At 39.5% G+C, this 115,343-nt stretch carries 98 protein-coding genes and 1 tRNA gene (1 of these 99 running past the window's edge); 45 read left to right on the forward strand and 54 right to left on the reverse strand.

Annotated elements, in window-relative coordinates; translation table 11 throughout:
• Positions 1-129 precede the first annotated feature (129 nt).
• Positions 130-203: transfer RNA gene (locus R2R71_RS00005), tRNA-Arg, on the reverse strand.
• A gap of 341 nt (positions 204-544) precedes the next feature.
• Between R2R71_RS00005 and R2R71_RS00010 the strand changes: the two genes are divergently transcribed.
• From R2R71_RS00010 to R2R71_RS00030, 5 genes are all read left to right on the forward strand, one after another.
• Positions 545-3,016 carry a TonB-dependent receptor gene (locus R2R71_RS00010; RefSeq protein WP_316829183.1) on the forward strand — a complete coding sequence of 824 codons (2,472 nt, stop codon included), beginning with the start codon at positions 545-547 and terminating at the stop codon, positions 3,014-3,016.
• 204 nt (positions 3,017-3,220) lie between these two features.
• Positions 3,221-3,658 (forward strand): PaaI family thioesterase, encoded by a 438-nt coding sequence (locus R2R71_RS00015; protein ID WP_316829184.1) that lies wholly within the window; start codon positions 3,221-3,223, stop codon positions 3,656-3,658.
• A gap of 163 nt (positions 3,659-3,821) precedes the next feature.
• Complete coding sequence (locus R2R71_RS00020; RefSeq protein ID WP_316829185.1) at positions 3,822-3,998, forward strand: hypothetical protein; 177 nt, start codon at positions 3,822-3,824, stop codon at positions 3,996-3,998.
• Between the two features lie 186 nt (positions 3,999-4,184).
• Positions 4,185-7,370, forward strand: a complete 3,186-nt coding sequence (locus R2R71_RS00025; protein WP_316829186.1) for a SusC/RagA family TonB-linked outer membrane protein — start codon at positions 4,185-4,187, stop codon at positions 7,368-7,370.
• Positions 7,371-7,374: 4 nt separating this feature from the next.
• A complete protein-coding gene (locus tag R2R71_RS00030; protein ID WP_316829187.1) occupies positions 7,375-8,802 on the forward strand; it encodes a SusD/RagB family nutrient-binding outer membrane lipoprotein in 1,428 nt (475 codons plus the stop codon).
• Between the two features lie 69 nt (positions 8,803-8,871).
• Here the strand turns inward: R2R71_RS00030 and R2R71_RS00035 are convergent, their stop codons facing one another.
• From R2R71_RS00035 to R2R71_RS00060, 6 genes are all read right to left on the reverse strand, one after another.
• Complete coding sequence (locus tag R2R71_RS00035; RefSeq protein ID WP_316829188.1) at positions 8,872-10,143, reverse strand: nucleoside recognition domain-containing protein; 1,272 nt, start codon at positions 10,141-10,143, stop codon at positions 8,872-8,874.
• A 135-nt stretch (positions 10,144-10,278) separates the two neighbouring features.
• Positions 10,279-13,137 carry a prolyl oligopeptidase family serine peptidase gene (locus tag R2R71_RS00040; RefSeq protein ID WP_316829189.1) on the reverse strand — a complete coding sequence of 953 codons (2,859 nt, stop codon included), beginning with the start codon at positions 13,135-13,137 and terminating at the stop codon, positions 10,279-10,281.
• A gap of 180 nt (positions 13,138-13,317) precedes the next feature.
• On the reverse strand, positions 13,318-15,117 hold the full coding sequence (gene yidC / locus R2R71_RS00045) for a membrane protein insertase YidC (protein WP_316829190.1): 1,800 nt from the start codon (positions 15,115-15,117) through the stop codon (positions 13,318-13,320).
• A 20-nt stretch (positions 15,118-15,137) separates the two neighbouring features.
• Positions 15,138-16,754: a CTP synthase gene (locus R2R71_RS00050; protein WP_316829191.1), complete on the reverse strand. Its 1,617-nt coding sequence runs from the start codon at positions 16,752-16,754 to the stop codon at positions 15,138-15,140.
• Between the two features lie 1,028 nt (positions 16,755-17,782).
• A complete protein-coding gene (locus R2R71_RS00055; RefSeq protein ID WP_316829192.1) occupies positions 17,783-18,148 on the reverse strand; it encodes a hypothetical protein in 366 nt (121 codons plus the stop codon).
• An 18-nt stretch (positions 18,149-18,166) separates the two neighbouring features.
• On the reverse strand, positions 18,167-18,709 hold the full coding sequence (locus tag R2R71_RS00060; protein ID WP_316829193.1) for a hypothetical protein: 543 nt from the start codon (positions 18,707-18,709) through the stop codon (positions 18,167-18,169).
• Between the two features lie 92 nt (positions 18,710-18,801).
• On the opposite strand from R2R71_RS00060, the gene R2R71_RS00065 reads away from it, so the two are divergent.
• Positions 18,802-19,755 carry a bifunctional helix-turn-helix transcriptional regulator/GNAT family N-acetyltransferase gene (locus R2R71_RS00065; protein ID WP_316829194.1) on the forward strand — a complete coding sequence of 318 codons (954 nt, stop codon included), beginning with the start codon at positions 18,802-18,804 and terminating at the stop codon, positions 19,753-19,755.
• Between the two features lie 81 nt (positions 19,756-19,836).
• Here R2R71_RS00065 and kdsB read toward each other — a convergent pair whose 3' ends face one another.
• From kdsB to trpS, 4 genes are all read right to left on the reverse strand, one after another.
• On the reverse strand, positions 19,837-20,625 hold the full coding sequence (kdsB, locus tag R2R71_RS00070) for a 3-deoxy-manno-octulosonate cytidylyltransferase (RefSeq protein ID WP_316829195.1): 789 nt from the start codon (positions 20,623-20,625) through the stop codon (positions 19,837-19,839).
• Position 20,626: 1 nt separating this feature from the next.
• Complete coding sequence (locus R2R71_RS00075) at positions 20,627-20,821, reverse strand: DUF5808 domain-containing protein (protein WP_316829196.1); 195 nt, start codon at positions 20,819-20,821, stop codon at positions 20,627-20,629.
• Positions 20,822-20,828: 7 nt separating this feature from the next.
• Positions 20,829-21,443 carry a deoxynucleoside kinase gene (locus tag R2R71_RS00080; RefSeq protein ID WP_316829197.1) on the reverse strand — a complete coding sequence of 205 codons (615 nt, stop codon included), beginning with the start codon at positions 21,441-21,443 and terminating at the stop codon, positions 20,829-20,831.
• An 87-nt stretch (positions 21,444-21,530) separates the two neighbouring features.
• On the reverse strand, positions 21,531-22,529 hold the full coding sequence (gene trpS, locus R2R71_RS00085; protein WP_316829198.1) for a tryptophan--tRNA ligase: 999 nt from the start codon (positions 22,527-22,529) through the stop codon (positions 21,531-21,533).
• Between the two features lie 228 nt (positions 22,530-22,757).
• On the opposite strand from trpS, the gene R2R71_RS00090 reads away from it, so the two are divergent.
• The 6 genes from R2R71_RS00090 to R2R71_RS00115 all read left to right on the forward strand — a co-directional run bounded on the left by R2R71_RS00090 (position 22,758) and on the right by R2R71_RS00115 (position 25,840).
• A complete protein-coding gene (locus R2R71_RS00090; RefSeq protein WP_316829199.1) occupies positions 22,758-23,483 on the forward strand; it encodes a lysophospholipid acyltransferase family protein in 726 nt (241 codons plus the stop codon).
• Between the two features lies 1 nt (position 23,484).
• A complete protein-coding gene (gene gatC / locus R2R71_RS00095) occupies positions 23,485-23,775 on the forward strand; it encodes an Asp-tRNA(Asn)/Glu-tRNA(Gln) amidotransferase subunit GatC (RefSeq protein ID WP_316829200.1) in 291 nt (96 codons plus the stop codon).
• Between the two features lie 87 nt (positions 23,776-23,862).
• Positions 23,863-24,621: an ABC transporter ATP-binding protein gene (locus R2R71_RS00100; RefSeq protein WP_316829201.1), complete on the forward strand. Its 759-nt coding sequence runs from the start codon at positions 23,863-23,865 to the stop codon at positions 24,619-24,621.
• Between the two features lie 37 nt (positions 24,622-24,658).
• Positions 24,659-25,207 carry a cob(I)yrinic acid a,c-diamide adenosyltransferase gene (locus R2R71_RS00105; protein WP_316829202.1) on the forward strand — a complete coding sequence of 183 codons (549 nt, stop codon included), beginning with the start codon at positions 24,659-24,661 and terminating at the stop codon, positions 25,205-25,207.
• Positions 25,208-25,293: 86 nt separating this feature from the next.
• The gene (locus tag R2R71_RS00110) at positions 25,294-25,515 is read left to right on the forward strand and encodes a DUF2795 domain-containing protein (RefSeq protein ID WP_010603503.1); all 222 of its coding nucleotides are present in this window, start codon (positions 25,294-25,296) and stop codon (positions 25,513-25,515) included.
• A gap of 166 nt (positions 25,516-25,681) precedes the next feature.
• The gene (locus tag R2R71_RS00115) at positions 25,682-25,840 is read left to right on the forward strand and encodes a lmo0937 family membrane protein (protein ID WP_143009563.1); all 159 of its coding nucleotides are present in this window, start codon (positions 25,682-25,684) and stop codon (positions 25,838-25,840) included.
• A 65-nt stretch (positions 25,841-25,905) separates the two neighbouring features.
• Here R2R71_RS00115 and R2R71_RS00120 read toward each other — a convergent pair whose 3' ends face one another.
• Both R2R71_RS00120 and queA read right to left on the reverse strand, forming a co-directional pair.
• Positions 25,906-26,571: a 2-C-methyl-D-erythritol 4-phosphate cytidylyltransferase gene (locus R2R71_RS00120; protein ID WP_316829203.1), complete on the reverse strand. Its 666-nt coding sequence runs from the start codon at positions 26,569-26,571 to the stop codon at positions 25,906-25,908.
• An 84-nt stretch (positions 26,572-26,655) separates the two neighbouring features.
• A complete protein-coding gene (gene queA, locus R2R71_RS00125; protein ID WP_316829204.1) occupies positions 26,656-27,705 on the reverse strand; it encodes a tRNA preQ1(34) S-adenosylmethionine ribosyltransferase-isomerase QueA in 1,050 nt (349 codons plus the stop codon).
• 189 nt (positions 27,706-27,894) lie between these two features.
• On the opposite strand from queA, the gene R2R71_RS00130 reads away from it, so the two are divergent.
• Positions 27,895-29,139: an ABC transporter permease gene (locus R2R71_RS00130; protein ID WP_316829205.1), complete on the forward strand. Its 1,245-nt coding sequence runs from the start codon at positions 27,895-27,897 to the stop codon at positions 29,137-29,139.
• Between the two features lie 266 nt (positions 29,140-29,405).
• Here R2R71_RS00130 and R2R71_RS00135 read toward each other — a convergent pair whose 3' ends face one another.
• Positions 29,406-30,602 (reverse strand): pyridoxal phosphate-dependent aminotransferase, encoded by a 1,197-nt coding sequence (locus tag R2R71_RS00135; RefSeq protein WP_316829206.1) that lies wholly within the window; start codon positions 30,600-30,602, stop codon positions 29,406-29,408.
• A gap of 111 nt (positions 30,603-30,713) precedes the next feature.
• Here R2R71_RS00135 and R2R71_RS00140 point away from each other — a divergent pair, with 111 nt between their 5' ends.
• From R2R71_RS00140 to R2R71_RS00150, 3 genes are read left to right on the forward strand one after another with little or no spacing between them, the layout of a single operon-like run.
• The gene (locus tag R2R71_RS00140; RefSeq protein ID WP_316830226.1) at positions 30,714-31,700 is read left to right on the forward strand and encodes a cation diffusion facilitator family transporter; all 987 of its coding nucleotides are present in this window, start codon (positions 30,714-30,716) and stop codon (positions 31,698-31,700) included.
• Positions 31,687-32,139, forward strand: a complete 453-nt coding sequence (locus R2R71_RS00145; RefSeq protein WP_316829207.1) for an NUDIX domain-containing protein — start codon at positions 31,687-31,689, stop codon at positions 32,137-32,139. Before R2R71_RS00140 ends, R2R71_RS00145 begins: the two co-directional genes overlap by 14 nt.
• Positions 32,132-33,001 (forward strand): type II CAAX endopeptidase family protein, encoded by an 870-nt coding sequence (locus R2R71_RS00150; protein ID WP_316829208.1) that lies wholly within the window; start codon positions 32,132-32,134, stop codon positions 32,999-33,001. Before R2R71_RS00145 ends, R2R71_RS00150 begins: the two co-directional genes overlap by 8 nt.
• 42 nt (positions 33,002-33,043) lie before the next feature.
• Here R2R71_RS00150 and R2R71_RS00155 read toward each other — a convergent pair whose 3' ends face one another.
• From R2R71_RS00155 to R2R71_RS00185, 7 genes are all read right to left on the reverse strand, one after another.
• On the reverse strand, positions 33,044-33,472 hold the full coding sequence (locus tag R2R71_RS00155) for an SRPBCC domain-containing protein (RefSeq protein WP_316829209.1): 429 nt from the start codon (positions 33,470-33,472) through the stop codon (positions 33,044-33,046).
• A 30-nt stretch (positions 33,473-33,502) separates the two neighbouring features.
• Entirely contained in the window at positions 33,503-33,919 is a 417-nt protein-coding gene (locus tag R2R71_RS00160; protein WP_316829210.1) for a VOC family protein, read from the reverse strand.
• Between the two features lie 92 nt (positions 33,920-34,011).
• Complete coding sequence (locus R2R71_RS00165; protein ID WP_316829211.1) at positions 34,012-34,332, reverse strand: MmcQ/YjbR family DNA-binding protein; 321 nt, start codon at positions 34,330-34,332, stop codon at positions 34,012-34,014.
• A gap of 1 nt (position 34,333) precedes the next feature.
• Positions 34,334-35,707: an exonuclease domain-containing protein gene (locus R2R71_RS00170; protein ID WP_316829212.1), complete on the reverse strand. Its 1,374-nt coding sequence runs from the start codon at positions 35,705-35,707 to the stop codon at positions 34,334-34,336.
• A 136-nt stretch (positions 35,708-35,843) separates the two neighbouring features.
• Positions 35,844-36,473 (reverse strand): hypothetical protein, encoded by a 630-nt coding sequence (locus tag R2R71_RS00175; protein ID WP_316829213.1) that lies wholly within the window; start codon positions 36,471-36,473, stop codon positions 35,844-35,846.
• Positions 36,474-36,484: 11 nt separating this feature from the next.
• On the reverse strand, positions 36,485-36,844 hold the full coding sequence (locus R2R71_RS00180; RefSeq protein ID WP_316829214.1) for a two-component system response regulator: 360 nt from the start codon (positions 36,842-36,844) through the stop codon (positions 36,485-36,487).
• 112 nt (positions 36,845-36,956) lie between these two features.
• Entirely contained in the window at positions 36,957-37,310 is a 354-nt protein-coding gene (locus R2R71_RS00185) for a nuclear transport factor 2 family protein (RefSeq protein ID WP_316829215.1), read from the reverse strand.
• 144 nt (positions 37,311-37,454) lie between these two features.
• Between R2R71_RS00185 and R2R71_RS00190 the strand changes: the two genes are divergently transcribed.
• Together R2R71_RS00190 and R2R71_RS00195 are read left to right on the forward strand one after the other, a co-directional pair.
• Positions 37,455-38,672 carry a sterol desaturase family protein gene (locus R2R71_RS00190; protein ID WP_316829216.1) on the forward strand — a complete coding sequence of 406 codons (1,218 nt, stop codon included), beginning with the start codon at positions 37,455-37,457 and terminating at the stop codon, positions 38,670-38,672.
• The gene (locus tag R2R71_RS00195; RefSeq protein WP_316829217.1) at positions 38,662-39,354 is read left to right on the forward strand and encodes a lysoplasmalogenase; all 693 of its coding nucleotides are present in this window, start codon (positions 38,662-38,664) and stop codon (positions 39,352-39,354) included. The genes R2R71_RS00190 and R2R71_RS00195 overlap by 11 nt, the downstream gene beginning before the upstream one ends.
• A gap of 35 nt (positions 39,355-39,389) precedes the next feature.
• Here the strand turns inward: R2R71_RS00195 and pbpC are convergent, their stop codons facing one another.
• Together pbpC and R2R71_RS00205 are read right to left on the reverse strand one after the other, a co-directional pair.
• Positions 39,390-41,771 carry a penicillin-binding protein 1C gene (gene pbpC, locus R2R71_RS00200; protein WP_316829218.1) on the reverse strand — a complete coding sequence of 794 codons (2,382 nt, stop codon included), beginning with the start codon at positions 41,769-41,771 and terminating at the stop codon, positions 39,390-39,392.
• 173 nt (positions 41,772-41,944) lie between these two features.
• The gene (locus R2R71_RS00205) at positions 41,945-47,536 is read right to left on the reverse strand and encodes an alpha-2-macroglobulin family protein (protein WP_316829219.1); all 5,592 of its coding nucleotides are present in this window, start codon (positions 47,534-47,536) and stop codon (positions 41,945-41,947) included.
• 139 nt (positions 47,537-47,675) lie between these two features.
• Here R2R71_RS00205 and R2R71_RS00210 point away from each other — a divergent pair, with 139 nt between their 5' ends.
• The gene (locus R2R71_RS00210) at positions 47,676-48,098 is read left to right on the forward strand and encodes a nuclear transport factor 2 family protein (protein WP_316829220.1); all 423 of its coding nucleotides are present in this window, start codon (positions 47,676-47,678) and stop codon (positions 48,096-48,098) included.
• A gap of 56 nt (positions 48,099-48,154) precedes the next feature.
• Here R2R71_RS00210 and R2R71_RS00215 read toward each other — a convergent pair whose 3' ends face one another.
• Together R2R71_RS00215 and topA are read right to left on the reverse strand one after the other, a co-directional pair.
• Complete coding sequence (locus tag R2R71_RS00215) at positions 48,155-48,559, reverse strand: hypothetical protein (protein WP_316829221.1); 405 nt, start codon at positions 48,557-48,559, stop codon at positions 48,155-48,157.
• Between the two features lie 139 nt (positions 48,560-48,698).
• Positions 48,699-51,260 (reverse strand): type I DNA topoisomerase, encoded by a 2,562-nt coding sequence (topA, locus tag R2R71_RS00220; RefSeq protein ID WP_316829222.1) that lies wholly within the window; start codon positions 51,258-51,260, stop codon positions 48,699-48,701.
• Between the two features lie 260 nt (positions 51,261-51,520).
• On the opposite strand from topA, the gene R2R71_RS00225 reads away from it, so the two are divergent.
• A complete protein-coding gene (locus tag R2R71_RS00225) occupies positions 51,521-52,036 on the forward strand; it encodes a glutathione peroxidase (protein WP_316829223.1) in 516 nt (171 codons plus the stop codon).
• A 149-nt stretch (positions 52,037-52,185) separates the two neighbouring features.
• On the opposite strand, the gene aqpZ is transcribed toward R2R71_RS00225, so the two are convergent.
• Both aqpZ and mnmA read right to left on the reverse strand, forming a co-directional pair.
• Positions 52,186-52,893, reverse strand: a complete 708-nt coding sequence (gene aqpZ / locus R2R71_RS00230) for an aquaporin Z (protein WP_316829224.1) — start codon at positions 52,891-52,893, stop codon at positions 52,186-52,188.
• Between the two features lie 188 nt (positions 52,894-53,081).
• Positions 53,082-54,173: a tRNA 2-thiouridine(34) synthase MnmA gene (gene mnmA / locus R2R71_RS00235; protein ID WP_316829225.1), complete on the reverse strand. Its 1,092-nt coding sequence runs from the start codon at positions 54,171-54,173 to the stop codon at positions 53,082-53,084.
• Between the two features lie 188 nt (positions 54,174-54,361).
• Between mnmA and R2R71_RS00240 the strand changes: the two genes are divergently transcribed.
• Complete coding sequence (locus R2R71_RS00240; RefSeq protein WP_316829226.1) at positions 54,362-56,647, forward strand: GH92 family glycosyl hydrolase; 2,286 nt, start codon at positions 54,362-54,364, stop codon at positions 56,645-56,647.
• A gap of 224 nt (positions 56,648-56,871) precedes the next feature.
• Here R2R71_RS00240 and R2R71_RS00245 read toward each other — a convergent pair whose 3' ends face one another.
• Complete coding sequence (locus R2R71_RS00245) at positions 56,872-58,059, reverse strand: DUF1624 domain-containing protein (protein WP_316829227.1); 1,188 nt, start codon at positions 58,057-58,059, stop codon at positions 56,872-56,874.
• Positions 58,060-58,409: 350 nt separating this feature from the next.
• Here R2R71_RS00245 and R2R71_RS00250 point away from each other — a divergent pair, with 350 nt between their 5' ends.
• From R2R71_RS00250 to R2R71_RS00260, 3 genes are all read left to right on the forward strand, one after another.
• Positions 58,410-58,952 carry a Pvc16 family protein gene (locus R2R71_RS00250; RefSeq protein WP_316829228.1) on the forward strand — a complete coding sequence of 181 codons (543 nt, stop codon included), beginning with the start codon at positions 58,410-58,412 and terminating at the stop codon, positions 58,950-58,952.
• A 45-nt stretch (positions 58,953-58,997) separates the two neighbouring features.
• On the forward strand, positions 58,998-60,497 hold the full coding sequence (locus R2R71_RS00255) for a phage tail sheath family protein (protein ID WP_316829229.1): 1,500 nt from the start codon (positions 58,998-59,000) through the stop codon (positions 60,495-60,497).
• A 203-nt stretch (positions 60,498-60,700) separates the two neighbouring features.
• Positions 60,701-61,213 carry a contractile injection system tape measure protein gene (locus tag R2R71_RS00260; protein WP_316829230.1) on the forward strand — a complete coding sequence of 171 codons (513 nt, stop codon included), beginning with the start codon at positions 60,701-60,703 and terminating at the stop codon, positions 61,211-61,213.
• A gap of 81 nt (positions 61,214-61,294) precedes the next feature.
• Here the strand turns inward: R2R71_RS00260 and R2R71_RS00265 are convergent, their stop codons facing one another.
• Positions 61,295-62,281, reverse strand: coding sequence for an SH3 domain-containing protein (locus tag R2R71_RS00265; protein WP_316829231.1), 987 nt, complete (start codon positions 62,279-62,281; stop codon positions 61,295-61,297).
• A 476-nt stretch (positions 62,282-62,757) separates the two neighbouring features.
• Between R2R71_RS00265 and R2R71_RS00270 the strand changes: the two genes are divergently transcribed.
• Positions 62,758-64,182 (forward strand): glycoside hydrolase family 125 protein, encoded by a 1,425-nt coding sequence (locus R2R71_RS00270; RefSeq protein ID WP_316829232.1) that lies wholly within the window; start codon positions 62,758-62,760, stop codon positions 64,180-64,182.
• 186 nt (positions 64,183-64,368) lie between these two features.
• Positions 64,369-66,522 carry a GH92 family glycosyl hydrolase gene (locus R2R71_RS00275; protein WP_316829233.1) on the forward strand — a complete coding sequence of 718 codons (2,154 nt, stop codon included), beginning with the start codon at positions 64,369-64,371 and terminating at the stop codon, positions 66,520-66,522.
• Between the two features lie 78 nt (positions 66,523-66,600).
• Here the strand turns inward: R2R71_RS00275 and R2R71_RS00280 are convergent, their stop codons facing one another.
• The gene (locus R2R71_RS00280; RefSeq protein WP_316829234.1) at positions 66,601-67,731 is read right to left on the reverse strand and encodes a BamA/TamA family outer membrane protein; all 1,131 of its coding nucleotides are present in this window, start codon (positions 67,729-67,731) and stop codon (positions 66,601-66,603) included.
• A 214-nt stretch (positions 67,732-67,945) separates the two neighbouring features.
• On the opposite strand from R2R71_RS00280, the gene R2R71_RS00285 reads away from it, so the two are divergent.
• Positions 67,946-70,534, forward strand: a complete 2,589-nt coding sequence (locus R2R71_RS00285; RefSeq protein WP_316829235.1) for a phosphatidylglycerol lysyltransferase domain-containing protein — start codon at positions 67,946-67,948, stop codon at positions 70,532-70,534.
• A 1-nt stretch (position 70,535) separates the two neighbouring features.
• Here the strand turns inward: R2R71_RS00285 and R2R71_RS00290 are convergent, their stop codons facing one another.
• From R2R71_RS00290 to R2R71_RS00345, 12 genes are all read right to left on the reverse strand, one after another.
• The gene (locus tag R2R71_RS00290) at positions 70,536-71,213 is read right to left on the reverse strand and encodes an AcvB/VirJ family lysyl-phosphatidylglycerol hydrolase (protein WP_316829236.1); all 678 of its coding nucleotides are present in this window, start codon (positions 71,211-71,213) and stop codon (positions 70,536-70,538) included.
• A 6-nt stretch (positions 71,214-71,219) separates the two neighbouring features.
• Positions 71,220-71,933: an AcvB/VirJ family lysyl-phosphatidylglycerol hydrolase gene (locus R2R71_RS00295; RefSeq protein WP_316829237.1), complete on the reverse strand. Its 714-nt coding sequence runs from the start codon at positions 71,931-71,933 to the stop codon at positions 71,220-71,222.
• A gap of 3 nt (positions 71,934-71,936) precedes the next feature.
• Complete coding sequence (locus tag R2R71_RS00300) at positions 71,937-72,509, reverse strand: outer membrane beta-barrel protein (RefSeq protein WP_316829238.1); 573 nt, start codon at positions 72,507-72,509, stop codon at positions 71,937-71,939.
• Between the two features lie 142 nt (positions 72,510-72,651).
• The gene (locus R2R71_RS00305) at positions 72,652-73,446 is read right to left on the reverse strand and encodes an AraC family transcriptional regulator (protein ID WP_316829239.1); all 795 of its coding nucleotides are present in this window, start codon (positions 73,444-73,446) and stop codon (positions 72,652-72,654) included.
• Positions 73,443-74,099, reverse strand: coding sequence for an NAD-dependent epimerase/dehydratase family protein (locus tag R2R71_RS00310; RefSeq protein WP_316829240.1), 657 nt, complete (start codon positions 74,097-74,099; stop codon positions 73,443-73,445). The genes R2R71_RS00305 and R2R71_RS00310 overlap by 4 nt, the downstream gene beginning before the upstream one ends.
• Before the next feature lie 28 nt (positions 74,100-74,127).
• The gene (locus tag R2R71_RS00315; RefSeq protein ID WP_316829241.1) at positions 74,128-75,156 is read right to left on the reverse strand and encodes an aldehyde reductase; all 1,029 of its coding nucleotides are present in this window, start codon (positions 75,154-75,156) and stop codon (positions 74,128-74,130) included.
• 157 nt (positions 75,157-75,313) lie between these two features.
• Positions 75,314-76,762 (reverse strand): TolC family protein, encoded by a 1,449-nt coding sequence (locus tag R2R71_RS00320; protein WP_316829242.1) that lies wholly within the window; start codon positions 76,760-76,762, stop codon positions 75,314-75,316.
• A 19-nt stretch (positions 76,763-76,781) separates the two neighbouring features.
• Positions 76,782-78,143, reverse strand: coding sequence for an HlyD family secretion protein (locus R2R71_RS00325; protein WP_316829243.1), 1,362 nt, complete (start codon positions 78,141-78,143; stop codon positions 76,782-76,784).
• The gene (locus R2R71_RS00330; protein WP_316829244.1) at positions 78,136-79,140 is read right to left on the reverse strand and encodes an ABC transporter transmembrane domain-containing protein; all 1,005 of its coding nucleotides are present in this window, start codon (positions 79,138-79,140) and stop codon (positions 78,136-78,138) included. The genes R2R71_RS00325 and R2R71_RS00330 overlap by 8 nt, the downstream gene beginning before the upstream one ends.
• A 131-nt stretch (positions 79,141-79,271) precedes the next feature.
• Positions 79,272-79,610, reverse strand: coding sequence for a hypothetical protein (locus R2R71_RS00335; RefSeq protein ID WP_316829245.1), 339 nt, complete (start codon positions 79,608-79,610; stop codon positions 79,272-79,274).
• Positions 79,611-79,778: 168 nt separating this feature from the next.
• On the reverse strand, positions 79,779-80,408 hold the full coding sequence (locus tag R2R71_RS00340; RefSeq protein ID WP_316829246.1) for a response regulator transcription factor: 630 nt from the start codon (positions 80,406-80,408) through the stop codon (positions 79,779-79,781).
• Positions 80,405-82,375, reverse strand: coding sequence for a sensor histidine kinase (locus R2R71_RS00345; protein WP_316829247.1), 1,971 nt, complete (start codon positions 82,373-82,375; stop codon positions 80,405-80,407). Before R2R71_RS00345 ends, R2R71_RS00340 begins: the two co-directional genes overlap by 4 nt.
• Before the next feature lie 180 nt (positions 82,376-82,555).
• On the opposite strand from R2R71_RS00345, the gene R2R71_RS00350 reads away from it, so the two are divergent.
• Genes R2R71_RS00350 through R2R71_RS00360 form a run of 3 tightly spaced genes read left to right on the forward strand, consistent with a single transcriptional unit; the run spans position 82,556 to position 87,602 of the window.
• Entirely contained in the window at positions 82,556-84,709 is a 2,154-nt protein-coding gene (locus tag R2R71_RS00350; RefSeq protein WP_316829248.1) for a hypothetical protein, read from the forward strand.
• Positions 84,710-84,738: 29 nt separating this feature from the next.
• A complete protein-coding gene (locus R2R71_RS00355) occupies positions 84,739-86,628 on the forward strand; it encodes a hypothetical protein (protein WP_316829249.1) in 1,890 nt (629 codons plus the stop codon).
• A gap of 29 nt (positions 86,629-86,657) precedes the next feature.
• The gene (locus R2R71_RS00360; RefSeq protein WP_316829250.1) at positions 86,658-87,602 is read left to right on the forward strand and encodes a hypothetical protein; all 945 of its coding nucleotides are present in this window, start codon (positions 86,658-86,660) and stop codon (positions 87,600-87,602) included.
• Positions 87,603-87,686: 84 nt separating this feature from the next.
• On the opposite strand, the gene R2R71_RS00365 is transcribed toward R2R71_RS00360, so the two are convergent.
• The gene (locus tag R2R71_RS00365; RefSeq protein ID WP_316829251.1) at positions 87,687-88,316 is read right to left on the reverse strand and encodes a TetR/AcrR family transcriptional regulator; all 630 of its coding nucleotides are present in this window, start codon (positions 88,314-88,316) and stop codon (positions 87,687-87,689) included.
• A gap of 100 nt (positions 88,317-88,416) precedes the next feature.
• Here R2R71_RS00365 and R2R71_RS00370 point away from each other — a divergent pair, with 100 nt between their 5' ends.
• A complete protein-coding gene (locus tag R2R71_RS00370; RefSeq protein WP_316829252.1) occupies positions 88,417-88,770 on the forward strand; it encodes a hypothetical protein in 354 nt (117 codons plus the stop codon).
• A gap of 347 nt (positions 88,771-89,117) precedes the next feature.
• On the opposite strand, the gene R2R71_RS00375 is transcribed toward R2R71_RS00370, so the two are convergent.
• Positions 89,118-89,630 carry a hypothetical protein gene (locus tag R2R71_RS00375; RefSeq protein WP_316829253.1) on the reverse strand — a complete coding sequence of 171 codons (513 nt, stop codon included), beginning with the start codon at positions 89,628-89,630 and terminating at the stop codon, positions 89,118-89,120.
• Between the two features lie 203 nt (positions 89,631-89,833).
• Between R2R71_RS00375 and R2R71_RS00380 the strand changes: the two genes are divergently transcribed.
• The gene (locus tag R2R71_RS00380; RefSeq protein WP_316829254.1) at positions 89,834-90,211 is read left to right on the forward strand and encodes a DoxX family protein; all 378 of its coding nucleotides are present in this window, start codon (positions 89,834-89,836) and stop codon (positions 90,209-90,211) included.
• 128 nt (positions 90,212-90,339) lie between these two features.
• On the opposite strand, the gene R2R71_RS00385 is transcribed toward R2R71_RS00380, so the two are convergent.
• The 4 genes from R2R71_RS00385 to R2R71_RS00400 all read right to left on the reverse strand — a co-directional run bounded on the left by R2R71_RS00385 (position 90,340) and on the right by R2R71_RS00400 (position 95,026).
• Positions 90,340-91,560, reverse strand: coding sequence for a HupE/UreJ family protein (locus R2R71_RS00385; RefSeq protein ID WP_316829255.1), 1,221 nt, complete (start codon positions 91,558-91,560; stop codon positions 90,340-90,342).
• Positions 91,561-91,703: 143 nt separating this feature from the next.
• Positions 91,704-93,122, reverse strand: coding sequence for a DUF3500 domain-containing protein (locus R2R71_RS00390; protein WP_316829256.1), 1,419 nt, complete (start codon positions 93,120-93,122; stop codon positions 91,704-91,706).
• 215 nt (positions 93,123-93,337) lie between these two features.
• Positions 93,338-94,084, reverse strand: a complete 747-nt coding sequence (locus R2R71_RS00395; protein WP_316829257.1) for a metallophosphoesterase — start codon at positions 94,082-94,084, stop codon at positions 93,338-93,340.
• Positions 94,085-94,351: 267 nt separating this feature from the next.
• Positions 94,352-95,026 (reverse strand): DUF6515 family protein, encoded by a 675-nt coding sequence (locus R2R71_RS00400; protein WP_316829258.1) that lies wholly within the window; start codon positions 95,024-95,026, stop codon positions 94,352-94,354.
• Positions 95,027-95,331: 305 nt separating this feature from the next.
• On the opposite strand from R2R71_RS00400, the gene R2R71_RS00405 reads away from it, so the two are divergent.
• The 4 genes from R2R71_RS00405 to R2R71_RS00420 all read left to right on the forward strand — a co-directional run bounded on the left by R2R71_RS00405 (position 95,332) and on the right by R2R71_RS00420 (position 101,274).
• Positions 95,332-95,661 (forward strand): hypothetical protein, encoded by a 330-nt coding sequence (locus R2R71_RS00405; protein WP_316829259.1) that lies wholly within the window; start codon positions 95,332-95,334, stop codon positions 95,659-95,661.
• Between the two features lie 186 nt (positions 95,662-95,847).
• Positions 95,848-99,087 carry a carboxypeptidase regulatory-like domain-containing protein gene (locus R2R71_RS00410; RefSeq protein ID WP_316829260.1) on the forward strand — a complete coding sequence of 1,080 codons (3,240 nt, stop codon included), beginning with the start codon at positions 95,848-95,850 and terminating at the stop codon, positions 99,085-99,087.
• A 184-nt stretch (positions 99,088-99,271) separates the two neighbouring features.
• Complete coding sequence (locus R2R71_RS00415) at positions 99,272-100,153, forward strand: hypothetical protein (RefSeq protein ID WP_316829261.1); 882 nt, start codon at positions 99,272-99,274, stop codon at positions 100,151-100,153.
• Positions 100,154-100,263: 110 nt separating this feature from the next.
• Positions 100,264-101,274 carry an amidohydrolase family protein gene (locus tag R2R71_RS00420; protein WP_316829262.1) on the forward strand — a complete coding sequence of 337 codons (1,011 nt, stop codon included), beginning with the start codon at positions 100,264-100,266 and terminating at the stop codon, positions 101,272-101,274.
• Between the two features lie 26 nt (positions 101,275-101,300).
• Here R2R71_RS00420 and R2R71_RS00425 read toward each other — a convergent pair whose 3' ends face one another.
• On the reverse strand, positions 101,301-101,570 hold the full coding sequence (locus R2R71_RS00425; protein WP_316829263.1) for a hypothetical protein: 270 nt from the start codon (positions 101,568-101,570) through the stop codon (positions 101,301-101,303).
• Here R2R71_RS00425 and R2R71_RS00430 point away from each other — a divergent pair.
• A complete protein-coding gene (locus R2R71_RS00430; protein WP_316829264.1) occupies positions 101,556-101,882 on the forward strand; it encodes a family 16 glycoside hydrolase in 327 nt (108 codons plus the stop codon). The genes R2R71_RS00425 and R2R71_RS00430 overlap by 15 nt on opposite strands.
• 123 nt (positions 101,883-102,005) lie before the next feature.
• On the opposite strand, the gene R2R71_RS00435 is transcribed toward R2R71_RS00430, so the two are convergent.
• The 3 genes from R2R71_RS00435 to R2R71_RS00445 form a co-directional block, all read right to left on the reverse strand.
• Complete coding sequence (locus tag R2R71_RS00435) at positions 102,006-102,524, reverse strand: hypothetical protein (protein WP_316829265.1); 519 nt, start codon at positions 102,522-102,524, stop codon at positions 102,006-102,008.
• Between the two features lie 7 nt (positions 102,525-102,531).
• The gene (locus tag R2R71_RS00440) at positions 102,532-102,702 is read right to left on the reverse strand and encodes a hypothetical protein (protein ID WP_316829266.1); all 171 of its coding nucleotides are present in this window, start codon (positions 102,700-102,702) and stop codon (positions 102,532-102,534) included.
• A gap of 596 nt (positions 102,703-103,298) precedes the next feature.
• Positions 103,299-103,574 (reverse strand): hypothetical protein, encoded by a 276-nt coding sequence (locus R2R71_RS00445; protein ID WP_316829267.1) that lies wholly within the window; start codon positions 103,572-103,574, stop codon positions 103,299-103,301.
• Positions 103,575-104,122: 548 nt separating this feature from the next.
• On the opposite strand from R2R71_RS00445, the gene R2R71_RS00450 reads away from it, so the two are divergent.
• The 4 genes from R2R71_RS00450 (at position 104,123) to R2R71_RS00465 (ending at position 108,158) form a co-directional block, all read left to right on the forward strand.
• Positions 104,123-104,356 carry a hypothetical protein gene (locus R2R71_RS00450; protein WP_316829268.1) on the forward strand — a complete coding sequence of 78 codons (234 nt, stop codon included), beginning with the start codon at positions 104,123-104,125 and terminating at the stop codon, positions 104,354-104,356.
• A gap of 76 nt (positions 104,357-104,432) precedes the next feature.
• Positions 104,433-104,654 carry a hypothetical protein gene (locus tag R2R71_RS00455; protein ID WP_316829269.1) on the forward strand — a complete coding sequence of 74 codons (222 nt, stop codon included), beginning with the start codon at positions 104,433-104,435 and terminating at the stop codon, positions 104,652-104,654.
• Positions 104,655-104,736: 82 nt separating this feature from the next.
• Positions 104,737-105,942: an HlyD family secretion protein gene (locus tag R2R71_RS00460; RefSeq protein WP_316829270.1), complete on the forward strand. Its 1,206-nt coding sequence runs from the start codon at positions 104,737-104,739 to the stop codon at positions 105,940-105,942.
• Positions 105,939-108,158, forward strand: coding sequence for a peptidase domain-containing ABC transporter (locus tag R2R71_RS00465; protein ID WP_316829271.1), 2,220 nt, complete (start codon positions 105,939-105,941; stop codon positions 108,156-108,158). The genes R2R71_RS00460 and R2R71_RS00465 overlap by 4 nt, the downstream gene beginning before the upstream one ends.
• A 392-nt stretch (positions 108,159-108,550) precedes the next feature.
• On the opposite strand, the gene R2R71_RS00470 is transcribed toward R2R71_RS00465, so the two are convergent.
• Positions 108,551-108,814, reverse strand: coding sequence for a hypothetical protein (locus tag R2R71_RS00470; protein WP_316829272.1), 264 nt, complete (start codon positions 108,812-108,814; stop codon positions 108,551-108,553).
• Between the two features lie 333 nt (positions 108,815-109,147).
• Between R2R71_RS00470 and R2R71_RS00475 the strand changes: the two genes are divergently transcribed.
• Together R2R71_RS00475 and R2R71_RS00480 are read left to right on the forward strand one after the other, a co-directional pair.
• Complete coding sequence (locus R2R71_RS00475; protein WP_316829273.1) at positions 109,148-110,512, forward strand: PAS domain-containing protein; 1,365 nt, start codon at positions 109,148-109,150, stop codon at positions 110,510-110,512.
• Positions 110,513-110,712: 200 nt separating this feature from the next.
• Entirely contained in the window at positions 110,713-111,282 is a 570-nt protein-coding gene (locus R2R71_RS00480) for a dihydrofolate reductase family protein (protein WP_316829274.1), read from the forward strand.
• 526 nt (positions 111,283-111,808) lie between these two features.
• On the opposite strand, the gene R2R71_RS00485 is transcribed toward R2R71_RS00480, so the two are convergent.
• Positions 111,809-113,041 (reverse strand): ATP-binding protein, encoded by a 1,233-nt coding sequence (locus tag R2R71_RS00485; protein WP_316829275.1) that lies wholly within the window; start codon positions 113,039-113,041, stop codon positions 111,809-111,811.
• Between the two features lie 887 nt (positions 113,042-113,928).
• Between R2R71_RS00485 and R2R71_RS00490 the strand changes: the two genes are divergently transcribed.
• Together R2R71_RS00490 and R2R71_RS00495 are read left to right on the forward strand one after the other, a co-directional pair.
• Positions 113,929-115,134 carry a nucleotidyltransferase gene (locus tag R2R71_RS00490; RefSeq protein ID WP_316829276.1) on the forward strand — a complete coding sequence of 402 codons (1,206 nt, stop codon included), beginning with the start codon at positions 113,929-113,931 and terminating at the stop codon, positions 115,132-115,134.
• Positions 115,118-115,343, forward strand: the 5' portion of a protein-coding gene (locus R2R71_RS00495; protein ID WP_316829277.1) for a hypothetical protein. The gene runs 182 nt beyond the window's last position; only the first 226 of its 408 coding nucleotides appear in the window; it begins with the start codon at positions 115,118-115,120; the stop codon falls past the right edge of the window. Before R2R71_RS00490 ends, R2R71_RS00495 begins: the two co-directional genes overlap by 17 nt.

The following is a 115,343-nucleotide window of genomic DNA, read 5'->3' on the forward strand; positions in this document are numbered from 1 at the left end:
GTATGCAACAACGTCATACCTTTGAAAGTAATTTAATAATTTAAAAACTAGCGCGCCAGTTGCGCGCCAAATGCGAAACAGTCAGGTATAAAAAAAGCTTCTAACATACCGCTAGAAGCTCTTTAAAAGTACCCCGGAAGGGATTCGAACCCCTGACCCACGGTTTAGAAAACCGTTGCTCTATCCAACTGAGCTACCGAGGCCCATTTTTTTAATGTCTGCAAATATAGAAGTTCTAATCAATAAGGCGAAATAAATTTTAAAATAATAGCCCTCTCATGCCTTTTAAATGCATTTTTCGTCTTAAGTGTTTATTTATTAGTTAATTAGATACATCCTTTTTGCCCTGTTTTAGCGGCTGTTATGATTGCTATCAAGCAATTACAGGGCTTTAACCCCTCTCAAACTTTAACCCCCAACCCCTAAACCCTAACCCTTAACCCCTAAACATTAACTTTCTAACCATTTTAGATTAATCATTATATTATAATTTGATATATATAAAATTAAATTTAGATTTGTCTAAAAATATATTTAGAGAAATATGAAACGACTGCTTCCCATAGCCCTTATTGTATTGTCATTAAGCATTGTTAATTTATGTTCCGCACAACAAACTGTGCTGAAAGGGCAGGTAAGCGTTGATGGTATGCCAAAAGAAAATGTGAGTGTAAAGCTTAGTGGTTCAGCCAAAGCAGTTAAAACAGACCCCTCAGGTACCTATGTTTTTGAAAAATTGGCTGCGGGTAATTACGAAATTGTATTCTCGGCAGTAGGCTATGCCTTACGGAAGGAAAAAATAACACTCGGCGATTCCGTGCAGGTATTGAATGTGGCTTTTGAGCAAATGGCCTCAAACCTGAATGATGTGGTCATAACCGGGGTAAATAGGGCTACCGAATTAAGGAAAAGCCCGGTGCCCATTGCAGTACTTTCGCGTAAAACAATGGATCAGAATGTTAATACCAACCTGATCGACGCCATAGTAAAGGGAATTCCTGGTGTTTCAGCCGTAACCACCGGGCCAAATGTGTCGAAACCTTTTATTCGTGGCCTGGGTTACAACAGGGTTTTAACCTTATATGATGGCCTGCGGCAGGAAGGGCAACAGTGGGGTGATGAGCATGGCATTGAGGTGGATGAATATGGTATTGGCAGGGCTGAGGTGGTAAAAGGCCCGGCCAGTTTAACTTACGGATCGGATGCATTGGCAGGGGTAATTAACATGATCCCCATTAATCCGGCCTTTGAAAACAATACCTTAAAAGGAGATTTTACAATGAACTACCAGGCTAATAACGGCATGCTCGGTTCATCATTGGGCTTGGCTTATATCAGGGATGACTGGAAATATACCTTCAGGGCCTCGGCTAAAACTGCTCATAATTACCATAACGCTATAGATGGCTATGTATATGGTACGGCTTTCCGCGAGTATAACCTGTCGGCCAGTGCCCGGGTCGACAAAAAATGGGGCTATGCTAAAACAGCCCTGACCTATTATGACAACCTGATGGAAATACCTGATGGTAGTAGGGATTCCCTGAGCAGAAAGTTTACCCGGCAGGTACTTGATGCGGATGATGACATTAAAAAAAGGCCAGTCGTGCCCGAATCAGCGCTTACTACTTACCGCATCAATCCCCTGCACCAGCATATACAACATGTCCGTCTTTACCAGTCGGGGCAGCTTAAATTTGCAAACAGCGACCTGAATTTCCTTTTTGGTGCACAGCAAAGTATCCGCAGGGAATTTAACCACCCCACACTGCCGGAACAGGCCGGACTTTATGTGGTGCTGAATACCCTTAACTACGATGTTAAATACAACCTGCCTGATTTTGCAGGTTTTGAAAGCACTTTGGGCATCAACGGAATGTTCCAGGGCAACAGGAGTAAGGCCGCCACGGATTTCCCGATTCCGGATTACGATTTATTTGATATTGGGGCTTTTTATTTTGCTAAGAAGTCAATCGGAAAGGTGGATGTTTCAGGCGGTATTCGTATCGACCGGCGGAACATCAGCTGGAATGATTTTTACGTGGGCACAGATACGCAGACCGGATTCGGTAAACAGGTAAGCGCTGGCTTTCCGGCTGCTGAGCGCCAGTTTCCGGCCTTCAATAAAAACTATTATGGCCTTTCCGGTAGTTTAGGCTTAACCTATAATATCACTGAAAAACTGCTGCTGAAAGCCAATGTGGCAAGGGGATACCGCGCACCCAACATTACCGAAATCGGCTCAAACGGTTTAGATCCGGGAGCACACATCGTATACCTCGGCAACAGAACTTTTAAGCCCGAATTTAACCTACAGGAAGATGTAGGGATTGTTGCTTACCTGAAAGATCTGGATATTAGCCTCGAGCTTTTCAATAACAACATCAGTAATTACATTTACCAGTCGCGGTTAACCGATGAAGAAGGGGATCCGGTAGTTATTGTACCCGGTAACCTTACCTACCAGTACCAGCAAGCAAAGGCCAGGCTTTACGGTGCTGAATTCAGTATTAACCTCCATCCGGCAGGCTTAAAATGGCTTGCTTTCAATAACAGCCTTGCCTATACTGTTGGTTTAAATCAAAATGAGGCGCTGTTGCAGCAATACGGCGAGGAGGCGAAATACCTGCCACTCATCCCGCCGCTTCAGGTCCGTTCCGAGCTAAAGCTGACGGCACAGTCGGCCAAAGGCTGGCTGGCGCAGCCATACTTTAAAATTGACGCCCTTTTTGCAGCCGATCAGAACCGTTTTTATGCACTGGATGCCACGGAAAGCTTTACGGCCGGCTACACGCTGTTCAATGCAGGCGTAGGAACAGGCATCAATAACAAATCAGGCAAAACCATTATAGATATCTTCATCCAATGCGATAACATTTTCGATAAAGCTTACCTGTCTAACCTCAACCGACTGAAGTATTTTGAATATTATTCCGCAAGTCCGAAAGGAAAGCAAGGTATCTACAACATGGGCAGGAACTTAAGTTTTAAAATCAGGATACCGATAGGGAGGTAGGAGGTAAGATGTAAGATGTTTGATGTAGGATGGATGAGGGATGAATGAGGTAGGATGGATGAGGTGAGATGTTTGATGGATAATGTAAGGTCAGGCTCCATACTTTCCATCTTCCATAATACATCTTCCATCATCCATTTTCCATCTTCCCTTTTCCATCATCCATCTTACATTATCCCTCTTACATTTTTCCTATCTTTAACCATGGATTCAGTAAGCGAACAACGTTTAAATATTTTAAGGCAATCAATCGGGAAGGTGATCAGTGATTCTCCTTCCAACTACATGAACTGGCTGGCGCCGGTGTTGCTAAAGGCCGAAAACGGCATCCTGGTGTGCAGTTATGTGGTACGTAAAGAAATGACAAACCCTTATCAGATTTTACATGGCGGCGTTACGGCAGGCATTATCGACGATTTAATTGGCGCTACCGTTTACACCATGGGGCTTGAAAGCAGGTTTACCACGGTAAGCAATTACATCGATTATTTCGCACCGGCGAAGGAGGGTGATGAAATTGTTGCCGAAACGGCGGTAGTGAAAAAAGGCAGAACGATAATTAACCTGCAATGTGAAGTGTTTTTACCTTCAAAAAACCGTTTAATTGCAAAAGGCTATTCAAATATGTTAAGCATAGGTTAACTTATTTTAAAGGCTTTTATAAAAATTTATTAATTCCTTTAAATTAACGAAACATTCTCATTTTTTGGATGTTGTAACTTAACCTAAAATATAATGAGCCATGTTAACAGATTATTCAACTTTGCAATTCATTGTAAGAGGCAAGATTTTTAACGGATTTTGCATGCGCATTCACGACGATTTCCATGAAACTTATGCGGTGATACTGGATGGTTACCATTCTTTCTGTATCTGGATGGATAATAAATCATCAAAATGGTACGCATCAAAAAATGCAGTTATCGATGCTGATGCAATTGATGAAATCATTAACCGGATTTCCCTTCCGCAAACCTCTTAATTTACTGTAATAAAATTGTTGCCCGTAGCTGCTTTTAAGAAGATGCGGGTTTATGCAATGTTGTGCGGTATTCTTCAGTATTTTCTGCCCTTTACGGGTATCTGTAAGGTTTTTAATGGATTAGCATTAGGTTAAATTTTGTATTTTAAGGCAACTTAACAAAATCACTAACCTAAATCTTTCATTATGAACAACAAAACCCTACTCATTTTGTTAGGGATTTTGACGTGTCATTTCGTTTCTTTTGCCCAGGTAACCATCAAGGGTAAAGTTACGGATGAACAGAACGTCGGAATTCCTGGTGTAAGTGTAATGCTAAAGGGAAGCACCACCGGTGCATCGACCATTGGCGATGGAACTTACTCCATTACCACAACAGCCAACGCCACTACCCTTGTTTTTACTTCCCTGGGTTTCGCTACCCGCGAAGTAGCCATTGGCGGAAGGACACAAATTAATATTCAGCTTTCTGCAAAAGACAATGACCTCGATGAGGTTGTAGTGACAGCACTTGGCATTAAACGCTCTGAGAAGTCGATTGGCTATGCCACGCAATCGGTCAAGGGTGAGAACTTAACGCTTACCAAAGAGCAGAACGTAATCGGATCGCTGGCCGGTAAAATTGCCGGGGTTCAGGTTACAGGTTCTTCCGGTGCCAGCATGGGTGGGACGCAAAAAATTAAAATCAGAAGCGTAAATTCATTAACCGGAGGCGGTTCGCCTTTAATGGTGGTAGATGGAACACCTATTGCTCAAAGTAACTTTAGCGGGACGGAGAACGGTGTGGATTACGGGAATACCTCACAAGACATTAACCCTGACGACATTGAAAGCGTAAATGTGCTGAAAGGGCCTGCGGCCTCTGCACTTTACGGTATCCGCGGTCAATATGGGGTAATCCTCATTACCACAAAGAAGGGTGCCAAAGGCCCCAAAAAGGTCGATATTAGCGTGAATTCAGCCTTTACCATAGATAAAATTGGCAACTTTATGCCTTTGCAGAATATTTATGGCGTAGGAAACAACCAGACCTTTTTAACGCTGGCCAATGGTCAGAAATACATTAATGGTAATGATGAAAGCTGGGGCCCACGAATGGACGGGACACTGGTAAGGAAAATAAACAGTTTTTACCCGCAAGACCCTGAATTTGGCCAGCTAAGCCCCTTCGTTCCGCAACCAGATAACATTAAGGATTTCTTCGAGACCGGCCATAATATCAATAATGGTATTTCGGTAACCGGAGGTGGCGAGAATTCGAATTACCGCCTGAGTTATACCAATGCCTATACCAACGGGACTATTCCGAATACCTGGCTAAAACGTAATAATTTCAGCTTAAGCTCTTCGCTGGATATTACGCCGAAGCTTACAGTAGGTGTGAATGCCAATTACGCCAACAATGCCGGACAAAGACCTACACAAGGCTACCAGGGTTCTTTTACAGGAGCAGTGCAATGGTTTCAACGAAATCTCGACATTAACACCTTAAGGAATTACCGCTATGCCGACGGAACGATTTTAAACTGGAACGTTACGCCAAGCACCACCACAGGTTTAATTCCGACGAACCGTCCAAGCGACTGGAATAACCCCTTTTTTGATGCTTATGAAGTGTTGAATAATGATACCCGCGATCGTCTTTTTGGTGACGTTAACCTAAGCTACCAGGTTTTACCGGAACTGAAGCTGAGCGGTTTTTTACGTTCTGATATGTATTTCCAGACCATCACCCATAAAGAACCGTTAGGTGGTAGACTGGTCGATAGTTATTCCATCGGGAAGTATCAGAATAAAGATAATAACTACGAGTTTCTGGCGCAGTTCAGTAAAAACATTAATGATTTTTCGGTTAATGTAAATGCCGGAGCCAACTTATATTCAACAAGATATAGCCAGACTTTACAGGCTACGGCAGGTGGTCTGTCGAGCCCGAATACCTATACCATTGCGGCCTCCGTTGACCGGCCAACGAGTACGTCTTACCAGCGTGAAAAGCAGGTGCGCAGTATGTATGCGATGGGTTCATTCGGTTATAAAGACACTTACTTTATCGATGCCTCTATTCGTAACGATATTTCATCGGCCTTGCCGAAAGACAATAATTCTTACTGGTATCCTTCGGTTTCTGGAAGTTTCCTTTTTAGTAACCTCATAAAATCCAAAGTGCTGTCATACGGTAAATTAAGGGCTAGTTATGCAATGGCTGGTTCTGATTTTGCGGCTTATCAAACGGCCTTTACCTATGGCTTGGGTAGTAATTACCCGGCTACTTCAGGTTCAATTAATACTTTACTTGTTCCTGACAACTTGAAGAATCCCAATCTTAAACCATCTTTTGCCAATTCGTACGAAGCCGGTATCGACCTTAAATTCCTGAATAACCGTATTGGCGCAGAATTTACGGTTTATCAGCAACGAAATAAAAATCAGGTAATTAATTTATCTGTTTCCGGAGCCAGTGGTTTCGATAATACGGTAGTGAATGCCGGTTTAATTGAAAATAAGGGTATTGAGTTGTCGCTGTCGGGAAGACCGGTGCAGTCGAAAATCTTCACCTGGGATACCCAGCTTAATTTCGCCCATAACAAGAACACGATTAAAGAATTATATCCGGGCATAAATGTTTACCAGCTGGATTTGAGTACCTATTCCAGCCAGACCATTTACCTGAACTCCTCGGTTAACCAGTCGTTTGGTAATTTAATTGGTCCGGGCTACAGGAGAGATCCGGCAACGGGAAAAGTACTTTTAGGTACGGATAACATGCCACTGTTTGATACAGCTAAGGATTTTGGAAGTGTATTGCCACAGTTTACCGGTGGTATGCTGAATACTTTCCACATCTGGAAATTCGATTTGGCGGCAATGATCGACTTCCAGAAAGGCGGGCAGTTCTTCAGCTGGAGTAAAATGTTATCAACCAAGTCTGGCCAGGCAGATATCACGGCTGCGATAAATGATAAAGGTTTCAATGTACGTGATCCTTTAGCCAGTGGTGGTGGGGTAAAGGTAAACGGGATTTCTGCAGCTACAGGGCAGGAAGTAACGGCATATGTAGACGCAAGGACTTATTACCGTACCAATTTAGGAACCCGTATTTATGATGAATGGATTTATTCTGCTTCGTATGTTAAACTGCGTGAGGTTAGTTTAGGCTATAATTTTGATGCCGGTTTCTTGAAGAAAACACCATTCAAAGGAATTAAAGTGGCACTGGTTGCCCGTAACCCGGTAATGATCTGGCAGGCTGCACCAAAAGGTGTCGATCCGTCTGAGTTATCATCCGGCAGTTCAGATATCAGCTGGATAGAAAAAGGTGAATTGCAAACAGTGCGTTCATTTGGTGTTAATCTGAACCTTAAATTTTAAAAAGATGAAAAACAGCTATAAATTTCTTTACCTCGCTTTGGTTGCGATAGTCGCACTAAGCGGATGTAGTAAGTTTGACGATTCGATAAATACCGACCCCAACAACCCTACAAAAGCTTCGGGTACGCAGCTTATTGCAAATGCCGAGCTTTCCTTGCCGGGACTAAGCTCGTCGCCTTATGGCGTGCATTATCCGCAATATTTATCCAATACTTCTTTTACTGATAATTCGAGGTATGTAACCACCAACTTTAACTTTTATGGTTTCTATACCGGCCCCTTAATGAACCTGGAAACGGTGATAACCAACACCTCACTCGATGCAAGTGAAGGACCTATTGCTAACCAGGTAGCCGTTGCCAAAGTATTAAAGGCTTACTTCTTCTGGCACATGACCGATCGGTGGGGGCCGCTGCCTTATACCGATGCCCTGAAAGGCAGCAGTAACTTTACGCCGAAATACGACAGTCAGCAGGTTATTTATGATAACCTCTTTAAGCTGCTTGATGAAGCCAATGCAGGCTTTGTAAGTGGTAACATCAAAAATGATATTGTTTATGGCGGTGATGTGGCGAAATGGAAAAGGCTCGGGAATACCATTCACCAGCTGATGGCATTGCGTTTATCAAAAGTGGATGACATGAAGGGAAGTGCTGAGTTTAACAAAGCCGTAACGAATGGTTTAATGACTGCCAATACGGATAACCTTTCTTACCCACACCTTGCAGAGCAGAACAATGAAAACTACTGGTACAATTCCTTTACCCGTTTGGGTAGGAACTGGTTTGCAGTAAGTAAATCTGTGGTTGATTATATGTTGCCGCTTAACGACCCGAGGTTAGCAGTTTATGCAAATAAAAATACAGCAGGCAATTATGTTGGCCTTGATTACGGTTTACCGGGTTCAGTTACGGTAGTGATTAATAACTATTCCTTACTGGGCAGTAACCTGCGATTACAAAACTCGCCTGTTGCCCTTGTTACTTATGCACAATCGCTGTTTGCCATGGCCGAAGCAGCAAAGCTGGGCTGGATAACAGGCGGCGATGTAACAGCTAAGGCAAATTACGATAAGGCAATTGAGTTTTCTATACGTCAGTGGAACAATAACGATGTGACTGGGTTGACGGCATATATGGCAAACGCAGCTGTTGCCTATGATGCTAACAATGCCTATCAGAAAATTGGTAACCAGCGCTGGGTTCACTTATTTCTGCATGGTTATGAAGGCTGGGCAGAGTGGAGAAGAACTGGTTTCCCTAACTTTTTAGCGCCTGCACCAAACAATAACGGGATTTTAATTCCAAGACGTGAAGGTTACCCGACACAGGAGCGGGCAAATAACGCGGCAAACTATAATGCCGCAGTAGCTTCTTTCCCTTATGGAGGAACAGACGACCTCAATGCACGGGTTTGGTGGGATAAACCTTAAGCTTAAAGCACTGGAAATAAAAAGGCTCTTTCCCAAATAGGAAAGAGCCTTTTTTATGTGTTAATATTTTTATCCGAAGAAAAGGTAGCAAATTCCTATGGCGGTGCACACGCCCACTAAATCGGCAAGCAGCATGGAGCCGATAGCATAGCGGGTGTTTTTAATCTGAACAGATCCAAAATAAACCGCTACAACGTAAAAAGTAGTGTCAGAAGCACCCTGAAATATACCCGATAACTTACTTGCAAAAGAATCGGCACCATAGGTTTCCATGGTGCTCACCATCATACCTCTGGCAGCACCACCACTTAAGGGCCTGATTAATGCTGTAGGCAAACCTTCAACAAAGCGGGTATCTGTTCCAAAATAAACGAAAATGCTTTTAATACCATTGATAACCACATCGAATGTGCCGCTGGTGCGAAGAAGGCTGATGGCAACCAGCATACCCACCAGGTAAGGGATGATATTAATGGCTGTGCTAAAGCCATCTTTTGCACCTCCGATAAAGGCATCGAAAACATCGATTTTCTTATAAAGCGCTCCGATGATAATCACAAGGAAAATAAACAGGATTAAACCGTTGCTTAATAAACCAGAAAAAGCCTGAATACCCTTTGCATCTAAAGTCCTGATGTATAAAACCAAACTTGCAATGATAATTGAAAGTCCGAGAATCCAGCCGATGACTACAGGCTGCAGCAGGTTTATTCTTTGTTTAAAGGAAACGATTAACATTGCAGCCATTGTGCCCACAAAGGTTACAATAAGGCAGGGGATAAAAACATCGGTAGGATTTGATGCATTCTGTGAAGCACGGATGGCAATAACGCTTACCGGAATTAAGCTTAAACCCGCTGCATGCAGGCATAAGAACATAATCTGTGCATTTGATGCGGTGTCTTTACTTGGATTAAGCTCCTGCAGGCTTTCCATAGCCTTTAAACCAAAAGGAGTAGCAGCATTATCTAAACCCAGTAAATTTGCAGAGAAGTTCATGATCATATGCCCCATAGATGGATGTCCTTTCGGGATGTCAGGAAACAATTTAGAGAAAAAAGGGCCAACGATTCTGGATAATAACCTGATGCCGCCTGCTTTTTCTGCAATGCTCATTAAGCCCATAAACAAGGCTAAAATACCGATGAGCTTAAGACAAAGCTCTACTGCAACCCAGCAGGTTTGAATGATACCGTCGAGTTTTAATGGATTTGCAGCATCATCTGCTTTACCAATCACCATCCAGTTAAAAATATCTGTTTGCCCGAAAAAGAAACATTTAATACCGGCAACTACAATTGCTACAATAATAAATGCCGACCATATTCTACTTAATGCCATTTAGCTTGTTTAGTTTTGTTTGACAGGTGAAAAATAGCTTTTTTAAACGAAAGTCCATAGCCAATAGTGTTTAATACTATCAACTATGGACTTTAAGCTTTTAGCTTTGAGCTTTCCGCTTTTAGCTTTCCGCTCCTAAGGCTTATCGTCTGTTAGTTCGAAGCCCCATGTTTTTCCTTTTTCAGTTGCAGGTACACCGTTGGTCATCCACGCAGGTGCCTTAGCGCCTTTTAAGTAATAATCAAAGAACTGTTGCTCGCGGATTTGAATGTCTTTACGGTTCTGGCGTTGAACAAGGTTATGCGCTTCGCCATTATAGTTTAGCATCCATACCGGTTTACCCAAGCGGCGTAAGCCAGTAAACATTTCGATACCCTGATACCATGGCACAGCACCATCAGCATCGTTAGCCATTACCACAACAGGTGTATTTACCTTAGGGAACATGAAAAGAGGAGAGTTTTCGATATATAGTTCAGGCTTTTCCCATAATGTAGCACCAATACGGCTTTGTGTTTTTTCGTACTGGAACTGGCGGTTCATGCCGCTTTCCCAACGGATACCACCATAAGCTGATGTCATGTTAGCTACCGGTGCGCCGGCCCATGCAGCTGCGTACATGTTGTTTTGCGTAATTAAATATGCGACCTGGTAACCACCCCAGCTTTGTCCTTGGATACCGATCTTGCTGCCATCAACCCAGCTGTTTTTCTTTAAGCTTTCTACACCTGAGTTAATGAATTCTACTGCCGATTGACCCGGGTGACCGGTTGTATAGGTAATATCAGGTGCAAAAACTAGGTAACCATTACTCACGAAGAAAGAAATATTCAATCTTGATGGTGTAGGGGCAGGTGCCTGATAGGTATATAGACCATCTGATAATTTTTCATAGAAATAAACAATCATCGGGTATTTTTTCGATGGATCGAAGTTTTCCGGTTTGTAAAGAATACCTTCCGATTGGTAACCTTTTGGTGTAGTCCATTTTACCAGTTCTGCTGTTCCCCAGTTGTAACTGGCTTGCTGAGGATTTGTGCTGGTTAGTTTGGTTTCCGCTTTGAAATCAGTGGTTACATATACATCCGGCGAAGCCACATAATTTCCTTTATCGAAAATATATACATCAGCATCTTTTGCTTTCAAAAGGTTCGAATATTTGGTTTTGGCCATTACTACCAGATCAGGATTTTTTACTGCACCAACATTTTTACGGTAGAAACCATTCTCTTTGGTAAGGTTATTGAAACCATCTAACCATACCAGCTCATTTGCTTTAACAAATTTGCTGTCGGCACCACGTTCAAAACGATTGTCCTGTTGTGTTCTTTCGTAACGAAGGGTGATTTTGTTATCACGACCGAAATTATTGGTAATGTTTTTTGCAGCTGTTTTACCATCCGGAGAAAAAGACCAGATATCGTAGCGATCGTAAATTAATACGGCTTTATCGCCTTCGGTCCATGTGGCAATACCATAAGATTTAGGGGTGTCAGGCACATCGTTTTCTTCATCGGCAAACTTCACGTTCATGCCGTTGTTCAATTGAGTAACTTTTCCGCTTGCTACATTATAGGTAAACCAGTTCGAGGTGTTTTCATCAAAATAAATTACATAGTTTCCACCAGGTGATGCAGATGCATTGCCGTTTAGTTTATCAATAATCTTTTTACGCTGACCGGTTTTTGTATCAACAAGATAGTAATCCCTTAAGGTTGAACCACTCCATTGAGATTCGATTCTGCGACCGAAGTCGGTAGATGCGAGTACAAAACTTGCGTCGCCATCACTTACCATATTGGCATCAGGAAGGCTTAAATCTGTTAAAGGCACAACTTTCGGATCATTGCTGTAAACATCAATTACCGATAAATAACTTTTTTTACTGTCGCGGTCAGCATTTTTAAGCTGCATTGGCTGTAAATAATCGTCTTTATAGTTCCAGATATCAACCTTAGCTACTTCGAAATCTACAATTGTGGTATCCTTAGGTTTTTTAATCGGGGCAATGCCGAAGAATAATTTCTTGCCGTCTTTACTGAAAGAAACCCTGCCGTCGCCACTAACCGACCATTTTGCTGGTAAGCCGGGCATATCATAATCAACAATTATCTGTGCTGTGTCTAAGGTTAGGGAGTTGTAATAAACGTTGTAGTTTTTAACTTCTTTTTTCTCTGGATCTTGCTCGCCAACGAAAGCCAGGTGCTCACTTTCATCATCAAATGTGAATCCTTTAAAGCTTCCTTTTCCTGCGATTAAGGTTTTTAAAGTTCCTTTTTCTGTATTTAAAAGGTAAACACCCTGAGGTGCTGTTTTATCTTTTTTAGAACCACTGCAAGCAAAAACAAGTTGTTTTCCATCTTTGCTGAAAGCATAATCGGTAACATATTTATAGGTTTTATCAACACCGGTTAAAAGATTTTTGACAATAAGGTCGGTTCCTTCATCTTTTTTCGGTCCACCAGCAGGTTCATCGTCGGCAAAATCGGTTTCACCATCTTTTTTAGGTGCATTAGCCGGTGCTTTTTTAGCGGTATCTAATTTGTCAAGCTGGTAAGCCAGGTAACCAAATCCGGTTTCAGGCAATTTGAATGATTTAACCCTTGCAACTTTTGTAATGGTATTACTGGTTAAGTTAGCTATGCCTAAAGTGTCTTTTGGCATCGCATCAGGCTTGGTCTTTTTAATTTTCGCCTGACGTAAATCTTTATAAAATGGTTTGATTAAAAAGACGGCAAATTTAGAGTCATTGCTAAACTGCCCTGTTGAAGCACGGGGAATAGTAAGCTTGCTATTGGTTTTTAAGTTGCTGATATACAATGTAGCATCACCTTCCTGCTGAAGCACGCTATATAAGGCTAACTGGCCATTGTTTGATAATTGCTTGGTACCTACGGCTTCCCAGGTATCATAAACTTTATGATCCAAAGGCTTTTTTTGTGCGTAAGCAAAGCTGACTGCGAAAAACAGGATAAATGTTAATCTTTTCTGCATTTTACGAATAAATTAATTTGTTGGTTGAGATTCAATTTATAAAAATTGTAAATTTTTGCCTTAATCGAAAGGATGTATGTCAAATATTACAATAAAAGGGCTGTTTTTATATCATGTAAAAAGAAAAGGTCCGGATGTTTTAACATCCGGACCTTTCATTTATAACTATAAAGCAAAAAACTATTTTTTACCTTTCGTTTGTTGTTGCTGCTGCTGACGCATATAATCGTCTAAACGTTGCTGAAATTTAGACTTCTTCTTTTTCTCGTCAGCTGGTCTCGCTTTATTTTGTTGGATTAATGCATGGATTTTATCATCATCAACCATTTTACGGATTAAGAACTGCTGTCCGAAAGTCATTAAGTTCGCTAAGAAATAGTAGTAGTTTAATCCCGATGGGTAACTATTTAATACACCTAAGAAAACAACAGGCATAATGTAACCAATGTATTTCATCTGTCCGGTTGCTCCTGAAGTCTGGTTGTTAAAATAAGTCATGATTAGTGTAGAGATGGTCATCAATACACACATTAAGCTTAAGTGGTCGCCGATAAACGGAACTTTAACTCCAAAACGGATAAATTCATCGTAAGTAGATAAATCTTTCATCCAAAGGAAACTTTCTTGCCTTAACTCAAATAAGTTAGGGAAGAAGAAGAAGAAAGCCATCACCAAAGGTAATTGTAAAAGCATTGGCAAACAGCCGCCTAATGGGTTTACACCGGCTTGTTTATAAAGCTTCAGGTATTCCTGTTGTACCAGTGTTGGGTTATCTTCGCCAACTTTGGCTTTAATTTCATCCATCTCTGGCTTTAATACCCTCATTTTAGCCATTGATAGGTATGACTTATAAGTTAATGGTGATAAGGCCAGTTTTAACAGGATGGTAAGGGCAAAGATGATTAAGCCGTAACCCCAGCCGAATCCGTTAAGGAAATTAAATACAGGTAATACAATGAAACGGTTAACGTATTTCAAAGGCCAGTAACCCATATCAACCTGTTGTTCTAAGTCATAACCCTGTGCTTTTAAAGCAGAGAATTTATTCGTACCGAAATAAAACTCTAATTCGTATGCCTGGTTAGCCTGATGTGAATATGGCATCTGCATATTTGCACCATAGAATTTAACCTGACCTGGCGCAGTCGGGATTTTAACCTCTAAACTTCCTTTATCAAAAGCTTGTTTCGCGATTAATGTTGCCGAGAAAAAGTGTTGTTTGAAAGATACCCATTGTATTTTTCCTTTTGTTAACTCTTCCTTTTCATCTTTAGCCACATTCAAATGGTTTACATCACCATCTAGATATTTATAGTAAGGCGCCGAGTAACGGTGCTCACTTTCAATAGATTTCTCTTGCTGAAGTAAAGTTGCATCCCAGTTTAAGTTAACCGTATTACCCGCAATTACCTGCTGTAAGCCTACTAAATTAATATTGAAGCCAACTTTGTTGCTTAATGCTTTTAAATCATAACTGAATTCGACATAAGCATTGGGACCATAATCAGCACGCATAGTTACTTTATTACCTGCTTTAGTAGGGGTAAAGTATAAATCGTTGGTATTAACAACTTTTCCTGCTGCGTTAAGGGTTAGTCCGAATTTGTTCTCGCCACCATCGAATAAAATGAGTGGTTTGCCATCAAAAGTTTTCTGCCCTTTAATTTGTACCGATAAAATTTTACCGCCTTTATTGGTTAAAGTGATAAGTAAATTTTCATTTTCTAAAACTGTAGTCGACTCAGTGCCTGCAATGGCCGTTCCGAACGGGCCTTTTAATGCAAGCGAATCTACAACAGGTGTTGATGATTTTATTACGGTATCTTTTGGTGCAATAACAGCACCGGCTTTTTTAAGAGAATCAATTCTTTCAGTTTCTTTGGCTTTTTTTAGTTCTGCTTCACTTGGCTTAAAGAAGTAGAATGATCCGCCTAAGATGATCATAATCAGGAACAATCCTGTAAAGGTATTTCTATCCATTATTTATTTATATGCTGCCTTTAATTTGTTTTCTTTTTAGCGTACTCCATTGCAGCGGCCACAAATTTAACAAAAAGTGGGTGAGGATTTGCTACTGTTGATTTTAATTCAGGGTGAAATTGTCCACCAACGAAAAAAGGATGGTTTTTAAGCTCTACAATCTCTACCAGATTTGTTTGAGGATTTATACCTGAAGCAATCATTCCGGCTTCTTCGTATTGTTTTAAATAATCGTTGTTAAATTCATAACGATGGCGGTGACGCTCGTTAATGTGCTGTTTGCCATAAATAGCGAAAGCTTTGGTACCTTTTTTAATATCACATGGATAAGAACCTAAACGCATTGTACCGCCCATATTTACAATGTTTTTCTGCTCTTCCATCATATTGATTACCGGATTCGCTGTTTCAGGTTCAATTTCTGTTGTGTGTGCGCCTTTTAGTCCTAAAACATTGCGGCCAAACTCTACAACGGCACATTGCATACCTAAGCAAATTCCAAAGAAAGGAATGTTGTTTTCACGTACGTATTTTATGGTGTCTATTTTACCCTCAATACCGCGGCTGCCAAATCCGGGTGCAACGAGTACACCTTGTAAATGGCCTAATTTTTCTTTAACGTTATCAGGGAAAATACTTTCTGAATGGATGTATTCTACTTTTACTTTGCATTCATTTTTCGAACCGGCATGTACAAAAGATTCGATAATAGATTTATATGCATCAGGTAATTCCACGTATTTACCCACCAGGCCAATTTTAACTTCGGCAGTTGGGTTTTTTAAACGGCCAAGAAAATCTTTCCAACTCTCCATATCCGGATCATTCTTAGTTGGAAGCTTTAATTTTGATAAAACGGTTTTATCCAGCTGTTCTTTTAACATTAACAATGGTACATCGTAAATTGTAGATGCATCCATCGATTCGACTACAGCGTTGATGTTAACGTTACAAAACAAAGCGATTTTTTTTCTTAAATCGGCACCTAAGTGATGTTCGCTTCTGCAAACGAGGATATCAGGCTGTATACCATATTCCAATAAGGCTTTTACCGAGTGTTGTGTAGGTTTTGTTTTAAGCTCGCCTGCGGCAGCAAGGTAAGGAACAAGTGTCAAGTGAATTACGATAGCATTTGAACTACCTTCTTCCCATTTAAACTGACGTACAGCTTCAATAAATGGTAAAGATTCAATATCACCAACAGTACCTCCAAGCTCTGTAATTACGATATCGTAATCGCCGCTCTCGCCCAGGATGCGCATGTTACGTTTAATTTCATCAGTAATATGCGGCACAACCTGAACAGTTTTACCTAAGTATTCACCTTTACGCTCTTTATTAATTACATTCTGATAAATACGGCCGGTAGTAATGTTATTTGCCTGCGAGGTTGGAACGTTCAGGAAACGCTCGTAATGACCAAGATCTAAGTCGGTTTCAGCACCATCTTCAGTAACAAAACATTCGCCATGCTCGTAAGGGTTTAAAGTTCCCGGATCGATATTGATATATGGATCGAATTTTTGAATGGTTACACGATAACCCCGTGCCTGTAAAAGTTTAGCTAAAGAAGCGGAGATGATGCCCTTACCTAAAGAGGAAGTAACACCGCCCGTAACAAAAATATACTTAGTCATGATTTTTATTTTTTGCAGCAAAATGTAATTGTTGCTGCTTTTTGTACGGGATACAAAGGTATGAAAATTACTTGTTTCTAATTCTTAAAAATGAAGAATATTTAAAAATGATAAAGTCATGTGATTTAGTGATGGTTATCTTTATTTGACCGAAGCGGGAACAAAGGGAAATACATGAAAGCAGTCCAGATCAATATTAGTTTTGCGCTTCTTTGCGAAGAAAACTTAGTACCCTTTGTGATTACAATTTTTTTATTGCAAAGTCCGTAGAGAAAAAACTCGAAGCACAAAACGTAAAACGACAAATGACATTAGCGGTTGTTTTATTTTAACCACAGAGGGTACAGAGAAATCACAGAGTGCACGGAGTTATTTATATTCTCTTTTTACTCCGTGTAACCTCGGTGTCCTTTGTGGTTCTAATTTTTAAACTGTATCACTTTTGAAATTGTAAATGGATTTTATCTTTTCTTAGATATGTATAACCCAGGCAACACGTTATAGCAAATAATATCCAGGCATAATCATCGATAGGGACAGGGCAAGGGCTGTACTGAATAATTGTGAATAACCTACCTCTTGGATAATCAATGCCCATACTTCTTAATGTGCAAGAGCCTACTGCTCCCAAAGCCGTTTTATTTGAGCATGACAACTGAGTATATGCTCCAGAGTAGTTGAAGTCATAGTCGTAAGTTGTGCCTGAAACTATTTTTTGATATACATTCCCGAAAGTGGGATCATAACATGCACTACCCGGGACGGGTGTAACATAAGGCCCTGCAAAAATTTTCTGGAAACTAAATACCAGAAATAAGAGGAACCAGATTATTTTTTTAAAAAATATCTGGCTTGTGCTATTAGTTGCATTTGACTTATTAGAAACCATTTTATAAATTTTATAAAATGGGATATGGAGCTATCGCAATAGGGAAATTTCAGTGTTAAAATAACTGAAAATGATTTAAGACAAAATTAATAATATTTATGAAAAACGAAACAATTCAGAAAACATAGCAGCTTGTTTTTTAAGGCCATTGCTGGATAATAATTCCAAGCTGACCATCTTTAATAGCAAATTCCTTTGCGCCCCATGGCCGTAGTGTAACGGTATTTAGGTTTGGATGAAGGAATTCGGGATATGCATTAAATATTTTTTCATACACTTCCTCAATGTTTTTTGTAACCAGCCTGAATTCGGGGCTGTGTTCTTTGGCAAGGGCGACATTCTCAAATATATTAATGCTTAAGCCATCTCTGCCTACCACACAAAAAGGGTTTGCAGATTGAATTTCGTTATGTTCAACCTTAAATTCAAGGCAATCAACAAATAACGTTAATGCCTGATTAATATCTTCGTAAAATACATTTGGAACAAGTTTGCTGAAATTCATTATTTAAGATTTTAATGATTAGCAACATTTATAATAAACCTTAACTTTTTGCTCTTTCTCACTCCAGGCAATATAAAGGTTGTTTTCTTTGCCTAATCGATATTTAAATCCATTTAAGCCTGATTTCTTCAGTTCTTCATAAAGTGCCTTATCAGGCGTATTATTATCAGCTTTATCATCCGGCATTACGGCTGGCTCAAGAAAGTTATCTTCACTAAAGAAATCATTAGCAATGGTTTTTAAGAAAATAACCTGGTCTTTCTCTTTTGATAAATCGATATTAGGGTCGTTATTACCTACCAGCTCGGTTCCTTTTAGCTTTACATTATAGATTTGAACGCCTTTAGCATTTTTTATGGTAAAATTAAGCACCATATCTTCTGGTTTTCTGCCGGTTAACTCAATTTTAAAAGTATCAAGAGTTTTTAAATCTGAAAAAGACTGTGCAATACTCGAATTCACATTTTTAAATTCAATGGAGCCTTTGTCGTTTTTATTGCCGCTGGTGCAGGCAACCGTTAGAGATAAGAGTACGAAAAACAGGAAGTATATTTTTTTCATCAATAGCAATTAATGCTTCTAAAGTAATAAAATTTTGAATAAAATATAAAATGCTATACATTTGTGTAATCAGTTACGTAATTAATATTATTATGAATTTCTTTGAACAAACAGGTAAAGTAGCAATAGGGAGTAGGTTGAGGATGCTTACAGATAAAGTAACCGAAGACGCTTCAAAAATCTACCAATTATATGATATTGATATGCAGCCGAAATGGTTTCCGGTGCTGTACTCTTTGATACAGAATGATGAAAAGACCATTACGGCGCTTGCCAGAGAAATAGGGCATTCGCATCCATCAGTAAGTAAAATAATTGGGGAAATGGCTGCCAAAAACTATGTTATTGAAAAAAAGGATAAAACAGATGGCAGGCGAAATGTAATCGGTTTATCAAAGAAAGGTTTGCAGATTGCTGAAAAGATTAAAGATCAGTTAGTTGATGTGAATGCAGCTATTGAGGAGCTTTCGGCACAAGCTCAAAATGATTTATGGCTGGCCATAGGAGAGTGGGAGTTTTTATTGGAGCAAAAGAATTTACTTAGAAGAGTTATGGAAAAAAAGAAGGAGCGTGACAGCGCTAAAATTGAAATTATAGATTATCAACCCAGGTACCAGGATGTATTCAAGGCACTTAACGTAGAATGGATTTCACAGTATTTTACAATGGAGGAATCTGATTACAAAGCGCTTGATAATCCACAAGGCTATATTTTGGATAAAGGAGGACATATTTTAGTTGCGCTTTTTGACGGAGAGCCTTTAGGTGTTTGTGCCCTAATTAAAATGAATGATGGTGAATACGATTTTGAACTGGCAAAAATGGCTGTTTCGCCTAAAGCACAGGGTAAAAACATGGGCTTTTTATTGGCTTCGGCAGTTATTGAAAAAGCAAAATCGTTGGGTGCCAGAAAAATATACCTGGAAAGTAATACCATACTTAAACCAGCTATAAATCTTTATCATAAGCTGGGCTTTCAGAAAGTTGCAGGTAAACCAACACCCTACACGAGATGTAATATACAGATGGAATTAGTTATAGGATAAAATTGCTATTTTATGCAAGAAGCAATCTCAGCCATGCTAGATTGCTTCTTACACTGTATATTGAACTTTTTCAGCTTATTTTTATGCTAATTTCAAAGCTTTTAGCAGCTTGTTTAGTTTTTTAAGATCTTCCGGGGTATCAATGGCAACGGTTTCCAAATCGGTCACCTTGGTTTGGATGTAAAAACCGTTTTCGATCCAGCGGAGCTGTTCAAGGCTTTCTGCAAGCTCTAATGTTGATGGAGGAAGTTTGGTAATTGCCTTTAACGACTCCGTCCGGTAACCATAAATGCCAATATGTTTATAAAACTGGTGTTTTTCAGCCCATACACCAGGTTCACCATTTCTGATAAAGGGAATCGGGCTTCGGCTAAAATATATCGCCCTGCCATTTACATCGATAACAACTTTTGGACTGTTTGGATTGTAAATGCTTTCCTGACTTTCAATTGGTTTAATTAAGGTTGCTAATTGTACTTTTTCTTCGCTGAAACTACTTGCAAGCAAATCTATTTGCGCAGGTTCAATAAAAGGCTCATCGCCCTGAATATTAATCACAATATCAAAAGCTGGTAATTGTTCAATAACCTCAGCGCATCTGTCGGTTCCGCTTTGGTGGGTCGATGCGGTAAATACAAACTCCCCGCCAAATTTCTTTACTTCTTCAGCAATTCGTTCGTCATCAGTAGCCACCACAACTTTCGATAAGCTTTTAGCTTTTGCAGCCTGTTCATAAACACGCTGAATCATACTTTTACCGGCAATATCTACCAGTGGCTTGCCCGGAAAACGGGTTGACGCAAAACGGGCAGGGATGATGCCGATAACCCTTGAATCTCCTAAAGACGACTTTGAATTTCCATCACCCATACTACCTGTAAATTTTATAAGCTGCGTAAGCAAAAATTAAAGCAACCAAAATGTATGAAACGGGATGGGCAAAATTAAATGTCCAGCCTAAAACCTCAACTCTTTTACGTAAGATGAATCTTGAATCATTTTTATTGAAATAAAATATCCCCCATTTCCAGTTTTCCGGATTATCGTGTTGAAAGTCTTTTTCCATAATGCTGCTAAAATAGACCGTTAATTTCTGCTTCTATCGATTGGATAACATGCCCTAAATCTTCAGGATTATTTGTGAAATCTAATTTATCCTTATCAAGAATTAATAATTTACCCAAATTGTAACCTTTAATCCATGCTTCATACTTTTCGTTTAGTTTCGAAAGGTAATCAATACGGATTCCGGCTTCATATTCACGGCCACGGCGCTGTATGTTATTTACCAGCGTTGGTACCGATGCACGTAGGTAAACCAGTAAATCGGGCGGTTTAATAAAAGAGGTAACGTTGTCGAAAATTGCACGATAGTTATCATGGTCCCGGGTAGTCATTAGTGCCATATCATGCAGGTTTTCTGCAAAAATGTGTGCGTCCTCATAAATGGTTCTATCCTGGATAACATTACGTTTATTTACTTCGATATCTGTTATTTGCTGGAAACGGCTGTTCAGGAAATAAATCTGTAGATTAAAACTCCAGCGCTTCATATCGCTGTAAAAATCTTCGAGATAAGGATTGTTGTCTACAGCTTCGTACAAAGCTTCCCAACCGTAATTTTTGGCTAATAATCCTGTTAAAGTGGTTTTACCAGCGCCTATATTTCCTACTATTGCTATGTGCATATTTTTTTAGATGTAAGATCTGAGATATAAGATATGTGAATGAGCAATTTTTCTCAAAACTCCTATCTAGCTTCTCAAAGCTAATAATTAAAAACTTTTAAAACCGATTAAACTGCGTACTTCTTTTATTGTTTTTTGTGCACTTTCGCGGGCTTTTAAGGCGCCATGTTTTGCAACTTGTCTTAAATAGGCATCATCTTTTGCAATTTCCTGAATGCGCTCACGCATTGGAGCGGTGGCAATAATCATATCTTCAGCAAGTTGTTTCTTAAAATCGCCATAACGGATTTGCATTTTATTGTATAAATCATCAAAATGCTGGTGTGTGTCGGCACTCGAAACCACTTTCATTAAATCGAAAAGATTTTGAATCGGCTCTGGTTTTTCCTGGTTTTCCGCAGTTGGTCCGCCGTCGCTCACCGCTCTCATTACTTTTTTACGTATAGTTTCCGGATCATCGGATAAGTAAACGGCGTTTGCTTCACCTTCTGATTTACCCATTTTCCCTTTTCCATCTAAACCCGGTACTTTTACCAGTTTTTCGGTAAAGCTGAAGGCATATGGCTCAGGAAAATATTCTGTATTGTACAAACGGTTAAAACGGTTTCCGAAAGTACGGGCCATTTCCAGGTGTTGTTCCTGGTCTTTTCCAACAGGAACTTTGGTTCCTTTATGAATTAGAATATCAGCCGCCATTAAAACAGGATAAGTTAATAAACCTGCATTAACGTTATCAGGATTTGCCCTAACCTTATCTTTAAAAGAAGTACTTCTTTCAAGCTCGCCCATGTAGGCGTTCATATTCAGGTAAAGGTAAAGTTCGGCTATTTCCGGAACATCACTTTGTATATAAATTGTACTGTTTTCAGGGTCGATACCACTTGCCAGGTATTCTACCAGAACATGTTTAATATTTCCGTGTAAGTCGGCTGGCGTAGGGTGTGTTGTTAAAGAATGCAAATCAGCAATAAAAAAGTAGCAATTGTAATCATTTTGCATTTGCACAAAGTTTTTTACTGCACCATAGTAATTGCCTAAATGTAATTTTCCTGTAGAGCGAATACCGCTCACCACTGTTTCTTTCATAATGCCACGAAATTAAAAATAAATTAGCACCAAACGATAGTATAGTTTCCTTTTTATATCATAAGATTTATTTGGAAAGCAATTGCCGTAATTCTTTAGTTTTCCTGAGTCCGATAAATAGGGTATGGTTTCCTTACCTCATCTGTATTTTACAGCTTCCATCATTCGCTATAAAATTTTATTTTAACCCCATTGAATAATGGCCAAAATTTATATTTTTGGATATATATGACCAGATTTTTTAGGCAAGTACATCGGGTATGGTATCTATTTTGGATACTCTTTTTTTTCTTCCTGTTTTATCCGTTTTATTATTTAACCTCCCGGAATCCTCGGTATTATATAGTCTTAAATTTTCTCAGACGGGCAAATAGTTTTCTTTGCAGCCTGCTTTCAGGTGTATTTTTTTCTTATCAGTTCGAAGAAAAGCTTGCTAAAAACCAAACCTATATTTATTGTGCAAATCATACTTCAAACCTCGATATTATGATATTCTGTATAATGGCAAAAGGCAGGTATCATTTTATGGGGAAAGATGAGCTGCTGAATAACCCGGTGCTTGGTATTTTTTTTAAGACGATAGATATTGCAGTAAACCGCGACAGTAAAATTTCAGCCTTTAAAGCGTTTAAAAAAGCTGGTGAAAATCTCGAAAAAGGTATGAGCCTGATTATCTTTCCGGAAGGTAAGATCGATGACCATTATCCACCAAAACTTGGTGAATTTAAAAATGGCCCATTCAGGCTGGCCATCGATAAAAATATTCCCCTGGTGCCGGTGAGCATAACGAATGTTTGGAAAATTAACTGGGATGATGGTGCTAAATATGGAAGTAAGCCCGGAATTTGCGATATTTACATCCATAAACCTATAAGCACTGCCGGTTTAGCTGATGCTGATACCGATGAGCTTAAGAATAAGGTTTTTAAACTTATAGATAGTAAACTGTTATAATATGAATTTAGACGCAACAACCATTCACAAAATAGCCGACTTGGCAAGAATTCATATTGACGAAAAAGAAGTTGATACCCTGATTCCGGAAATGAACAAGATTTTGTCCTTCATGGAAAAGCTAAATGAATTAGATACCAGGGATGTTAAACCGCTGGTTTACATGAATGAAGCTACTAATGTTTGGCGTGAAGATGTTGTAAAGCAGGAGATTTCTACTGCCGATGGATTAAAAAATGCAGCAAAGCATAACGAGGAATTTTTTATGGTACCAAAAATTATAGAGAAGTAGTTTCTTAATTTAATATGAAGTGCTTTAACAAAATTTAGAAGTGCTTGTAACATCTTTACCATTCCCTTTGTCTAAAAAGAAAAAACTATGTCGCAAACACTCATTACAATTAAGGAAATAGGGCGTAAATACGTAATCGGTTCAGAGGTAATTCATGCTTTAAAATCTGTTAGTTTGGATATAAAAAAGGGTGAGTTTGTTGCGCTTATGGGGCCATCTGGTTCAGGAAAATCTACCTTAATGAATATTCTGGGTTGTTTAGATACGCCATCTAGCGGCAGTTATGTATTAAACGGAACGGATGTAAGCCACATGAGTGATGATGCCTTAGCTGAAGTTCGTAATCAGGAAATAGGATTTGTTTTCCAGACATTTAATCTGCTGCCACGCTCAACTTCTTTAGATAATGTGGCTTTACCGTTAATTTATGCAGGCAATAGCAAAAAAGACAGGGAAGAACGTGCTAAAAAAGCGTTGGAAAATGTAGGTTTAGGCAACCGTATGGATCATAAACCGAATGAGTTATCTGGTGGACAGCGTCAGCGTGTTGCTGTGGCAAGGGCTTTAATTAACGATCCATCGATTATTTTGGCTGATGAACCTACAGGTAACCTGGATACCAAAACATCAATCGAAATTATGGCACTTCTCGAAGAAATCCACAGTAAAGGTAATACCATTATTCTGGTAACACATGAGGAAGATATTGCCCAACATGCGCATAGAATTGTACGTATGCGTGATGGATTGATTGAAAACGATTACATTAATACCGATATAAAAAATGTATCGCCACGTTTGCAGGCTTTAAAAGAAAGTGGTCGCGACTGGGAGAAAATAAACTAAGCTTAAGTCTTTTACCTTAGCCTTTAGCCTCTTTATAATGAAAATCTACACTAAAACCGGTGATAAGGGACAAACTTCTTTAATTGGAGGTACCCGGGTTCCAAAATATCACCTGCGCATCGAAAGCTATGGAACTGTTGATGAATTAAACTCGTATATCGGTTTAATTATGTGCCAGGATATTGAAACGCATCATAAACAATTGTTAAAAGAAATTCAGGACAGGCTTTTTACTGTTGGAGCATCTTTGGCTGCCGATCCGGAAAAATCAAAAATGAAAATCCCTGATTTGCATGATGCAGATGTTGTTTTACTGGAAAAAGAAATGGATGCGATGAATGAGGTTTTACCTGATTTAAAGCACTTTGTTTTGCCGGGAGGAAATACCGTAGTTTCTTTTTGTCATCTAGCCAGATGTGTATGCAGAAGGGCAGAAAGACTGACAGTTGAACTTGCAGAAAATAGCTTTGTAGATGAGCGGGTAACCATTTATTTAAACCGCTTGAGCGATTATTTATTTGTTTTGGCACGAAAACTGACTATGGATTTTAACGCTGAAGAAAACATTTGGATACCACGTGTTTAATAGTGGAAAAATAAGTTTGTTTTGCTCAAAAATTTTAATATACTTTGCGCATTGTTAAGAACAAAGAATTTAATTGAATTTAAGATATGTATTGGACACTAGAATTAGCTTCCCACCTGGAAGACGCACCATGGCCTGCAACAAAAGATGAATTAATTGATTACGGCATCCGTTCTGGTGCTCCTGTAGAAGTTATTGAAAATTTACAGGCCCTTGAAGATGATGGAGAGCCTTATGAAACTATAGAAGAAATTTGGCCTGATTATCCGACTAAAGAAGATTTCTTCTTTAATGAAGATGAATACTAAATGAATAATGCTCCCGGCCAAAACCGGGAGTTTTTTTGTGTCATCACCAGTCTTTGGTGTATGTAATTTGTTCTTTATAAGGTAGTAATAAATAAAATTTACATTTTGTAAACAAATGATTCCGCGTAGTGTTAATAGATAAATAATTACTTAAAAAATTAACACAATGGGAAATTTATTGTATTTAGTCGCAGTAGTATTGGTTATACTCTGGGTTATAGGTTTTATATTTCACGGCTTTGGAGATGTTGGCGGAATTATCCACGTTCTACTTGTAATTGCCGTTATTGCAATCTTGCTTAAAATTATTGGCAGGGCAGCATAAAATATCAATACTTGCCTTAGAAAAGGCAAAATAAAAAAGGAGTTTCATTATCGAAACTCCTTTTTTTATTTTTCAAGCAGCAATGCTGCAAGTTCTAAATCGATAGGGTAGGTAATCTTGATATTACTTCTTTCGCCTTCCACAATATTAATTTCGTAGCCAATGGCTTCAACTACACTTGCATCGTCAGTAAAATGGCTGGCGTAATCCTGTTGGTAGGCTTCCTTTAAGATTTTTAGATCAAAGGTCTGTGGCGTTTGTACCAGATAGATTTCATCTCGTTTTAACGCTGTTGTTTTGTCGCTTTTAAATAGTCTGACACTATCGCTGGATTGTACTGCTGCAATAACATTGCCTTGTTCTTTTGCTTTTGCAAAGCAGTTATCTATCAAGGTTTTTGATATTAATGGTCTTACCGCATCATGGATGGCCACCAGGCTTTCTTCGTTAATGCTATTGATTGCATTTTTAACGGAATAAAAACGCTCTTTTCCACCAGGAATAACTGTATGTGGAATATTAAAATTAAACTCTTCGCAAAGTTTTCTCCAGTAGTTATGCTGGTCGGGATGTAAAACAACAATTATTTTTGGTTGGGTGTCACTTTGTGCAAAAGCTTTGATGGTATGCATTAAAACCGGAAGGTTTTTGAGCAAGAGAAATTGTTTTGGAGTTTCAGTTTGCATTCGATTTCCCGAACCTCCTGCTACAATTACAGCGTAGTGTTTCATTATCAAAAGTATCAGGATTTTAGTATCAAGTATCAAGAAATTGCATTTACTCTTGCCTACTTGATACCTGATACCTGAATCTATTTAGATAATCAGCATGGCATCGCCATAGCTATAAAATTTATATTTTTCTTTTACCGCAACTTCGTAAGCATTCATTACGTTTTCGTAACCACCAAAAGCACTGATCATCATTAATAATGTAGATTCTGGTGTGTGGAAATTGGTAATCATTGAATTTGCGATGCTGAAATCATAAGGCGGGAAAATAAATTTACTTGTCCAGTCGTTTGCTGCCTTTAAAGTTCTGTTTGCAGATACAGCCGATTCGATTGAACGCATAGAAGTAGTACCAACAGCACAGATTCTTCTTTTTTGCTCTAAAGCTTTGTTAACAATATCAGCATCTTTTTGCTCGATGATGAATTGTTCAGAATCCATTTTATGTTTAGTTAAATCTTCAACCTCTACCGTTCTGAAAGTACCTAAACCAACATGTAATGTAACTTCGGCAAATTCGATACCTTTAAGTTCAAGGCGTTTCATTAATTCGCGGCTGAAGTGTAACCCTGCAGTAGGGGCAGCAACAGCACCTTCATGTTTAGCGAAGATAGTTTGATAACGCTCTTTATCTTCAGCAGTTGCCTTACGTTTAATGTACTTAGGTAGCGGTGTTTCGCCTAGAATTTCAACGTTCTTTCTAAACTCTTCATCAGTACCTTCAAATAAGAAACGAATGGTACGTCCGCGGGAGGTTGTGTTGTCTACAACTTCAGCTACTAATAAATCATCATCGCCAAAGTATAGTTTGTTGCCAACACGGATTTTACGTGCAGGATCTACTAAAACATCCCATAAACGTAATTCTTTATTTAATTCACGAAGTAAAAATACTTCGATAGTCGCACCGGTTTTTTCTTTATTACCATATAAACGGGCAGGAAAAACCTTTGTGTTGTTTAATATCATTACATCTTTATCGTCGAAATAATCTAAAACGTCTTTAAAGATTTTATGTTCAATTTTACCGCTGTCTTTGTGTAAAACCATTAAACGTGCTTCATCACGCTCTTCAGCAGGATTGTTTGCAATTAATGATTCCGGTAAGTTAAATTTGAATTGTGATAATTTCATTCTTGATGAATTTTTTGAGGTGCAAAAATACGAATTTAATTTTTCTTTTTTGTATTTTATCAAACGCAATTAAACTAATATATGTTTTAATATAAATTACTTTGTCATAATTTCTACCCAGCACAATAAAATTAATTAGTTTTGATTTATCTGTAACCTTTTTACAGATGCTGTGTCTAAACAACAATTATGATAATCTTCAGGCTAATAGGTGAGAGTTTTCGTTTTGCATTCGATGCATTGCGTCAAAACAAATTACGTACAATGCTATCGCTATTGGCGATAACCATTGGTATTTTTGTAATCATTTTTGTTTTTTCCGGTGTTGATACTTTCCGTGGTAAATTGCAGGCCAGCGTTGATAAGTTAGGTTCAAATACGATTTATATTCAGAAATGGCCTTGGAGCTTTGGTGATAACTACCCATGGTGGAAATATGCTAACCGTCCTCAACCATCAATCCGCGATTTTGAAACGTTGAGAGACCGGATGGAAAATGCCGATGGTATTACTTTCGAAATCTCAACCGGCAACCGAACCATTAAGTATAGAAGTGGTTCTGTAGAAGGCATCAGTGTTTCTGCTGCATCGCAGGATTTTAATAAAACATGGAATTTTGAGCTGCAGGCTGGTCGCTATTTTACAGATAATGAAAATAATAACGGAACACCAGTTTGTTTAATCGGGGCAGAAATTGCTGAAGGTTTATTCGGTACTGACGATCCCATCGGTAAGCAGGTACAGGTTTTGGGTAGGAGAGTAACTGTAATCGGGGTTTTTGTTAAGGAGGGTGAAGATATGCTCGGTACTTCACTTGATAAAAGCGTTAATCTACCTATCAATTTCGCTAAAGGAATTTTAGATATTCAAAACGAACGCTATAACCCGCAGATAACGATTAGAGGAACTGATAACGTTTCTTTAGAAGAAGTTGAAAGTGAGTTACGCGGATTGATGCGTTCGATACACCGCTTAAAACCAAACCAGGAAGATGATTTTGCTTTAAACAAAACAACAATACTTTCGAACCAGTTAAATAAGATGTTTGATGTGGTTAATATAGCAGGGTGGGTTATTGGTGGTTTTTCGATTCTGGTAGGTGGTTTCAGCATTGCCAATATCATGTTTGTATCGGTGAAAGAACGAACTAACATTATTGGTATCCAGAAATCTTTGGGCGCTAAAAGGTATTTTATATTACTTCAGTTTATTTTTGAGGCCATTTCACTTTGTATTTTAGGCGGTTTGCTTGGCTTGTTACTCGTGTACCTGCTGGCTTTAGGCATTGGGGCTGCAACAGATTTCCATATTATTTTAGGCTTGAATAATATTATTCTGGGGATAGGTATTTCTGTTATTATCGGAACGATATCAGGTTTCTGGCCGGCATATTCAGCATCAAGATTAGATCCTGTTGAGGCGATAAGGAGTTAATCCGTTAAGGGTTATTACTTTACCGTTGTACTTACGTAGTTACCGCTACTCGTAAACCTCATTGCACTGGATAATCCATAAAGCCGGTTCCAACCGGGTGCGGACTAATAAGGAATAGTAGGGATATTGGTTGCAATGAATTAAGGCCTTAATTTTCAAGATATAAAACGTTAGCGGTAATACCGAGAAGGAAATACCGCTAAACACAAAACCCTCGTTAAATTAAATTAACGAGGGTTTTTATATGATTTAAGTTAACTAATAACTTATGCTAGTTTTCCTAATGCTTCTTTGATTCTTCTCAATGCTTCAACCAGACTCTCATCAGATGCTGCATAAGATAAGCGGATATAGTTATTGTTACCGAAAGAGTCGCCACCAACTGTTGCTACGTGACCAACATTTAACAGGTAAAGTGCTAAATCAGATGAATCTTTAATTACGTTACCTTCTGCATCCTTTTTACCAAAGAAAGAACTGATTTCAGGGAAGAAGTAGAAAGCACCATCAGGTAAATTGGTTTTAACACCAGGAATTTCATTTAATAGATTGTAAACAAGTGTTCTGCGACGAGAAAATGCTTCTTTCATTTTAAGTACGCTTTCCAATCCTTGCTCGTAAGCTACAATACCAGCCCTTTGCGCAATTGAACATGTACCTGAAGTTGTTTGTCCTTGTAGTTTATCGTTTGCAGCAGCTATTTCTTTGTTTGCAGCGATATAGCCTAATCTCCAGCCAGTCATAGCAAAAGCTTTAGAGAAACCGTTAACAATGATTACGCGGTCTTTAATGCTCTCGAATTGTGCTATAGATTCATGTTTATCAACAAAGTTAATGTGTTCATAAATCTCATCAGAAAGGATGTAAATATCGGGGTATTTCTCGAAAACCTTAACCAATGCAGCTAATTCATCTTTGCTGTAAACCGAACCAGTTGGGTTACATGGTGAAGAAAACATGAAAAGCTTAGATTTTGGCGTAATAGCAGCCTCTAATTGCTCAGGCGTTATTTTAAAGTTACTTTCAATATCAGTATCGATGAAAACTGATTTGCCTTCAGCAAGTAAAACCATCTCAGAATATGAAACCCAATAAGGTGTAGGGATAATTACTTCATCATCAGGATCAATTAATGTTAAAATTACATTTGATAATGACTGTTTAGCGCCTGTTGAAACTACAATTTGCGAAACATCATAATCTAAATTGTTTTCTGTTTTTAATTTATTAACGATTGCCTGGCGCAAATCAGGATAACCTGGTACTGGTGAATAACGGGTGAAGTTATCATCAAGCGCCTTCTTTGCTGCGTTTTTTACGTGGTCTGGTGTGTTAAAATCTGGTTCACCAACGCTTAAACTGATAACATTAATGCCCTTAGCCGCTAATTCGCGACCAAGTTTAGTCATTTTAAGGGTTGCCGACTCGGATAAACTGTTGATTCTTTTAGATAAGGTGCTCATGGTTAATTACTTTGAGCGCAAATATATAAACCAAATATTATTCTGCACTAAAAAAGACAGAGTTTTTATCATTTAATTTATTGCATAAGCGTATTTTTGAAGAAAAAAATCGTGTCGGTAAAGAAGAGAGCCATTATTATTTCGCTTGTTGTTAGTATTCTGTTAATGCTGGCAAAGTTTGTTGCCTATTTTATTACAGGTTCAAATGCTATTTTAACGGATGCTGCCGAAAGTATTGTAAATGTAATTGCGGGTAGTTTTGCTTTCTATAGCATATACCTGAGTACGCAACCACGTGATGAAAACCATCCTTACGGGCATGGTAAGGTAGAATTCTTTTCAGCATTTGTTGAGGGGATACTTATTCTCATTGCTGGTGTGGTTATTATTTTTAAATCGTCATACAATCTCATTTATCCCCATCCGGTTGGTCAACTATTAGAAGGAACATTAATTATCGGGATTACTGGTTTAATTAATATGATTGTGGGTTTATACCTGATCAACGTCGGTAAAGATCAGCATTCCATTACTTTACAGGCTGATGGTAAGCACCTGCTTACGGATACTTACACCAGCGTAGCCATCGTTATTGGCTTAATTTTAATTCAGTTAACAAATATTATTTGGCTAGATAGCTTTCTCTCTGTTCTTGTAGGTTTTTATATCGTTTATTCGGGGTATAAGCTTACCAGAGGTTCCGTTGGTGGCCTAATGGATGAAAGCGATTTTACCTTGGTAGAGGAGGTGGTAGATGTACTTCAAAAAAACAGGCACAATCCTTGGATTGATGTTCACAATTTGCGCACCCAGCAATATGGTCCTGAGTTTCACATCGATTGCCACGTAACTTTACCTTATTACTTCGATTTAAATAAGGTACACAGGGAAATTTCTCAGATAGATGAGCTTATCAATAAAAACGGTGTCAGAAAGGCCGAGCTTTTCATACATGCCGATCCGTGTTTGCCCGAATGCTGCCACTATTGTCACATGAGTGAGTGTCCGGTAAGGGCAGAGGCATTTAAAAAAGAAATTACCTGGACTCCTGAAATCGTGATTAAGAACAAAAAGCATTTCGAAAATGAGTTACTTTAACGTAAGGGTTTATGGTTTGCTCATAAATCAGCATCATGAAGTTTTAATCAGCGACGAGGAGGAATATGGCTTTCGCTTCAGTAAGTTTCCTGGTGGTGGTTTAGAACTTGGTGAAGGTTTGATTGATGGACTAAAAAGAGAATTTGTTGAAGAATGTAATGCCGAGATAGAAGTTCTCGCTCATTTTTACACTACCGATTTTTTTGAAAAATCATCTTTTAATGATAGCCAGGTAATTAGTATATATTATTTGGTCAAAGAAAAATCTCCGCTACAATTGAAATTTAAAGAAACGATGTATGATTTTGATGGCGAAGGTGAAATTCTCCAATCGTTCAGGTGGGTAAAAATAAATGATTTATCAATTGAAGACATAACCTTTAGGACTGATAAAACTGTTGCAGCACTTTTGAAGCAACAATTTGCAACCAATGGATAGGAAAATCTTATACTACTTACAGCCTGTATTCAGGGTTTTTGTTTTCATTTTCTATATTTTTCTGTGGTCAATTCCCTTCGGATTCATCACAAAGCTGGAAGTTTTTAATTTCAGTCAGGATAGTTTATCAGGACAACTATTTTATGAGTTTGGTGCCATACTCATGGTGGTTGGTGCACTTTATATGATATTCTATACTTATCAAAATAGAAATTTCGAGAATATTTTCATCAGCAGAAATGCACTTTTGCCATTTTTAAAGGGAAGTATTATAGGTTTGTTATTAATAGTAATTTGCTCACTCGTAATGTATTTTAGCGGAAATGTTATTTTTACCACAACAAAAATACTTCCACTTAATATAGCAGGCTATCTTTTGTTCTTCATACTGGTAAGTGTTTTCGAAGAATTTACTTTCCGGAGTTTTCCATTGGTGGTATTCGCAGAGCGTTATTTAACTTTAATCAGCGTAATCGTAAATGGCTTACTATTCGGCTTAATTCATTTCTTAAACCCTGGATTCTCCCTGCTTGCCATGATTAATATTTCCCTTTGCGGCATATTGTTTTCAGCAATTACTTTAAAGTACAAAAATATCTGGTGGGCAGTTGGAATACATTTCGGATGGAACTTTACACAAGGAAACATTTTGGGTTTTAAAGTCAGCGGCATTAGTCAATCGGGTTTAATTGTGGCAACTCCAAAGGGAAACGAAATCATTTCAGGCGGTACTTTTGGTATTGAGGGTTCTGTTATCTGTACAATAATTTTACTCATCTGTATACTTTGGATGTACATGAAAGTAAAAATAGTGCCAGTTGTGGAAATAGAACAAATAGGTGAAGCTGATGAAGAAGCTTAAACAAAAAGCTGCAGCAAATTGCTACAGCTTTTTGGATGTTGATCAGGATTCGAGGTAATTTTTCAACGCATCGTTCAAAAAATAAGTCCAGCCACCTTTAAAGCTTTCTTTGGTGAAATCTTTACCATTTTCGGCTAAGCTTTCAAGTCCCGTATGGGTAATAACAACCCTGGTTTTATCTGCTTTTTCAAATAATTCCCAGCTCACTTCTGAGTTTCCGGGGTAGCCATCATATCTCCAGGTATAAGCTAATTTTTTACCATCGATAATTTGTGTGATTTCGCAAAGGTGTAAAAACTGGGGGCCTTCTTCCGGACCGCCTAAAAAATCAAATTTGAAGCCGGTTTTGGGTTTAAAATCTTTCAACTGGAAATACCATTTTTTTATTTCGTTATTGTCGGTTAGTGCTTTCCAGATTTTTTCGGCAGGTACGTCATATACGCGTTCAACTATTAATGGGTCGTTTTTCATGTTATTTGTTGTTTAATCCGATAGGTTATATTATCCTAACGGCATTTTGCTCATATCCATATACAGAATGCTCCAGCGCTGACCATCCAAGTCGATAAAACCACAGCCATACATCCAGCCATCTTTATAACCGGGTTCTCCGTAAAGTTTACCTCCGGCCGCAACAACTTTCCTGGCAAGTTCATCCACTTCTTCAGGGCTTTCGGCATCTATTGAAAATAATACTTCTGTTCCGGTAATCGGTGTAGCTACCTTATCACCTGCAAAAGATTCATATAATGCCTTTTTAAATAGCATGATAACCAATTTACTGTCGCCAACCAGAAATGAAGCCGAATCATTATTAGAGCCGTATTGTGTATTTAACGTGAAGCCGATTTTCGTAAAAAAATCTTTTGATTTATTTACATCATTAACAGGAAGGTTGATCCAAAGTGATTTTGTCATAACGTTTTATATTTGTTTGTATAAAGATAGCCACCGTAAACCGAATGGAAGATGCTGAAAAAGAAAAATTGAGGGGTTATTTAAGACAAAATCTACTTTTTCTTTACCGATACGTTATTGTAAGCTAAGGTTATTGCATCTGTTAGCATTTCCTCATGGAGTTCTGAAAACTCGAAAGAGGTCCAGCCTTGTTTTCCCCAGGCACCATTTGCAGGATAAATTTTATCGGGCTTAAAATCGCAGAAAACTGATTGATCGATCTCCGTTAACTTTAGGGTTAATTTCTTTGCCTCGAAATCTAGCGTAGCGAAAATTCTCTTTTTTACTTTATAGGCTTTTTTAATAAAGTGAGGATGCTCTTCAGTATTCGCTAAAGAGAGGCAAAAATTTCTGATCCATTCAGTTGAAATCATCTTACAATTTATATAATTTTTGTGGATGTTGTTCTGCGTGGCTTAAAATTAAATTTAAGATATAATTGTTAGACAGGTAAACGGATAGATTTTCTTTAACAGGTGCAAAGCCCTCTGCCAGGTAATTTTTATCGGTAAAATAACCCATTCCATAAAACTTTCCTTTCTCAACAATGAGGCAGCTTAATTCTTCGTCTTTCCGGCCTTCATCAACCAGGGCAAAACTAGGCTGCATGTTCTGGATATCGTCAAGGGCAGCCATTAGCCTTTTATTATAAACAGATACCGTTTCTATGCCGCTGCATGCACCGAAGCACTGGCCGTTTTCATGGGCAGCACATTTGGTAACTGTTTTTTGCAAATAGCAAAGTCTGGCGCATAACTGGTATTGATCAACCATCTGGTTTAGGAAATTATATCCTTCCAGCAGGTTGTTAAAACTTTGTAAAGCTTTGTTGTTTTTTTTGTGCTTATCAATAGCTAAACGCATGTAACCGTTCTGATCTTCGAAAACGTATAAATCATACTTATGCTCATAGCGTTTCATGGCACGGTTGTTTTCAGGCCAGAGTCGCTTAATTTCGTTCGCTTCCAGAATCAAGGCCATTAGTTCTGTACCACAGATTACGTAATCTACATGATAAATGGTGCGGAGAAAATCCTGGCGCTGTCTGTTTGGTTTATTGCCAGAAAAATGACTGATTACACGCTTTTTTAAGTTTTTCGCCTTGCCTACATAAACAATCTTTCCTTTGTTATCTTTAAAATAATATACACCTGGCTGATCGGGTAGTTTCAGGATAGTAGCTTTATCAAGGTTAGGGGGGAGTACTTGCTCTTTTGATGTTTTTTTTAGCATTTCCGCAATCACTCCTTCGTTATCATGTGTAAGCAGGAGGTTAAAGAGCAGGCTTGTAGCATCAGCATCTCCAGCCGCACGGTGACGGTTTTGAATCGGGATTTGTAAGGAGCTACATAATTTACCCAAACTGTAAGAAACTTTACCCGGAAAAATCTTTCTGCTCATTCTTACAGTGCAGAGTTTACGACATTGTAAATCGTAACCGGCAGCAGCAAGGTGGTGTTTCAGAAATGAATAATCGAAATTAACGTTATGGGCTACAAATACTTTATTGTTTAAAAGCTGGTAAACCTGTAAAGCAACATCCTCAAAAACGGGTGCATCTTTGAGCATATCGTTATCTATGCCAGTTAATGCAGTAATGTAAACCGGAATATCCCGCTTAGGATTTATTAGTGTAGTATAGGTTTCTACAATTTCATTTCCATCATGAATATTAATGGCAACTTCGGTTATGCCATTCGCCGAAGCGTGGCCTCCTGTGGTTTCTATATCTACAACTGCGTATAACATCGAAATGATTTAAGTACAAATCTATGCTAAAATATTTAGTAATAAAAATAGTTTCTAACGATTAATATTAAGGGCTTTTAAAATAAAAAAGCGGCTATCGTATTAACGAAGCCGCAGTGCATTTTGTATAGCATAATTAAAGTTTGCTCAATAATTTACTAAGGTTTGGTTTTATCCCTATTGAAAGGGGAACAGTGTTAAACATCCTGTTCTGAATTTTACTGAAACCATACATATAGCTTACTTCAGCGAATAAATTGGCCCCGCCAAGATTATACTCTATTCCACCGCCTGCTTCAATAATGCCCATACCATTTGTTTTATTATCCATGGTTACCTGTAAATTCTGTGCGCTAACTGCTGCCTGTGGTGTGAGGATAAATCCACCGCCACCACCTGCGAAGCCATAGAAAGCCCATTTGTCTACTATTTTTCGGTAACCAAGTGCTACGTTGAGCAGATAGGTTGTGGCACGTCCTTTTTGTAAAGTATAATTAAACCCTGCGTCAGGTGTAAGCTGGTTAAATTGAAATGCATGCAGACTTACCTTTGGGTAGAGAAACAAACCTCCATCTCCTAAACCTAAGTTTAACCCTAAAGAAGTAGAGAATTTTGGTTTCAGGTAATCGGCAGTTTCTCCAACAGGAAGCGCAAAACCGATACCACTCATCGAGTAAAGTTTATCAGGGCGGCTGCTTTGCGCCTTTACTTGAATGGCTTGCGTTAAGAAAAGCAAAGCTGCTGGTATTATTATTTTAAATTTCATAGGCAGGTTTTCTAATTTTCAGTTAGTCGGTTTACTTTTTGTAGCATGGCCGACATATTAAATGGCTTTTCTAAATAATCGTCAGGATGATATTGTGAGGTAATATAGGTTTCATTGTACCTCGCAGAAGCCATGATAACGGGAATATCCTCAGTTTCAGGATTGGAGCGAAGCTGTTTAAATACTGCTCGTCCATCCATGCCATTTAACATAATATCCAGGATAATTAAGTCTGGATTAAAATCTTTAATGGTTTTAAATATATAACGGGGAGACAAAAGCGGGTAAACGCTGTAATTTTCGGATTCTAAGGCAAGCTGAAATACTTCTAAAATATCAGGATCATCATCTACAACCAATACTCTTTTCAAGGCTTAAATATTTTTTAGTGAATAACTATTCCTAATACAAAATTTAGTAAGGAATGTTTTGATTCCTTATCTTTTGATGATTTACCGACAATCGGCAATTCATAAGAAAAGTTTACAAGAGTGGTCTGGGATCGAAGATAACCTGAAAGCTTTTTATCTTTTCACCTTCCAGTTTATACCAGCCAGCCGAAAAGATCGTTTTTGCACCCATATTTATTTCATACCAGATACAAACCTCATTTTCATCGCTGAAAATCTTTTTAATATCATACTTAAACCGCATTTTTTTCATGTCTTCCATGTAAACAGCTGCTCCCTTACGCTCACCCATAACACCTATAAAATGCATGTCGTCTGCAAGTTGTTCACTGGCAATTTCAAAATCTTCCTGATTCAATGCATTTAAAAAGTCGGTAACCACAACTTTCGAATTATGTGCTGCTAGTTGTTTTTCTGTCGATGTCATAATTTTTGTATTATATAATGATAACGAAGCTTTCCAAACGATTGTTTGTATAAAATTTAAACTAAGTGTATTTCGCGAAGTAAATTTTAGAATAGGCTTAATATTCATTATCTTAATGCTTCTAACCAGATATTTCCTGTTTTTATGAAAGTAGATTACATCGCGTTGTCTGTTCCTGTGTTTTTTATCCTCATTGGTATAGAGCTGGCTTATAATTTCTATAAAAAACTTAATTACTACCGTTTAAACGACAGTATAGCCAACTTAAGTCAGGGAATAGGGCAGCAGCTCACGGGTATTTTCATGAAAACAGCGCTGTTTTTTGGATATAAATATATTTTCGAACACTGGCGGTTTTTCGAAATGCCTAAAACCATCTGGGTATGGATTATCCTGTTTATCGGTGTTGATTTTTTTTATTACTGGTTTCACCGGATGAGTCATCAGGTAAATGCGTTGTGGGCAGCGCATATTGTACATCACCAGTCAGAAGAATATAATTTAACGGTGGCATTGCGGCAGAGCTGGTTTCAGGGCTGGTTTAGCTGGATATTTTATTTGCCATTGGCTTTTGCAGGTTTCGACCCGATTATGTTTTTAACCCTAAGTTCGTTTAATACACTTTATCAATTCTGGATACATACCAGGGCAATAAAATCGATGGGGTTTTTAGAGTATGTTTTGAATACGCCTTCGCACCATCGTGTTCATCATGGCTCAAATCCAAAATACATCGATAAAAACCATGCAGGTACTTTAATTATCTGGGATCGTATTTTTGGAACTTTCCAGAAAGAAGAGGAAGAAGTTTATTATGGCATTACCAAACCATTGGCAAGCTGGAATCCCGTATGGGCAAACCTGCATTATTGGGATGATTTATTGAAAATGGCAAAACAATCGCCAAAACTGTCTGACAAGATTAAGGTATTTATCAAACCTCCAGGATGGTTTCCTGAGCATTTGGGGGGATTTCAAAAGGCTCCGGAAATCGATGCAGCAACTTATAAGAAATACAATCCGCTCTACCATTCAAAGCTTACCGCCTATGTTTTAATTCAATTTATTATCGCTTTAGCAGCGGGATCAGCCATATTGTTTTCATACACCAAAATGGAGCACTTATCTTTAATTTTTGGTACACTATTTACCATTTGCACACTTATAACTTGTGGCGCTTTGCTTGAGCAAAAGAATTGGCTGGTAAAGTTTGAGTATTTCCGGTTAGCCTTAGGATTTTTGCTGACGATGATTTTAAAATTTCCTGTCGGATATCAGGTAATATTTGCAGGCATTCAGTTAATATCCGTAATTTGGTTTTTCAATTTGCAAAAGGCAAATCCAAATTCTGATGAAGACTAAATTATTCTCCTTTATTTTTGCACTGGTATTCATCATTCAGCTTTATGCAGAAACGGATGGCAATATTCTGCTTCGTAATTTTTCGAAACCATTTATTGTGTTAACACTTTTAATCTGGCTGTACTCGGCCACTACCTTAAAGGGAAGATTTCATAAACGCATATTTACAGGTTTAATTTTAGCCCTTGCAGGTGATGTTTTTCTGATGCTCCAATCAGGACATGCCGGCTTTTTCATCTATGGATTGATTGCTTTTCTCTTATGCCATATTTTCTACATCAGGGCATTCATCCTCGATCATAAATCGAATCCAAATCATAAAAATCCCTTCTTTCTATGGTCGGTAGGAGGATTGATTATCTTTTGTGTTGGCTTATTTTTCTATCTGCAACCTTTTTTGGGTGCCATGCAATTTGCGGTATTAATGTATGCGATAATTATCACTGTTATGGCAATTATGGCTGTAAACCGCTATGGAAAAGTAAATTTATTTAGTTATCGGATAATCCTTGCAGGTGCTTTGTTTTTCCTTTTATCGGATAGTGCTTTGGCGGTAAATAAATTTGCACAACCAATACCGCAGAGTGGTGTTTTGATTATGGCTACTTACATGATTGCTCAGTATTTGATTGTGTATGGAACAGTAGAGAGAAAGTTGATCGTTACCAAAACGGAGATTTAATTCCATTCTGAGACATAACTAACCATTGACTGAAGTTAATGGCTACCAGGCTTTTCTTTATCCAGAACAGTAAAGGTTTGTACCAGCCTTTCTCCGTTTTCATCAACAAGCGTTAGGGTATGTTTACCAGGCGAAGGACTAACGGCCAACTGGTGGTAATTGATTGTTGTTGCCACATACTCATTATCAATATGCCAGTAAATTTTTGAATTTTGATTTCTATGTGCTGCATTTAATACTATTTTGCCTCGTGTTCCGTCCAGTTCCAAAGGAATATAAACCGTAGCCCCGTTTTTAGGATAAATCAGCTCCATTGCATTATTTCCACTATTATAATCACAACCTGGCATAAAAGGCGGTAAGCTTTTGTAATCGCTGTTCTTAATTTTATAATAATATTCCATTGCCGGCGGTAAAATGAACCAGCTTTTGTGTTGCATGTTGCCAACGCTTTCGCATTGGTCGGTTACCCGATAGCTTCCGGTTCTATCCAGATGAATAAGTTTATGGTAAGGACAGACTGCCGTTTTATCACCCGATACCGGTACAAACTCATCCACAACATCGGTACAATATTCTCCTGCCTTGTAGCCACTTTGCCTGCATACCTTAAACTTTTTTAACTTGGTTGTCGGCGTATCGAACCATTTGCCATTAGGCAGCAGCCTGAAAATATCAAACAATACCGGAGCGGCTGCTTCAATGCCAACTAAGCCTGGCCGGCCTTCACCATCGGCATTGCCCACCCAAACACAAACCACATAATTCGGCGTTAAACCCACGGCCCATGCATCACGGAAACCAAAGCTTGTTCCCGTTTTCCAGGCAACCCTTTGCGAAGAAGAGAATTGTTCCCATAGGCCTTCATCTCCAGGCCTCATTACTTCTTCCATTGCATTAAATGTTGCCCATATTGAGCCGTGATCTAAAAATGAATTGCGCTCATAGTCTTTACTTTCCTTTTGCTCCGTCGAAAAATAACTGGCCTGTTTATAATCGCCGGGAGCGTATAATCCTTTGTAAGTATTGAAATGATTTAGCGTTCTAACCATGCCCATGTAGGTGTTGGCTAAATCCCACATAGTCACCTCACTTCCTCCTAAAATTAACGATAGTCCGTAATGATCTGCAGGCTGGTTTAGTGTCCCAATTCCAAGCTTTTTAAGTTTATCATAAAACCGTTCATATTTATACTGCTGTAGCATTTTAACGGCCGGAATATTTAACGATCGGCTTAGGGCTTTGTCGGCAGCGATAGCTCCATCGTAACCTAAATCATAGTTCTGTGGCGAATAGCCAGCAATTTGTGTTGGTATATCGGCGACTAAAGTATGTGGGAGTATAAAGCCGTCGTTGAGCATACTGGCATAAAGCAGGGGCTTCAGTGTACTGCCTGGACTTCTCGGGGCTTTAATCATATCGACATGGCTTTGCAGATCAACATTTTCAGGCTGATAAATATTTCCAACGTAACTGACTACCCGGCCAGTTTTTGCATCAAGTACCAGTGCAGCGATATTATTGATATCGTTTGCCCGGTATCGGTTATTGTATCGCTTTAAAATTGAATTAATCTTTAGCTGGATATCTTCGCTTAATGTCGATTTTATTCTTGTCGAATTAATTTTAAGACTTGCTCTTTCTGCTTTAAACCGGTTTAAAAGATGTGGTGCGTTTTGAGGCAGGGGAAGGGGCTTGCCCGGAACAGGTTCTAGTTTTGAGAGGTTTGCCGTTGCCTGGTCAATAAACTTCAATTTAGCAAGCTTGTCCAGTAAATCGTTCCGCTTCTTGATTAAGCGGCTGGAGTTTTTTCCCGGATGTACCAGCGACGGACTGTTTGGAAGAACGGCTAAGGTAGCCATTTCTCCCCAGGAAAGCGTTTTTGCATCGCGACCATAATAACGCCAGCTAGCAGCTTCTAAACCTACTACATTACTTCCAAAGGGAGCATTGGCCGCATATAAACCAATAATTTCTTCTTTTGAATATTTAAGCTCTAGCCTTAAAGCGAGTATTACCTCTAATAATTTTTGCCAGATAGTCCGGTCTTGTTTTCTTGATAGTCGGATTACCTGCATGGTTAATGTACTGCCACCGCTTACCACACTTTTTGCTTTGAAATTTTGCTGCATAGCCCGGCTCATGGCTAAAAAATCTACACCGAAATGGTGATAAAAGCGTTTATCTTCAAAGGCAATGATGCAGTCTTTAAACTTAACGGGAACTGAATCAGCAACAGGAAAACGCCATTGGCCATCGCTTGCGATAGCAGCACTTAATAAATTTCCATTACTGGCTTCAATAACAAATGAAGTAGGTGATTTGAATAGTTTCGCAGGTAAGGAGAAGAGAAAAATCAAAAGTAAACCCAAACAAACAAAGTCGGAGATAAGGAATACTTTCGGAAAAGGTTTCATGTATTGATTGTAAGGTTTCTAATTTTTAGGATTGTTCATTTGATGAGCTGACAAACTTGGAACAAACCAAATTAAGATTGCTTCGTGCTCGCAATAACCTTTATGTTGGTTTTCGATGTGGCACGAAGCAGTCCTATTTACTCAAATTGTATTATTTAAGGTAGCTGTATTAATTATTTCACCACCTGAACCCATTTGCCATCCTGTGTAGCAGAAATATCATTATTGTACATGGCTTCGCACTGAACGGCCGACAAATAATATTTACCAAGGTAAGATGCATTGAGCAGTACTTTATAAACCAGACTTTCATTTTCCCGGATGTTGAAATAAGTAAACACCCGATCATCCCTGATATCCTGATAAGTAAAAGGTGACGAAGCCAAAATACTTTGGTTATCATTAAGTCGTGTGTTAATAATTTCCCATCCCGACGGAAAGATTTGCGTCAATGCCATTTGCTCGTAATAGCCCATTCTTCCCGGGTTTTTTATCGTTACTTCTGCATAGAAATCTGTTCCTTGTTTTAAGGTGGTCGGATCTAATGGTTTTCCATTCAATCGTTTATAGACTACGCTCATATCTAAAACTTCCGGCCGGTTCGGCAAGAAATTATTCTGACCAGCAACCGGTTGTCCTTCTAATACCAACCGGGCAAATAATACATTATTACCATTATTGGTTACCGAAGCAGTATTACCTTTAAAAGTAACCGGTGTACTGTTAAGGTATTGGCTCGAATTAACAGGAGCCGACTTACCATCTAACACATATTGGTATTGCAGCTTATTGGCCGACTGATTGGCACCACAGAATTTGGAGATGGCTAGCAAACCATAAGCGGTTGTTTGTGTACTGTACCAGGTATTTTCACCTAATTTGGCTGCCAATGGCTGTAGTAAGTTAGCAGCTTTAGCTTTTTGATCGAGTAAGGTAAGGGTTTCAAGAATCATGGCCTCATCGCGAACATCAGAACCATAGGTTCCGCCCAGTTGCTTATATGGTTGAATTGAGCTGTCTAAACCATTAATCATGTTTTGGGCTACACTGTTTTGTCCTGCGAGTTTATAAGCCGCTGCAAGTCGCCATTTAGCCGCTACAGAAAGATATTCAAAAGCTTTCAAACGGTTCATTGCAGCCATTTCAGGTTTTTTAGCTAGGGCAAGCATATATAAGCGGTAAGCTTGCGATAAATCACCGCCATAAAAGTTGTTACTGTTTGGTGCCCAGTTGGTGGCCTTTGTTTTTTGATAACGTAACAATTCATCCAATAAACCAACCGGCAAGGTATAACCTGCATTTTGTGCTTCAACAAGGAAGTGCCCGGCGTAATTACTTCCCCATTCATCAGCATTTCCTTCACCTGGCCAGTAAGATAAACCGCCATCAGTAGTCTGGAAGCCTTTTAACCGGGTAATGCCAGCTTTAATATTGGCTTCTGTTTTTGCTTTTTGCTGCGCATTTAACGGACTTAACCTGTCCAGGTAAAGCTGAGGGAAAACCCCTGAAGTAGTTTGTTCAATACAACCATGCGGATATTGAATCAGGTAGCTTAATCGTTTACTTAAATTAATTGCCGGAATAGAAGAGACTTCCAAAGTACCTGAATTGGTGCCGGCCATGCCAATAGGCTGATAATTTATATTCCATTTGGTATGTGGCTGAATGGTTGCTGAAACTACATTAGTGACATAAGGATTTGGATTTCTAATATCCATTTCTACATCGTAAACTGTTTTTTCTGTGCCGCTTTGAGCAATCACTTTAACTTTAGCAATACCGACATTATTTGGTGCTTTTACCTCAAAATAGGCCATTTGCTCGCCAGTCTGTTTATAATAAAGTTGTTGCTTGTTAGTGCCCTGAACAATCAGGTTACTTGCCTGAAGCTGAACAGAAACATTTTTTAAATTATTTTCAGTTGCGAAAACGGTTACCGGAAGGGTAAAGCTTTCTCCAGGACCAATTACACGTGGCAAGGTGGCCAATACCATTAGCGGTTTTTTAACCTGTACCGATTTCTCGGCATAACCGTAAGCCGCATCCTGACCTGCTACCACCATAGCCCTTACTGCACCAATGTATTGCGGTAATTTAAATTTATGGGTTTTGCTTTCGCCTTTACCAATGCTGAATGGCCCGAGGTATTTTACTACTGCCTGGAAGCGGTTGGCTTTGGCAGGATTTAAGTTTTTGTTGATGCTTCCATCACCACCAATGCTTAAAATACGCTCTAAGTTTCCGCCCCATGCACCTAGAACGTAATCAAATAAATCCCATGTTTTAACACCTAAACCTTCCCGGGCATAAAAAGCACTGTGTGGATCAGGTGTTTTAAACCGTGTTAAATCCAGTAAGCCTTCATCAACCAAAGCAATGGTATAAGTCATTGCTTTACCGTTTTGCTCGGCAACAGTAATGGTGTTTTCGGTTTCCGGTTTAATTTTATCCAACATTTTAATGGTTGGATTTAATATAGTTTGTGGGTCTTCAACTGCTAGTGGAATAGCTCCATACATTCTGATAGGTAAATCGTTAACAGTTTGGGCATGCGGTTGCAATAAGGTGATATTGGCAAAAACATTTGGTGCCATTTCTTTCTCTGCTTTAAACTTGTATTGCGTTTGTCCGGCTTTTGTATCAATCCAGAAGGTTTTTAAAACCCTGCTTCCGTTTTCTATCGAAATTAATGCACGACCATTTTCACCTGTAGGTATGGTTAGAGTAATGTCTTCACCTACGGTAAATTTCTCTTTATTTGCCGTAAATGATAACATTGAAGCTTCTGTGGGATTAGCACCCTGCTCACGTTGTGCCCAGCCCGGCCAGTCTACATAAACAGATTTTCCGGTAACATGGCCGCCATTTAAATCGCGAACCAGAATTAAATAACGTCCCCATTCAGGTTCATTTATACGTAAATTCCAGCTGCCTTTTCCATTGGTTAAAGTAACTTGACGAGTTTCAACCAGTTTGTTGTATTGGTTTTGCGTAAAGTTTGCATAAGTGTACTGGTCATCCTGTTCCCACCACCAGCGCCATTGTGTTTTGTACAACTCTACCTGAACGGTTTTTGTGCCGCCTAACAGCTTACCATCGGTATTTACATTCACAATTTCAATCTTGTGATCTTTCCCGGTTACGAGCATTCCACTCAGTTTATCACCTTTTTCAGGCCTGATACCTAAATAACTTTTGTACACATGGTAAGGGATGCTAAAGTTATCGATACTGAAGTTACCTCCAGGTTCAAAAACTTTAGTGGTAAAATTGGCTCTTAAAGCACCTGGGGCGGTATTGTTTTCATTCAGGTTCGTGTTAATCTGGGCGGTTCCGGCGGCATTTAATGTTCCCTCGAAAATTGTTTTTACCTGCGATTCGAAATTCACAGTAGGGTTATCGAAACTGAAGCCTTCAAATCCTTTGAACTTTGTTTCAGTAGTATTTAAATTAACATCAACTTTTGCTTTCAGGTTTTGCGCCGGTGTTCCGAATAACCATTTGGCCGATAGGGTAGCGGCAGCGGTACCCGTACTTAAATAAGTCCTGTTACCAACATTGAAATCAATTTTCAAACGATTTGGCATCACCGTTTCAATTTTCAGGGTTTTGGTGAAGGTAGCACCTCCGGCTTTCACTTTGGCCATCCAGTTTCCTGTTGGTGCGGTACTTTCTGTAGCGGTTTTAAAGGAATAAAATCCGTTTAAAGGCTTTCCGTTAATCAGGCGTTTATAGAGCTGACCTTTTGGATTGTAGAATTCCATCGTTACCGGATAATTTGCCGGTAGTTTTTTCAGTTTGTCTTCTAAAATAAAGGATACAAACAAACTGTCGCCTGGTCGCCAAACACCCCGCTCACCATAAATAAAGCCTTTTAATCCACTTTGCACTACATCACCACCAACATCAAAGCGGCTTAAAGGGAGCGAGCCACCATCATCTAATTTCAAATAACCGCGTTCAGAACCATTTTTAGCTATCAATAAAAAGGGTTGGCGTTTTAAATCAAACCTGGCTAAACCATCACCATCGGTTTTTGTGGTAAAGATGATTTGTTTCTGGTAATCCATAAGCTCCAAGCTCACACCACTTAAAGGCTTTGCGGTGAGTAAGTCTGTTGCAACAACGAGCATGCTGTTATCATTTCCACGTTTGGCAACAAGGCCAATATTCGATGCAATCAGGTTTCTGCTTGCCCAGCGTTGATTGGTATAAAAGGATGGCGTGCAAGGGTTATCCTTATCATTCCAGCGATAATTAGCCGGATAGTAGTTATTGTAACGCTGCCAGAAATCATCATCTTCATCAATTTTCTCACCATAACTTTCATATTCACCATACTCATCTTTGTTATCTCCATCGCTTGCTTCGCCTGTACCAGACTTGCAGTTATAAGCATTATATTCCTGCCTGAAAGCAATGGTAACACGATACATTGCACCCGGTTCGGTACGGATCATCTTGTCTAAATCAAGCGTGAAGCGATTTTTCTTATGTAAGTTCAACGATTTGTCTTCATCTAACCTGACCGTTTTCTGCAAGATAGGCTTTGCTACCCGACGTAGTTCGTTGCCATCTTTATAGCTGTTGGTTTGGAAGAACTGCGGAATGTTATTTTCATAAATTTTGATGACTGTAACGTCGACTGCTTTTAAATTAATGGCTTCGAAAGGCAATACGAGTTTACCTGAGTTTGGTAAAATAGAACCGCTACCGGATATGGTAACCGCCGGAAGTTTATCCTCAAATACCAGACTTGCCGTTTTTCCGCCAGATAATGCTTTTCCATTAATGTTTTCTACACCATTATTTACGGTTAAGGTATAGTTTCCCTTAAGCTCTTCGGTAGCATAAACTTTTACCTGGCTGGCATCAATGGTATAGCGTAAATCGCTTAAATTTCCAAGGGAGATTAAGCCGGTTAAGTCCTGGCCCACGCCAATAGGTTCAGAAAATTGTACCAGGGCGTAATCTTCTTCACCCTGAATGGCCTTCATATCCAGAATTTCGAACTTATTCAAGGCTGGAATTCTGATCTCTTCTTTGCCTTTCTGTTCAGCATCAATAGGATCGCCATCCCAGTTTATCTTAAGTGTTTGGTCGGCACTAACTTTCTTTATACTATCTATAGTGAATTTAGAAGTGTTTTTAGCGGGGTCGTGCTGCCATTTGATTTTTAATTTCTGATCGAAATCAAGTGCAATAACCTTTTCAATTTTAGCAGTTTCTTCCACATCTGCCGTTGCTACTTCGCCTGTTAATTTCATGTAATCCAGCGAAGTGTTGTTCTGGGAAACTAAACCATTCTGAGAAAGCATTACACCAGGGGTGATTACTTTAAATTCGAAATCGAAATCTTCCAGCCCTTTTTCTGTAGCCGAAACTTCTGCCAATTTAAAAGTGGCTTCGTATGCTTTGCCAGGTTTTAGGTTTTCATCCGGACGGAATTCGACTGTTTGGGGATCTATCCAGTATGTTTTTCCGGCTATTGATGGTGAAAAATCAAATAATTCCCTTGAATCGGCTTTGCCTAAATCCTGCATGCCGGTTGCGGCATTTGCCAGATGAACCCGGATAAAGCTTTTCTTTGAAATTGTGCCGGAGGTATAGGCTTCAATGTATTTTGCATAAGCCTGGTTATCTTCGTTTGTTTTCTTCTTTCGGTTAAAATAGACAAATACAATTGCCGCAATAGAGAGTGCGAGCAGGCCTATAAAAAGAAATTTCTTTTTGGAAGAAGATTGATAGGTAGATGGTTGTTCCATTTTTGAAATTTTAATTAGATGTATGGAAAATTAATTAAAATTCCCCTCAAAAGAAATTATGTTGAAAATTAAGCACTTGGGTTTGTGTCTTTGATGTGATTTAGATATGTTTACAAATCAATCCAATTATTAACCAGATATGATCAAGAAACTTTTAATTTTTTCGACACTTATTTCAGCGGCTAACTTTTCCTTTGCCCAACAAACAGATGTAGAATCGGCTGTTAATCAGTTAACTAAACTAATGATTACACCTGATAGTATGGCTTTGGATAAAATTGTGCTGAACAAGCTGAGTTATGGGCATTCCAGTGGAAAGGTGCAGACTAAAAAGGAATTTATGCATTCTTTATTATCCGGTGAATCGGATTTTGTAGATATCAACCTGACTGATCAAACAGTTATTATTCAGAATAAAACCGCTTTAGTTCGCCATACCTTAAGTGCTAAAACAAACGATAGAAACGTTCCGGGAAATGTGAAATTGTATATTTTGCTCATTTGGAGCAAGGAGAAGACTGGTTGGAAATTGCTTGGCAGGCAAGCGGTTAAGGTGCCATAATTCGGCTCATTGGTTCATTTGTTAGCAACCTGCAAAACCAATCATTAATAAACGATTTACTTAATCATCACTCCAGGTTTATTAACCAGTGGAATTTTAATCAGATTTGAATCGATTATGCTCTCCGGCAGGAAGATGAATTTTTTATCGTAAATGGTATTGCCAATGTAATAGCTTAACCAGTATTCGTTAGTTAAACCGAAAACTTCAGGATCAATAGCTTCAACACCTTTAAAATCGTTGGCCTCCATGTCGCCAATGAAATGCCTTAATACCGAAGTTTTAACTTGTTTGCCATCTTTTTCGCCGTATCCTTTCGAACTGATTAATACATTGGTAATGGGCTCGTTTTTTAAATTAACCAGGTAGACCGTCCAGTTTTTTACTTCTGGTGTTTCACTCATCAACACGACCGCCATAGCGATATCCTCAACTGTATTTTCTGGTAAATCGGCTTTCATAATTTATTCGATTTGTCATGTTGAGCCTGTCGAAACACTTGTTAAAAGTTCTTCGGCAAGCTCAGAATGACAATATATATTTGACAAGAAAGAATTTGGTATAGGATTTATCTCCTTATCCTAAAATTCTCTATGCAGGTTACTTCTTCTTTGCTACAGCTTTTTTAGCTGGCGCTTTCTTCTTTGCAGGAGCTTTCTTCTTTGTTTCAAAAGCATTAGGCACCTGCTCTACAATCATTTTCTTAATCACTTCCAAATCAACATCAGCTAATTCTTCCGCAGTATATTTTTGTTTTGTAGCTTCATTATTTCTCAGTTTGAGCATTAGTTTACCGAAACGAATAAAAGGTCCCCAGCGGCCATTTTCAATAGAAATTTTCTCAGCATCCCATGTTTTGATGTAACGGTTAGCTTCTTTCTCTACCTTTTTTCCAATTAGGGTCTCGATATCAGCCTGAGAAAGGTTATCGAAATCGTAGCCTTTTGCAGGGATGTTGATGAATAGATCGTTCCATTTAATAAACGGACCGAAACGGCCTTTACCTTTCGTAACACCTAAACCTTCGTAATAGGCGATAGGTGCATCAGCATCCATTTTTTCCTGGATAATTTGCACGGCCCTTTCATAATTAACAGAAAGTGGCTCTTCATTTTTTGGTAAAGAAATAAAAGCCTCACCCCACTTTACATAAGGACCGAATCTGCCTACTCCAACTAATACTTCCTTACCCTCGAAATCGGGTAATGAGAATGGTAGTTTGAATAATTCTAGTGCATCTTCTAAAGTGATGGTGGCTACCGATTGGTTACGCATTAAACTTGCGTAACGTGGTTTTTCTTCTTCATCAAGTTCGCCAATCTGAACCAAAGGTCCGAATTTACCAACTTTGGTATATACGTTTTTGCCTGTTGCAGGATCTAAACCGAGTAAACGTTCGCCTGTAGCACGCTCTGCAGTTTCTAAAGTTGTTTCAACCTCTGTATGAAATGGATTATAGAAAGAATGCAACATTTTTGTCCACTCTTGTAGTCCCTGGGCAATCTCATCAAATTCTTTTTCAACTTTAGCCGTGAAGTTAAAATCCACAATACCTTTGAAATGTTCAACTAGGAAATCGTTCACCACTTCACCGATATCGGTAGGGAAGAGCTTTTGTTTTTCGGCACCTGTAATTTCAGATTTTGAATCTTTGCTTACCTTACCATTTGCCAATGTAATGGCTGTGAATTTACGTTGCTTACCCTCTCGATCTTCTTTTACCACATACCCACGGTTTTGTACTGTAGAAATGGTTGGTGCATAAGTTGAAGGACGGCCAATGCCCAGTTCTTCTAATTTTTTTACTAAGCTTGCCTCAGTGTATCTAGCAGGTGGACGAGAAAAACGTTCTGTAGCCTGCATTTCTTTCAAGAATAATTCCTGTCCTTTAGCTAATGGAGGAAGGATAGAACCACCTTCTTTTTCATCACCTTCATCATCATCAGTTGATTCTAAATATACTTTTAAGAAACCATCGAATTTGAGTACTTCACCTTCTGCCACTAAATGTTCTTTTCTGGTTGAAGCCGTAATCTGAGCGGTTGTTTTTTCAAACAAGGCTTCACTCATCTGCGAAGCGATAGAACGTTTCCAGATTAAATCGTATAAACGTTTTTCAGAAATGTCCCCATCAACAGTATGCCTGTCGAAATAAGTAGGACGGATTGCCTCGTGTGCTTCCTGTGCGCCTGCCGATTTTGTTTTGTAAACCCTTGGCTGGTGGTATTTATCACCATAAGCCGATTTAATTTCTGCAGCAGCTGCATTGATTGCAGTTTCGGATAAGTTTACCGAATCCGTTCTCATGTAGGTAATCTTACCAGCTTCATATAACCTTTGTGCTATCTGCATGGTTCGGGCAACTGAAAAACCTAATTTTCTGGAAGCTTCCTGTTGCAGGGTAGATGTTGTAAACGGTGCAGCTGGATTACGTTTAGCCGGTTTGGTTTCTAAACTGCTGATATCAAATTTAGCGTTAGCACAATCCTGTAAGAATTTTTCAGCATCTGATTCACTCTCAAAGCGTTGAGGTAGCTCTGCTTTTACGATTTCTTTACCTTTTCCGGTTGAAAACTGCGCTGTAATTTTATAAGCTGCTGAGGCATTGAAGTGTTGAACTTCACGTTCGCGATCGACAATTAATCTTACTGCAACTGACTGAACACGACCTGCTGAAAGCGATGGTTTAACTTTTTTCCATAATACAGGAGAAAGTTCAAATCCTACCAAACGATCCAGCACCCGGCGTGCCTGTTGTGCATTCACTAAATTATAATCAATTGTACGCGGACTATCGATAGCTTTTAGTATTGCAGGTTTGGTAATTTCATGGAATACAATGCGTTTGGTTTTCTCTTGCTTAAGGCCAAGGGTTTCGTATAAGTGCCAGGAGATGGCTTCTCCCTCGCGGTCCTCATCGGATGCCAGCCATACCATTTCGGCATCTTTGGCAAGTTTCTTTAATTCAGCTACCAGTGCTTTCTTATCGGCAGGAACTTCATATTTCTGGGCAAAATCATTTGCTATATCAATGGCCATATCACCTTTTGCCAAATCCCGAATGTGGCCATAGCTCGATTTTACAAGAAAATCTTTGCCTAGATAGCCTTCTATGGTTTTAGCTTTTGCAGGGGACTCGACGATTAATAAATTTTTGGCCATGAAATACGTTTTTGTGCAAATAAAGCTATAATTAAAGGATAATTCCAAACCTATTTTCGATTTTATATATTAAATGGTCGATTTTTTAGGTATTTCTAATCGTATGTTAATCTACCTGGAACTTATTATTTGTAGCTAACCGTTAAATTTATGTTTAAAATATTTCTATTTGTAAGATTGCAATTCATGCTACATTTTACACGAACCTTACTTAATCAAAAACTATTTGTACCTATATTCGTATATAAAATAAAACAACAATGATAAACACTATTCTCATCCTATTAAATTTTTTGGTAACAACACCTCCGAAAAATGTTTACGATTTCAGCTTTAAAACCATTGATGGTAAAGAAATCAAATTATCGAAATTCAAAGGCAAAAAGATGCTGATTGTAAATACAGCTTCTAAATGTGGTTTCACACCACAATACGAAGACCTTGAAAAATTACAAAAGGAATACGGAAAAAAAGTTGTGCTTATTGGGTTCCCTGCAGGTAATTTCGGTGGACAAGAGTTCTCAACTAATGCGGAAATTAAAGAGTTTTGTACCGGAAAATATAATGTATCCTTTTTATTGGCTGAAAAAAGCAGCGTTAAAGGTGATGATATTAGTCCATTGTTCAAATATTTAACTTCTCAAACCAATACTGAAGAGCAAGGCGATATTAAATGGAACTTCGAAAAATTTCTGATTAATGAAAAAGGGGAGTTGGTTCACCGTTTCCGTTCGAAAACAAAACCGACTGATGAGGCAATTGTAAAGAACCTTTAGTAAATGGAAGATATGAGGGAATGATTTTCGCTCATAACTGATATAAACTTAAAAAGGGTAAAATGGAAATTCCATTTTACCCTTTTTTATGTGCTGATGGTTCGTCGTTTTTTTTAACGCCATCAAACATCGTCCATTTTACATGCTTATTAGTTCCGCTCCAGAATGGTCTTCCACACCAAAGCACTTAATACTGCGCCCACAACAGGTGCTACAAAGAACATCCAAACTTGTTTTATTGCTTCACCTCCTGCTATTACGGCCGGGCCAAAGCTTCTTGCCGGATTTACTGAAACACCTGTAATTTTAATGCCAACAACGTGAATTAAAACCAGCGATAAACCAATTGCCAGACCGGCAAAGCCACCATTAATATTTTTAGTAGATGTGGCACCGAAAATAACGAGTAGAAATATAAACGTAAACACAGCTTCTGCAATAAAGGCCGCTGTACTGTTATATTCTCCCAGGTAACCTTTTCCCCAACCATTCGAGCCTAAGGCCCATTCTTTAAGTTCAAAGCCTGCCTGGTTACTTACGATAAGGTAAAGCAATCCTGCACCGGCTATACCGCCCAATAGCTGTGCCACAATATAATAAGCTGCTTCACTTGCTTTCATTCTACCGGCAACCACCATGCCTATCGAGATGGCCGGATTAATATGACAACCAGAGATATGCCCGATAGCGTAAGCCATGGCCACTACAGATAATCCGAAAGCAAAGGAAATACCCAGTAAACCTACACCGGTTGTCCCGTCGGCGCCGGCAATTACGGCACTGCCACAGCCCATTAAAACCAATACTAAAGTGCCGAGAAACTCAGCGGTAAATTTTGAGAATTTTGATGTTTCCATATAATTGATATTTAAAGTTTCGCACTAAAAAAATTATATAGGAATGATGATGTACCAAAATAAGTAAAAAAAATCAAAATATAGCTTTTCGGAATATTTCTGTTTTTGAATTAAAAATTAATGTATTGGCCAAAAAAAATCCCGGCAACATAAGCTGCCGGGATTTAAATATGATGTTTTTCGAATGTTTAAACTAAGAAGCCCCCACCTAATAAATCATTTCCTTCGTAGAAAACCGCCGATTGTCCTGGGGCAATTGCAGAAACATTGTGATCAAAAACCACACGCATTTTATCTTTCTCCTGAACAATTGTACTTAGCATACCCGCATCTTTATAGCGGATTTTCGTAATTACATCATTCATAGGCTCTTCAATACTGGCGTATTTTACAAGATTAACATTCCTAACTAATGCTTCTTTGCGCTCAAGCTCGTCAGCACGGCCCAACATTACAGTATTGCTTTCAGGCATAATTTGTGTAACGAACATCGGCTCACCAAAGGCTACACCTAAACCTTTGCGTTGACCAATGGTATAAAAAGGATAACCTTTATGTTGCCCTACAACCATTCCATTACTTAAAATGAAATTACCACCTGCTACGCGTTCTTCTAAATCTTCAACTTTATGACGTAAGAATGCACGGTAATCATTGTCTGGCACAAAACAAATTTCATAACTCTCCGATTTTTTAGCAAGTTCTTCCTGCCCCATATCTAAAGCCATTTGTCTGATTTCAGATTTAGCAAAACTACCTAGAGGGAATTTCGTACGTGAAAGGTTTTCCTGCGAAACACCCCACAATACATATGATTGGTCTTTATTTTCGTCTTTACCCTTCGAAATTACATAACGTCCGCTATCTTGCAAGCGGATGTTGGCATAATGCCCGGTAGCAATAAACTCACAGTCTAATTTGTTGGCACGTTTTAGTAAAGCTTCCCATTTAATATGGGTATTACATAAAACACATGGATTAGGTGTTCTTCCCGCCAGATACTCATCAACGAAGTTATCGATCACGTAATCTCCAAATTCATCACGAATATCTAAAATATAATGTGGGAAACCGTAATTTACGGCAAGTGTACGGGCATCATTTATACTATCAAGCGAGCAACAGCCAGTTTCCTTACTGCTTCCTCCTGATGATGCATAATCCCAGGTCTTCATGGTTAAACCAATCACTTCATATCCCTGCTCGTGTAGCATTACTGCTGCTACCGAACTATCAACCCCGCCACTCATGGCTACCAGAATTCTACCGTGTTTGCTCATTTTAAAACTATTGGCTGCAAAAATAAGGTTTATTTGCCTCATTTTCTTCAATGCCCGTCAGTAACTTGTAAAAAGCCAATTGTATTTTTTATGTTGGTTAAACGATTTAGCTTGATAAGCTTGTTAGTTTTGCGTTTTAATTAATACCTTCGAAAATCTTAAAAAATTAAGTTAAATTTTAAATTGATATGATTAAAAAAATTATCCTGCCTTGTCTTTTGCTTTCTGCGTTTGCAGTATCAGCACAACAGAATTTGGTGCAGTATGTTAAGCCAATTATCGGTACATCGAAAATGGGACACACTTATCCGGGTGCTACTGTTCCTTTTGGTGCCGTACAGTTGAGCCCTGAAACCGATACTTTATCTTACGAAGTAAATGGTAAGTATAATGGCGACGTTTACAAATACTGTGCAGGTTATAAATATGAAGATAAAACAATAACTGGATTTAGTCATACACATTTCAGCGGTACCGGCCATTCTGATTTAGGCGATTTTTTAATTATGCCTACGCAGGGTAAATTACAGCTGAATCCGGGGACAGCTTCAGATCCAAAGTCTGGTTACCGTTCTGCTTATTCACATGCCAATGAGGTGGCTGAAGCAGGTTACTATAAAGTGAAACTGGATGATGATAACATTACAGCTGAACTTACTGCAACAAACAGAGTGGGGATGCACCAGTATACTTTTCCAAAGTCAGATCAATCGCACATTATTCTGGATCTGATGGCCGGAATTTACAATTACGAAGATAAAACCGTTTGGACTTACGTTCGTGTGGTTAACGATACCTTAATTACCGGATATCGCCAAACCAACGGATGGGCGAGAACGAGAACCGTTTATTTCGCGATGAGTTTTTCCAAGCCTTTTAAAAGCTACGGGCGTAAAAGCTATGATCCGAAACAGGCTTACCGAGGCTTCTGGGGCAAATTTAACCAGGATAAAAACTTCCCTGAAATTGCCGGAAAGAAAATAAAAATGTTCTTTGATTTTGATACGCAGGAAGGTGAGAAAGTTAAAATTAAATTTGCACTCTCTCCGGTGAGCCAGGAAAATGCCTTACAAAATATGCGTGCAGAGATTTCTGGATGGGATTTTGAAAAAGTGAAAGCGCAGGCACAATCTACCTGGAACAAAGAGCTTAACAAGATTCAGGTTAGCACATCAAATAATAACAAAATAAATTTTTATACCGCTTTATACCATGCTTTTATCAACCCTACAACATATACAGATGTAAATGGTGAATATAAAGGTCTTGATCAAGGGGTACATAAAGCGGATGGTTTTATCAATTATACTACTTTTTCGCTATGGGATACTTACAGGGCTTTGCACCCATTCTTTAATATTGTGCAGCCTGCCAGAAGTAATGATATGGTAAAATCAATGCTGGCGCATTACGATCAGAGTAGTTTACACATGTTACCCATATGGTCGCATTATGCTAATGATAATTGGTGCATGAGTGGATACCATAGTGTTTCTGTTATCAGTGATGCGATTATAAAAGGTACTTACAATGGCGATCCTAACAAAGCTTTAGATGCCTGTGTGGCTACAGCGAAACACCGCGATTATGAAGGTATAGGTTACTATATGGATTTAGGTTATATCCCGGCAGAAAAAAGCGGTGTATCGGTATCGAATACTTTAGAATATGCTTATGATGACTGGGCTATCGCGCAACTGGCTAAGAAATTAAACCGTACAGATGTTTACAACGAGTTTATTAAACGTTCAAATAACTGGCGAAATAACTATGATACAGCATCTGGATTTATGCGTCCTAAACTGGCAGACGGAACTTTCAAAAAAGCATTTGATCCAAAAGATACTGAAGGACAGGGATTTATTGAAGGTAATAGCTGGAATTACAGTTTCTTCGTGCCACACGATCCAAATGCGATGATTGAGGTGATGGGTGGTAAGAAGAAATTTGCAGCCCGCTTGGATTCATTGTTTAGTATGCACTTACCTGACGAATTTTTTGCACACACTGAAGATATTACCCGTGAAGGTATTATCGGTGGTTACGTTCATGGCAATGAGCCTGCACATCATGTTGCTTATTTATACAACTGGACAGATGAGGTTTACAAAGGTCAGGCACAAATTCGCCATATTTTAAATATGCAATACAAACCTACGGCTGATGGCCTTGGTGGAAATGATGATTGCGGTCAAATGAGCGCCTGGTACATGTTCTCATCTTTAGGATTTTATCCTGTTTCTCCGGGTTCAGATGTATATTCTTTAGGCAGTCCTTTGGTTAATAATGCGACTTTAACTTTAGAAAACGGTAAAACTTTTACTGTTGAAGCCGTTAAACAAAGTGATAAAAACGTTTACGTGCAGAAAGTTTTACTTAACGGGAAAGAAATCAGCAATCACCAGATAAAACATAGTGATATTACCAATGGCGGAAAACTGACATTTTACATGTCGGCGAAGCCTAAAAAATAATATTCAGCGGTTGTAAGCTGAACATTTTGTTTCGTTTGCAACCTATTCACATCCCTCCATTTAGGCCGCCTGTTTATCGGGCGGCTTTTTTCTTTTAACATTAATGGTTTTTAGCAATTGATCCCGTCATGATGCGCTTGTTGATCGTCTTTCATCATGAAGCCATGGTTTAGTGAGCCAGGACAATTCCTAAAATGCAATCATGCCTTTCCTGTTATAAATATTTAAACATATCTCAGCCACCACATATCGTGTGTTGCTTTATACTTTTTAAACCATTTACAAGGATAATAAAGTGAAGCAACAACAAAAAACCAGATACAGTAAACAATCCACAAATCGTAACCAAATTTAACAGGGCGGAACAGAAACGGAACCTGAACAATTTCTTTTGTTGTGTTGCCTTCTAAAAAGAAAAGTATAACCAATATGCTGTGCAGCAGGTAGAAATGTAAAATGTAATAAAAGAATGGTACGCTTCCGTAAACTGATAACACTTTGCTCATTTTATTTCTTGTGTTTTCAGTCATGGCTAAGAAAAGCATAGCAACGCCTAACGTTAAACAGCTATACTCGAGGGAAGGCGGGTATTTGCTTACATTCAGGAAAGAAAGCAGGTTTTTAAAAACATCATGATATTCCTTTCTTGGTGCAGGATCGCCGTAAATCCCCAGTAAACGGAGCGCCACGAAAATAAGCAATGCCAATGCCCCGGAATTTACCAGGTTTCTATATCTTTTCGAAGGACTGTAATCCTTATTAAACCATTTTCCTGTAGCATAACCAACAAACATAATTCCCGTCCAGGGTAAAATTGAATAAAATACAGCAATAAAATGATTGTTTCCTACTGGTACAATTGTACCCAAAGCGGTAAAAAGTACTTTAACTAACAGATTCACCTTATCGTCTGCCGGTGCAGGAAATAAATTAAAAATATTATGCCCAAACACAAGTATTAAGCCAATTATAAGTACCAGTTGATATGAAATGCGGCTAAATAGCGCTAATAAAACCATGCTGCATCCAATGGCCCAGATAACCTGAAGAATAATAAAGTTATATGTCGGATTAAAGGTTAACCCAAATGTAATCACCACAACTTCTATCAAAATTAGCCATAAACCTCGTTTCAATAAAAACATACTGGCTCTTGCAGGTGTGCTGCGCTGTGCCGAAAGGTATGCTGATATACCGGAAAGGAAAACAAATGTTGGAGCACAGAAATGAGTTATCCAACGGGTAAAAAATAAAAGTCCTGTAGTCGTTTCCGGATTTAGCGGATCAGTGGTCATCGCATCAATATGAAAAAAATCTCGGGTATGGTCGAGCGCCATAATTATCATAACGAGTCCTCTCAGAATATCTATAGAGAGGATGCGCTTATTAAGAAGCGTTTGGTCAGAATTCATTATAAATTTTGGTTATAGGGATTTTAGTTTCTTTGTTGTGTAGGTTTAAGGTTACAAAATAGGCAGTTCTTGTTAATGTTTTCAGAGCGCTAAAAATAGAATCATTTTTTGAAATGTTAAATCCAGGTAAAGCAATTACTTAAGGAATGTTTTTGTAAATGTTAATAATTTGATTTTTAGTGATTTAAATAAAATTAAAAAAATGCTTCTATTATTGTGTAAACATAGATTTTCCTCATTTCCAATTAGTTGATAACTTTTTTTTATTTGTTAATAAGTCTGTTATAATAATCTATAGGTTTATGATAATTATTTGGATATCAGCAAACTTAGGCTAAGCCAAAACGATCATGATTAACACATCTCTCGATTTTATCACAAAAGAAATCAACGCTCATCTCAACCAAATAGCCGGTTCTGATCAGAGAGATTTCATTATCGCTACCAGTATTACTTCGGATGGTAAACTGGCAATCCCCAGAGGGAAGTTAGGTCTGAGCCTGATAAATATTGAAGAAGAAAAATTATTGAGAAACAAAAATGTCACTGCCCATAATGTCGCTGATAGCATTGAATACCTTAATCTACCACTGTATCTAAATTTATATGTATTAATTGCCGCCAATTTTAATACGGCAGAAAGTAACTCCAACAATGCTAATTACCTTGAAGGATTAAAGCGGCTATCAGACGTAATATCATTTTTTCAGCATAAAAATGTATTTACAAAGAGTAATTCACCATTATTATTCAAAACCGATCCAGGAATAGATCGTATTAGTGCGGTATTAGTTAACTTCAATTTCGAGCAAATGAGTCAATTCTGGAGCATCAGCGGGCATAGTTACTTGCCCGCAATAGTGTATAAGTTAGGTATTCAGGCTATTCAATAAAGCATTCAGTTATTTTCTTTTCGCACCGTTTAAATAAATATTGTTATGGCAAAAAGCTACAAATATCCAGGCGTTTATGTAGAAGAGGTGTCAAAATTACCAGCATCGGTTCAGCAAGTCGAAACGGCGATACCCGCTTTTATTGGCTATACAGAGAAACGGTTAAAAAATGGGATAGGCTTCGATGTAAATATACCACAAAGAATTAGTTCGCTGATTGAATTTGAAGCAATGTTCGGACTGGCTTACCCTGAAACTATTGAGGTTGATATAAACAGTACTGCCGACGGCAATAGCCCTGTGCAGATTAATTTATCCATTCCAAACGAATCATCTTATCTACTTTACTACCATGTTAAAATGTTCTACGAAAATGGTGGTGGGCCTTGTTATATCATTTCCGTGGGGTTATTTGCAAGCCCGCCTGAACCTTTAACGGTTAGCCTACCACTTTTAAAATCAGGATTAATAGCTTGCGAAAAACAAGATGAAATTACATTGCTGGTGATTCCTGAAGTAACTAAACTAACTATTGATGCAGATATTAAAGAAATTAACGATGAAATGTTGGCGCAATGCGCTAAACTTAAAGATCGTTTTGCAATTATAGATGTACCACAATCCGGACAAACTACAGTTATTCAGGTTGCAGATCATTTCAGAGATAAACTGATTGGTCCAAATAACCTGAAATACGGCGCAGCTTATTATCCGCAGTTGAAAACAACTATCGTTTATCGCCGGGTAAATAATACCAGTGCTACCGTAGATAATGACTTAATACCATTAAATGATCGCACCAACAGGAAAATAGGGGTAAAGCTAAACAGCGATAAAATTCAACCCGGTTTTAATCTAAAACAGAAAACCTCAATAACAGAATTAAATAGTACCAAACTTGCCGGAGCTTATGATTCAGTGTCTTTAAACAAACAAATTTTAAACGCATTGGATGCATTCTATATTCCACTCTATCCATCAGGAGCTATTGCTGGTGTTATGGCAAGGGTGGATGATTCAAGAGGCGTCTGGAAAGCACCGGCGAATGAAGTTATTAGAAGTGTTGAGAGACCATTGTTAGATATTACAAATAATGAACAGGATGATCTGAATGTGGATGCTACTTCAGGCAAAAGCATTAATGTGATACGGAATTTTCAGGGTAAAGGAACATTGATATGGGGTGCGAGAACCCTTGCCGGTAATGATAATGAATGGCGATATGTTCCTGTAAGAAGATTATGTATCATGGTCGAGGAATCATTAAAGAAGTCTACTGAATTTACGGTTTTTGAACCTAACGATGCAAATACCTGGATACGTGTTAAAGCGATGTGCGAAAACTTCCTTATCAAAATATGGCGTGATGGTGCGCTTGCGGGTGCAAAACCTGAAGAAGCATTTTTTGTAAATGTGGGACTGGGAGTAACGATGACATCGCTGGATATTCTTGAAGGACGCTTAATAATGGAAATCGGAATGGCTGTTGTAAGGCCAGCGGAATTTATTGTGCTAAGATTCTCTCATCTGGTAGCCACTCGTTAAAACATATCAAAAATCTTGGGATATATGTTTCGAATAAAACTGCAAATTAAAGAATGATTTATTGTGAAATTAATGAGCCTTACAACAAAATACTTAAATTATTATGCTTTTTAAGTATTAATTAATCAGTTATTTATGTAAATAATTTAAACTTATAGTTTACATTTAATAGTTAATAGATATACTGATCACAAAACCACAATATGCCAGCTGAAAATAATAAATCAATAGCAAATGCAGGCCTTGTTTTAATGTGGCCATATTTAAATTCGCTGTTTTTGAACCTGCAGTTGCTAAATGGCCATGATTTTAAAGACAGTTATGCCAGGCAAAAAGCAATTCTCTATTTACATTACCTAGTCTGGGATCAATTACCGGTAGATGAAGATGAGCTTATGCTTAATAAAATAATTTGTGGAATGGATACAACAAACTTAATCGATACAAGTTCCATAAGCTTTACTAAAACAGAGCTATCTGAAATTCTTAATATTAAGCTAGTTATGCTTAAATATTGGAACGTATTAAAAGGAACATCAGCAGAGGGCTTAACTGAATCTTTTTTAAAAAGAAAAGGAAGTCTTAATCAGGAAAAAACAAATTGGGAATTAAACGTAGCAAGTAGCGCTACAGATATTTTGCTGGCTCAGCTACCCTGGCAAATTGGTGTCATTAAATTACCGTGGAATAACTATTTCATCCACGTAAATTGGTAGCTTCTGAATCCGAAACTGCTTGTTTCTGATTCAGAAGCTAATAAAAGAAATGTAAATAATATAGATTATAAATTGGACTGGTTAAGTCATATCCAGGAACTCCTCTTTTACCCATTTGTTATCAGAACTGATCCGGCACCAGCCGTTATTTTCTTCGATAACAAATACCTCCTGGCCTTTGGCAAACGAGGCAACTTTTGGATAGGTTGTTCCTGGTCCGCTACGAACATTTAGGGTTGTAGCGTTAACAGCAGCTCTTTTAACTTCCTTTGTGTAAGCACCGTTAACCCACTGTTGCTGAGAGCCAGATATTTTTAACCAGCCATTTTTCTCTTCAAAAACCCGAAGTACTGCACCTAATGTTACCGGTTCGCGATCAGTAACCATTTTACTTTTAGCATTTGCATCTGTGCGGATATTCAAACTGTCGGTAGTAACGCAAACATATTTTTCTATGTTTGCAGGCTTAGGCATTGTGGTGCCGTTTAAGGCAGTACTTACCAGCGGTAAGAAATTATTTTCACAATCGGCTACCTTGTTGCCTCCAAAAAAGTTAGTTCCCGGGCAGCTTTTGTTATTACCGCTTCCATTATTTCTAACGCCTGTACTCAGATTAAACCAGTGATGATAGACAATTTTATTACTGTTTACCGCAATGTTAAACTTTTTGCAAAGTGCTGCAGTCATACGAACAATGGTTTGTTTATGCGCACTAGTCATTACATCTTTTCCTGTATCAAAATTGCCGACATTTTCGATGCAAATGGCATTTGCATTGAAACCTACAATACAGGCAGGTGTGTTTTCAAGGCTTCTGCCAGTAACAATGCTGCCGTCGGGGAAGGTACTGAAATGCTGCCCAATATCCATCCATCCATGGGTACTTACATGATAAGTTTTCATTCCCTGCTGAATTTCGAACTGGTTATTGGCTTTGCATTGAACATAACTTGGGCTCCAGGTATGATGTTCCTGAATGTAAAGAATGGTACGGGCAACTCTTAAATTTGAAATCCATGTTTCAAATTCATTGATGTCCATTTTGGTAAAACCGAATTTACTTGTCATAAGAGCTTTGTTTAAGGTAAAAACACTAAACGCAAGGAATTCTTCACTAAAAAACGGGACGATTTTATACGATAATAAATATATAGAAAAAAAGATTGTGAATATATAAGTTTTTTAAAATCAGTTTGTTGTGATTTTTTTAGTGACAAAGAACACATTACCGGTTGATACATTGCCATGATAGGTTTCACTGCTTTGTTCGGTATAATCAGTTTACTTCTGTAAAATCAGCGTAAAACCGTAGAAACTGAAGATTTATGTAATAAATTGAATACGGAATAGAAAAACGATTTAGGAGTGCTTTAAACAATCATTTTGATTTTGATCTTCAAAATATTTTAATAATATTTGTTTTTATTCTAGCCAGATAAATCTATAAACTGAAACAGGTTTACGATTCGTGTTGATTACCGCATTCGCAATCAATACTGTTTAGAAGGAACGATAAACGAAACCAGATAGCACAAATTATAATTATGAAGAGAAGAACTTTTATACAAAATACAAGCCTTTTAGGTGCCGGCCTTGTCGCATCAAAATTTTCTTTTGCCAGCGAATTAATGCCTGAATTTCCTGTGGTAAGGTTTGCAGAGGGTAAAAGACATTTTAAAAGCAAAGCGGTTGATGCAGCCATTAAAACTTTCCAGGCAAATGTTAAAAATCCTGAACTATGCTGGCTCTTCGAAAATTGTTTTCCGAATACTTTAGATACAACAGTGTATCACTCAGAAAAAAATGGTCGCCCGGATACATATGTAATTACAGGTGATATCGATGCAATGTGGCTACGTGACAGTTCTGCACAGGTTTGGCCTTACCTGCAGTTTGTAAATGAAGATGAGCCCTTAAAGAAACTTATTGCCGGCGTAATTATTCATCAAACACAATGCGTTTTGAAAGACCCTTATGCAAATGCTTTCTATGGCGATCCAAATAAAGTAGGTGAGTGGAAAACCGACAGGACAGCCATGCAGCCTGGTGTTCACGAACGTAAATGGGAAATCGATTCCTTATGTTATCCCATTCGTCTGGCTTACCACTACTGGAAAAAAACCGGTGATAAAATGCCTTTTGACGCGGACTGGAAAAAAGGAATTGAAGCTACATTGAAAACATTTAAAGATCAGCAACGCAAAAACACAAAAGGTACCTATCATTTTCAAAGGGAAACGACACAACCTACTGATAGTTTGCCGATGGCAGGATATGGTTTTCCGGTAAATCCTGTAGGTTTAATCTGCTCTGCTTTTCGTCCCAGTGATGATGCAACTATATTCCCTTTCCTGATTCCTTCAAATTTCTTTGCCGTTACCAGTTTAAAGCAAGCGGCTGAAATGATCAAATCATTACAGCCAGATTCGGCATTGGAAAGTAGCTTATTGAACCTGGCAGATGAAGTTTATGCTGCAATTCAAAAACATGCCATTGTTAACCATCCGAAATACGGTAAAATCTATGCATTTGAAGTGGATGGTTTTGGCAGTTCGTACCTGATGGACGATTCAAATGTGCCGAGTTTACTTGCATTGCCTTATTTAGGGGCTGTTAAGTTAGATGATCCGGTTTACCAGAACACCAGGAAGTTTGCCCTTTCATTAGATAACCCGTATTTCTTTAAAGGTACAGCCGCAGAAGGTATTGGTGGCCCTCATGCTGGTCAGGATATGATCTGGCCGATGAGTATTACCATGCGTGCTTTAACTTCAAAAGATGATAAAGAAATAAAATCCTGTATCGAAACCCTGCAGAAAACACATGCAGGTAAAGGTTTCATGCACGAGTCATTCAATAAAAACGACCCTTCAAAATTCACTCGGGCTTGGTTTGCCTGGTCGAATACCTTATTTGGTGAGTTGCTCTGGCGCACTTATCATGAAAAACCTGCTTTATTAAAAGTTTAATTGTTAGGCTCGTTCCTGTTAGCGGAACGGGTCTTTTTTATCTTTCGATAACAAGTAAATCTCCCGGATATCGAAATTCATATCTGTAATTAAATAAAACGATTTAGTGTAACGTTAATGCTATTTTTTATACCCGATGGTATAAATGTATATATTTGAGTTAACAACCAAATTACATCAACCTCAATGAGAACCGGAACTAAAAACATACTCAGTTTAGCACTGCTTTTTCTGCTTGCTTCATCAGGAGCGAAAAGCCAGTCGGGCAATAATAATACTAAATATGTAAATACATTTATTGGTACAGCACCTTTAACCGACCCTAAAATATTAGGGTATGAATTGCCTCAGGGCTGGCGCTCGTGGGCAGGTTTAACCTTTCCCGGAAGCAGCCTGCCTAATGCTATGGTCCAGCTGAGTCCAATGACCGAGTATGGTTCAGGAGCTGGCTACGAATATGAAGATGACGTTATTTTAGGTTTTACTCACACCAACAAAGGCCATTGGAATTTATGTAATATTCCGATTTTGCCGATGTCTCATCCCGGTGCAAAATTTGGTTCTAAGTTTTCGCATAAAAAAGAAAGCTCCGCACCAGGCTTTTATCAGGTTTATCTGGATGATTACAACGTTAATGTTAGTTTAACGTCTACTTTAAGGGCTGGCTATCATAAGTACGAATTTAAAGATAATACCGACCGGCAGATTCTTTTCGATATGGGAAAGGCAAATAGCCGTGTATCTACCTGGAACATCGAACAGGAGGGAAATAATGTTATCAAAGGCTTTCAGGGTGGAGAAAACGTTTATTTCTATGCTATTATCAATACCAAAATCGATAAGTTAAGCAAAACGGAAGAAGGAAAGCGTACAGGCTATGCGGTTGTTCAATTGGCTAACGGCAATAATGCACCTGTTGAGCTTAAAATAGGTTTATCATTTGTGAGCACCGAAAATGCAAAGGAAAACCTTTTGAAAGAAATCGGCAGCAAATCCTTCAACGATATCCGAAAAGAGGCTACTCAAAAATGGGAAACAATTCTATCTTCCATTCAGGTAAAAGGTGGAACGGAGAAGCAAAAGGTAATGTTGTACTCATGCCTTTACCGTTCTTTTTTATGGCCTGCTTTGCGAAGCGATGTTAATGGCGAATATACCGATGCCAGCAGGAAAGTAGTTAAATCTGATTTCAGGTATTATACAGAACCTTCTTTATGGGATACCTATCGCAATAAAGATGTGCTTTTAGGCTTAATTACACCCGATGTTACCCTTGATGTGATTAAATCGATGAAGGATGTTGGTGACAAAAAAGGCTTTATCCCAACTTTCTTCCATGGCGATCACGGTGCTTCTTCAATTGCAGGTGCTTATCTGCGGGGCATCGATAATTTTGATATCAAAGGAACTTATCAGATTTTATTAAAAAATGCCAATACACCGGGTGGTGCCCGTCCGCATGTTGAAGAATACATTCAGAAAGGTTTTATTTCTGAACCCGATATTCCTGATCCGAAGGTTGAAACTAAAGCCAGCGCCGGGGTTTCCAAAACGCTTGAGTATTCTTATGATGATTATTCTGTAGCGCAAATCGCTAAAAAACTTGGTGATACGGCCAATTACAGAATCTTAATGGCCCGTTCGAAAAACTATAAAAATATGTTCGATCCCTCAACACGCTTTATGAGGGGTAAACTTGCCGATGGTAGCTGGATTAAGCCTTTTAATCCTCAGTTTCCTTACTATGAGTATATGTACCGTGAAGCAAATGCCTGGCAGGTTTCCTTCTTTGCTCCGCACGATATGAAGGGTTTAATTGAACTGTATGGCGGGGCCAAAGGTTTTGAATCAAAGCTCGATTCCTTATTTACCGTACCATGGAACCCTAATTATATTGCCAGAAATGTTGAAACCATGATCGGTCAGTATTGTCATGGTAATCAACCCGACCATGAAGCACCTTTTTCATACCACTTCATCGGCAAACCCGAAAAATCGCAAAAGATTTTAGATAACATCCTGAATAATCTTTATGGTATTGGCGATGATGGCTTAGCTTTGTGTGGTATGGACGATGCGGGCGAGATGTCGTCTTGGTATGTGTTCAGTGCACTGGGCTTATATCCGTTTTCTGCTACTGATCCATCTTATATCGTTACTGTGCCTTTATTTGATGAGGTTAAATGGAGAACTAACAATGGGAAATACATCACCATTTCAAAGCCAGGAAAGGGCAGGGACATGACAGCCATCAAAGTGAACGGCAAAGATTTACAAGGTTATTTCGTTTCTCATGATTTATTTAAGAATGGCGGGAAAGTTGATATCCTTACAAAATAATATCATCTACTTATGAAAAAGTAAAAAGCCTTGCAGCAATGCGGGGCTTTTGCTTTTAAATCCAAAGCGAATTGACTGTTAAAATGCTTCAGCCAGGCTGACATAGAAGCCACTTTGTCGATCTTCATTTGCTTTTTTCTCGCCAATGCCATAATCTATCCTGACACTTAAACCTTTGGCCGGATCGTAAAAATACCTCAAACCAGCACCAAGATTAGGTTTAAAGTTATCAAAGGTGAAATCGCGACGTCCCCATACGGTTCCTGTACCGGCAAATAATACTGCCCCAAATCGGCTGTTATAACGGTAACGCAATTCGGATTGAAAAGCAAAGAGGTTTCTGTCGCGGTAACGACCTGTATAATAGCCACGCATTATTTCATCATTACCTAACTGTGGTAAGAGGTAAAAAGGCGTATGGTCGCTCTGAACGGTATTATAAATGCCCTGCGTTCCTAAAACAAAATGTTTGCTGATATATAAAAAATGGCGCAGGTTGAGTTTAATCTGGCTGCCCCTAAAATTATCGCTTCCAAAAAGCTCGGGTGCATATTGATAGCTTATCCTGCCAAAAAAGCCTTTTGTTGGATAATTGTTAGAATTTCTGTTGTCGTAGCTTTGAGAAAGCCCTGCAAATAATAAACGGCCACCTGATCTACCCAGAATGTTTGGGTCTCGGGTAAAAATCCCTTCACCAACTCTGTCAACAACTTTATAATTCTCAAATCCTAAAGAAACACCCGAATAAGTGTCTTTAAGTACTTGTTTTTCCAGGTCGAACTGAAGCTTTAGCTGTCTGATTTCGAGTTTATGTTCATCCGCCTGTGCAGTTCGCGGACCGATTCCATAGAAATTAAAGGGCATTTTCCTTAAGCGAAGTTCAGCCAGGCCATGATATTCGTTCCCTTTACTCCAGGCATCGCCATAAATACTGAAGTTGTAGGTTTTTTTTGTCGAGTAAGAACCTGTAAATGAAAAATTGGAACTTCTGTTTAAAGTATCCAGCCGATCTGCATAAAATGAATACAGTGCACCGGCACCAAACTGAAAACCAACTTCCTGTGTGTAACCAAATACCGGAACAGGCATAAAGCTCGATTTTCTGGTGGTATCCGCTTCGGTAGATAACATCTTTTTAATGAGCTTCAGTTGCGCATTTGAAGCCAGTGAAAGAAAGGTTAAAATAATGATCAGGGACAGACGATTCATGAGCGCAAATAAAAGAATTTTTTGCTAAATCGTAGCTGGGTTTCTCAGCGCTTGCCAAGATCTGTAAAAATTATCGTAGCACTTTTCAGAATACTCAAGTTTATTTTTCTATGTAGATTTATTCAAAATCTTTATAATTTAGTAGTCACATTTAACCAATTATTCCTAAAAACGATATGCATCGGCTAAAGCTTGGCATATCAACTTATTAAATATGCATAAAGCGAAATCCTTTTTATCCCGATTGGTTTACAATAAGTTTTTCTGGCAGTTTTTTCTTGCTGTGTTTATGTTGGGCATGGCTGTTTTCTTTATAAGGGCACAGCACCTTGAAGTACTTCAAATCAGAACACAACTGAGCACCGCTTTACCAACATATATTATTCTGGGAATAATTTTAACCATTGTGTACATCATAGCCCAAGGACAGATGTACGTACATAGTTTTAGGGCCTTAAATGTAAACCTTAACCTGATTGATTCTATAAAGCTATTCTTGAAACGAAATTTAATCAGCATATTTTTACCTGCCGGCGGTTTTTCATCGTTGATTTTCTTTACCACGGAAATTGAAGAGGAGGGGATTTCAAAATCAAAAATACACCTGGCATCTACATTGTTTGCCTTCTGTGGTATTTTGTCGGTAGTTATTGTAGCTATCCCGGTTCTTGGTATCGCAATATTATCGACGAAGCTCGGCAATGTAGAGTTGTTTAGTTTCTTGTTCCTGCTGCTTTTAACGGTTTTTTTAATTGTAGTGATTTACTCTATCTCCAAAAAGAGCTGGGCCTATCGTTATCTTTCGAAGATAAGACCGTCTTTAACTGCTGTTCTTGATGATATGGTGGATGAGCAAATCAGTCGCAAACAGTTCTGGCTTACCTTACTGGTTTCAGTAGGTATTGAGGTTATCGGGATTGCACACCTATACATTTGTATGCTTGCCTTAGGGTTTAATGCAAGTATACCTGCAGCGATTATCGGTTATATTGTAATGGTAATTTTGCTGATTGCCTCGCCGTTTTTACGTGGTTTAGGCACCATTGAAGTTTCTTTAACCTTTATTTTAGGGCAGTTTGGCTTTCCTTTGGTGGCAGCTGCAACCATCACATTATTGTTCAGGTTTTTCGAATTCTGGCTGCCATTAATCGGCGGTATCATCAGTTTTATTGTCCGGAAAGATAATATTATACTACGGCTTTTGCCGGCCTTTATTATCCTGGTGCTGGGCGTGGTTAACATTATTTCATCGATAAGTCCGGCCATCCCAACAAGGCTTAGACTGGTAAAGAATATTCTTCCCGAAGACCTAATTGTTACCAGTAACTCCTTGGTCCTTATCTTCGGCCTGGTGCTGGTTATGGTGAGCATTTTCCTGTTGCAGGGGTCGAAAAGAGCCTGGTACATTGCATTGGCTTTAACCTTATTTTCTATTTTAGGGCACCTGTTTAAGGCAGCTGATTACGAAGAAGCCTTACTGGCTTTTGTGGCCGGTTCATCGTTGTTTTACACCCGGGCAAATTACAAATTGAAACCACACCCAAAGTTTGTAAAGTTTGGTTATCAGGTTGTTATTTATGCAGCAATTGCCGTATTTACCTATGGGGTTTTAGGTTTTTATTTCATCGAGAAGCGGCATTTTGGTGTAGAATTTAAGTTTGTCGATGCCGTGATGGCCGTGCTGAAAGTTATTTTCTTTATTGATGATAATGCACTCCGTCCCTTAACAAAGTTTGGCGAACATTTCGAACAATCCATTTACGTAGCAAGTGGTTTAGTGATACTTTTTATTGTTTTCAGCTTACTCAAACCTTATTTTTCTAAGCCCTATAATAATGAGCAGGATTTTATCGACGCAGAAAACCTTGTAAAAGCAGATGGTGTTTCAGCACTCGATTACTTTAAAACTTATCCGGATAAGTTTATTTATTTTAATGCTGAAAGAACCGCATTTATCAGCTTTAAGATAACCCGGCACTTTGCTTTAGTACTTGAAGATCCGGTGGCAGCTACGGTAAATGATAAGCTCGAAATGATTAAAAAGTTTGAAGAGCGCTGTGAAGACAATGGTTTTATTGCAGCTTATTATCGTGTACCGGAAACATCGCTCGATTTCTACCGGTCTATCGGAAAGAAATCTATCCCGATAGGTGAGGAAGCAGTTCTCGACCTTACTAAATTTACAATTGACGGTGGCAAAATGAAAACTACCCGTAGTGCGATTAACCGTTTAACCGGAGAAGGCTACGCCTTTAAAGTTTATAAAGGACAGCAAAAGGAAGGCTTGTTACAGAAATTGCAAACCGTATCTGATAACTGGTTAAGAGATTTAGACCAGAAGGAAGTTGCCTTTACACAGGGGATTTTCGATAAAAGCATTTTAAAAAACCAGACAATCCTTACCATTGAAGATGAGGAAGAAAAAGTTTACGCTTTCTTAAACCTTGTACCCGATTATGCACCAGGTGAGGCAACATACGACCTCATCCGAAAGGAAACAGATGCACCAAATGGTGTTTTAGATATGTTGCTGGCTAAAACTTTCCTTTATTTAAAGGATGAAGGCTTTACAAGCGTGAACATGGGTCTTGCGCCACTGTCGGGTATTGATGGTGTGAACGTAACACAGAAAACTATAAAATATGCCTACGATAATTTAAAGGCCTTTGCCCAGTTTAAAGGTTTAAGAAAATATAAAGAGAAATTCTACCCGGAGTGGAATAAGAAATACCTGATTTACAGCCACAATTATCACCTTCTACAGGTGCCAAATGCGCTGAAAAGAATTTCGGAAGGCAGCTAGGTTATAAGCCTGATATTACGGTGCTCACAATTTTATCAAAGTCGTTATCAAATTTATGTGAGCCTGGTATCAGTGCTTTTTCTACATTTTTCTTTTCCTTCATCGATTTATAAAAATCGCTGTCTTCATCTTTGCCGAAGATGCAAAGCACCGGCGAATTAATTTTATTAAGTTCGGAAATGGTTTTGTATTTTCCTTCCTTACTGCCGAAACCGATCAGGTCGCTTACCTTTACAACCAGATCAGTAGATGTTGAAGGCGAAAGCAATACCGTTGTTTTTAGGCTATGCTGCTGTTCTTTAATCCGGGGAACGAAAAATAATGCGGCATCAGCGCCAAAAGAATAACCCAGAATTGAAAATTCTTCCTTGTTCCAGAGTTTTAAATAGTATTGAACCAGCTCGTTCATGTCTTGCGCAAATTTATCCGGACTCTTTTGTTCCCAGAAATATTTACGGGTATCGAGTGCTACTATAGCATAATTCTTTGCCGCTAAACCACTGATTAGTTTCTGCGAAAAACTGTTTAAACCTCCATCTCCGGTAAAATAGAAAATGATTCTTTTAGCAGCAGGTTTATTAAGGGTGCTTAATGGTAATTTTGAAATATCAGCAGCATTTTGTGCATAGGTAAAAATGGATAGGAACAGAAGTGTTAAGGTTGCCGACGATTTGAACATAGTATATTATTTAATTAGCGCTGCTATAATTTTATGGTAATCTTCTTCCTTGTAATGGTGATTACCTCCTAAACTATCAAGATGGAAATTCTTTTGCGTAATGGTTTTCAAAGGCTTATCATCCTCATCAGTTCCGTAAAAACAATATATAGGTATATTTAGTTTTGCAATCTCCTGATCTACTTTATACTGATAATTATCAGCAGAAGTATTGGTTAAGTCTGAAAAATGCACCATGAAGTCGGTGGTGGCAAAAGGTGAAAGCATTTCCAGCGCCCTTACGTGCCTTTTGGCCCGATAGGGTAAACGGCTGTAAATGAAAGGTATTACATCTGCGCCAAAGGAATAACCACAAAGATAAATCTGATTGGTTTTATATTTAAAGGCATACTTCCTGATGAGTAATAAAATATCGCCTGCTGTTTGTGCCGGCGTTTTTTGCTCCCAGAAATAGCTCCTTGCATTGATGCCAATGGTTTGAAAACCTTTTTCAGCAAACATAACAGATAGATCGTCTTCAAATTTAATCCAGCCACCATCGCCTGAAAGAAAAATTAACAGCTTCTTTGATGAGGCTTCTTTGGCAGGATAGAGGATTATCGGTAAATTAAATTCAGTCTTTTCGATGCCGTTATGTTCATGAACCCTGTTCCTTTTAAACAGTACGCAGCTGCTAAACAGGGTGAGGCAAATGGGGAAAAAAAGAATTAATTTCTTCATAGTTTAAAAGAAAGTAAAGCCAAGCATAAACGAAAGCCCATGCGGGTTGATATCCAGATCATTGGTGCTCATTTTATAGCCCTTAAAGCCAACACCCAAAAATGTATTTACTTTATTGCTGATTGCATATTTTGCGCCAAAACCGGTATATAAAAACAAACCTTCTTCATTCGTTCGTGAGGTAGCCAGAGGTGTTAATTCATCAGCGATATAGTATTTATTGAATGAAATACCTACCGATGTTTCGGCGTAAAACCTGATCAGTTTGTCGCTTTTGAAATTATATTTCACGTTTCCGTAAACTGGAAGGAATTTTACTTTATACAAAACGTAACCATTATCATGGTGTTCAGGAGTTGCCGCGTATTCTACACCCAGGCCGGTTTCAAAACCGTTAGAAAAATGATAGCTTCCTTTTAAAGAAGGGCCATAAAACGCATTTCCGTGTGTAGAACGGAGCAATTCAAAGGCCGGTGAAATTGAAAATGATTTTGCATGATCGCCCTTGTTTTGCGCTACCGAAACAAAAGGAAATAAAAGTAACGCTAATTTTAAGCAGTGTTTTAAAATATTCATTGAATAAGGTTGTTTTGTAAATTTATAAAAATACTTGAAATTATTATCCAGCCCGAAATACAATATAGCTTGCTCTATTAAGATTGTTGAATGGTTTGAAATTTAACCATGAAAAACATCATAATTGCTTATAAAGGATAATTTAGATTTCCTGGTTTAACATCGCTGTAGGAGCATAACCAAAACGTTTTTTAAAAGCGAATGAGAAATGGGAGAGGTCTTCAAAACCCAGGTCAAGGTAAAAGTCCGTTGGTTTTTGTTGATGTTTTTCCATAAGGAAATGAGCTTCCGCTAAACGTTTTTGTACCAGCCAATGGTTTGGGGTATCGTTAAAGATGGTTTTAAAATCGCGTTTAAAGGCCGACAAGCTACGGCCGGTTAAAAACGCAAAGCGCTCGATGCTTACATTAAATTTATAGTTCTTTTGCATAAACTCTTCCAGATCCAGTCTGCCGGGAATACCAAAATCAAATAAAACTGTGGCCAGTTCCGGGTGTAACTGAAGCAGGATAAGCAGTAATTCCTCACGCTTTACATCAGAAAAAGCATCGGTAATGTTTCCCGTACCAGTGTAATATGGTTCGAGCGAAAGTAAAAAACTGTTAATTAGCTTGTCTTTTTTTACTTTGATAAAGGCGTCTTTCGATTTATTATCCTGAAAAGTAATATTGTGCATAGCCTGAAATTTCTTCAGGAATTTTTCGTCAAACAGGATTACCACCTTTTCGAATTTGTCATCTACTTTTACCTTATTATATCGTGCCAGCCTGTTTTTTCTTATTATGCAGCTTTCACCGGGTTTAAGTACATAATGTTTATTACCATCGTAGCCGTTCATTACGCCTTTTCCAACGAAAAGAAAGAAATGTTCTGCTATAAATTGTTCGGGAGAAATAACCGGACCAATGAAACAGGATTTTATTTCGGTTATTTTCATGCTTTGGCTTGTGCTTTAATATCCTGAACTTCTAAAATGTGTTTAGCATATCCTTTTCTGGTACAGTTGATCATGGCTAAGCCCACTTCCCTCATAGTGCAGGTCCAGTTGGGTAGTAAAGTAATCCAAACCGGATAGAGTGCCTGAAATACGCGGTAAATAAACCTTACATTATGCTGTCCTTTTAATGGCTTCATAAAGCCCGGCCTGAAATTATAAACGGCTTTAAAAGGTAGTTTTAAAAGTGCATTTTCGGTTTTACCTTTTACCCTTGCCCACATTACTTTGCCTTGTTCCGTGCTATCGGTACGGTTACCGGAAACATAAATAAAGGTCATTTGAGGGTTAAAATCCGCTAATGTTGCCGAAAAGGGTACCACAAAATCGAATGTTTTCCTGGTAAAAGAGGCTTCGTTTTCACCAACAACACTTACACCAGCACAAAAAAAGCAAGCATCATAATCACTGAGTTGTTCATGGTAACTACCTATCGTCGAAAAATCTTTAACAATAAGCTGTTTAAGTTTTTGATGCTGGATGTCCAGTGTTCGTCGGTTAATGATCAGGACTTCAGTTATCGCCGGGTGCTCAAGGCTTACCAGCAATACACCTTCACCTACAAGTCCGGTAGCACCTGTAATAATTACTTTCATGCCGTTTATCTTATAAAATGAAAATCTGTTACTTTACAATATTTAACTTAATTAAACTGTTAGCAGTGGCTATAATAGCTTCTTCTGAGGTACGCGGCTGCCATCCAAGCATGGTTATTGCTTTTTTGCTGCTGGCTCTCTTTACCATATCCAGATAAGGCTTTACCCCCCTGAGTTTCGGAATAAAGATAGCCATTAATTTAATGAGCCAACTCGGTAATTCCCGGCCTGGCAATTGATCAGCTCTTTCTGGAAGATTTTTTCTTAAAACATTTGCTATGTCTAAAAGGGATAATCCTTCTCCGGCCACGGCTATAAAACGCTGTCCATTTGCCTCGGGCATCATCATGGCTTTAATATGTAAGTCTGCAACATCTCTTACGTCAACGTAGCCGGAAATTAGTTTAGGGCAGGCTTTCATCTCACCGTTTAACATTTGTTTAATGTTTTGTATGGAGTGAGAAAAGTCATCGGATAAAACAGGACCAAGAACACCCGTTGGATTTACCACGGAGAGTTCCAGTCCTTTGCCTTCATTTGTAATAAAATCCCAGGCGGCAAGTTCAGAAATGGTTTTAGACTTTTGATAGGGGAAGACGGTTTCGTTTAATATGGTCCAGTCTTCTTCTGTATATGGTGTGTTTTTTACAGTACCATACCCCACGGCTCCGAATGCAGAGGTGAGTACAACTCTCTTTACACCAGCTTTCTTTGCCGCTTTTAAAACATATAAGACGCCGTTTTTGGCTGGTATTACAAAATCATCTTCAGTTTTAGCATCTGTGTGTGGCGTAGGTGAGGCCACGTGTACTACATATTGACAATTCTCTACTGCCTGATCCCATGAAGATTCGTGCTGTAAATCTGCTTCAACGAAGGATAAATTATCAAATGAATCTATGCCACCTGCTTTAAGCATCTGTTTTACCAGTTCTGCTTTTTTTAGTGAGCGTAAGGTCGCTTTAACTTTAAAGCCTTTGTTCAATAAATCAATAATGCAATAAGATGCAATAAAACCCGAACCTCCAGTTACCAATACTGTTTCTGTATTTTTCATAGCTAAATAAATTTACACAAATTAACGGAGAAATTTATTCGCTGTGTTTTGTTGTAACGTCCAGACTTACTTTGCTGAAAGGTTCATTTATCCAATGCCTACGTAAAAAGGATAATTAACACATGGATTAAATCAGGTAATCCATGTGTTTGAAGGTTTACAACGTAGTTGTGTTTTTTCCGGCTTTGTAATATAGCTCTGCCAGGGCTTTTTGATAGCCTGAAACCATACTTTCCTGCTTTATTTTCATGTCAATCAGCTTTGTTTCCCGGCTGTTGATCAGGAAAAGGGTACTTTCGCCGAGGGCGAATTTCTGGTTCTCGCCGTTCACCAGTAACTGCTGATTTTCTATGCTTTTTACCTGAACGGCCAGCTGTGTGGCATACACCGACAGGTTATTGAATGCAGTAATCACATTGTTTCTTATCGTTCTGCCTGATTGCTGTAAGTCATAATTCAATTCCATTTGTTTAATCTTTACCTCACGAAGTTTTCCACGTTCCGAGCGCAGGAAAAGGGGAAATGCAAACTCTAAACCTAATTTGTAATTGCTCCAGTTAAAGTCGTAATAACCAGGGATATTACTGTTAAAACCAGTCCTGTTCGAAAGCAGGTTTCCGATAACATTAAGTTTAGGCTTTAATTGCTCCTGCCTGTAAGTTTTCTCTATGGCAAGTTGCTCCGCTTTGCTTCGCAGTTTTAGCAATTCCGGATGCTGTTCCCTGGCTTGTCCGAGCAGGGTATCAAGCAGCATGTTATTGGGTTGTGCAAGCTGGCGGTCGATATTTTCAGGATGAATCCCAGCAGGAATTTCCAGTGGTTGCCCTTGTTCATCCCAGAGGTGATTGGAAAGTACCAACCGGGCATTTTGCAATTCGATAGCTGTTTTTTCCTGCTGAATTATCCGCTCCTGAACCGTAATATAAGCCTCTACCGAATCTATTGCAGGTTTGTCGCCAAGGAGTGTCTGCCGACTCAAGGCTTTAAATCGGCGCTGCGCTAAATCCAACCCTTCGTTTACCAGTTCATGTTGTTTATGTGCATAGTACCAGTTCCAGTAATCTTTGGCAACTTCATACCATACGGTGTTTATCTCCTTGATCTGGTCGGCCTGTGCATACTGAACCATTGATTTTGCTTGTCGCAAAGTGCTTCTGCGGGCATCAATAATCAATCCCTGACCTAAAGGAATACTTAAGCCAATGGCTGATAAACCTGTTGTAGCTGTTCGGTTTTCAGGATTTACATATTCGCCAACATTGCGGTCGTAGCCAATTTTTAAATCTGCTCCTGCCAGCCAAAGCGGTATTTTAAGCTCACTGTTCCATTTGTTATAATAGTCGGTATTACCAAATAACTTTTTGCTGAAACCGGCTTTCAGTTCCGGGTCGAAATAACCCAGCGATTGTAATACCTTGGCTTGTGCCGATTCGCTCAACAAAGCTGCCTGCTTAATTACAGGATGGTATTTGAAAACAACCATTTGCAGATCACTCAGCGTAAAAACCTTTGTACTGTCGTTCTTTACGGCCTGCGCCTGGCCAATCCTGCACAACAGGAACAAAGAGAACAGTAGCAATGTTATCTTTTTAAAATTTATCTTCATCACAATTTCTCCTTCCGTCTTACTTCTTTTCTTTTAGCTCAGCAGGTTCCTTATCCAGGCTTGGCGGGAAGCCATTCAGCTGCCGCCAGATTTCGTACCATAATGGAACTGAACGCAGAATAATCCTGCCGTATATACCTGAGCCCTGACGTAACTGTGCTGGCCAAGGTTCATCTTTTGAAGGAACAGGATTAGCCTGACTTACCAATACGCGGTATTTTCCTCCGGTACTGCTTACGCGATCGATAGAAAATACTTTTCCGGCAAAGGTCCCTACAGCCACTGAAGGCCATCCGGCAAACTGAATAGACGGCCAGCCCTCAAATTGCAATCGTACGTCGCTGGTATCGAGAATTAAAGGAACATCCATGGCACTAACATACAACTCTGCTGCTACAAGTGGCTCTCTGGGCTGTAATGTAGCAACCGATTCACCCTCTTTAATATTCTCACCAATTCCGGCTTTCAAGGTTTTTACGATAAATCCGCTTTGCGGTGCACGTACAATGTAAAGGCCACGTCTGATGCTGATGTTCGAAATATCGTTGCGAAGTTTGGCAATGTCGCCTTGTGCACTGGCACGGCTCGATACCGCTGAACTCATGTCTGATTGTGCTTTCGATAGTGATTCCTGGTATTTAGCCCTGATGTTATCGAGCTCGATACCGGCGTTGAACAGGTTTTGTCTGGCATTATCCAGTTTATTACGCTGGCTGATCACCTTTGCATTGTCTTCCTGCAGCTTAAGCCTGCGTGTTTCAATATCGGTAAGCGAAAATAATCCGTTTTTATAACCTGTTTCATAACGTTCAAGCCGCGTTTTAGTGGTTTCATAGAAACGCTGAACAGCCAGTAAATCGGCGCTATCAATGCTCACATAATTTCGGGCCTGTAAAACCTTGTTTTCTGCCGCTTTCATCTGAAAACGTAGTCCGTCACTCAGCGCTTTCATTTGCGCTTTTGTTGCGTCGATCTTTTGCACTGCGGCTGTTTCGCTGCCACGCTTGGCATCAAGCTGTTCGTTTAAACGAGTGGGGAGTTCAGGGTCAAAGTACGACTGGCTTGTTTCAGAAATTACCAGTATGGTATCGCCTTTTTTTACTTCCTGACCCTCACGTACAGCCCAGTGTTCTATACGGCCACCAATCTGGTTTTGTACCGTTTGTGGGCGGTCTTCCGGACGTAATGCTGTTACCGTTCCGCGGCCGGGTATGGTTTGCCTGTAAGGTAAGAAAAGTAATACGATGAAGAAAGCAAGCACAAATAACAGGATGCGCCCTAATCGCTTTGGGCCCCTGGCATCAATAATTTTATGGTTTGCATAAACGGAGAGGCTTTCCCAGTTATTTAGTTCCGTAATGTTCTGCTGATGGTTAGCCATGGTTAAATTCTCCTTCCTCCAACTCCAGGTCGGTTACTACAGCAAGTTTTTCACCTCCGGTTACCATATCGAAAACGGTGTTTAAATTCGTCATCAGCTTCTCAATAGCATAACTGATTTGTACAATAATTACTTCTGCCGCGACAAACTGACCAAAAGTCATCTGGCGTTCTACTACAAAATATGAACCCAAAAGGAGTAAAGCACCCATGAGCACCGTTCGCATGGCTACTGCACTGAAGAAAAACTTCTTCAATACGCCAAAGTGATCATTGCGTGACTGGATATATTTGGCCGTAATCTTATCGGTACGTTCAATAATTTCTTTCTTCTTTGTAGCATTTGTTCTGTAGCTGTCAAGGTCGGCAGCAACTTCTTCGAGATAAGCCACTACCTGGTATTTGTATTCCGATTCTTCTATACTCGTTCTTACGCCCTGGCGGTAGTAAAGCACAACTACCAATATCATTACAATCAATACAAAAGTTCCGAAAGCCATGAATACCGGATGATAGAATGACAAAAGGATCACGCTAAAGAAAATGAGTACGGCGGCCGCAATAATATCTACAAGGAGCTTCGTTAAGCCTTTCTGGATGGTTAGGATATCGAAAAACCTGTTTACCAGTTCTGATGGGTTTTCACCCTCCAGTGCCGTCTTCTTTATTCTTGGCAGCCGGAAAGCAAATTCCATGGCCGCTTTGGTAAATATCTTTTGCTCCAGAAATTCGACAAGGGTAAACTGTCCGATAAGGAGTAATCCACCGATAACAATACCGGCCAGAATTACCGCTATAAGTATATAAGTTGAACTGTACATTGCGCCGTTTGATAACAGGTTGAATACAGCACTGGTGCCGAGTGGAAGCGACAGCCCTATTAATCCGATTAATATGGCGTAAATATAAATGTAGTTGATGGTCTTGCGTTCCAGGTGAAGCATTCGCACCAGTCTTTGCCAGGGCGTAGGTGCACCGGCAATATGATTGTGTTTCATTTGTTTTTTGTGATAATTTACTTATTTATACCATTGGTAATCAGTGTAAATAAGTAGCTAAATGTAAAGTGATTTTTAAAGCATCATTTTTAATGATGCAGCGCAATTCATTCTTTTAAAAATGAACAGTATCAGCAAGTAGTGTTGGGAGGCGGGGTTGGTACATTCCTGGCCGGAAAACTTAAAAGCCTTAGCCAGTGAGTGTATTTGTTTGCTTTTGAACCCTTGATCAGGGAAGGGGTTAATGATTCAATACATAATGTTTCGTAAAGCAGCAGCTTTTTCTTCACTTTTTCGAATGATTCGTCTTCTTTTTCTTTACTTTCTTCGGTACTTTTTTCAATTGCGTAGCTGCTTTTCGAACCACAAATTGTAGATATTGAAAATAAGGAAAACTTTAGCGTCATTAAGCTTAATATCATTAAGCCAAAAATACTTCTCAATAAATTTTTCCTCAGTAACCTCATCATGTGTTATGCAAATATAAGGTTGAAACAAAGTTTACCGGGTATACAGCTTCATTGAAAAGTCACATTCAGGGCGTTTTTCCGGAGTATAGCTTAATTGTTATACTAGTATTAGAACAGGATTAGAAAATGATTGAAATTTGTACGTTTTGAAATGAAATCAGGACAATTTCAGTTTTCACTATAGTCGATTAGGTTATGCTGTAACGCATGTTTAATTAGCTCTGCAGTATTTTTAGCTTTAAGTTTTATCATCAGGTTTTTACGGTGTGTATCCACCGTGTTGATGCTGATGAAGAGTTTTTCGGTTATCTCATTATTGGTCATGCCTTCGGCAATCAGATTTAAAACTTCGCGTTCACGCCTGGTAAGCAAGGGTGCATTTTCCTGCAATTGTGTCATCACCCGGGTAACTTCATTGCTGAAATATTTTTTATGCTTACTTACCGTAAAAATCGCTTCCTGAAGTTCTTGTCTCGTTGCATTTTTGAGTACGTAGCCTTTTGCTCCGTTATCAATCATTTTGCTGATAAAACTGTACTGATTAAAGGTACTTAAACCAATAACGAAAATTCCCGGGTAAAGATTGGTTACTTCCTTGCACAGGTCAATCCCGCTTTTATCCGGCAGGTTAATATCCATAAGGATTATGTCAGGGGTATTTCTTTGCAGAAAATGCAGACATGATGCCGCATTTGTGGCATGCCCCATCCATTCTATACCTGCCTCATTCTCCAGAAGCGCTTTAATCCCTTCTATAACCATGTAATGATCGTCGACTACAAAAACCTTTGTTATCATGGCTGTGGTATTTCGATAAGTATTGATGTGCCTTTATCAGGTTGACTGTTAATGTCGGTTTTGCCATTCAGTAATGCAATGCGGTGCTGAATATTTTCCCAGCCTATGCCTTTCTGGTATTTTAAATCAGCAGGATTGAAGCCTTTACCATCGTCTTCAACGGTAATGCTGATCGACCCGGTTTCCCTGCTCAGCTGAACCAAAGCAGTCGTTGCCCCGGCATGTTTGAGGATGTTATTGATTAATTCCTGTACAACGCGGTATATGCTGTGTGCAAGCGACTGCTCTACGGGTTTATCCTGAAAGCCGATGGTTTGAAAGTTAATGTTCAGGGCACCCGTTTGATTGATGTCTTTACAAAAATCATCGATGGCCGTGATCAAACCAAATTTTACCAAGGCTTCGGGCATCATGTTATGTGCAACCCTGCGCATTTCTTTTATCGAACCGTCGAGCATATCCATACTACGTTCAAATGCCAGCTGATTTTCCGGCGTCATGATTAAATTACCTTTCATATCCTGAAATGAATATTTTATACCGCTTAACATTCCGCCCAAGCCATCATGAAGATCGCGGGCAAGCCTGGTCCGCTCTTTTTCCTCGCCCATTAATACCGCTGTTGTGGCCGTAAGCTGTCTTTCTTTTTCAAGTTCGCTGATCCTCTGTTTCTGTATCTTTTGTTTTTGCCTGTAGCCTCTGGCTGCCAGTAAGAAGATGATTAATACCAGTATGCAACCACCCGCCGCTACAAAAATTAGCACATTCCGCTGCTGAATCTTTAGGTTTTGTAATTGCTTCTCCGATTCGAGTTTTCTGATTTTTGTTGTTTTAGAAGCTAGTTCATATTTTTTTTCAAGCTCTACTGTTCGTTTCTGTGTTACCTCATTAAGCAGGCTATCATTAAGTTGTTTGCTTTGTTCTTCATAGTATTTTCCCTGTTGCTGGTTTTGCGTACTGTAAGCTATTTTGGCTAATAAATCGAGGGTTGTTTTTCTGTGTTGGCGAAGTCCGCGGGTGTTGGCAATCCGGATTGCGCTATCGGCATATTGCTTAGCTTTGATGTAATCCTTTTCATAGAAATGATGATAAGCAAGCCCCCGGTATGCCGTAGATATTCCATCATAATTTTCGAGCTTTCTGGATAATTGCAGGGCCTTATTCATGTAAAAAGCCAGTTTTTGAGGTTTCTGGCTGTTTAGTTCCAGGTCGCCAAGGTTCAGGTACTGCACCATAATCCCATAGGTATTATCATCCTTTATTGAAACATCGAGTGCCTGCTCGTAAACCGACCTTGCCTTTGCTATTTTTCCTGCTGCTGAATAGTTTAAGCCTAGATTAGAAAGCGCCGAAATCAGAAAATTAACATCAGGCGATTTTCGAAGCATTGCAACCGATTTCTCGCCTAATATAATTCCCCTTTCATATTGATGCATATAGTAGTAAAGCAACTGAAGAATGTCGTAGCCCTGGGCGCTCGCCGTAACATCGCCAATCTGTTCAAAAATGGCTTTTCCTTCTTCGTAATATTTTACGGCATTCTCAAACTCACTGTTCATCTTGTAGGCCGTACCCACATTAAACAGTGTTTTCGCAAGCAAAAGGCTATCCCTTAAACCTCTTGCCAGTTGCAGTGCCTGCAGGTTCAGCTGTATCGATGTCTGATAGTCGCCATCAACGTTATTCAGGATATAGGTGTAGTTGGCAATGTATTTTATTATCCCTTTTTTAAAACCGAGTTGCCTGCTTAAATCACCAGCCTGCTGGTAATATTGTTTGGCCTGCACAGGCGAACGATCTTCGAGTTGTTGTCCGTACCTGATTAACAGGAATACTTTATTTGTGTCTGCTTTTGCAGTTTTCAATAAATGAAGTAAGCTGTCCCTTTCTGGCGATTGCCTGGCCATTGCAGGGAAGTAACCCAGCAGGGATAGTACATAAAACAGCGTTAATATTTTGCGGTACATGATATAGCGTATAGAGACAAAGGTAGCTAAAGGTTTTTCGCGGTAAGCTCACGCTTTCCGGTGATTTTTATAAATAGAAAATCATGCTTTTAGGTGATTGATTCAACAGCTAATCTCCTGCAACTTTAATCCATGAATTTGACAGGCTATTTACATGTTCAATATACGGGATTTAAAGTTATGAAACCATCGCTGCTAATTGTTATTTGTTTACTTCTTTGTGGCATTACCAGTGCTCAAACCACAAAACAAGTTAAAAAAGCGGAAAAACCGCCTACCCAGGACGAATTTCAGAAAATGATGAAATCGCTCCAGTCAGAAATGGAAAACCTTAACCCGGAAACTAAGCGTAGCATGGCCGAAATGGGAATTAAAATGCCTGACATAAATGCTACCACCAAAAAGCTGTCAGGTATTTCTGATGCCCAACTCAAAAAAGAATGGGAAAACCAATCTAGGATTGTTCCTTTAAGAAACCAGGCCCGGATCGCCTCCATACAACCAAAACTTGCTACGGCAGCCATTGGGAGTTACATCTCCTCAAACCAACAGAAGCTTTTTAACGCATTAAAGCCTCAAGTTAAAACGTTGGGCGAAAGCATATTTAAGGCATTAAAAGCCTCAGGCAAATCAAATGCAGCCATAGGAAATGCCGCATCGGCGCTATGGCTAACAGGCCGTATTCAAACCGCAATTTACCTGATGAGTAAAACCTGTGCCGAAAACCCCAATAATACCGATAACCTGAGCAATTACGCGGCAATGCTATCAATGATCGGAGCTGAGGAGCAGGCCATACCGCTGCTGAACAATTTAAATGGCCGCTTTCCACGCAATACCACATTGCTGAATAATTTAGGCCAGGCATGGTTTGGTTTGGGCGATATGGAAAAATCATCAAAGTATTTAGATAGTACCCTGCGGATTATGGGTGGGCATCCACAGGCAACTGTAACAAAGGCAAAAATTGAAGAATCGAAAGGTGGTAAGACAGAAGCCGTTAACCTGGTGAAAAAGTCAATAAAAACCATTTACTCGCAGGAAAAGGAAGAACAGCTACGGAAACTGGGGTATGACCTCGGTGGTAATGATTTATTTCTGCCTGCAAATAAAAAGCCCGATGCGATGAATCTTGGTGGGCTACAGCCACCACCTTTCCCTAAATCGGTAAAAGAGTGTGTAGGTTATGCAAAAGCCTGGGTCGATTTTGATATGACCTTATCAGAAAATACGAAGAAGCTCGAAAAACAGCAAGCCGAAGCCAAAAAACTTGTGTTCGAAACGAACGATACTAAACTAAAAGCCATAGTGAATCAGGTACAGACCGGCTATAAAACAGGCAAGTTCCAGGCTCCGGGCTTCACCAGGCCTTTACATGCTGCTGTGGCCATTAAAAAACTTAAAAGCCTGGAAGAAGATTATTTCAGGAAAATAAAGGCATGGGGTGAAAAGATTTCAGCTTTTTCTGCCGGTAGAGGCGAACAGTTGCAAACTGCCTATACCCAGCTGATGACAAAACTTCAACAGGAAGATGCCAAACAAACCGGTGAGGGGCAGCGCAATGAAAATTATTGCCCTAAATACCAGAAAGCGAGTGATGATTACCTGAAGGCAATGAACACCGAGCTTGAACAGTTCTATCTGGAAAAGATGCAGCTCGACAAGCAATACTATAATGAAACAGCTTATCTATCCATGTACATGATGAGTCCTGAAGAATTTGAAGCCGTAAAGCCTGCACTTAAAATGGCCTGGTTAAAAACACTTGAAAACCATATGTTCAAATCGATAACAAGCTATATGTGTATTGCCGAACCAGAAATAAAGCCTTCGGGTAAACTGGCTGAGTTTGATGATGTTGCTTGTCAGTACCATAGTAGCATGAACTATGTAATCGGTACCATCAGTGTCGATTGCAGTCGGATGGAAACAACCCTTGATCTTGATTTTATAAAGCTTGGTTTGAAGCAAAATATGGATAAGGAAACATTTGAAGATCAATTTGTAAATTGTACCGTAGCCGTTTCGGCTAATGTAGGTGCCGATATTGCGGGTGTTGGTCCTTTAAAAGCAGGGGTAGGCGCTGGCGTTACAGGTATTATAGAAATCGATCGCACCGGAATTACCGATGTGGTTATTGAAGGTTCTGTTGGGGTAAGCGCAGGTACAAATGTAATTGGATCGGCCTCGAAATCATTAGGCAGTGATGCAGAACTTGGCGGTAAAGGAATTAGCGATGCATCGGTTAACGTTGGTGCTAACGGACGGATTAGCCTGATTACCGGCGCCAGTTCAATAGGTTTTGGTACGGGTGTAGGCGGGGGATTAAAATAAGTTATTTACCATTTAACATCTCAGGTATTATGAAATTATACGTAATCATACTCTTTTTAGGTTGTGTTAGCCAACACTTGCTGGCGCAGCGAAAATTTGACCAGGACATACAGGATAGCGTAATTGGCTGGTGGAGCAATAATAAATACGACCATTTGAAACCGCAGACTGATCCTGTAGCCAAGAAAAAAGAAGCCATTGTTAACGATATGGTGAAATGGATGAAAGCCAGCTATACGCCGGTAGGTGGTTTGGGTACTTCAGCACGGTACATTAACAACCAGGGTTATGGTGTTAATTTCCTGGTTTGGAATGTTAGTCACGATAAAATCTGGACCGAACCCAATGGCAATTTTAAGCCCATACCAGAGGAAAATACCAAATTCTATTCAGCCGTTAACCAGCTTTTTGGTGCTTTTCCTGTTTACTTTATCAATACGGGTAACGAATTTTATTTCATCTTTCAGCCCGATGGCTATACACAGACTCAACAGTTCAAAGAACAAAGGGCTGGCAGCAATCCCCGGATTCACCCAAATGCTTATCCTTTTGTAACTGTTATGAACGATTGGTGTACCGTGTACCTTGTACCCGGGAACAAATTGCCCTGGAAACCTGTAAGCAAAGGTGAACTTTTACAAAAAGCAGAAGAAGGCTTAAAGAAAGTACTGGCTGATAAAGCCAAGGAAGTTGCAGCACAAAACCCTAATGATAAGAAAGCGCAAGATTATATGCTTAATTATTTTGAAAAAGAAACTATTTCAAAATACCGTACAAAAATTGCGCAGCTCCGGGCTAAGCATGCATCAAGTCTGAACGAACAGGCTGTTGTAAATAACATGCAGATGGATATCTATAGTTTCGAAACAGACCCTGATTTGTTTACCATTCTCCCTTTCGAACAAAGTTTAAAACACCAGTATCCGGTATATAAACTTGATGCTACTACTTATGCCAAGATGAACGACCTGCAACCACAATGGGTAGCTTTCGCTTTTCCTTTCGAAACCAAACAGCGTGGAAACCAGCTTTACGAACTTTTTACCTCCATGTCGCAAAACATCAATTACGATTATATTTATAACTACTTTTTCGATCCTGAAAAAATAAAAGGTAAAGCTTATACAGCGGCCAATGCGGCACAGTTAAAAGAACGTTTGGCCGCCTATGGTAGCCGTAAGCTTGATAATGCTAAGAAAAATGCAGAAAAGAAGAAGGCTATGCCAGCTAATACGGTATTATTTGATGATTTTTCTGCCGATGAAGTGGGTAGCAAACCTTCAGGATGGTATTTTAACTCATCAGGCAAAGCGGTTTCGGTAAGCTTGGCCGAAGGCTTTGAAGGCCATTGGCTGAAACTGGGTTATAACAACGCGATTTCATCGACCACATTAAAAACCTTCCCTGAAAACTTCAGCCTGGAATATGATATCCTGACAGCAGCCTTCGACGGTTTATGGGGTGCCAATGTTTCGATGGAGTTTAGCGGAAATAAAAAGGGTAGCGACGGAAAACTATATAATTCATCATTAAGAACCAGTATAACCGCAGGCAACCAGAAAGGTCTGGATGAAGCACATAACTACAGGGGCGAGGTCAGGGTTGAACTGGTGAATACTCCATCTAACATGGATTACAATAATGTAGGTGGCTATTTTGTGAGCGCACAGCCTGCTTTTACCAATACAAAACGGAAGGTTCATGTACAGCTCGTAAAAAAAGGAAGCAATATCACGCTTTCGCTTAACGGGAAAGAAATCGCCAATTCAACTACGTTTAAAAGCAAATACGGCAAGGACTGTGGCGATTGTGCCATCGCTCCGGGGATCATGTACAATAACTTTAAGATTAAAAGTTTAACACAGGATGCTGATCAAACGGCCTGCTATATAGGCAATATCAAAATTACCAGCCTGTAATTACCCGCAAACATTTAAAATCTAATCATATGAAAATCTCAACTATTAAACTAATGGTGGCATTGCCTGTGCTCTTTGCTTTTTGCTCGTGTAAAAAGAGCGATGCCAGCCCGAATGAAGAAAATACCAGTTATGAAGTACGAAAACCTACTTATCAGTTTAACACAACCAATTGGGATGATGGCTGGGTGAGCCAGATCAAAGATAATTGGGTAGAAGTAAACAAGGGAAGTGTTAAAGTAATACTTCATTATCCTCAGGCCAGCACGAGTATCATGGCCGATCCTGAACCATATGTGAACAATGCCTGGGATATACTGGTAGCAAAAAGATACTCGAATTTAACAGGTTATAAAGTGGTTTCTCCTTCACTTGATTATGAACGGGCTTACCTTGGTTATGGTACAGCGGTAGATAATGCGACAGGTAAAAGTGTGTTTCTTGCCTTGTTTAAAAAAGGTAATTCAGGCTGGATTGAAATGATTTCGCCGGATAAAAATGCTTTTGTCAGTCAGTTTGGTGTCGATCCGGCAACAATTACCTGGTCGAGTACCGGAAATATCTGGAACAGCATGCGGGCAATGTCCAATTATAACCGCTTTGCTGTGGCGGTTACTGATATAGAAAAAACGGGAGAGTGGTCGAACAATTTTGGTTCGAACACTTATTATTACAGCATGTACACCGGTTTAGGTGTAGGTATGAGCAGTTATTCATCAATGGAAAAATTCTTCTTTACGGGTTCAAATACCTATCAGTGGCAAATCTTTGCGGCCAATTCATCTGGCGGAGTTACCAATACTGTTCAGGCGAAATCGGCTGGTAATTTTAACCTGCCCAATAACTGGAGTACGAATTTTTCAAATATTGAGGGAAGCGCCCGAACCTATCTGATATGGTTTGCAGCCACCAAAGATGGCAGGATTTTATTCATTAACGGAAACCCTTTTACCTGGGTTGGAAAATCACAGTAAGGGTTTTTCTAATGAATCGCTCTTTTAATTAGCCCTGCAAGTTTAAAAAGCCTGCAGGGCATACCTTTTCAGGTATATGATTAGCTATAGATTTTCGTAAGTCTGATCTATTAAAAAAGATATGGCTTTTTTAATTTCATCACGATCATTATGATCTTTCATGTCTAAGCCACAGAAAACGCTTCCATTTACGGTAGAATAAAGGTTAAGATAATAGATGCCTGATACCAATAAAGCCATTATGGCCCTGAAAGGTTTATCTTTATCGCCAAAATGTGGGGCCGTGATGTTCCTGAACAACATTTCACCGTTTGCTTCCTGGTCGTCAGTTAATTTCTTTAACGAATTACGCTGCTCGGATAAGCGCCAAAGGAGTACTTTTTGCAGCTCTTTATTTTTAAAGACATAGTCGAACTGTTCGAATAATGTACTTTCAGTAAATGCCTTACCGCCATCGTTAATCGTTACCGGTACTTTTTCATCCTTAATATTACTCCAGAAATCCTGCGAATGTACATAAGCATCAATCAGCTGGTCGGTACCACCAAAATAGGTGTATATCATTTTCTTGTCTAATCCGGCTGTAGCGGCAATATCATTTACTTTTAAACCGGCGTAACCTTTGGTTTTAAGTATTTTACCTACCGCATCGAGGAATTTTTTCTTGCTCCTTTCCTTATTTCTTATAGTGCCTGCCGTAGTTTTTCTTTCCATGATTATGCTTCTGGATACAATGCTACAAAATTTATTTTTTAATTAAGACACTTTTTAGTGTCTTAAAACTATATATTTGCCCACGATATATTCAGTACCAATGAACAGACTAATCCTTGTGGCAATGTTGTTATGCATGTTTGGCTTTTTTTGTAATGAAAGCGAAAAACATGTGCTGCAATTACATCGCACACTTGCTGTGTTTAAAAAGACATTGCAGGTAAAAAGCGATATGCCTGTAGCAAAAAAGGGTCGGGTTATACTGAAGAGCCTTATTGTAAATGTGATAAAACCAATGGCTGGTGAAATTTTCCCAACGCCCTTTCTTTATAATGCCCTTATTACCGACAATCTGAGATTTTACCTGTTGCCAGATACCGGGCAGGGTAGAAACTGGAATATTTCGTTTTGTTATCACAACCGTTACATCAATTTTGACTTCAGCTTATTATAATTTTTTACCCGCATCTAACCACCTCTTGTAATAACCCTCAAAAAGTAGATTTATAAATCCTGGTTTATACCCAAATGGAAAAGCACTAACATTGACCCTACAAAAATAACCGATGAACAACATCAGCATGATTATGCTGAAACCTTAGCCCAACAGGTTGAGAAAGCATAAAGCTTAAACCTGTTTAGGCTAATTACACAAAGCAGGCGCTATTGATAACAAAATAGCCCTGCATAAAGCATCATGTTTTTAGTATATGTTGTTTAATTGGTTAATTGCTGAATTGGTTAATAGCTAAATTGGTTAATTGTTAAGTAAGGCCCTTTACAAAATGGAAATAAGCATTTTTACTTTAAATGATTGGTTTCTTCAAACTTGCTTTTTGCACGGTAGCGTTCCTGATCAAGCTGTCCTAAAACCTTATGTATTTCTACACGTTTGCGTGCCATATTAAAGATGGCATTCTGGGCTTCCTTCGATTTCGTTTTATCTCCGTTTGACTGGACAACCATCAGCCGGGCTTCCTGTAAATCAAGGTCTTTCATTTGGGCAACAACTTTATAGTAAGCCACAGTGCTTTTCTTTAGGGCTTCACCATCGGGCAGATTATTTAACTGTGCTTTTTCCATGTCACGAAGCACCTTATTAAGCTCATTTGCCTGTTTATTGCCATAAAAGATGGCACTGTCAGGCTTTTCAGCAATTAAAGCTTCAAGTCTTTTGTCTTCCGTGTTTTTATCGATCAGGATGTGAAATACCTTGCGCTCGGTAGAATCGAGCAATGTGATATATTCCTTTGCCTTCTTCGACTGGCATGAAAAAAGGGTAGTGGCTAACAACAATAAAAAGCAAAATTTCATGGTATATGATTTAGTTTTTAACGTATTAGCAAGGGGATTGTTTTAACACCTGTTAAGCGTATGCCGGGGAGACCGACCGTAATCAGCGTTGAAGTGTTGAAGCAGTTATTCGAGAAAGCGCTTTTTATACCCTTAATAAATCATTTTAGCATTATTTTAAAATGTTCGGGAATTTCTTAAATTTATTTTAAAAAAAACTAATTATGAAAATTGTAAAATTTATTCTTTGCTTACTTTTTGGTTTAATGTTTATCAATGCAGGACTTGACAAGTTTCTACATTACATGCCAATGCCGGAAGCCGATGAGGCCACCAAAAAAGTTTATGCTGCCTTTGGCGAACTGAGCTGGCTGATGCCATTGGTTGGAGCTGTAGAGTTTGTAGGCGGCTTACTTTTTGTTATTCCAAAAACCAGGGCTTTGGGAGCCATTGTTATCTTACCTGTAATGGTGGGCATCATTCTGCATAATACCTTCAAATTCCCAACATCTACCGGAATCACAATTTCACTGATTTTGTTTTTAATCAATCTATGGGTTATTATTGATAACCGTGAGAAATATAAAGCTTTAATAAGCTAGAAATGAAAAGGGAAGATTAATATCTTCCCTTTTTTTGTAACTTTCTTAAGGCTGGTTTAGCATACTTTATCTGTTCTGCACAAAGTGATGTCTTTACCTGATTTGCACTGTACTAAAAATAAGTTTTACTAATATTGATTGGCAGAAACGGTCTTTCGTTTAACTACTTTTTTGAAGATGATATAATTTACCACTGATAAGACAGCAAGCCCTGCAATGAGGTACCAGGTGTAATCTACCGTTTTATCCATAATATCGGTTACAAAATTATGGCTGTAGCTAATCCTTTGTATAATCCAGCCGGTTGCAGCAATAATAGCTATGGTTGCCCCGAAAAGCCTCAAAAAACGGTAAGATATTGTGGTACTCCATAATAGTAACCAGGGAATGATGATGGAGATGATGAATAACTGCATGAATTCTATCCCAACATTAAATGCGAGGATACTCATTATCATTCTGGTGGCATCGAGATTCAGGTTAACCAGTGTAGCGGCAAAGGCAAGCCCATGGATAAGCCCAAAACCGGCAGCAATGTAAACTTCCTTTCCGGCGAAAACCGGCTTCATGGCATGTATCGCCGAAATTAAAATAGAGATGGCGATCAGGATTTCGATAGGCTGCGCAGGTACACGTACCCAGTTAAGTGCAGCAAGTAACAAGGTTATGGAATGGCCGATGGTAAATGCGGAAGTTATTTTCAATAAACTGATCAGGCTTTTCCGTGTTCCTTTAAAACCTTCCCATTTGTTATTGCGAAACAGTTGAGTTGAGGGTAAAAGCAGTACAAGCAAAAACATCAGGTGGTCGGTACCTTCATAAATATGGCGCATACCCATTACCACAAGGCTTTTAAAGCCCTGCCAATTACTTCCTTTTCCCAGCACCACATGAAAAGGGGCTATTTTATTACTGGCCAAATCCCACGAAATAGCCTGACTTAGTATGGAATAGTTTTCCACCTTTCCGTTTTCCCAGTCGTTGCGAACATTGGCCAGCGCCGAATGATTGATTACCTGGTGCATAATGGCATCATAATCCAGGTAGAAATCGCGTGTATTTTCACCGCTCTGGGGGCGCATCTCTACAATGGCTACGAGCTCCCAGTATGGAATATTGCTTTCTACGTAATTACCTTTCGACAAGTGTAAAGCAGTTACGTTTATTAACCAAGGCTTTTCAGGAGTGGTATAGGCATGTATATGTGCAAGCAGGTATTCGCGCAACTGCGGGCTGTAATCAGCAAGAACCTGTTCAGGTGCTTTGGAAAGGTTTTGCCCGAAAGCAAGCTCAAGTTCTGTAATCGGCAACTGAACTTCCAGTGAAACCTTATCAGGGCTAACATCCATGAAAAGCAAGGAATTGGGGCTTGGATGCGCCTTCAATTGTAAAGGCAGCAGGCTAAGCAGCCATATAAAGATTGTAAATACCAGCTGCCCTTTTTTAAGGCAGCTGGTTAGTAACGAGCATTTACGCATAGCTTCCCCCAGCACTAAAGTCCTATATAATCCCTGCTATGGTCTCTCATTACTGTATGGTAGTGAACCTGATTGGATATCACTACACCATTCTGGCACACAAATTCAATCCACACACTTGGTCCGTCAATCCGCACATAATCTGTATTGGCCGTAAAAAATGAACTCGCTGTTCCGCTAACGCCTGAGGTATTGGTTGAATAACATACATAAGTACTGGCCAGTTCTGACTGATAAGTGGCAAGAAATGTTGCCGAGGTTGTTGCATCTACATCATTTACCCAGGTGGCTATGGCCGCTAAAACCTTGGCTTGTACGGTGCTTGAAAGTGCACTCACTTTAATTCCCTGTTTTGTGGTCGGGAAGGTGTTTGTTGTGGAGCCCGGCACCATTAAACAATCAGAAAATGTTGTTGAAATTTTAGCTGAAGCAAGCTCCGTGGTGCTAAAAGAAGAAAGCATATCCCTAACCGCCGCAAGCTCGCTGGTCATAGGGCTTGCATAAGTAGTACCATTTACGGTAAACGATCCATTAGGTTCAACAGCTTCGTGCATGGGTGTAATACTGGTTACGGTGCCAGCATCATAGGTAATGTTCTGAGCGTAGTGGTGGCCGCCAAATTGCAGCATCCATTTACCTGTAGTGCTTGGCGAGCCCAGAAAAGCTATTACATAATTTCCCGAACTGTATCCTGATGCACTTAAACCTAAATAGTCGTCGGCTGCCCTGATCATCTGAAATTCTGCATAACCATCGTTTGTACCTGGTCCTGATGCTGCCTGAATTAAAGCCAGTGCTGCCGTTTGCTGTGCGGTGGTTAAACTGCTGAACAATAAACCGTTTCTGCAGCTCAATGCACATGGCAGGTTCGACCATCGTTTTGCATTGGTTAAGTTTAAAGTAAGTAATACACTCGATTGCTGCGCCGAGGTTAAGGTAGCCAGAAATGTGTTCGCTAAACAAACCACTTTAGCCACACCTGTAGCCGAAGCGCAATCGGTAGCTGAACCGGCAGCATTTACCGTTAAAGCCATGGTACAGGATTGTCCGCCTACCGTAATTGCGAAAGCCGCAGAACCCGAGCCAGAAGGTGTTCCGGTAATGGTAAAGCTGGCATTACCCGCACCACTAGCCAAAGTACCCGCCTGTAAAGTGGCTGTTAAACCGGTAACACCAGTTGATGAAATAGCCGTTCCGGCGCTGTAAGCTACGGCATTGCCACCTGTATAAGGTACAGAAGCAGTTCCTGAGTATGCCGTACCTGCGGTAGCGGTAGATGAAAATACTGTTGAGGTACAATTTAAAGCTGTAACCGTTGCCGAAGAGGCAGTTGTTGTGCTTTCTGAACTACTGCTCTTTTTGCAAGATTGCATGATGCCAAAACTGATCACCATGATCAGGATCGCCGCACAAATTTTAATGCTGAATTTCATAACCGATTGGGTTTGTTGTTATATGAAGCCTGGTAACTTTTCTGTTTCAAATGTAAGTCTTTGCTTTACAGCCGGTTTAATGTGTCGATAAATGATGATTATTTATCGTTAAACAGTTTAACCTTTGCCTGCGGTAACTATATGAGGCTGTTACTCCTAGCAAATGCTATGTTAAAAAAAGAATTTTTGAATAGGCTGATGCGAAGAAATAACCGCTATACTTCTATAATTAAATTTTCATTATAGCCGTTATAAGGTTCATTTAAATAACCATGAGGATTGCAGATAATTGCGGTTTTACCAATAGTATAGCTGACTGGTGTGTGAATATGCCCGTGGATCCAGTAAAGCGGCTGGTGTTTCGCGATAATATCTTCCAGATCAGATGTGTAGGCTGAAGATAGCGGATCGTTCTGGTATATGGCTGGTATTGATTTTAAGCTCGGAGCATGGTGGGTGATTACAATGTTTTTATATTCCGTTGATTCGGCAAGGCTTTGCTTTAACCAGGCTTTTGATGCCTGGTGAATTCTGAATGTATCAATGCTTCTAAGCTTTGAATAGGATGGATCGATCCGGATCTGTTTGTAATCATTCATTTGCGCCTGACAAATAATACCATATTCTACAGGGCTTCCAAAAAGCGAGAAATCTGTCCATAAAGTTGCACCATGAAACCTGATACTGCCGAAGGTGACGCTTTTATTTTCTAAAACTATAATATTCGAGTTAAATGCGGCTTTAATGACTTTATTAAGTGTTCCCGGGTAGGAGCCCTTATAGTACTCATGATTACCCATAACATATAAAACCGGTTTATCCTTAATGTATTCCTTTGCCCATGCTATGCCTTTAGTGCCTGTGTTGATATCTCCGGCTAAGATAACAAGATCAGCATTCTTGAAATCCTGTACCGAAATTCCAAATTCCTGATGTAGATCACTGATTATCTTTATTCTCATTTTTAGCCGTTATTTGCTAAAGTAAATATTAATCAGAATAAATGCCTGTTTTTAAATATTTCCAATGCGATCAATTAAAACTTTTCCGGCATGACTACTTTAGCGCAGGCATCCTTTTGTGCTAATTATGGAATAGAATTGGTACAAGCGGGCACTTGCGCCGGATGAGCGTGTGATTTATCGGGGACTTTGTAGCCAAATGCTATTTCAACAAAAAAGACCATCCGGTAATGGAATGGTCTTTTTCAGCTGTTAATACTAAATCACTCAGGCTAAAACCACACGGTAAAACCGTTCATCGCCCATTTTAATCTTTTCCAGCTGCAGGCCTGAAGGGGTTACCCAGTATTTCCTCCCATCCACATTCATCTTTTTTGCCCCCGAAGGTAATTTCGCTACCACATCTCCGATAAGGGGTCTTAAATGGCCCTGAATATCGAGGTCTTTTGTGTTCAACCTACCATCTCTACCGGCAACCATGTAGGTTACCAGTCCATCTGCTTTATTTAACTGTACATAATATACATTGCCATAGGCGAGGTATGCTGTTCCGTTAATCATTACCGGGCGGCTGTCGTCGGGTATTACAGGAACCTCCGCACCTACAGGAGCTTCAATTACCTGATAGCCCTTATCAGCAGCCTGCTGATAAAATTGGCCGCCATAATAGAAATAGGGATTAGCACCATAGTAAAACGGATAATAGCCATAAGGCAGGCTTCCCAGCCATAAGCTACTGTTCAACCCTACATAAGGGTTGTAATACGGTCTTACTACCGTTCTGATACCACCGCCATAATACGCACGGCTGATGCCTCCACCGAAACTTGCATGCACACCACCTCTAAATCCACCACGTTGCGCCTGGGCAACGTTAGCTGCACTTATCACCAGTAAAGCAACCATTGATAAGCTTGGGATTACATTTTTTAACCTTTTCATCTTCTTAAATTTTAAAGCCTTTAAATAAAAAAGCATAACCAGGCAGGTATACCGTTTTGGCGCTCATTTATTGGGGCTGTTAAATCATGATTAAATATAGTTTGATGAAGATGAACTTTTGATGAAGCCATTAGGAGTCAGGTGCACAGTTGCCCAGCCTTATTAATCTTCATTATTTCTTCATTTTCTTGTTAGAGTTTTGTAACGGATGATAAAGTTCCTGAGCGGACTGCTTTAATCCCTTTTTAATTCCTTAACAATAATTTTGAAGCATATACAATCAGTGCATAGATCAAAATAAATATATGGGACTTAAGGCGATTAGGGAAAATAAAATAGCGGGCATAATAGATGCACTTGAAATACTGGAGAAGGTAGAGCTGGAAATGGGAAAGGATAATCTTGACAGCTGGGAATTAAAGGACCTGAAAGTTAGGTTGCTCGACAAGCATAAACGTTATCAGGAAATGCTCCTTGCCATTGAAGAACAGATTAATGATTTTGAACGCTTGTACAGACAGGTTAGAATGAAAGTTTTACCCTCGAAGCTAAAGGCTTTAAAAACGGAGCTCTCTTCAGAAAGTGAACAGTTTTTACGATTAAAGACAATAATACAACAAACGTATAGATACTAATCTGCCTTAAACAAGCTCACATACCACCCATCATAACGGCCCAATAGCGGGACGCAGAATCCTTATTGTTATTTATTTATTAATTCAATATTTTATTACCATTAATTTAAAGTAATAATTTAATTACCTGTTAACAATTTGTTAATATTTAGACTGTTGTTTTGCTTCAAATAAAAACAACAGAAAATGAAATCACGTGTACTATCTCTCATTAGTATTTTCATGTTACTGGTTATTTGTGCAAAAGCCCAGGTAACCACTTCCAGCATTAGCGGAAAAATTAAAGACAGTAAGGATGTTATTCCGGGCGCAACCATAGTGGTGCTGCACGTACCAACAGGAACGGTATCAAAAGCTTCGTCGAATGAAAATGGTATTTACCGTATCGGCAACCTTAACCCCGGAGGCCCTTACAAGATTACTGTTACTTATATCGGCTATGCCGGTTCGACAAGGGAAAACATCTACCTTACGTTGGGATCAGACCAGAAAGTAGATGTTAACCTTGAAGAACAAGGTAACCAACTTGCAGAGGTAAGCGTTAAAGGGCAGAAAGGACCAACTAAAAAGGGTGCAGGCACAAGTATAGGTGAGGGGCAAATCAAAAGCCTGCCTACCATGAACCGAAGCCTTCAGGATGTTACCAGGGTTACTCCGCAAGGTAGTAAAGACAATACCTTTGGTGGTACCAACTTCAGGTATAATAACGTAACCATTGATGGTGCCATTAATAATGATGCCATAGGTTTCAGCCCATCTTTAGGTGGGCAGAGCGGTAGCTCGGGTATGCCGGGAAGCAGCACGCGAACTAACCCCGTATCACTTGATGCGATTCAGGATGTAACCGTATTGCTTTCTCCTTATGATGTTAAGGTTGGAAATTTCCTTGGTGGCAGTATTAATGCGGTAACCAGAAGCGGTACAAACGAAGTAACCGGTTCGGTATACGGATATGGAAGAAATGCATCATTAATCGGCAGGAATAAAATTGGCGATAACTCGAAAGAACCATCATCATTTCATGATTATCAAACCGGTTTCAGGGTAGGTTTTCCGCTAATAAAAGATAAATTATTCTTTTTTACCAACGAGGAAATTACCCGCCGTCAAGACCCTGTAATACTTGGTGCAGGTTCGGCAGATATGAAGTTGTTAAGCTTGTCGGAAGCACAGCAGATATCTGACTACATGCGTACGGCATACGGTGTTGATGCAGGCTCGTTCGGCGATTACAATATCTATTCACAATCGAACAAGTTCTTTAACCGCTTAGACTGGAATATTAATGAAAACAACCAGTTAACCATTCGTAACAACACTATACTTTCCAAGGCAACCAATCTTGAACGCGATCAGTTGAATTTCAGGTTTGGTGGCATAGATTTCAAGCAGAACAACAACCAGACATCTACAGTGGCTGACTTAAAAACACGTTTTGGCAATTCGGCTACCAATAATTTAATCGTAGGTTACTCAACCGTGCACGATTTCCGCGATCCGCTATCAAACCCTGCATTACCTCAGATTGAAATCGCATCAAATGGGGGTACCATATTCTTAGGCACCGACCGTGAAGCCAGTATTTTCAACATGAAGCAGAATACCTTTGAGTTTACAGATAATTACACTTTCAGTAAAGGCAACCATACCTTTACCATTGGTACCCACAACGAATTTTATAATATTAATTACGGATTTGTGAACTCCTGGAACGGTCGTGTAGCTTATAGCAGTATTTCTGATTTCTTAAATAACAGGCCAAACCGTGTACGTACAAGCTATAACTACGACGATAATACACGCGACAATATCATAGCCAACCCAACCGCCCGTTTTAATGTAAACATGTACAGTGTTTACGGACAGGATGAAATCAGGATTGGTGATCGTTTAAAGCTGACTCCAGGATTACGTTTCGATATGGCAAACCTGCCAGACATGCCATCCATCAGCTCGAAAACAACGAACTCACCGGTTGATGCAAATTACGGAACGACTTACACGTATACCCAGCCATCTGCCATTAGCGGAAAGTTCCTGAATAAAGTTCAGGTTTCACCACGCTTAGGCTTTAATTTCGATGCATTGGGCGACCAGCGTTTAACGGTTAGGGGCGGAACAGGTTTATTTACCAGCCGTATTCCTTTTGCCTGGATTGGTTATGCTTATTATAACAACGGGGTAAACTATGGTGCTTTCGATAAGAGTTACAGTTATGGTGCTACACCAGTTACACCTGTAGCCGGAACAGATCCCATCCGTGATGCCCTGACTGGTAACGGAGAAGCCGGCTATGTAGCTAAACAAGGTACAAATGTTAAGGATGCCTCTGGTGCTACACAGGTGGATCTGGTAGACAATAATTTTAAAATGCCGAAAGCCTGGAGAAGTAACTTAGCTTTCGATTACAAGACCGATAACCAATGGAAATTTACAATTGAGGGTATTTTCAGTCAGGTAATCAAAGATATTCAGTTCCAGCAGATCAATTATGTTGATAATCCAAAGTATATGATCTACGATACACAGCATCAGCAGCCAATCTATTCGGGTTCGAAAATCAATAGCTTATATACCAATGCTTATTTACTGTCAAATACCGATAAGGGCTACAAATATAGTTTAACTGCACAGGTAAGTAAATCAATTCCGATGGGCCTGGATTTCATGGTTGCCTATACTTATGGCCGATCGAAAGACATAGCCAACGGTATCCGTAACTCTATGGAAAGTAACTGGCAGCTGAACCAATCGTTAAGCCCTAATAATCCGTCGCTGGCCTATTCTAACTTCGATATCCGTAACCGTATTATTTCAACCCTCAATTATCGCTTAGACTGGGCTAAAAACGGTAAATACGTGTCTAATTTCTCGTTGTTTTTCAGCGGACAGTCGGGCTCGCCTTATTCTCTTGGTTTAGTGAATACCCGAATTAACGGTACAGGACAGACCGTAAGTTTACTGTACGTTCCGGCAACAGGTGAAACCACTAAGTTCTTTGCCAATACACCAGCCGGAATTGCACAGGCTGCCGCATTCGATGCCTATATCGATGGTGATAAATATTTATCAACACGCAGGGGCGATTTTACAGAACGTAATGGTGCGAGAACACCATGGAATGTACAAGCCGATTTCCGCTTTGCTCAGGACATACAGGTAGCAAAAGGAAAACACCCACATGTACTTACCTTAACTTATGATATCATCAACCTGACTAATCTTGTTAATAAAGACTGGGGTGTACAATACTTTTCTCCGAACACCTATAACTCGATGGCCAGCATGGGAATCAAGGTAACTACTGCCGGAACGCCAACAAGTTATCCGGTATATACTTTTTCACAAAATGATGTAACTTCTTATGCAAAAGATTTCTTCGGATCTCGTTACCAGATGCAGTTAGGCTTAAGGTATTCTTTTTAAGCAGCAACTTAAATTAAGAAAAGCGCAGGTTATCGCCTGCGCTTTTTTTGTTTTCAGCAGTTTTAAGCAAGGCTTTCCTGATGCTGATTGTCTTTTGCTGTTCTTCAGGGCAATACGTAGCGGCTTCATGTATTATTCATCATCGATATAGAATTTTAATAATTATTTAATAAAGAATAGCTATATGAAATGTTGTTACACAGTTCTTTTGTTCCTTTGTTTCGGTATGTTGTCATCAGCTGATGCACAAACCCTGCCCGACAGCAGCAAAACAAAAAACCATTCTTACTGGCTTGGTTCGGTAGATTACCTGAGCAATGCCGTTTATAATGGCCGTAAAGATTCCGTGGCCATTCCTTACCTCAGTGCAACTTTTGGTTATTACCATAAAAGCGGTTTATACCTTAGCGGGAGCGCTTCCTACCTTACCAGTGACCATGTATTTGATCTTTTTTCTATTGATGCTGGCTACAACTGGGAAATTTCAGATCAGTTTTCCGCCAGTTTCAATGCAGACAAGCCCTTTTACAATAAAAGCAGTACAAACATTGCCGCCGGAATTAAGGCTAGCCTGGATGCAGCCTTAACCTATGATACCGATATTATTACCGCGGAGGCTACCTTTTCTACTGTTTTCTCAAAAAAGACCGACCTGCTGCTGACCGGAGCCTTAAGCCATTTGTTTACGGCAGAAGGGAAAGATGATGATACCTATTGGGGGATTGAACCTACATTAACTGCGAATCTGGGTACACAGCATTTTCTGGATGAATATAAGGCCAGAAACAACAAGAGAAAAACTATATCGGCCACGAGTTCAACCGTGTCGGATGGTGGCAAGTTTCAATTGCTTGATTACGAGTTCTCATTACCCGTAAGCTATAATTCCAGGTGCTGGAGCATAACCTTTTCACCTGTATATGCGATCCCGAAAAACCCGGTAACTTCTACCACCATACTTACAGTAACCAGCGCCGCAAAAACCCGCACACAAATCACAACCGATACTGAGCAGCTTAAAAATGTATTTTATGCGCAACTGACATTCGACTTTAAATTCAGGTGAGTCAGGGCAGAACCTTTATGTTTGCGACCGATGTTTTTCATAAAAAGTGCTGCTTAAGATTTGTTGGTTTATTTGCAGGGAAATGATTAGCTTTATTTATATAAAATGCTATGAGACAGCTCTTAATTTCTTTTCTTGTGCTCTATGTTAGTACGGCATATGCGCAAACCAAACGGCCTTTGCCTATTATTGATATGCACCTTCATGCCATTGGCGCAGAAGACCAGGGGCCACCACCTTTAAAAATCGGGGCACCTTACGAAAACTTTGGAGCCTTTGACCCAAAATCAAGTTATCCCGAAGCGTTTATCGGGGCCATGAAATCGGCTGAATGGAACCAAAGTAGCGTAACTTCTCCTTTAAACGATGCGGATCTGCAAAAGCAAACCCTGGCCCTTTTAGAAAAATATAATATTTATGCTGTTACCAGCGGCGATATAAAGAAAGTGCTGACCTATCAGCAGACAATGCCACGTCGAATCATCCCAGGCGTGTACTGGGATTTAGCAATGGCTAGAAAGGAGAAACTCGACGTCGATTCGCTCAGCAAGCTTTTCAAGTCGGGGGCTTTTAAGGTATTTGGTGAGATTGCCGTGCAATACCAGGGGATATCTCCATCCGATCAGGCGGTAGAACCTTACTTAAAAATGGCCGAATCGCTTGATGTTCCGGCGGGCATACACCTGGGGACAGGGCCTCCGGGAAATGCTTACCTCACCGGTTCAAGGGCAAAACTTGGCAGTGCACTGGTACTTGAAGATGCCCTGATAAAACACCCCAAATTACGTGTGTATGCCATGCATGCCGGTTGGCCCATGCTCGATGATATGCTGGCCATGCTCTATGCTTATCCGGAGTTATATGTAGATCTGGGTGTAATCAATTACATCCTGCCACAAAAGGAATTCGATTATTATCTTGGTCGAATGGTGAATGCAGGCTTTGGTAAACGCATTATGTACGGGTCAGATCAAATGGTATGGCCGGGTGCAATAAGTGTGGGGATTAAGAGGATTCAAACTGCCAGTTACCTGAATGAACAGCAAAAAAGAGACATCCTGTTCAATAATGCCGCAAGGTTTTTGAGGTTAAGCCCTGAGCAAATCAAAGCCATGTATTAACCAGGTTTAAGATCTTTTATTTTGCTTTAAAGCAGCGATGATTTTTTCTTAATCTTACTCAAAAATTCAGGGCTGATGCCCAGGTAAGATGCGATTTCAGTGGCCGGCAACCTGTTAATCAGCCCGGGGTATTGCTTTTTAAAATTATGGTAACGTTCATCGGCTGTATAGCTGATGTTGTCGAGCATCCTGTCCTGGTAACTGATTAACTTATGCTCAAAGATAATCCGGAAATTATGATCGAATTTATGGTAATTACTGTACAGGTACAGTAAATCCTGGTGGCTAATCTGCATCACGGTTGTAGGTTCGAGCGAAATCATACCATACAATATTTTGCTTACCCGGGTTATAGTCCCGATAATTTACGAAGGGATAAAAACGGGGAATATGAAAGCTATGCCGATATCGGCCTTAATGAATGGATTAAAGTCAGGATTGAAGTGTCGGGCGAAAAAGCATCGCTATACATTAACGGACAGAAAAGCCCTTCATTCATCGTTAATAAACCCTTGGTTAAGCCGGCAAAAGGAGCAGTGGGCTTATGGGTTGAAATCGGTACGATTGGCTATTTCCGGAATATAAAGGTGAGGGCAAAGGATAATTAACCGGATTGCATCTGGCATATACCAGCACAATGAAAAATCGTCCATAACATTTGAGCAGGCTTCAAATGTTATGGACGATTGGTTTAAAAAGGGCCGGATGGAGAAAATTAATCCTTAAGCAGCTTACCTGTGTCCACCTCTTCTGTTGTTGTCTTTACCAGGATTCCTTTCAGGACGATCGTTTTTCTGATTGCCATTTTTATTTGACTGTCCCGGTCTGGTATTTTGTTGCAGGTTTCTGTTGCCTGCGTATTTTGCCTCTTTGCTGTCGCGGATTACCTGCTGTTTACCATTATTATTTTTAAACTTACCGTACTGTGCAATATGTTTATTGTGTGATAAATAAGGTTTTGGTGTATTCATCACAACTTTATAGCCACGGTAAAGGTCGTAGTTGGCATATCTTGGCGGAAGGCTGTTCTTCCATACCCAGGCACCGTTGTCGAGATAAACATATTGTTTACCCGGTACATAATAGTAAGCGTCTATATCAGGCAGGTAGTAATAATCTACATGATCGTAACCTGTTGGTCCCCATGATGGTTGCTGACCAATGTTTATGTTTAAACTTACCTGTGCCTTTGCCGGAATGCTGTTAATGGAAGCTACTCCCAGTAAAACAGCGAATATCATTCTTTTCATAATTGTTTTATTTATACCAGGTATATTTCAAACAAACGGCCAGAATAAGGCCTTTCCGTAAAAATGAGGCGAATCTTGTTGAAGGTGCCGACGAAATCCTCGATTGTGTCGACGAGTAAAATGCTGATAAGCGCAGGTTTTTAAGTTTCTGCCAGGGCTTGTTTTGAATTACAGACACTTCAGTAGTTTAATTGGTTATTGGTCATTGGTTAACTGGTCATTGGTTAACTGGTCATTGGTTAATTGGTTAACTTGTCATTGGTTAATTAGTCATTAGTCATTGGTCATTAGTCATTGGTTAACTGGTTATTGGTTAATTGGTTATTTGTTTAATAACTCCTCTATTACGCTTCAGTGCAATAAACATATACAGCTAACCAAGGGGAACTAAATAACAACAGTATCAAAATGGATGAAGGGGTGGACTTGAGGTGGATATAAGTCGGACTTGATATGGACTTGAGGTGGACCTGAAGGAGGTGCATTTTTTACAGGGAAGCGATGGAAATTGTCAGTTGAGTGTGATCTGTCCTGTTCACACTAATATAAGAAATTCTGACTGTTAAACAAGATTTATGGCGTTTTAGTTAACCTGACTGTTTCATTCTTACTTCAAGGGTGAAAATAATTGAAGAGCAAAATTTACTTAGCCAGGTTTTTAAGGTTCAGTTAAGACTTGTTTTATTTTTTTAGACAGGGGGATAAAATTCCCTGCCAATTTTTTATTAGTACAATTTGCTTAATCTTTTTTAAGGAAATGATAAAACAACATACTTAAATAGCTTGTTGAGCTGCAGCCAGAGCGCCCAGGTATACAAAACTGGCAAATGCATTTCCTGATACTGTTTTAACTATTCCAGTAAAGCTATTAGGGTAATCGCCAACTGACTCCCAGGTATCCTTAGCTGCTTTGGCATAAAGTAGTAAATCAGTATTATCATGAACTAAAAAGATCATGGAGTTGTCACCATATATACTACTACGGAAACTATCGATAAATTGTGTCCGGTAGTAATCAGCTGGAATTTTATTTGGATCGATATTATACATTGCTTCTTTATTAAATTAAAAAAGATTAACAGCAATATCGTCTGAAATGTTTACCCTTACAATACAACTTGTGGCGCTTTTTCAGATCCGTAGCTTTCTGAAGAAGATTTTATAATTAAGTTGCTGCAAATACCTTAAGGATATTCTTAACCTCAGTGGAGTTCATGACCTATAGGGTTTTCGACCTTATCAGGTTAGCGGAATTGTTTTTAATGGTTCAGCTATTTTTCGATCGTGCAGCTATTGATTCATCACAGCATTTCAAGCCTTTAGTATGTGCTTTCCGGCTGAAATCAGACTGTTATCCATCAAATTATGGCTTTATACTTAAATGAACGCAGGCGCCCGCGTTTAACGTTGTTTGCCCGTAACTTATTGTAAATGAATCACAACCTCAGGCTTTAATCTATTCTGTAAAGGGTTTGCTTACTGGCCATACGGGAAAACCTATTCTACTTTTTCTTCGTTTCTATAATAACACTGCGCAAGTGGTGCAGGGGTAGCCGAAAACCTCAAATAGAGTAGGCAAAAATTAAAATTAGAACGTTATGAAACTTCAAGAGTTAAATTTAAACGAAATGAAAGAAATCAACGGTGGTGGTTTATTAGGTGGCAATGATTCATCTAGTTCAGGTGGATTACTAGGCTCAATCGGAATTGGTAATTTATTATCATTCTCGAACGAAACACACGACGGAGATGAATCGAGTAAAACCGAATTCTCTTTAGGTAATAACATTGGTGGAAGCTTAGAAGGCTTATTCAAAAGTTTAACCAGCTAATTTGAATTAAACCTCAATCTGATAAAAGGTCCTGATTAACTCAGGACCTTTTTATTAACCACAAAATCTTATTATCATGGAAAAATTAAGCATCAGCGAAATGATCACCACGAATGGCGGAGGCAGCAATCAAAGCACCTCAATTGCGGCAGTAAGTTCAACAGAAAGTTTGCTTGCCATCAGTTTTGAATATAGTAAGGGTGATGAATACCATAAAACCGAAATTTCATTAGGAAATGATATCAATTTGGGCTTGCTTTTTAACGCATCTGGCAGTAAAGCCCGATCAGTAGTCTAAAAAGTAAGATTAGCCTCTCCACGGAGGCTATTTTGCCTTTAATAAAACCAAAAGGGCTGTTTTTCGTATATAATCATAGGATATGGATAGCGACAAATATATATTTCCAAAGGAGATTATCGAAAATACGGCAGAATACCACTTCCATTCGCATAACTCCCGCACTAAAATTATTTACCAGTTATTGTTGGTTTGCTTAAGTGTGGCCTTTATCGGCATGTTTTTAATCCGTGTGGATGTAAACGTTAAAAGCTCAGGCCTTTTTCGCCCAACTGTTGAGCGCAATGAAATCAAACCACTAATCTCCGGCAGGATCGACTCGCTTTTCATTAAAGAAAACATGCATGTCAAAGCCGGTCAGGTATTGCTTACTATCCGTAAGGAAAACATAGAGAGCCAGGACGAATTGAATACCTTTCAGCAAACGGATGTAGCCGATCAGCTTAATGACCTTGGCTTACTCATTAATGCTTACCGCCGCAACGACTGGTCGAAGAAACTGCCCCTCAAATCAGGTGTTTACGGACAGCAGTATAGCCTGTTCATGCAGCGGGTAACCGAGGCCAAAGCCCGCTATCAACTTGCCCTTAAGAACTTTGAACGCTATGCTTATCTTTATAAGCGTCGTGCTGTTTCGGCCCTGGAGTATGACGAAGTTAAACTAAAGAAGGACAATGTGTTTAACGAGCTTTCCCTTATTGGGGAAGAGCAGGGAAGCAAATGGCAAACCGAACTCAATCAGTTAAACATCCAAAACCAGCAGCTCGGGGCAAAGGATAAACAATACAGCGAAGAAAAGGCTTTCTATACCATTAAAGCACCATTAAGCGGTACCGTACAGGAACTTAAGGGCATCCAGCCCGGCAGTTCTATTTCGGCCAACGAAATCCTCGGTGAGATTTCACCCGATTCCGGCCTGATTGCCGAAACCTATGTACAACCTAAAGATATTGGCCTTTTACGCATTGGTACCCGGGCAAGGTTCCAGATTGATGCCTACAATTACAATGAATGGGGCATGGCAAGCGGAAAAATTATTTCCATTTCAAGCGATATTTTCATGCAGAACGGCGGTCAGCCCTTTTTCAAGGTTCGCTGTATACTTGATAAAAATAATCTTAAACTTAAGAACGGTTATACCGGAAGGATAAAGAAAGGCATGACCCTCCAGGCACGCTTTTTTGTTACCCGGCGTACCTTATTCCAGCTGCTTTACGATAAAGCAGACGACTGGCTCAACCCGAACGTTATTCCCCAAGCCAAAGAAACCACTTTGAGCCGCCTATGAAATCAGCATCATTCTTCGATAAAATAAAGGCCAGATTCACCTTTGGCAGAGCCGCAAAAAGAACCATTGTTAAACAACATGATGTAACGGACTGTGGCGCAGCCTGTCTGGCTTCCATTGCCTTTCATTACGGTCTGGATATGCCCATTGCCCGTATCAGGCAGTATGCATCGACCGATAAAAAAGGCACCAATGTACTGGGGCTTATTGAGGCCGCAACGCGGCTGGGTTTATCGGCTAAAGGGGTTAAAGCCGACTATGAGAACCTGTTCAATATCCCGCTTCCTGTAATTGCGCATGTTATACAGAACCAGCTACCACATTACGTGGTCATCTACAGCATTCATTCCGACTATGTTGAAATTATGGACCCGGCTTACGGGGAAATGCAGAAAATCCCACACCAGGAATTCAGGCAAAAGTGGAGCGGCGTGCTGGTGTTGCTCTTGCCGGGCGATGATTTTACGGCAGGAACAGAGCGCATCTCGCTCGAAAAAAGATTCCTTTACCTCCTCATGCCCCACCAGTCGGTTTTACTTCAGGTTTTGGTAGGGGCTGTTTTTTATACCATTCTGGGCCTTTCTACCTCTATTTTCCTGCAAAAGATTGTAGATAATGTTTTGCCCGAAGGCAATACCAATTTACTGAACCTGATGGGTACGGTAATGATTGTCATTATCCTGATTCAGCTCTTTATTAATTATGCGAAAACGTTGCTCACCATTAAAACCGGCCAGCAGATTGATGCCAGGTTAATTTTAGGTTATTATAAACACCTTTTGCGATTGCCGCAAAGTTTCTTTGATACCATGCGGGTGGGGGAAATCATTTCGCGAATGAATGATGCCGTAAAAATAAGGGCCTTCATTAACGATGTGCTCATTGGTTTTGCAGTAAATGTATTCATCCTTATTTTCTCTTTCGTGCTCATGTTTACCTATTACTGGAAACTGGCGCTGATTATGCTGACTGTTGTACCGCTGTATGCGCTGATTTATTATTTCTCCAATAAACTTAACCGCAGTACACAGCGGAAACTAATGGAAAAAAGTGCCGACCTGGAAAATCAGCTGGTCGAATCTGTTAATTCGGTAAGCACCATCAAACGTTTTGGCCTGGAGAACTTTGCTAACCTGAAGACGGAAATACGCTTTATCGAACTGCTCAAAACCGTATACACTTCAGGAACAAACTCCCTGCTGATTGGCAATGCCAGTAGCCTTGTTTCAAGCATTTTTGCTGTCATACTGCTCTGGGCAGGTGCAAGCTTCGTTTTGCAAAACCTCATTACCCCCGGAGAGTTACTTTCATTTTATGCCATCATAGGCTATTTTACCGGTCCGGTTATCGGCCTGATCGGGATGAACAAAGTATTTCAGGATGCCCGTATTGCCGCCGACAGGCTTTTCGAAATTATGGACCTGGAGCGGGAAAAGACCGAGAACCGCACGGAGCTTACGGCCGATATGATTGGCGATATTGCGTTCAGGCATGTGAACTTCCGTTACGGTACAAGGGTTACCGTATTTGAAGATTTAAGCCTAATTGTGCCCAAAGGTAAGATTACCGCCATTGTTGGGGAAAGTGGCTCAGGCAAAACTACTTTGCTGTCGCTGCTGCAAAACATATACCCGCTACAATCCGGCCAGATTATGCTGGGCGAATTTGATATCAATTACCTGAGTAACGAAAGCCTTCGCAAGCTGGTGAGTGTGGTGCCACAGGACGTACACCTTTTTGCCGGCAATGTAATTGACAATATTGCTGTCGGCGAAATGGAGCCTGATTTCAAAAGAATTATTAAAATTTGCGGACAGCTTAATATCCTTGATTTTATTGAGCAGCTACCTCAGGGCTTTGAAACTTACCTGGGCGAGAATGCTACCAACCTCTCAGGCGGGCAAAGACAGCGCCTGGCGATTGCCCGTGCCTTATACAGGGAACCGGAAATCCTGATCCTCGATGAAGCGACTTCTTCGCTTGATTCTACCGCTGAAGAATATATTCATAATGCCATCTCGCTCTTGCGTGAACAGGGAAAAACCATTATCCTGATCGCTCATCGCTTAAGTACGGTGGTTAGTGCAGATAAAATTGCCGTTTTAAATAAAGGTGAGTTGCTGGAAGAAGGCAATCATTCGCAATTACTTAAAAAGAAAGGCGCTTATGCAGCGATGTGGCAGAAACAGTTTCCTTTGCTTACTGAAGCTAAATAATAAGGAAGCTAACAGGTTCCAACTTTAATTTTGTTAACAAATCTGATTATGGTTATTCGGTTTCAGCGGCAAATACCAAGGCAAAATCATTGCCGGCTAAGCTATCTTCTATACTACCTTTAGCTATTCTCTATCCAATTGCTATTGCTTTCCTATCCTATAGCTATCCCATAACAGTATATTGAAATTGCGTTTTAAAGGAGATGCAAGCAAGCCCCAAGCACTAAGCAATAGCATAAGGATAGGAGATATATGTTAATTAGCCCGGCTATGGTTAGGCATAAGGATATTTCAGCGTGGTACAAAAGTTCGGGCTGTTGTGTATGATTGTATAATTCGCTTGCTTTAATTGCACCTGATCCGGCGCAAGTAATGGCTTTTAAATTCAAAGATTATTCCGGTGTATGGGCAACAAAATCTTTCCAGCTGTGATAACCGGCATAGCGGCTCAGGATATCCATAATAACCAGCGGTGGATTGCTATTTGGCAGACCAAAGCCAAAAAAACTTTTCAGCGTATCCGGCGAAATATAATCGTTAGTGAAAAGGAAAATTTCGATAACGAGCTGTTTAAAATCATCTGCAGCAGTAAGCAAGAGGCCGGATTTACCACGCAGCTCATTTTTAAGTGCTATTATTAGGTTTTCCCTGTACATCAGTAGCGTATGAATTTTGAATCAGTCTTAGGTTTTCATAAAACCAGACGCAAATCCCGGAAAATCTTGCCTCGAGAGTAGCTTATTGACATATTTACGAGAATGAACAATGAATGGTTTGCTTAATCCGAAACAAGGATTTCCGGAAGCATTTTTACTGTTCATCCAGCCCGATAATAAACCCTGTTTAAATGGATTGTTAAGGCTGGAAATAATCTAAATCCGATTTGAAATTTCGGATGACAATTTCAAAAAAAATCTATAGGTTTATATTAATATCTAAGCCATTAGCGCTCGCCCTATATCTTATAATATACACCTAATTCATAGCATATGGCAGAGGTAGTGGAAGCCCCGTTTTCGGGGCGCAATGAAGAGGAGCGGTTAGCTGCCCTGGACCGGTATAAATTAGCCAGCAGTCCATCCGAACATGGTATACAAGACATCGCCGAACTGGCCTGCCAGGTATTTGATATGCCAATTTGCTTAATCGCATTAATCGGGCGAAACGATGTTTTTTTTAAAGCTAATATTGGATTTGGAAAAGAAAAGTCGGAGCCGAGATCAGCTAAGCTCATCGGTAAACTATTAACCGATGAAGTATTGATTATGGTTCAGGGTGAACATGAGCTGTTAAGTTTTTGCGCAGAGGACACAAGCCAGATTAAATGCTTTGCAGGCGCAGCACTAATAGCGCCCGGCGGTCATAATATCGGTACGCTTTGGTTAATGGATCATGAGGTAAAGCTGTTTGATGAAAAGAAAAGGAGCCTGCTGGCCAGGTTTGCCAGGATTTTTCTCGACAGAATGGGACTCTGGCTGGTTGCAGCTGAAGAAGTAACGATAAAAGCGCACAACAGGCAGTTGACGAGCCGTCATGAAAAAGCAAAGGAAAAAGTATCGCACCTGATAGAATACCAGCAGGCGATTACAGCAGCCAATACGGTGCTGGAAAACGTGCTCGATAGTTATGAACAGATCTTTCTTGAGGCACCAATGGCCATGGGTATCTGTTCTGCAGGAACTAAAAATCTCTGGCAGGCTAATCAATCGCTCGTCAAACTTTTTGGCAACCCGGCTACACTCCTAGATGAACGTCTGGATCAATTAATACTGGATATTGATGGGCAGGATTTTGCCGCACTACTTGATGAGGTAAATCTAAAACGAGTTCCTTTCCATGCCAAAGAAAGTAAACTCCTGATCAGGGAGGGGGATGGGCAAAGGCATATTTTCGCTAACCTTTCCCTACAACCCGTTGGAAGGATGGGGGATGAGCCGGAAAACATTATGTTTATCATTGATGACATATCAACACTTGTATTTCTCCGCCAGGTAACCGAGGAGGCCAATAAGGTACTTCTCAATGCCATCGAGGATACCAGTCTGGGTTATACCATCGTAACGTTTGAGACGGGCGAAATGAGCCCCAACAAGCAATTTAAAAAGAATTATGGCTATTTACCTGAAGAGGAATTTACCTACACAGACCTGTTTGAAGCCATGTTACCCGCCTATCGGGATACCATTAAAGATGAGGTGCAAAAAGCTATAGCCACTAACAGCATTTACCAGGCGCAATACCAGGTGCGCTGGCGTGATGGTTCTGTGCACTGGATCAGGGCATATGGTAAACCGATGTACGATGCTAATGGCAAAGCCTCGCACATCATTGGTTTAAACAAGCTTATCGACTGAAATTTCTCAGACCTGGCACAATCTTGCGCCAGGTTGTGCCGGAATGAGGCTAATGCATTATCGCTATCCTTTTCTTAAGAGCCGTTTGTCATGTCGCTTTTGCCCATATTTACAGTCCTGTCTGGCCTTGCATTTTAATAGGATTTTAGTCCATATTTGCAGTTATAAGGGCCAAAGCTTAATATTGGCACTTAAACATTATGGGAAAAATAGTACTTTTTATGCATGTCTCGCTCGACGGTTTCGCCTCGGGACCAAATGGGGAAATGGACTGGATCGTTATCAATGATGAGGTGTTTGATTATGGGTCAAAGCACATCACTGCCACCAATACTGCATTGTACGGTCGCAAGACTTTTGAAATGATGGAAGCTTACTGGCCGACAGCAGCGGATCAGCTCAATGCATCGAAGCACGACATCGAACACTCGGCCTGGTATGCCAGTGCCAGAAAAGTTGTGCTTTCTAATACACTTGATGCCGGTGATTTTGAAAATACAACCGTAATCGGAGCAGACTTTGTTTCTGTGCTGAAAAAGCTAAAGAATGAGGTTTCGGGAGATATCCTGTTGTTTGGAAGCCCTACAGCGGCGCATTCGTTGCTTTCAGTTAGGCTGATTGATGCGAGCTGGATCAATGTGAGTCCGGTGCTGATCGGCAAGGGTGTTCCTGCCTTTGCAGCTATTAAGGACCGTATGAAAATGAAACTTGTGGATACACATGTGTTTGAGTGCGGTGTGGTTTCGTTGAGGCATGAGGTGGTTCGATAAGTTTAGTCGTAATTTTTTCGGGGCTTTTGGTTTAGGGTGGTTTAGGTGTTTCAGGGAAAGTGTATTGTGGTAGATTGCATATTCCGATGAAAGTTTACAGTCTATTCCGAAACAAACTGGTCAAAGATTTGTTGTCCGAATTTCTTCTTTAGTATCTCTTTTCCACTCAACAGCTAAAGGGGTCGGCAGCATATCTTTTTCTCTTTAATCCTCCAGTATCCTGGTTTTGTTTTCAGCCGGTTTCGCATTAGAAGGTGGCTGTTGTCACTCACCAAATTATAATTCACTTGTGTTTTATGTAAATTACTGAAAGCATTGGCGATTTACAATAGTAAGCATCGTCATAAATGTTTTCAACAAACCATCTTGCCAATAGCTCCCGGCTCATCTGGAACGGGTAGAGGGGATGGTCGAAACTCATTGCAACTTTCCCTCTGGCAGGATTTCCATTTCATCTCACCGGTCTTGCGATCGTCCAGTTGGTTTCAGAAGTCCTAAGTTATTTCTGTACATCATCAAATTTGATTTATTCATTTTCAGCTGAGTCAAAATCTAGCAATATTTGGGAGTTTATCATCGGAACCCCTCCGAGTTGTTTGTTTAGATATTCTTTATCAATTTGTGAGTCTGCTCGTATTTCAGGGTTACTGGAATAAATGCTGCTTATAGATGATTCCCCAAATTCATTTTTATTGACCAATATGAGTTGATCTCTTCTAAGTTTTTTGAATAAGTGTGTATCATGGCTCGAAAATATCACTTGACCATTGTTGAGACTATATTTTTGAGAATTTACGATCTGGGTCAACAATTGAACTAAGTGGGTATGTAATCTGGAATCTATTTCATCTATCCAAACGATAGAACCATCTTTTAATGCTTTAACAATAGGGCCAAGAATTGATACAAACTTCTGAGCACCTGCAGATTCATTTTCTCTTAGGTCAAAATAGAGGAATTTTGAGGATGCCTGATTTGAAGTGTATTGAATATGCTTGGTCCTGATTTTGTATTTATCGGGTTCATCATCATATAATGCCTGAAGTAAACCTGCATTTTGCTTTTGTTTTTCTATTCTTTGCTCAAGTTCCTGTTCGATTGTGGAGAAGCCAAGGTCTGAAGCTTTAATTATCTCATATATAAGTGGCTTATATTCTGTAATTGCAAAAAGCTCGGCGGTTAAATTTAGGTTTTCTTCAATGTGTTGATCGGTATAGATTCTAATCCGATCGAACCAAGCGGCGATTTCCAATGAAATGTTTACATTAAACTTTGCAAGTACAGATAAGAATAGTATCCGGGGCTTTGCGAGTTTTTGAAGAAATTTGACTTCACCTTTAGTCTGTATCTCTAAGTGTTTTCCTATAACAAATCCGTCTTCATGCCTCAAAAAAAGTATTTCTTCTTTTCTTTTAGAAATAGTAAACAAACTCTCTTTGATTACCCTATCCTTATCATAAACGAGGCTATATCTATAATATAGATGATTAATGAGAAATGACACTTCAAAAGCTGTTGGTTGGTTAACAGTACCTTCATTTAGGAGGAAGGGGTACGAAGGTAAATTGTTGCCAAAAAAGTTTTCATCGAAACTATATTTAATAAGCTGTTTAAGAAGATAGAACCCTTTGAAAAAATTTGACTTTCCGGCAGAATTTGCTCCATAGATAACTGCATTTCGAATTAATTTTAAGTCTTGGGTTCCTAATTTCGTATTTATCAATGACTTAGAAAGTTCGCGTATGGATCCCGCTTCCATGTCTAGATAGGCAGAATTTCTGAAAGATAGGAAATTTTGTACGGTGAACTTTATTAACATTCCAAACTTTAAGATTTTACTTATTCTAATATATCAATTTATGACTGATTCTGAGCATAAAACTCAAAAAAAAATATGTTAATAAGTTTTTTATTAAAAAAATGAACAATTCTGTAGAAATACCGTAATTTTAATCGTTTTTCAGATTATTCATTTGTATACGGCTCTCGCACAGTAATTTGAATAACATTATAACAATTTGCTGTCGCAATATCGTTGAACACATTGATACCACAGCCCCAGTCCTAAATCTTTAAAGACATCCAGATAGGAGAAAAGTTTGGTATTAGTAAAAAAAACTGAACAGTATCGATGACTTGAAGCTATCTCTTAAAGACTTCATAGAGGGAACACCGATTGCAGCGGTGTTGATTTTTTGGAGCAACAAATTATTAAAAACTAAAGCTTGCCAAATCCGACTCCGGCAAGCTTTAGGAGAGTATCTTTCTGAAGCCAGGTGCCGGAAAACCGGCAGATACTCCGCGGAAAAAATTGGGGTGCTTTGAATAACACTTCGTAAAAGTAAAAAACGACGGACAGTCTAAAATATTTTTACACGAAATCCCCACTTCCACTCCGTAAGATACCCGGTGCCATGTACGCTGAAACATGTTCCAATTCAGGAATTAAATGTTCGTAAGAACAAAAGTTTTATCAAAAAACATGATCATGAAAAAGAATGTGATTAAGCCTTTAATCCGGCACCAGGCTATACAGTGTGGCCTGATGAGACTTATTGAAAGTCGAAAAGATGGCATTTCCAAATGTTGCGGGATGTCTTGTGAAATTTCAAAAAAGGTTATTGGCCTGAAAAGAAGGAGGGGTTTATGTTAACGTCAGAGAAAAAGCAGTTTTTTACACAACTCCTGATTAATCTTTCAGATGCTGTCAGTCTTACAGATGCGCAATACGGATTTGCAAATGCGAAATTCCAAACCGTGGCGGCATTCCTTACTTTGCCTGGCTCGTTACTGGCTAAGTATCTACCGAAAGTATTTCTTCAGGGGTCAATGCGCTTAGGTACTGCTATACGCCCACTAACTGAAGAGGAAGAATTCGATGTTGACATGACCTTGTTACTCTTAATTGATCAGGGTTTGGTTTCTGCCAAGGACGTGAAAAATCTTGTGCGCTTGAGGTTAGAGCAGAGCGAAGATTATAAAAGGATGCTGGACGAACACCGCCGCTGCTGGAGACTTCCTTATGCAGATGCTGCGCGTTTCCATTTAGACGTTGTACCAGCAATTCCTGCCAATTTCAGTTTCATCATAGACCAAAACGTCCCAGAGCGCTTCGCTAAACACACGATTGGAATTACGGACAATAAAAAAGAAAGTTATGCCATTCAGGGTGCCGAACTGCCAAAGAGCAATACTGAAGGCCTGGCATTGTGGTTTTTAGAGCGTATGTCGGAGGATATTATCATCGCCAAGACACGTATTTTCTCCGCAACAGGGAAAGCGATATCATCAATTCCAGATTATCAAGCTCGAACCGCTCTACAGCGTATCATTCAGTTGATGAAGGCACATCGGGATGTCGAGTTTGCTGATGATAAGGATGATAAACCTGTTTCGGTTATCATCATGACCCTCGCTGCAAGGGCTTATTTCCAAGGAGAAAACCTTTACGATTCACTTATCGGTCTTTTGGACAGGATGCCAACATACATCACTACAAGGTTTGTGGGTGGGAAAAACGTCCGATGGGTTGAGAATCCAGTTAATCCGTTGGAAAATTTTGCTGATAAGTGGCAGGAACACCCAGAGCGGGAGATAAAGTTTTTTGCATGGTTTAATAAATTTAAAGCTGATATATATAGGCTATCGTTGTTGGAAGGACTTCCAGTCATTGGTGGGGAAATGAAATCAATGTTCGGAACTAGGGCCGTAAATGATGCGCTAAACATGATGGGAACAAACGCTTTTGAACAACGGCTTTCCGGCAATTTAAAAGTAGCAGCCGGAACAGGAATGTTAGGCACAATAGGTAGGACCATTCCAGCACATAATTTTCATGGGAAGAAAAGCTAATGTAACACTCCCGCTGCAAGTGCAGCGGGATGCTTTAAAATCATTTATGGGAGATGCTGAAGTTAAAGTTTCAGGAGATAAACTTACCTGGAAAGGTTTTGTAAAGCCGCACCCTTTTGCCTTGCAATATCTTCTTGAAATTGTTTATCTGAAAGGTGAATACCCCAAGATTTATGTTTTGCAGCCTGAACTGATAGTCAAGGCTGAAA

Source organism: Pedobacter aquatilis (assembly GCF_032678405.1).
Lineage (GTDB): Bacteria > Bacteroidota > Bacteroidia > Sphingobacteriales > Sphingobacteriaceae > Pedobacter > Pedobacter aquatilis_A.

What these genes read in the sequence shown, in the direction of transcription:
- R2R71_RS00355 (WP_316829249.1), top strand. Translation starts at nt 84,739, where the DNA reads ATGAAATTATACGTAATCATACTCTTTTTAGGTTGTGTTAGCCAACAC.
- R2R71_RS00100 (WP_316829201.1), top strand. Translation starts at nt 23,863, where the DNA reads ATGTCGCAAACACTCATTACAATTAAGGAAATAGGGCGTAAATACGTA.
- R2R71_RS00390 (WP_316829256.1), bottom strand. Translation starts at nt 93,122, where the DNA reads ATGAAATTCAGCATTAAAATTTGTGCGGCGATCCTGATCATGGTGATC.
- R2R71_RS00240 (WP_316829226.1), top strand. Translation starts at nt 54,362, where the DNA reads ATGATTAAAAAAATTATCCTGCCTTGTCTTTTGCTTTCTGCGTTTGCA.
- R2R71_RS00250 (WP_316829228.1), top strand. Translation starts at nt 58,410, where the DNA reads ATGATTAACACATCTCTCGATTTTATCACAAAAGAAATCAACGCTCAT.
- R2R71_RS00305 (WP_316829239.1), bottom strand. Translation starts at nt 73,446, where the DNA reads ATGAAAATAACCGAAATAAAATCCTGTTTCATTGGTCCGGTTATTTCT.
- R2R71_RS00405 (WP_316829259.1), top strand. Translation starts at nt 95,332, where the DNA reads ATGGGACTTAAGGCGATTAGGGAAAATAAAATAGCGGGCATAATAGAT.
- R2R71_RS00455 (WP_316829269.1), top strand. Translation starts at nt 104,433, where the DNA reads ATGGAAAAATTAAGCATCAGCGAAATGATCACCACGAATGGCGGAGGC.
- R2R71_RS00245 (WP_316829227.1), bottom strand. Translation starts at nt 58,059, where the DNA reads ATGAATTCTGACCAAACGCTTCTTAATAAGCGCATCCTCTCTATAGAT.
- R2R71_RS00350 (WP_316829248.1), top strand. Translation starts at nt 82,556, where the DNA reads ATGAAACCATCGCTGCTAATTGTTATTTGTTTACTTCTTTGTGGCATT.
- R2R71_RS00340 (WP_316829246.1), bottom strand. Translation starts at nt 80,408, where the DNA reads ATGATAACAAAGGTTTTTGTAGTCGACGATCATTACATGGTTATAGAA.
- mnmA (WP_316829225.1), bottom strand. Translation starts at nt 54,173, where the DNA reads ATGAGCAAACACGGTAGAATTCTGGTAGCCATGAGTGGCGGGGTTGAT.
- gatC (WP_316829200.1), top strand. Translation starts at nt 23,485, where the DNA reads ATGAATTTAGACGCAACAACCATTCACAAAATAGCCGACTTGGCAAGA.
- R2R71_RS00275 (WP_316829233.1), top strand. Translation starts at nt 64,369, where the DNA reads ATGAGAACCGGAACTAAAAACATACTCAGTTTAGCACTGCTTTTTCTG.
- R2R71_RS00280 (WP_316829234.1), bottom strand. Translation starts at nt 67,731, where the DNA reads ATGAATCGTCTGTCCCTGATCATTATTTTAACCTTTCTTTCACTGGCT.
- R2R71_RS00485 (WP_316829275.1), bottom strand. Translation starts at nt 113,041, where the DNA reads ATGGAAGCGGGATCCATACGCGAACTTTCTAAGTCATTGATAAATACG.
- R2R71_RS00190 (WP_316829216.1), top strand. Translation starts at nt 37,455, where the DNA reads ATGAAAGTAGATTACATCGCGTTGTCTGTTCCTGTGTTTTTTATCCTC.
- R2R71_RS00055 (WP_316829192.1), bottom strand. Translation starts at nt 18,148, where the DNA reads ATGAATTTCAGCAAACTTGTTCCAAATGTATTTTACGAAGATATTAAT.
- R2R71_RS00420 (WP_316829262.1), top strand. Translation starts at nt 100,264, where the DNA reads ATGAGACAGCTCTTAATTTCTTTTCTTGTGCTCTATGTTAGTACGGCA.
- pbpC (WP_316829218.1), bottom strand. Translation starts at nt 41,771, where the DNA reads ATGAAACCTTTTCCGAAAGTATTCCTTATCTCCGACTTTGTTTGTTTG.
- R2R71_RS00325 (WP_316829243.1), bottom strand. Translation starts at nt 78,143, where the DNA reads ATGGCTAACCATCAGCAGAACATTACGGAACTAAATAACTGGGAAAGC.
- R2R71_RS00020 (WP_316829185.1), top strand. Translation starts at nt 3,822, where the DNA reads ATGCGCATTCACGACGATTTCCATGAAACTTATGCGGTGATACTGGAT.
- R2R71_RS00295 (WP_316829237.1), bottom strand. Translation starts at nt 71,933, where the DNA reads ATGAAGAAATTAATTCTTTTTTTCCCCATTTGCCTCACCCTGTTTAGC.
- R2R71_RS00090 (WP_316829199.1), top strand. Translation starts at nt 22,758, where the DNA reads ATGACCAGATTTTTTAGGCAAGTACATCGGGTATGGTATCTATTTTGG.
- trpS (WP_316829198.1), bottom strand. Translation starts at nt 22,529, where the DNA reads ATGAAAGAAACAGTGGTGAGCGGTATTCGCTCTACAGGAAAATTACAT.
- R2R71_RS00425 (WP_316829263.1), bottom strand. Translation starts at nt 101,570, where the DNA reads ATGCAGATTAGCCACCAGGATTTACTGTACCTGTACAGTAATTACCAT.
- R2R71_RS00075 (WP_316829196.1), bottom strand. Translation starts at nt 20,821, where the DNA reads ATGGAAAAAGACTTTCAACACGATAATCCGGAAAACTGGAAATGGGGG.
- R2R71_RS00080 (WP_316829197.1), bottom strand. Translation starts at nt 21,443, where the DNA reads ATGCACATAGCAATAGTAGGAAATATAGGCGCTGGTAAAACCACTTTA.
- R2R71_RS00335 (WP_316829245.1), bottom strand. Translation starts at nt 79,610, where the DNA reads ATGATGAGGTTACTGAGGAAAAATTTATTGAGAAGTATTTTTGGCTTA.
- R2R71_RS00260 (WP_316829230.1), top strand. Translation starts at nt 60,701, where the DNA reads ATGCCAGCTGAAAATAATAAATCAATAGCAAATGCAGGCCTTGTTTTA.
- R2R71_RS00310 (WP_316829240.1), bottom strand. Translation starts at nt 74,099, where the DNA reads ATGAAAGTAATTATTACAGGTGCTACCGGACTTGTAGGTGAAGGTGTA.
- yidC (WP_316829190.1), bottom strand. Translation starts at nt 15,117, where the DNA reads ATGGATAGAAATACCTTTACAGGATTGTTCCTGATTATGATCATCTTA.
- R2R71_RS00460 (WP_316829270.1), top strand. Translation starts at nt 104,737, where the DNA reads ATGGATAGCGACAAATATATATTTCCAAAGGAGATTATCGAAAATACG.
- R2R71_RS00065 (WP_316829194.1), top strand. Translation starts at nt 18,802, where the DNA reads ATGAATTTCTTTGAACAAACAGGTAAAGTAGCAATAGGGAGTAGGTTG.
- R2R71_RS00330 (WP_316829244.1), bottom strand. Translation starts at nt 79,140, where the DNA reads ATGAAACACAATCATATTGCCGGTGCACCTACGCCCTGGCAAAGACTG.
- R2R71_RS00475 (WP_316829273.1), top strand. Translation starts at nt 109,148, where the DNA reads ATGGCAGAGGTAGTGGAAGCCCCGTTTTCGGGGCGCAATGAAGAGGAG.
- R2R71_RS00315 (WP_316829241.1), bottom strand. Translation starts at nt 75,156, where the DNA reads ATGAAAAATACAGAAACAGTATTGGTAACTGGAGGTTCGGGTTTTATT.
- aqpZ (WP_316829224.1), bottom strand. Translation starts at nt 52,893, where the DNA reads ATGGAAACATCAAAATTCTCAAAATTTACCGCTGAGTTTCTCGGCACT.
- R2R71_RS00380 (WP_316829254.1), top strand. Translation starts at nt 89,834, where the DNA reads ATGAAAATTGTAAAATTTATTCTTTGCTTACTTTTTGGTTTAATGTTT.
- R2R71_RS00375 (WP_316829253.1), bottom strand. Translation starts at nt 89,630, where the DNA reads ATGAAATTTTGCTTTTTATTGTTGTTAGCCACTACCCTTTTTTCATGC.
- R2R71_RS00345 (WP_316829247.1), bottom strand. Translation starts at nt 82,375, where the DNA reads ATGTACCGCAAAATATTAACGCTGTTTTATGTACTATCCCTGCTGGGT.
- R2R71_RS00400 (WP_316829258.1), bottom strand. Translation starts at nt 95,026, where the DNA reads ATGAAAAGGTTAAAAAATGTAATCCCAAGCTTATCAATGGTTGCTTTA.
- R2R71_RS00265 (WP_316829231.1), bottom strand. Translation starts at nt 62,281, where the DNA reads ATGACAAGTAAATTCGGTTTTACCAAAATGGACATCAATGAATTTGAA.
- R2R71_RS00015 (WP_316829184.1), top strand. Translation starts at nt 3,221, where the DNA reads ATGGATTCAGTAAGCGAACAACGTTTAAATATTTTAAGGCAATCAATC.
- R2R71_RS00225 (WP_316829223.1), top strand. Translation starts at nt 51,521, where the DNA reads ATGATAAACACTATTCTCATCCTATTAAATTTTTTGGTAACAACACCT.
- R2R71_RS00150 (WP_316829208.1), top strand. Translation starts at nt 32,132, where the DNA reads ATGGATAGGAAAATCTTATACTACTTACAGCCTGTATTCAGGGTTTTT.
- R2R71_RS00040 (WP_316829189.1), bottom strand. Translation starts at nt 13,137, where the DNA reads ATGCAGAAAAGATTAACATTTATCCTGTTTTTCGCAGTCAGCTTTGCT.
- R2R71_RS00435 (WP_316829265.1), bottom strand. Translation starts at nt 102,524, where the DNA reads ATGAAAAGAATGATATTCGCTGTTTTACTGGGAGTAGCTTCCATTAAC.
- R2R71_RS00110 (WP_010603503.1), top strand. Translation starts at nt 25,294, where the DNA reads ATGTATTGGACACTAGAATTAGCTTCCCACCTGGAAGACGCACCATGG.
- queA (WP_316829204.1), bottom strand. Translation starts at nt 27,705, where the DNA reads ATGAAATTATCACAATTCAAATTTAACTTACCGGAATCATTAATTGCA.
- R2R71_RS00445 (WP_316829267.1), bottom strand. Translation starts at nt 103,574, where the DNA reads ATGTATAATATCGATCCAAATAAAATTCCAGCTGATTACTACCGGACA.
- R2R71_RS00010 (WP_316829183.1), top strand. Translation starts at nt 545, where the DNA reads ATGAAACGACTGCTTCCCATAGCCCTTATTGTATTGTCATTAAGCATT.
- R2R71_RS00255 (WP_316829229.1), top strand. Translation starts at nt 58,998, where the DNA reads ATGGCAAAAAGCTACAAATATCCAGGCGTTTATGTAGAAGAGGTGTCA.
- R2R71_RS00030 (WP_316829187.1), top strand. Translation starts at nt 7,375, where the DNA reads ATGAAAAACAGCTATAAATTTCTTTACCTCGCTTTGGTTGCGATAGTC.
- R2R71_RS00370 (WP_316829252.1), top strand. Translation starts at nt 88,417, where the DNA reads ATGAACAGACTAATCCTTGTGGCAATGTTGTTATGCATGTTTGGCTTT.
- R2R71_RS00105 (WP_316829202.1), top strand. Translation starts at nt 24,659, where the DNA reads ATGAAAATCTACACTAAAACCGGTGATAAGGGACAAACTTCTTTAATT.
- R2R71_RS00215 (WP_316829221.1), bottom strand. Translation starts at nt 48,559, where the DNA reads ATGAAAGCCGATTTACCAGAAAATACAGTTGAGGATATCGCTATGGCG.
- topA (WP_316829222.1), bottom strand. Translation starts at nt 51,260, where the DNA reads ATGGCCAAAAATTTATTAATCGTCGAGTCCCCTGCAAAAGCTAAAACC.
- R2R71_RS00170 (WP_316829212.1), bottom strand. Translation starts at nt 35,707, where the DNA reads ATGTTATACGCAGTTGTAGATATAGAAACCACAGGAGGCCACGCTTCG.
- R2R71_RS00465 (WP_316829271.1), top strand. Translation starts at nt 105,939, where the DNA reads ATGAAATCAGCATCATTCTTCGATAAAATAAAGGCCAGATTCACCTTT.
- R2R71_RS00120 (WP_316829203.1), bottom strand. Translation starts at nt 26,571, where the DNA reads ATGAAACACTACGCTGTAATTGTAGCAGGAGGTTCGGGAAATCGAATG.
- R2R71_RS00480 (WP_316829274.1), top strand. Translation starts at nt 110,713, where the DNA reads ATGGGAAAAATAGTACTTTTTATGCATGTCTCGCTCGACGGTTTCGCC.
- R2R71_RS00175 (WP_316829213.1), bottom strand. Translation starts at nt 36,473, where the DNA reads ATGAAATTTAAAATAATAATACCAGCAGCTTTGCTTTTCTTAACGCAA.
- R2R71_RS00195 (WP_316829217.1), top strand. Translation starts at nt 38,662, where the DNA reads ATGAAGACTAAATTATTCTCCTTTATTTTTGCACTGGTATTCATCATT.
- R2R71_RS00290 (WP_316829236.1), bottom strand. Translation starts at nt 71,213, where the DNA reads ATGTTCAAATCGTCGGCAACCTTAACACTTCTGTTCCTATCCATTTTT.
- R2R71_RS00115 (WP_143009563.1), top strand. Translation starts at nt 25,682, where the DNA reads ATGGGAAATTTATTGTATTTAGTCGCAGTAGTATTGGTTATACTCTGG.
- R2R71_RS00320 (WP_316829242.1), bottom strand. Translation starts at nt 76,762, where the DNA reads ATGAAGATAAATTTTAAAAAGATAACATTGCTACTGTTCTCTTTGTTC.
- R2R71_RS00285 (WP_316829235.1), top strand. Translation starts at nt 67,946, where the DNA reads ATGCATAAAGCGAAATCCTTTTTATCCCGATTGGTTTACAATAAGTTT.
- R2R71_RS00155 (WP_316829209.1), bottom strand. Translation starts at nt 33,472, where the DNA reads ATGAAAAACGACCCATTAATAGTTGAACGCGTATATGACGTACCTGCC.
- R2R71_RS00135 (WP_316829206.1), bottom strand. Translation starts at nt 30,602, where the DNA reads ATGAGCACCTTATCTAAAAGAATCAACAGTTTATCCGAGTCGGCAACC.
- R2R71_RS00205 (WP_316829219.1), bottom strand. Translation starts at nt 47,536, where the DNA reads ATGGAACAACCATCTACCTATCAATCTTCTTCCAAAAAGAAATTTCTT.
- R2R71_RS00210 (WP_316829220.1), top strand. Translation starts at nt 47,676, where the DNA reads ATGATCAAGAAACTTTTAATTTTTTCGACACTTATTTCAGCGGCTAAC.
- R2R71_RS00025 (WP_316829186.1), top strand. Translation starts at nt 4,185, where the DNA reads ATGAACAACAAAACCCTACTCATTTTGTTAGGGATTTTGACGTGTCAT.
- R2R71_RS00035 (WP_316829188.1), bottom strand. Translation starts at nt 10,143, where the DNA reads ATGGCATTAAGTAGAATATGGTCGGCATTTATTATTGTAGCAATTGTA.
- R2R71_RS00365 (WP_316829251.1), bottom strand. Translation starts at nt 88,316, where the DNA reads ATGGAAAGAAAAACTACGGCAGGCACTATAAGAAATAAGGAAAGGAGC.
- R2R71_RS00165 (WP_316829211.1), bottom strand. Translation starts at nt 34,332, where the DNA reads ATGATTTCAACTGAATGGATCAGAAATTTTTGCCTCTCTTTAGCGAAT.
- R2R71_RS00185 (WP_316829215.1), bottom strand. Translation starts at nt 37,310, where the DNA reads ATGACATCGACAGAAAAACAACTAGCAGCACATAATTCGAAAGTTGTG.
- R2R71_RS00060 (WP_316829193.1), bottom strand. Translation starts at nt 18,709, where the DNA reads ATGAAAAAAATATACTTCCTGTTTTTCGTACTCTTATCTCTAACGGTT.
- R2R71_RS00450 (WP_316829268.1), top strand. Translation starts at nt 104,123, where the DNA reads ATGAAACTTCAAGAGTTAAATTTAAACGAAATGAAAGAAATCAACGGT.
- R2R71_RS00130 (WP_316829205.1), top strand. Translation starts at nt 27,895, where the DNA reads ATGATAATCTTCAGGCTAATAGGTGAGAGTTTTCGTTTTGCATTCGAT.
- R2R71_RS00160 (WP_316829210.1), bottom strand. Translation starts at nt 33,919, where the DNA reads ATGACAAAATCACTTTGGATCAACCTTCCTGTTAATGATGTAAATAAA.
- R2R71_RS00410 (WP_316829260.1), top strand. Translation starts at nt 95,848, where the DNA reads ATGAAATCACGTGTACTATCTCTCATTAGTATTTTCATGTTACTGGTT.
- R2R71_RS00470 (WP_316829272.1), bottom strand. Translation starts at nt 108,814, where the DNA reads ATGTACAGGGAAAACCTAATAATAGCACTTAAAAATGAGCTGCGTGGT.
- R2R71_RS00300 (WP_316829238.1), bottom strand. Translation starts at nt 72,509, where the DNA reads ATGAATATTTTAAAACACTGCTTAAAATTAGCGTTACTTTTATTTCCT.
- R2R71_RS00385 (WP_316829255.1), bottom strand. Translation starts at nt 91,560, where the DNA reads ATGGATGTTAGCCCTGATAAGGTTTCACTGGAAGTTCAGTTGCCGATT.
- R2R71_RS00270 (WP_316829232.1), top strand. Translation starts at nt 62,758, where the DNA reads ATGAAGAGAAGAACTTTTATACAAAATACAAGCCTTTTAGGTGCCGGC.
- R2R71_RS00395 (WP_316829257.1), bottom strand. Translation starts at nt 94,084, where the DNA reads ATGAGAATAAAGATAATCAGTGATCTACATCAGGAATTTGGAATTTCG.
- R2R71_RS00360 (WP_316829250.1), top strand. Translation starts at nt 86,658, where the DNA reads ATGAAAATCTCAACTATTAAACTAATGGTGGCATTGCCTGTGCTCTTT.
- R2R71_RS00490 (WP_316829276.1), top strand. Translation starts at nt 113,929, where the DNA reads ATGTTAACGTCAGAGAAAAAGCAGTTTTTTACACAACTCCTGATTAAT.
- kdsB (WP_316829195.1), bottom strand. Translation starts at nt 20,625, where the DNA reads ATGGGTGATGGAAATTCAAAGTCGTCTTTAGGAGATTCAAGGGTTATC.
- R2R71_RS00145 (WP_316829207.1), top strand. Translation starts at nt 31,687, where the DNA reads ATGAGTTACTTTAACGTAAGGGTTTATGGTTTGCTCATAAATCAGCAT.
- R2R71_RS00415 (WP_316829261.1), top strand. Translation starts at nt 99,272, where the DNA reads ATGAAATGTTGTTACACAGTTCTTTTGTTCCTTTGTTTCGGTATGTTG.
- R2R71_RS00050 (WP_316829191.1), bottom strand. Translation starts at nt 16,754, where the DNA reads ATGACTAAGTATATTTTTGTTACGGGCGGTGTTACTTCCTCTTTAGGT.